At 50.9% G+C, this 110,327-nt stretch carries 106 protein-coding genes and 2 pseudogenes; 58 read left to right on the forward strand and 50 right to left on the reverse strand.

What is annotated here, in order from left to right; genetic code table 11:
* Window positions 1-25: 25 nt before the first annotated feature.
* From ftsY to BZG77_RS05280, 8 genes and pseudogenes are all read left to right on the forward strand, one after another.
* A pseudogene (ftsY, locus tag BZG77_RS05245) lies at window positions 26-1,191 on the forward strand (signal recognition particle-docking protein FtsY).
* A gap of 2 nt (window positions 1,192-1,193) precedes the next feature.
* The gene (gene ftsE, locus BZG77_RS05250; RefSeq protein ID WP_077646467.1) at window positions 1,194-1,862 is read left to right on the forward strand and encodes a cell division ATP-binding protein FtsE; all 669 of its coding nucleotides are present in this window, start codon (window positions 1,194-1,196) and stop codon (window positions 1,860-1,862) included.
* Window positions 1,855-2,790: a permease-like cell division protein FtsX gene (gene ftsX, locus BZG77_RS05255; RefSeq protein WP_077646468.1), complete on the forward strand. Its 936-nt coding sequence runs from the start codon at window positions 1,855-1,857 to the stop codon at window positions 2,788-2,790. The genes ftsE and ftsX overlap by 8 nt, the downstream gene beginning before the upstream one ends.
* A gap of 132 nt (window positions 2,791-2,922) precedes the next feature.
* Window positions 2,923-3,774: an RNA polymerase sigma factor RpoH gene (gene rpoH / locus BZG77_RS05260; protein WP_443216233.1), complete on the forward strand. Its 852-nt coding sequence runs from the start codon at window positions 2,923-2,925 to the stop codon at window positions 3,772-3,774.
* A gap of 332 nt (window positions 3,775-4,106) precedes the next feature.
* Window positions 4,107-4,445 carry a thiosulfate sulfurtransferase GlpE gene (glpE, locus tag BZG77_RS05265; protein ID WP_077646470.1) on the forward strand — a complete coding sequence of 113 codons (339 nt, stop codon included), beginning with the start codon at window positions 4,107-4,109 and terminating at the stop codon, window positions 4,443-4,445.
* Between the two features lie 8 nt (window positions 4,446-4,453).
* Window positions 4,454-5,284, forward strand: a complete 831-nt coding sequence (gene glpG, locus BZG77_RS05270) for a rhomboid family intramembrane serine protease GlpG (protein ID WP_077646471.1) — start codon at window positions 4,454-4,456, stop codon at window positions 5,282-5,284.
* 253 nt (window positions 5,285-5,537) lie between these two features.
* Complete coding sequence (gene glpT / locus BZG77_RS05275; protein WP_077646472.1) at window positions 5,538-6,899, forward strand: glycerol-3-phosphate transporter; 1,362 nt, start codon at window positions 5,538-5,540, stop codon at window positions 6,897-6,899.
* 87 nt (window positions 6,900-6,986) lie between these two features.
* The gene (locus BZG77_RS05280) at window positions 6,987-7,781 is read left to right on the forward strand and encodes a DeoR/GlpR family transcriptional regulator (RefSeq protein ID WP_077646473.1); all 795 of its coding nucleotides are present in this window, start codon (window positions 6,987-6,989) and stop codon (window positions 7,779-7,781) included.
* On the opposite strand, the gene BZG77_RS05285 is transcribed toward BZG77_RS05280, so the two are convergent.
* Complete coding sequence (locus BZG77_RS05285) at window positions 7,782-8,204, reverse strand: flagellar basal body-associated protein FliL (RefSeq protein ID WP_077646474.1); 423 nt, start codon at window positions 8,202-8,204, stop codon at window positions 7,782-7,784.
* 157 nt (window positions 8,205-8,361) lie between these two features.
* Here BZG77_RS05285 and BZG77_RS05290 point away from each other — a divergent pair, with 157 nt between their 5' ends.
* On the forward strand, window positions 8,362-8,904 hold the full coding sequence (locus BZG77_RS05290) for a chorismate lyase (protein ID WP_077576378.1): 543 nt from the start codon (window positions 8,362-8,364) through the stop codon (window positions 8,902-8,904).
* Window positions 8,901-9,755, forward strand: coding sequence for a 4-hydroxybenzoate octaprenyltransferase (gene ubiA / locus BZG77_RS05295; protein WP_077461468.1), 855 nt, complete (start codon window positions 8,901-8,903; stop codon window positions 9,753-9,755). The genes BZG77_RS05290 and ubiA overlap by 4 nt, the downstream gene beginning before the upstream one ends.
* Before the next feature lie 135 nt (window positions 9,756-9,890).
* Here ubiA and plsB read toward each other — a convergent pair whose 3' ends face one another.
* The gene (plsB, locus tag BZG77_RS05300; RefSeq protein WP_077646533.1) at window positions 9,891-12,341 is read right to left on the reverse strand and encodes a glycerol-3-phosphate 1-O-acyltransferase PlsB; all 2,451 of its coding nucleotides are present in this window, start codon (window positions 12,339-12,341) and stop codon (window positions 9,891-9,893) included.
* 213 nt (window positions 12,342-12,554) lie between these two features.
* On the opposite strand from plsB, the gene lexA reads away from it, so the two are divergent.
* The 6 genes from lexA (at window position 12,555) to BZG77_RS05330 (ending at window position 18,474) form a co-directional block, all read left to right on the forward strand.
* Window positions 12,555-13,181, forward strand: coding sequence for a transcriptional repressor LexA (gene lexA, locus BZG77_RS05305; RefSeq protein ID WP_025744361.1), 627 nt, complete (start codon window positions 12,555-12,557; stop codon window positions 13,179-13,181).
* A 121-nt stretch (window positions 13,182-13,302) separates the two neighbouring features.
* The gene (locus tag BZG77_RS05310) at window positions 13,303-14,097 is read left to right on the forward strand and encodes a class I SAM-dependent methyltransferase (protein ID WP_025744362.1); all 795 of its coding nucleotides are present in this window, start codon (window positions 13,303-13,305) and stop codon (window positions 14,095-14,097) included.
* Between the two features lie 256 nt (window positions 14,098-14,353).
* Window positions 14,354-15,469: a cytochrome c oxidase subunit II gene (coxB, locus tag BZG77_RS05315; protein WP_077576375.1), complete on the forward strand. Its 1,116-nt coding sequence runs from the start codon at window positions 14,354-14,356 to the stop codon at window positions 15,467-15,469.
* Window positions 15,470-15,478: 9 nt separating this feature from the next.
* A complete protein-coding gene (gene ctaD, locus BZG77_RS05320) occupies window positions 15,479-17,080 on the forward strand; it encodes a cytochrome c oxidase subunit I (RefSeq protein ID WP_077646475.1) in 1,602 nt (533 codons plus the stop codon).
* Window positions 17,070-17,597, forward strand: coding sequence for a cytochrome c oxidase assembly protein (locus tag BZG77_RS05325; protein WP_077646476.1), 528 nt, complete (start codon window positions 17,070-17,072; stop codon window positions 17,595-17,597). The genes ctaD and BZG77_RS05325 overlap by 11 nt, the downstream gene beginning before the upstream one ends.
* Window positions 17,598-17,607: 10 nt before the next feature.
* Window positions 17,608-18,474, forward strand: coding sequence for a cytochrome c oxidase subunit 3 (locus tag BZG77_RS05330; protein WP_236719577.1), 867 nt, complete (start codon window positions 17,608-17,610; stop codon window positions 18,472-18,474).
* Between the two features lies 1 nt (window position 18,475).
* Here the strand turns inward: BZG77_RS05330 and BZG77_RS05335 are convergent, their stop codons facing one another.
* The gene (locus BZG77_RS05335; RefSeq protein WP_077461475.1) at window positions 18,476-18,682 is read right to left on the reverse strand and encodes a DUF2909 domain-containing protein; all 207 of its coding nucleotides are present in this window, start codon (window positions 18,680-18,682) and stop codon (window positions 18,476-18,478) included.
* A gap of 45 nt (window positions 18,683-18,727) precedes the next feature.
* Between BZG77_RS05335 and BZG77_RS05340 the strand changes: the two genes are divergently transcribed.
* Genes BZG77_RS05340 through cyoE form a run of 4 tightly spaced genes read left to right on the forward strand, consistent with a single transcriptional unit; the run spans window position 18,728 to window position 21,855 of the window.
* Window positions 18,728-19,435 carry an SURF1 family protein gene (locus BZG77_RS05340; protein ID WP_158011418.1) on the forward strand — a complete coding sequence of 236 codons (708 nt, stop codon included), beginning with the start codon at window positions 18,728-18,730 and terminating at the stop codon, window positions 19,433-19,435.
* Window positions 19,432-19,953 carry a hypothetical protein gene (locus BZG77_RS05345; RefSeq protein ID WP_077646478.1) on the forward strand — a complete coding sequence of 174 codons (522 nt, stop codon included), beginning with the start codon at window positions 19,432-19,434 and terminating at the stop codon, window positions 19,951-19,953. The genes BZG77_RS05340 and BZG77_RS05345 overlap by 4 nt, the downstream gene beginning before the upstream one ends.
* Before the next feature lie 2 nt (window positions 19,954-19,955).
* Entirely contained in the window at window positions 19,956-20,978 is a 1,023-nt protein-coding gene (locus BZG77_RS05350; protein ID WP_077646479.1) for a COX15/CtaA family protein, read from the forward strand.
* Window positions 20,953-21,855 (forward strand): heme o synthase, encoded by a 903-nt coding sequence (gene cyoE, locus BZG77_RS05355; RefSeq protein ID WP_077646480.1) that lies wholly within the window; start codon window positions 20,953-20,955, stop codon window positions 21,853-21,855. Before BZG77_RS05350 ends, cyoE begins: the two co-directional genes overlap by 26 nt.
* A gap of 18 nt (window positions 21,856-21,873) precedes the next feature.
* On the opposite strand, the gene BZG77_RS05360 is transcribed toward cyoE, so the two are convergent.
* From BZG77_RS05360 to BZG77_RS05370, 3 genes are all read right to left on the reverse strand, one after another.
* Complete coding sequence (locus tag BZG77_RS05360; protein WP_077646481.1) at window positions 21,874-22,122, reverse strand: DUF3862 domain-containing protein; 249 nt, start codon at window positions 22,120-22,122, stop codon at window positions 21,874-21,876.
* Window positions 22,123-22,197: 75 nt separating this feature from the next.
* Entirely contained in the window at window positions 22,198-22,857 is a 660-nt protein-coding gene (gene nfuA / locus BZG77_RS05365) for a Fe-S biogenesis protein NfuA (RefSeq protein ID WP_198532389.1), read from the reverse strand.
* Between the two features lie 36 nt (window positions 22,858-22,893).
* Window positions 22,894-23,610 (reverse strand): phosphoribosyltransferase family protein, encoded by a 717-nt coding sequence (locus BZG77_RS05370; protein ID WP_077646482.1) that lies wholly within the window; start codon window positions 23,608-23,610, stop codon window positions 22,894-22,896.
* 38 nt (window positions 23,611-23,648) lie between these two features.
* On the opposite strand from BZG77_RS05370, the gene bioH reads away from it, so the two are divergent.
* The 3 genes from bioH to BZG77_RS05385 all read left to right on the forward strand — a co-directional run bounded on the left by bioH (window position 23,649) and on the right by BZG77_RS05385 (window position 25,518).
* Window positions 23,649-24,428, forward strand: coding sequence for a pimeloyl-ACP methyl ester esterase BioH (gene bioH / locus BZG77_RS05375; protein ID WP_077646483.1), 780 nt, complete (start codon window positions 23,649-23,651; stop codon window positions 24,426-24,428).
* Window positions 24,429-24,527: 99 nt separating this feature from the next.
* Window positions 24,528-24,977, forward strand: a complete 450-nt coding sequence (locus BZG77_RS05380; protein ID WP_241844104.1) for a hypothetical protein — start codon at window positions 24,528-24,530, stop codon at window positions 24,975-24,977.
* Between the two features lie 67 nt (window positions 24,978-25,044).
* Window positions 25,045-25,518 carry an ATP-dependent Lon protease gene (locus tag BZG77_RS05385; protein WP_077646484.1) on the forward strand — a complete coding sequence of 158 codons (474 nt, stop codon included), beginning with the start codon at window positions 25,045-25,047 and terminating at the stop codon, window positions 25,516-25,518.
* A gap of 164 nt (window positions 25,519-25,682) precedes the next feature.
* Here BZG77_RS05385 and BZG77_RS05390 read toward each other — a convergent pair whose 3' ends face one another.
* Together BZG77_RS05390 and greB are read right to left on the reverse strand one after the other, a co-directional pair.
* A complete protein-coding gene (locus BZG77_RS05390; RefSeq protein ID WP_077646485.1) occupies window positions 25,683-27,986 on the reverse strand; it encodes a Tex family protein in 2,304 nt (767 codons plus the stop codon).
* Window positions 27,987-28,031: 45 nt separating this feature from the next.
* Complete coding sequence (greB, locus tag BZG77_RS05395; RefSeq protein ID WP_077646486.1) at window positions 28,032-28,523, reverse strand: transcription elongation factor GreB; 492 nt, start codon at window positions 28,521-28,523, stop codon at window positions 28,032-28,034.
* A gap of 221 nt (window positions 28,524-28,744) precedes the next feature.
* Between greB and ompR the strand changes: the two genes are divergently transcribed.
* On the forward strand, window positions 28,745-29,461 hold the full coding sequence (gene ompR / locus BZG77_RS05400) for an osmolarity response regulator transcription factor OmpR (protein ID WP_077461486.1): 717 nt from the start codon (window positions 28,745-28,747) through the stop codon (window positions 29,459-29,461).
* A 2-nt stretch (window positions 29,462-29,463) separates the two neighbouring features.
* Window positions 29,464-30,783 carry a two-component system sensor histidine kinase EnvZ gene (gene envZ, locus BZG77_RS05405; RefSeq protein ID WP_077461487.1) on the forward strand — a complete coding sequence of 440 codons (1,320 nt, stop codon included), beginning with the start codon at window positions 29,464-29,466 and terminating at the stop codon, window positions 30,781-30,783.
* Window positions 30,784-30,800: 17 nt separating this feature from the next.
* Here envZ and recG read toward each other — a convergent pair whose 3' ends face one another.
* The 5 genes from recG to gmk form a co-directional block, all read right to left on the reverse strand.
* On the reverse strand, window positions 30,801-32,879 hold the full coding sequence (gene recG, locus BZG77_RS05410) for an ATP-dependent DNA helicase RecG (RefSeq protein ID WP_077646487.1): 2,079 nt from the start codon (window positions 32,877-32,879) through the stop codon (window positions 30,801-30,803).
* Window positions 32,880-32,916: 37 nt separating this feature from the next.
* Window positions 32,917-33,618 (reverse strand): tRNA (guanosine(18)-2'-O)-methyltransferase TrmH, encoded by a 702-nt coding sequence (trmH, locus tag BZG77_RS05415; protein WP_077646488.1) that lies wholly within the window; start codon window positions 33,616-33,618, stop codon window positions 32,917-32,919.
* Window positions 33,619-33,702: 84 nt separating this feature from the next.
* On the reverse strand, window positions 33,703-35,802 hold the full coding sequence (spoT, locus tag BZG77_RS05420; protein ID WP_077646489.1) for a bifunctional GTP diphosphokinase/guanosine-3',5'-bis pyrophosphate 3'-pyrophosphohydrolase: 2,100 nt from the start codon (window positions 35,800-35,802) through the stop codon (window positions 33,703-33,705).
* 27 nt (window positions 35,803-35,829) lie between these two features.
* Window positions 35,830-36,102, reverse strand: a complete 273-nt coding sequence (rpoZ, locus tag BZG77_RS05425; RefSeq protein ID WP_077461490.1) for a DNA-directed RNA polymerase subunit omega — start codon at window positions 36,100-36,102, stop codon at window positions 35,830-35,832.
* A gap of 114 nt (window positions 36,103-36,216) precedes the next feature.
* Complete coding sequence (gmk, locus tag BZG77_RS05430; RefSeq protein ID WP_025744374.1) at window positions 36,217-36,840, reverse strand: guanylate kinase; 624 nt, start codon at window positions 36,838-36,840, stop codon at window positions 36,217-36,219.
* 304 nt (window positions 36,841-37,144) lie between these two features.
* On the opposite strand from gmk, the gene BZG77_RS05435 reads away from it, so the two are divergent.
* Window positions 37,145-38,224, forward strand: a complete 1,080-nt coding sequence (locus tag BZG77_RS05435; RefSeq protein ID WP_077646490.1) for a glycerophosphodiester phosphodiesterase — start codon at window positions 37,145-37,147, stop codon at window positions 38,222-38,224.
* A 210-nt stretch (window positions 38,225-38,434) separates the two neighbouring features.
* Here BZG77_RS05435 and BZG77_RS05440 read toward each other — a convergent pair whose 3' ends face one another.
* The 9 genes from BZG77_RS05440 to BZG77_RS05480 form a co-directional block, all read right to left on the reverse strand.
* Complete coding sequence (locus tag BZG77_RS05440) at window positions 38,435-39,745, reverse strand: MATE family efflux transporter (protein WP_077646491.1); 1,311 nt, start codon at window positions 39,743-39,745, stop codon at window positions 38,435-38,437.
* Window positions 39,746-39,885: 140 nt separating this feature from the next.
* Window positions 39,886-41,979 (reverse strand): prolyl oligopeptidase family serine peptidase, encoded by a 2,094-nt coding sequence (locus tag BZG77_RS05445; protein ID WP_077646492.1) that lies wholly within the window; start codon window positions 41,977-41,979, stop codon window positions 39,886-39,888.
* 115 nt (window positions 41,980-42,094) lie between these two features.
* Window positions 42,095-43,309: a tetratricopeptide repeat protein gene (locus BZG77_RS05450; protein WP_077646493.1), complete on the reverse strand. Its 1,215-nt coding sequence runs from the start codon at window positions 43,307-43,309 to the stop codon at window positions 42,095-42,097.
* A 10-nt stretch (window positions 43,310-43,319) separates the two neighbouring features.
* Complete coding sequence (locus BZG77_RS05455; protein ID WP_077646494.1) at window positions 43,320-43,949, reverse strand: energy transducer TonB; 630 nt, start codon at window positions 43,947-43,949, stop codon at window positions 43,320-43,322.
* 3 nt (window positions 43,950-43,952) lie between these two features.
* The gene (locus BZG77_RS05460; RefSeq protein WP_069361944.1) at window positions 43,953-44,360 is read right to left on the reverse strand and encodes an ExbD/TolR family protein; all 408 of its coding nucleotides are present in this window, start codon (window positions 44,358-44,360) and stop codon (window positions 43,953-43,955) included.
* 19 nt (window positions 44,361-44,379) lie between these two features.
* Window positions 44,380-44,910, reverse strand: coding sequence for a MotA/TolQ/ExbB proton channel family protein (locus tag BZG77_RS05465; protein ID WP_069361943.1), 531 nt, complete (start codon window positions 44,908-44,910; stop codon window positions 44,380-44,382).
* Between the two features lie 9 nt (window positions 44,911-44,919).
* Window positions 44,920-46,272: a MotA/TolQ/ExbB proton channel family protein gene (locus BZG77_RS05470; protein WP_077646495.1), complete on the reverse strand. Its 1,353-nt coding sequence runs from the start codon at window positions 46,270-46,272 to the stop codon at window positions 44,920-44,922.
* 2 nt (window positions 46,273-46,274) lie between these two features.
* On the reverse strand, window positions 46,275-47,036 hold the full coding sequence (locus tag BZG77_RS05475; RefSeq protein WP_077646496.1) for a DUF3450 domain-containing protein: 762 nt from the start codon (window positions 47,034-47,036) through the stop codon (window positions 46,275-46,277).
* A gap of 58 nt (window positions 47,037-47,094) precedes the next feature.
* Window positions 47,095-49,605, reverse strand: coding sequence for a TonB-dependent receptor (locus tag BZG77_RS05480; protein ID WP_077646497.1), 2,511 nt, complete (start codon window positions 49,603-49,605; stop codon window positions 47,095-47,097).
* Window positions 49,606-50,441: 836 nt separating this feature from the next.
* Here BZG77_RS05480 and BZG77_RS05485 point away from each other — a divergent pair.
* From BZG77_RS05485 to BZG77_RS05515, 7 genes and pseudogenes are all read left to right on the forward strand, one after another.
* Window positions 50,442-51,467 (forward strand): ABC transporter permease, encoded by a 1,026-nt coding sequence (locus BZG77_RS05485; protein WP_025744376.1) that lies wholly within the window; start codon window positions 50,442-50,444, stop codon window positions 51,465-51,467.
* Window position 51,468: 1 nt separating this feature from the next.
* Window positions 51,469-52,512 (forward strand): ABC transporter permease, encoded by a 1,044-nt coding sequence (locus BZG77_RS05490; RefSeq protein ID WP_077461495.1) that lies wholly within the window; start codon window positions 51,469-51,471, stop codon window positions 52,510-52,512.
* A gap of 66 nt (window positions 52,513-52,578) precedes the next feature.
* Entirely contained in the window at window positions 52,579-54,405 is a 1,827-nt protein-coding gene (locus tag BZG77_RS05495; RefSeq protein ID WP_077646498.1) for an extracellular solute-binding protein, read from the forward strand.
* Between the two features lie 8 nt (window positions 54,406-54,413).
* Window positions 54,414-55,280, forward strand: a complete 867-nt coding sequence (locus tag BZG77_RS05500; protein WP_077646499.1) for an ABC transporter ATP-binding protein — start codon at window positions 54,414-54,416, stop codon at window positions 55,278-55,280.
* 15 nt (window positions 55,281-55,295) lie between these two features.
* A complete protein-coding gene (locus BZG77_RS05505) occupies window positions 55,296-56,153 on the forward strand; it encodes an ABC transporter ATP-binding protein (RefSeq protein WP_077646500.1) in 858 nt (285 codons plus the stop codon).
* A gap of 78 nt (window positions 56,154-56,231) precedes the next feature.
* Window positions 56,232-56,438 (forward strand): annotated as a pseudogene (locus BZG77_RS14910) (hypothetical protein); the annotation flags it as partial.
* 252 nt (window positions 56,439-56,690) lie between these two features.
* Window positions 56,691-59,831 carry a DUF3427 domain-containing protein gene (locus BZG77_RS05515; RefSeq protein WP_077646502.1) on the forward strand — a complete coding sequence of 1,047 codons (3,141 nt, stop codon included), beginning with the start codon at window positions 56,691-56,693 and terminating at the stop codon, window positions 59,829-59,831.
* A gap of 324 nt (window positions 59,832-60,155) precedes the next feature.
* Here the strand turns inward: BZG77_RS05515 and BZG77_RS05520 are convergent, their stop codons facing one another.
* Window positions 60,156-61,019 carry a YicC/YloC family endoribonuclease gene (locus BZG77_RS05520; protein ID WP_077646503.1) on the reverse strand — a complete coding sequence of 288 codons (864 nt, stop codon included), beginning with the start codon at window positions 61,017-61,019 and terminating at the stop codon, window positions 60,156-60,158.
* Between the two features lie 161 nt (window positions 61,020-61,180).
* Here BZG77_RS05520 and rph point away from each other — a divergent pair, with 161 nt between their 5' ends.
* Together rph and pyrE are read left to right on the forward strand one after the other, a co-directional pair.
* The gene (gene rph, locus BZG77_RS05525) at window positions 61,181-61,897 is read left to right on the forward strand and encodes a ribonuclease PH (RefSeq protein WP_025744385.1); all 717 of its coding nucleotides are present in this window, start codon (window positions 61,181-61,183) and stop codon (window positions 61,895-61,897) included.
* Window positions 61,898-62,006: 109 nt separating this feature from the next.
* Window positions 62,007-62,648: an orotate phosphoribosyltransferase gene (pyrE, locus tag BZG77_RS05530; RefSeq protein WP_077461505.1), complete on the forward strand. Its 642-nt coding sequence runs from the start codon at window positions 62,007-62,009 to the stop codon at window positions 62,646-62,648.
* A gap of 119 nt (window positions 62,649-62,767) precedes the next feature.
* Here pyrE and slmA read toward each other — a convergent pair whose 3' ends face one another.
* Together slmA and coaBC are read right to left on the reverse strand one after the other, a co-directional pair.
* Complete coding sequence (gene slmA / locus BZG77_RS05535; RefSeq protein ID WP_025744387.1) at window positions 62,768-63,358, reverse strand: nucleoid occlusion factor SlmA; 591 nt, start codon at window positions 63,356-63,358, stop codon at window positions 62,768-62,770.
* A 203-nt stretch (window positions 63,359-63,561) separates the two neighbouring features.
* Window positions 63,562-64,806 carry a bifunctional phosphopantothenoylcysteine decarboxylase/phosphopantothenate--cysteine ligase CoaBC gene (gene coaBC, locus BZG77_RS05540; protein ID WP_077646504.1) on the reverse strand — a complete coding sequence of 415 codons (1,245 nt, stop codon included), beginning with the start codon at window positions 64,804-64,806 and terminating at the stop codon, window positions 63,562-63,564.
* 245 nt (window positions 64,807-65,051) lie between these two features.
* Between coaBC and radC the strand changes: the two genes are divergently transcribed.
* The 5 genes from radC to mutM all read left to right on the forward strand — a co-directional run bounded on the left by radC (window position 65,052) and on the right by mutM (window position 67,772).
* A complete protein-coding gene (radC, locus tag BZG77_RS05545; RefSeq protein WP_077461507.1) occupies window positions 65,052-65,735 on the forward strand; it encodes a RadC family protein in 684 nt (227 codons plus the stop codon).
* A gap of 185 nt (window positions 65,736-65,920) precedes the next feature.
* A complete protein-coding gene (rpmB, locus tag BZG77_RS05550; RefSeq protein WP_025673845.1) occupies window positions 65,921-66,157 on the forward strand; it encodes a 50S ribosomal protein L28 in 237 nt (78 codons plus the stop codon).
* Window positions 66,158-66,170: 13 nt separating this feature from the next.
* Entirely contained in the window at window positions 66,171-66,341 is a 171-nt protein-coding gene (gene rpmG / locus BZG77_RS05555) for a 50S ribosomal protein L33 (RefSeq protein ID WP_025673846.1), read from the forward strand.
* A gap of 117 nt (window positions 66,342-66,458) precedes the next feature.
* The gene (locus BZG77_RS05560) at window positions 66,459-66,938 is read left to right on the forward strand and encodes a hypothetical protein (RefSeq protein ID WP_077461508.1); all 480 of its coding nucleotides are present in this window, start codon (window positions 66,459-66,461) and stop codon (window positions 66,936-66,938) included.
* Window positions 66,939-66,956: 18 nt separating this feature from the next.
* Window positions 66,957-67,772 (forward strand): bifunctional DNA-formamidopyrimidine glycosylase/DNA-(apurinic or apyrimidinic site) lyase, encoded by an 816-nt coding sequence (gene mutM / locus BZG77_RS05565; protein ID WP_077646505.1) that lies wholly within the window; start codon window positions 66,957-66,959, stop codon window positions 67,770-67,772.
* Here mutM and coaD read toward each other — a convergent pair.
* Window positions 67,764-68,270 carry a pantetheine-phosphate adenylyltransferase gene (coaD, locus tag BZG77_RS05570; protein WP_241844106.1) on the reverse strand — a complete coding sequence of 169 codons (507 nt, stop codon included), beginning with the start codon at window positions 68,268-68,270 and terminating at the stop codon, window positions 67,764-67,766. The two genes, mutM and coaD, sit on opposite strands and share 9 nt — an antisense overlap.
* Window positions 68,271-68,430: 160 nt before the next feature.
* Between coaD and BZG77_RS05575 the strand changes: the two genes are divergently transcribed.
* Window positions 68,431-69,141, forward strand: a complete 711-nt coding sequence (locus BZG77_RS05575; RefSeq protein ID WP_077646535.1) for a 3-deoxy-D-manno-octulosonic acid kinase — start codon at window positions 68,431-68,433, stop codon at window positions 69,139-69,141.
* Between the two features lie 7 nt (window positions 69,142-69,148).
* Here BZG77_RS05575 and waaA read toward each other — a convergent pair whose 3' ends face one another.
* Window positions 69,149-70,408 (reverse strand): lipid IV(A) 3-deoxy-D-manno-octulosonic acid transferase, encoded by a 1,260-nt coding sequence (gene waaA, locus BZG77_RS05580; RefSeq protein ID WP_077646507.1) that lies wholly within the window; start codon window positions 70,406-70,408, stop codon window positions 69,149-69,151.
* Window positions 70,409-70,571: 163 nt separating this feature from the next.
* Between waaA and BZG77_RS05585 the strand changes: the two genes are divergently transcribed.
* On the forward strand, window positions 70,572-71,492 hold the full coding sequence (locus BZG77_RS05585) for a hypothetical protein (protein ID WP_077646508.1): 921 nt from the start codon (window positions 70,572-70,574) through the stop codon (window positions 71,490-71,492).
* Here BZG77_RS05585 and BZG77_RS05590 read toward each other — a convergent pair.
* The 5 genes from BZG77_RS05590 to rfaD are packed head-to-tail and all read right to left on the reverse strand — an operon-like array spanning window position 71,476 to window position 76,309.
* Window positions 71,476-72,519: a glycosyltransferase family 4 protein gene (locus tag BZG77_RS05590; protein WP_077646509.1), complete on the reverse strand. Its 1,044-nt coding sequence runs from the start codon at window positions 72,517-72,519 to the stop codon at window positions 71,476-71,478. The two genes, BZG77_RS05585 and BZG77_RS05590, sit on opposite strands and share 17 nt — an antisense overlap.
* A 1-nt stretch (window position 72,520) precedes the next feature.
* Window positions 72,521-73,300 carry a glycosyltransferase family 2 protein gene (locus BZG77_RS05595; protein WP_077646510.1) on the reverse strand — a complete coding sequence of 260 codons (780 nt, stop codon included), beginning with the start codon at window positions 73,298-73,300 and terminating at the stop codon, window positions 72,521-72,523.
* The gene (gene waaF, locus BZG77_RS05600) at window positions 73,297-74,334 is read right to left on the reverse strand and encodes a lipopolysaccharide heptosyltransferase II (RefSeq protein ID WP_077646511.1); all 1,038 of its coding nucleotides are present in this window, start codon (window positions 74,332-74,334) and stop codon (window positions 73,297-73,299) included. The genes BZG77_RS05595 and waaF overlap by 4 nt, the downstream gene beginning before the upstream one ends.
* Window positions 74,331-75,311 carry a lauroyl-Kdo(2)-lipid IV(A) myristoyltransferase gene (gene lpxM / locus BZG77_RS05605; RefSeq protein ID WP_077461514.1) on the reverse strand — a complete coding sequence of 327 codons (981 nt, stop codon included), beginning with the start codon at window positions 75,309-75,311 and terminating at the stop codon, window positions 74,331-74,333. The genes waaF and lpxM overlap by 4 nt, the downstream gene beginning before the upstream one ends.
* Before the next feature lie 53 nt (window positions 75,312-75,364).
* Window positions 75,365-76,309, reverse strand: coding sequence for an ADP-glyceromanno-heptose 6-epimerase (gene rfaD, locus BZG77_RS05610; protein ID WP_077461580.1), 945 nt, complete (start codon window positions 76,307-76,309; stop codon window positions 75,365-75,367).
* A 102-nt stretch (window positions 76,310-76,411) separates the two neighbouring features.
* Between rfaD and BZG77_RS05615 the strand changes: the two genes are divergently transcribed.
* The 3 genes from BZG77_RS05615 to tdh all read left to right on the forward strand — a co-directional run bounded on the left by BZG77_RS05615 (window position 76,412) and on the right by tdh (window position 79,519).
* Window positions 76,412-77,080 (forward strand): TetR/AcrR family transcriptional regulator, encoded by a 669-nt coding sequence (locus tag BZG77_RS05615; protein ID WP_077646512.1) that lies wholly within the window; start codon window positions 76,412-76,414, stop codon window positions 77,078-77,080.
* A 194-nt stretch (window positions 77,081-77,274) separates the two neighbouring features.
* Window positions 77,275-78,471, forward strand: a complete 1,197-nt coding sequence (locus BZG77_RS05620) for a glycine C-acetyltransferase (protein WP_077646513.1) — start codon at window positions 77,275-77,277, stop codon at window positions 78,469-78,471.
* Between the two features lie 19 nt (window positions 78,472-78,490).
* Window positions 78,491-79,519, forward strand: a complete 1,029-nt coding sequence (gene tdh, locus BZG77_RS05625) for an L-threonine 3-dehydrogenase (RefSeq protein ID WP_077461581.1) — start codon at window positions 78,491-78,493, stop codon at window positions 79,517-79,519.
* A 93-nt stretch (window positions 79,520-79,612) separates the two neighbouring features.
* Here the strand turns inward: tdh and BZG77_RS05630 are convergent, their stop codons facing one another.
* Window positions 79,613-80,659: a murein hydrolase activator EnvC family protein gene (locus BZG77_RS05630; protein ID WP_241844107.1), complete on the reverse strand. Its 1,047-nt coding sequence runs from the start codon at window positions 80,657-80,659 to the stop codon at window positions 79,613-79,615.
* A gap of 94 nt (window positions 80,660-80,753) precedes the next feature.
* Window positions 80,754-82,292 carry a 2,3-bisphosphoglycerate-independent phosphoglycerate mutase gene (gene gpmM / locus BZG77_RS05635; RefSeq protein WP_077646515.1) on the reverse strand — a complete coding sequence of 513 codons (1,539 nt, stop codon included), beginning with the start codon at window positions 82,290-82,292 and terminating at the stop codon, window positions 80,754-80,756.
* 482 nt (window positions 82,293-82,774) lie between these two features.
* Here gpmM and BZG77_RS05640 point away from each other — a divergent pair, with 482 nt between their 5' ends.
* The 4 genes from BZG77_RS05640 (at window position 82,775) to cysE (ending at window position 85,794) form a co-directional block, all read left to right on the forward strand.
* A complete protein-coding gene (locus BZG77_RS05640) occupies window positions 82,775-83,236 on the forward strand; it encodes a rhodanese-like domain-containing protein (RefSeq protein ID WP_077646516.1) in 462 nt (153 codons plus the stop codon).
* 96 nt (window positions 83,237-83,332) lie between these two features.
* On the forward strand, window positions 83,333-83,812 hold the full coding sequence (secB, locus tag BZG77_RS05645; protein ID WP_077646517.1) for a protein-export chaperone SecB: 480 nt from the start codon (window positions 83,333-83,335) through the stop codon (window positions 83,810-83,812).
* Between the two features lie 9 nt (window positions 83,813-83,821).
* Window positions 83,822-84,841 (forward strand): NAD(P)H-dependent glycerol-3-phosphate dehydrogenase, encoded by a 1,020-nt coding sequence (gpsA, locus tag BZG77_RS05650; protein WP_077646518.1) that lies wholly within the window; start codon window positions 83,822-83,824, stop codon window positions 84,839-84,841.
* Between the two features lie 119 nt (window positions 84,842-84,960).
* Entirely contained in the window at window positions 84,961-85,794 is an 834-nt protein-coding gene (gene cysE, locus BZG77_RS05655) for a serine O-acetyltransferase (protein ID WP_236719494.1), read from the forward strand.
* Between the two features lie 89 nt (window positions 85,795-85,883).
* Here cysE and pfkA read toward each other — a convergent pair whose 3' ends face one another.
* From pfkA to BZG77_RS05670, 3 genes are all read right to left on the reverse strand, one after another.
* Window positions 85,884-86,846, reverse strand: coding sequence for a 6-phosphofructokinase (gene pfkA, locus BZG77_RS05660; RefSeq protein WP_025744227.1), 963 nt, complete (start codon window positions 86,844-86,846; stop codon window positions 85,884-85,886).
* 154 nt (window positions 86,847-87,000) lie between these two features.
* Window positions 87,001-87,942, reverse strand: coding sequence for a CDF family cation-efflux transporter FieF (fieF, locus tag BZG77_RS05665; protein WP_025744228.1), 942 nt, complete (start codon window positions 87,940-87,942; stop codon window positions 87,001-87,003).
* 75 nt (window positions 87,943-88,017) lie between these two features.
* Entirely contained in the window at window positions 88,018-88,482 is a 465-nt protein-coding gene (locus BZG77_RS05670; protein ID WP_077646519.1) for a Spy/CpxP family protein refolding chaperone, read from the reverse strand.
* 161 nt (window positions 88,483-88,643) lie between these two features.
* Here BZG77_RS05670 and BZG77_RS05675 point away from each other — a divergent pair, with 161 nt between their 5' ends.
* From BZG77_RS05675 to trmL, 3 genes are all read left to right on the forward strand, one after another.
* A complete protein-coding gene (locus BZG77_RS05675; RefSeq protein ID WP_077461523.1) occupies window positions 88,644-89,339 on the forward strand; it encodes a response regulator in 696 nt (231 codons plus the stop codon).
* A complete protein-coding gene (gene cpxA / locus BZG77_RS05680; protein ID WP_051503253.1) occupies window positions 89,327-90,721 on the forward strand; it encodes an envelope stress sensor histidine kinase CpxA in 1,395 nt (464 codons plus the stop codon). Before BZG77_RS05675 ends, cpxA begins: the two co-directional genes overlap by 13 nt.
* Before the next feature lie 62 nt (window positions 90,722-90,783).
* Window positions 90,784-91,245: a tRNA (uridine(34)/cytosine(34)/5-carboxymethylaminomethyluridine(34)-2'-O)-methyltransferase TrmL gene (gene trmL, locus BZG77_RS05685; protein WP_077461525.1), complete on the forward strand. Its 462-nt coding sequence runs from the start codon at window positions 90,784-90,786 to the stop codon at window positions 91,243-91,245.
* 93 nt (window positions 91,246-91,338) lie between these two features.
* On the opposite strand, the gene tpiA is transcribed toward trmL, so the two are convergent.
* A complete protein-coding gene (tpiA, locus tag BZG77_RS05690) occupies window positions 91,339-92,106 on the reverse strand; it encodes a triose-phosphate isomerase (protein ID WP_077646520.1) in 768 nt (255 codons plus the stop codon).
* A 208-nt stretch (window positions 92,107-92,314) separates the two neighbouring features.
* Between tpiA and BZG77_RS05695 the strand changes: the two genes are divergently transcribed.
* On the forward strand, window positions 92,315-92,731 hold the full coding sequence (locus tag BZG77_RS05695) for a 5-carboxymethyl-2-hydroxymuconate Delta-isomerase (RefSeq protein WP_236719495.1): 417 nt from the start codon (window positions 92,315-92,317) through the stop codon (window positions 92,729-92,731).
* 14 nt (window positions 92,732-92,745) lie between these two features.
* On the opposite strand, the gene BZG77_RS05700 is transcribed toward BZG77_RS05695, so the two are convergent.
* The 4 genes from BZG77_RS05700 to glpX all read right to left on the reverse strand — a co-directional run bounded on the left by BZG77_RS05700 (window position 92,746) and on the right by glpX (window position 95,847).
* Window positions 92,746-93,093, reverse strand: a complete 348-nt coding sequence (locus tag BZG77_RS05700; RefSeq protein ID WP_077646521.1) for a DUF3135 domain-containing protein — start codon at window positions 93,091-93,093, stop codon at window positions 92,746-92,748.
* A 238-nt stretch (window positions 93,094-93,331) separates the two neighbouring features.
* Complete coding sequence (locus BZG77_RS05705; RefSeq protein ID WP_077646522.1) at window positions 93,332-94,075, reverse strand: ferredoxin--NADP reductase; 744 nt, start codon at window positions 94,073-94,075, stop codon at window positions 93,332-93,334.
* 9 nt (window positions 94,076-94,084) lie between these two features.
* Window positions 94,085-94,705, reverse strand: a complete 621-nt coding sequence (locus BZG77_RS05710; RefSeq protein WP_025744236.1) for a helix-turn-helix transcriptional regulator — start codon at window positions 94,703-94,705, stop codon at window positions 94,085-94,087.
* Window positions 94,706-94,839: 134 nt separating this feature from the next.
* Window positions 94,840-95,847, reverse strand: coding sequence for a class II fructose-bisphosphatase (glpX, locus tag BZG77_RS05715; protein ID WP_025744237.1), 1,008 nt, complete (start codon window positions 95,845-95,847; stop codon window positions 94,840-94,842).
* Between the two features lie 288 nt (window positions 95,848-96,135).
* Here glpX and zapB point away from each other — a divergent pair, with 288 nt between their 5' ends.
* Window positions 96,136-96,378, forward strand: coding sequence for a cell division protein ZapB (zapB, locus tag BZG77_RS05720; protein ID WP_025744238.1), 243 nt, complete (start codon window positions 96,136-96,138; stop codon window positions 96,376-96,378).
* A gap of 50 nt (window positions 96,379-96,428) precedes the next feature.
* Here the strand turns inward: zapB and rraA are convergent, their stop codons facing one another.
* From rraA to priA, 7 genes are all read right to left on the reverse strand, one after another.
* Complete coding sequence (gene rraA / locus BZG77_RS05725; protein WP_077646523.1) at window positions 96,429-96,950, reverse strand: ribonuclease E activity regulator RraA; 522 nt, start codon at window positions 96,948-96,950, stop codon at window positions 96,429-96,431.
* Between the two features lie 119 nt (window positions 96,951-97,069).
* Window positions 97,070-97,975 carry a 1,4-dihydroxy-2-naphthoate polyprenyltransferase gene (locus BZG77_RS05730; protein ID WP_077646524.1) on the reverse strand — a complete coding sequence of 302 codons (906 nt, stop codon included), beginning with the start codon at window positions 97,973-97,975 and terminating at the stop codon, window positions 97,070-97,072.
* Window positions 97,976-98,138: 163 nt separating this feature from the next.
* Window positions 98,139-99,470 carry an HslU--HslV peptidase ATPase subunit gene (gene hslU / locus BZG77_RS05735; protein ID WP_077646525.1) on the reverse strand — a complete coding sequence of 444 codons (1,332 nt, stop codon included), beginning with the start codon at window positions 99,468-99,470 and terminating at the stop codon, window positions 98,139-98,141.
* Window positions 99,471-99,472: 2 nt separating this feature from the next.
* Complete coding sequence (gene hslV / locus BZG77_RS05740) at window positions 99,473-100,009, reverse strand: ATP-dependent protease subunit HslV (protein ID WP_077577212.1); 537 nt, start codon at window positions 100,007-100,009, stop codon at window positions 99,473-99,475.
* A 106-nt stretch (window positions 100,010-100,115) separates the two neighbouring features.
* Window positions 100,116-100,664: an SPOR domain-containing protein gene (locus BZG77_RS05745; RefSeq protein WP_077646526.1), complete on the reverse strand. Its 549-nt coding sequence runs from the start codon at window positions 100,662-100,664 to the stop codon at window positions 100,116-100,118.
* 71 nt (window positions 100,665-100,735) lie between these two features.
* Window positions 100,736-101,764 carry a DNA-binding transcriptional regulator CytR gene (gene cytR / locus BZG77_RS05750; RefSeq protein ID WP_274532597.1) on the reverse strand — a complete coding sequence of 343 codons (1,029 nt, stop codon included), beginning with the start codon at window positions 101,762-101,764 and terminating at the stop codon, window positions 100,736-100,738.
* A 151-nt stretch (window positions 101,765-101,915) separates the two neighbouring features.
* On the reverse strand, window positions 101,916-104,114 hold the full coding sequence (gene priA, locus BZG77_RS05755) for a primosomal protein N' (protein WP_108743950.1): 2,199 nt from the start codon (window positions 104,112-104,114) through the stop codon (window positions 101,916-101,918).
* Window positions 104,115-104,334: 220 nt separating this feature from the next.
* On the opposite strand from priA, the gene rpmE reads away from it, so the two are divergent.
* Together rpmE and BZG77_RS05765 are read left to right on the forward strand one after the other, a co-directional pair.
* Window positions 104,335-104,550 (forward strand): 50S ribosomal protein L31, encoded by a 216-nt coding sequence (gene rpmE, locus BZG77_RS05760; protein WP_077461534.1) that lies wholly within the window; start codon window positions 104,335-104,337, stop codon window positions 104,548-104,550.
* A 255-nt stretch (window positions 104,551-104,805) separates the two neighbouring features.
* Window positions 104,806-106,050: a malic enzyme-like NAD(P)-binding protein gene (locus BZG77_RS05765; RefSeq protein WP_077646529.1), complete on the forward strand. Its 1,245-nt coding sequence runs from the start codon at window positions 104,806-104,808 to the stop codon at window positions 106,048-106,050.
* 83 nt (window positions 106,051-106,133) lie between these two features.
* Here BZG77_RS05765 and metJ read toward each other — a convergent pair whose 3' ends face one another.
* Window positions 106,134-106,451, reverse strand: a complete 318-nt coding sequence (gene metJ / locus BZG77_RS05770) for a met regulon transcriptional regulator MetJ (RefSeq protein ID WP_025673335.1) — start codon at window positions 106,449-106,451, stop codon at window positions 106,134-106,136.
* Between the two features lie 186 nt (window positions 106,452-106,637).
* Between metJ and metB the strand changes: the two genes are divergently transcribed.
* Together metB and BZG77_RS05780 are read left to right on the forward strand one after the other, a co-directional pair.
* On the forward strand, window positions 106,638-107,798 hold the full coding sequence (gene metB, locus BZG77_RS05775) for a cystathionine gamma-synthase (protein WP_077646530.1): 1,161 nt from the start codon (window positions 106,638-106,640) through the stop codon (window positions 107,796-107,798).
* Between the two features lie 75 nt (window positions 107,799-107,873).
* Window positions 107,874-110,315, forward strand: coding sequence for a bifunctional aspartate kinase/homoserine dehydrogenase II (locus BZG77_RS05780; RefSeq protein WP_077646531.1), 2,442 nt, complete (start codon window positions 107,874-107,876; stop codon window positions 110,313-110,315).
* The last annotated feature ends 12 nt before the right edge of the window (window positions 110,316-110,327 follow it).

The following is a 110,327-nucleotide window of genomic DNA, read 5'->3' on the forward strand; positions in this document are numbered from 1 at the left end:
ATCAAGCATGCTTTAGGATTTGCCAATGGCAGAAAAAAAGAAACGTGGATTTATGTCATGGTTGGGCTTGGGTCGTAAAAAAGACCAGGCACAGCCGGACCCAGAACAAGAATCATCAACGCATTCGCCAGACGTGGCGGACGATACGGTGGCGTCAGTGACGTCGACGGATACGTCTGTTGAAACTGCTTCACAAAATCAACAAGAAAGCCTTGCACCTGAGGGCGAAATCAACACGGGTAGCTTGCCAGAGCCAGAGCCAGAGCCAGAGCCAGAGCCAGAGCCAGAGCCAGAGCCAGAGCCAGAGCCAGAGCCAGAGCCAGAGCCAGAGCCAGAGCCAGAGCCAGAGCCAGAGCCAAGAAAATCGATGAAGAGCTATTTGAAGAGCTTGAGGAACAGTTGCTGATCTCTGATGTAGGGATGGAAGCCACGACCAAAATCATTGATAACCTCACTGATAAGGCCAGCCGTCGCGATCTCAAAGATGGTGAAGCCCTGTACGGCATTCTCAAACAAGAAATGGCGCACATGCTGGAAAGCGTTGAGCAACCCTTGGTGCTGACGGATCAAAAGCCTTATGTGATCTTGATGGTTGGCGTCAATGGCGTGGGTAAAACGACCACGATCGGCAAAATGGCACGCCAATTTCAGGATCAAGGCAAATCGGTCATGTTAGCCGCCGGTGACACCTTCCGTGCTGCCGCCGTTGAACAACTGCAAGCTTGGGGTGAGCGTAACCACGTGCCCGTGATTGCCCAGCATACCGGCGCTGATAGCGCGTCTGTGCTTTATGATGCGATTGAAGCGGCCAAAGCACGAAATGTCGATGTGGTGATTGCCGATACCGCCGGACGCTTGCAAAACAAAGCCAACTTGATGGAAGAGCTACGCAAAATTGTCCGTGTGATGCAAAAACTAGACGTAGGTGCCCCGCACGAAGTGATGCTTACCCTTGATGCAGGCACCGGGCAAAATGCGATCAGTCAGGCTAAGTTATTTAATGAGATAGCACCGATCACCGGTATTACCCTCACTAAATTAGATGGCACCGCAAAAGGCGGGGTGATTTTTGCGGTGGCTGAACAATTTAATATTCCGATTCGCTATATTGGTGTCGGTGAAGGCATTGAGGATTTACGCACCTTTAACGCCAATGACTTTATCGAGGCGCTGTTTAGCCGGGAGGAATAACCGTGATCCAGTTTCAGCAAGTCAGCAAAGCCTATCGCGGGGGGCGTCAGGCCTTACAAAAGGTTAATTTTGAATTGCCTAAAGGCGACATGGCCCTGCTCACGGGTCATTCAGGCGCAGGGAAGAGCACCTTGTTGAAACTAATTTGTGGCATTGAACGTCCCAGTGATGGACATATTTATTTCAACGGCCACGATATATCGCGCCTCCCGCGTCAAGATATTCCCTTTTTGCGTCGTCATTTAGGGATTATCTTTCAAGATCATAAACTGCTGATGGACGCGACTGTGTTCGAAAATGTCGCCTTGCCCTTACGGATTGAGCAGCAGTCAGACAATGAAATCAAAAAGCGGGTTTCAGCCGCGCTCGATAAAGTTGGTTTGCTTGATAAAGCGCGTTGTAACCCCATACAACTGTCCGGTGGGGAGCAACAGCGGGTAGGGATTGCGCGTGCGGTGGTCAATCGTCCCCAAGTGCTGTTGGCTGATGAGCCGACCGGAAATTTAGATGCGGCGTTGTCTGCGCAAATTATGGAATTATTCCGCTTATTCAATCAAGTCGGGGTGACCATCTTGATGGCAACGCATGACACCAGCCTGCTCGAACAATACAACCATTTACGGCGCTTTGACCTTCAACACGGAAGCTTAGCGGAGGTGGGGCATGGCTGAATCATTTATTCAGACCCAGCAACGTCACGCATTGACGGCTTGGCGTGATCTTTTTCAGCGTCCGATGGGTAATTTACTTACGCTGATGGTGCTGGCCGTTGCCTTGTCTTTGCCGGCGACCTTCTATTTGCTAGCTAAAAATGTGGTCGCGGTAAGTGCGCAGTGGCAAAGCCCAGCAGAGATCAATGTTTTCTTGTCGCCGACACAAACGAAGCAACAGGGACAGGCGCTGGCGGACACACTGAAAACGTGGCCAGGTGTTGATAGCGTCACCTATGTGTCACCGTCTGAAGGCATGACTGCGCTTAAAAAGCAGCGTGGCTTTCATCAAGCGGTCACTTTATTGGAGGACAATCCTCTTCCCAGCGTGATCGTGGTGGTTCCCAGGGGAGACGCTGACAGTGACAGCACTCGGACACTGTCGGATCGCGCGAGTGGATTAGCAGAGCAATTAAGGCAACGGGATGAGGTCGCTGAAGTGCGGCTCGATACCGATTGGCTCGCGCGTCTTGATGCCATAAAGACCTTGGCGATGACGATGGCGTGGTTATTTTCTATTTTAATGCTGGCGGCTGTTGTTTTGCTGGTCGGCAATACGCTGCGCTTACAGGTCCTGCATCATCAACCCCGGATCCAGGTGATGAAAATGGTGGGCGCAACGGACAGTTTTATTCTGCGTCCCTATTTATATATGGGGGCTTGGCTGGGGAGCTTAGCCGCAGTCGTGGCCTGGATTCTCACTGCCATGAATACGTGGCTGATGGATGGTGCCGTCCACCAATTTGCACAGCTATATGACAAGCCCTTTACCCTCAGCGGACTGAGTTGGGATGAGTCTTTGCTATTATTGATGGGATCCGTTTTGCTTGGCGTAGGCGCTGCCTTGCTGGCGACGCGCCGTCACTTAAAAGAGATTGAACCTGTATAGGGATAATACGGTCATAGAACAACGAGAGAGGCATCAGGGCTTGCAGTTTTCCCCCGCTTGGGTATATTTTTGCATGCTTAATAGCAATTCGGTCTTCGATGATTCGGAAACGAGGTTTGAATGACAAAAGAGATGAACGCATTGGCACCGATTGTACAAGGTAACATCGATGGTTATCTGCAAGCGGTTAACAGCCACCCTATGCTCAGCGCGGAAGAGGAGCATTCGCTGGCCGAGCGTCTCCATTATCATGGTGATTTGGAGGCGGCGAAGTCGCTGATCTTATCTCACTTGCGTTTTGTTGTTCACATCGCCCGTGGATACACCGGATACGGCTTACCCATCGCGGATTTGGTTCAAGAAGGCAACATTGGCTTAATGAAGGCGGTCAAACGTTTCAACCCTGAAGTTGGCGTACGTCTGGTGTCATTTGCCGTTCATTGGATCAAAGCCGAAATTCACGAGTACGTATTACGTAACTGGCGTATCGTTAAAGTGGCAACGACCAAAGCGCAACGTAAGCTGTTTTTCAACTTACGTAAAAATAAGAAGCGCTTGGGTTGGTTTAATAACGACGAAGTGAATATGGTCGCGCAGCAACTTGGCGTTGAGGCGTCAGAAGTTCGTGAGATGGAGGCCCGTTTAGCGGCACAAGATCCGACCTTTGAAGCGCCCGCATCGGCAGACGATGAGCGTGAAAATGGCCCAATGGCGCCGGTTTACTACCTAGAGGACAAAAGCTCAGATATTGCCGAGTCTCTAGAGGCAGAAAACTGGGAGGCGCACGCTAATCGTCGCTTGGCGAATGCGTTATCAGGCTTGGATGAACGTAGTCAGCATATTGTTCGTGCTCGTTGGTTAGAGGACAATAAGGCAACGTTGCAAGACTTGGCAACGCATTATCAAGTCTCCGCAGAGCGTGTGCGGCAACTAGAAAAAAATGCGATGAAGAAATTAAAGCAAGCCATTGGCGATGCGCTATAGCGCCTCCTGATCCTTGTATTGGTTTCGTGAAGAAAAACCGGCCCGTTGGCCGGTTTTTTATGCCTGAAAACCAGGCGGTACTCATCGCGATAGCAAGTTATACACAGCTTATCCTGGATCACTACTATATGTAGTGGATCCTCAGATGCGATCATCGCTTATCAACGCAATTCACACCTTTGTCCACAAACGATCAAAAATCAAACAAAGCGAGTATTGCTAGGCAGGCGGGGTGAGACAAACTCAGGTACAATGCGGGTTCATCTCGAGGCGCACGCGATCCTCGTGTAACATCAGCTGGGAATAACTTTGTGAGTGGAGAGGTATAAGGTATGGATCAGTTCGCACATATCTCTGTGACCGATGCGTGGGAAATGCTGAACGATGATCAGCAAAATGCAGTATTAGTGGATATTCGTGATCCTCAAACCTTTCAGGTCGCGCATCCTCAAGAGGCCTATCACCTCACCAACGACACGCTGGTGGCGTTTATGGATCAGGTCGATTTTGATCAACCCGTCTTGGTGATGTGTTATCACGGGATCAGTAGCCAAGGGGCGGCACAGTATTTGATCAATCAAGGTTTCGATGTGGTTTATAGTGTCGATGGTGGATTTGAAGCCTGGCATCGACAGTCACTGCCGACCGCATCAGGGATCGATATAAAATAGGACAGCCCATGCAAAAAATCGCGGTATTGCCCAATGCGCGCTTGGCACAAGCTTTTATCGATTACGCGGCTGCGCATGATGTTAGCCTTGAGCTCGCGCCAGAGCCAGACGCACACGTTGCGGTTTGGTTGATTAATGACGACGATAAAGCATGGGTCGACAACGAGCTTGAACGTTTTATTGACGATCCAACACATAGTCGTTATCAAGCGGCGTCTTGGCAAGTTGCCGAGACGCGCCAAGCACGCTTTCACTACCCCTCAGCCCGATTATGGCAAACGGTCAAAGAGAAATCTGGCCCGGTTACCTTGAGTATCATGTTTATCTGTGTGGCTTTGTTTACGCTGATGACCCTCGGCGGCTTTGATGTGGTGGTGCGTCGTCTGCTGTTTCCTGCAGACAGCAGCCAACAATGGCAATTATGGCGTTTATTCAGCCATGCGCTGCTGCATTTTTCTGCCTTACACATCATCTTTAATTTGTTGTGGTGGTGGGTACTTGGAGGTCGAATTGAGCGTCTCGATAGTAGCAGTAAGCTGGTGCAGATCTTTCTCTTTGCCGCACTTTTCKCAGGCTTAGGCCAATATTGGTTAGACGGCCCGTATTTTGGTGGGCTTTCCGGCGTGGTTTATGCGCTATTGGGTTATTTATGGTGGCTAACTTGGTTGGCTCCCGAGCGTGGATTAACCATCGAAAAACCCTATGTGATCTTTATGCTGGCATGGCTGGTGATTGGATTTTTCCAGCCTATGGGCATGAACATCGCCAATATGGCGCATTTATTTGGCTTAATCATCGGTTGTGTCCTGGGTTTATGGGACGCAAAACGCCACGCTTGACTATCCGCTAACCCCTCGTTCATCGACAGATACCACTGTGCCCTAAAAAAAGAGCAATGAATTGCTCTTTTTTTGTTCTAAATCACGCATTTATTGCGTCAGATCTATGTTTTTATGTTCGCTTTCACGGTTTTGGTTTTCATTTTGAGTAATTATTCCATTTGTTGAGCGAAATCGAAATTTTAGTTGCTCACTTGTTTGATTTTTATCTTTTTAATTAATCCATCGCGTACATCTTACTGAGGACCCTCCCATGTTTGGAATCTTTCGGCCGGCAGCTCACCGGCAAAGATTGCCAGAGTCACAGATCGGTGACACTTATACCCGACTGCGCTGGCAATTATTTTTTGGTATTTTTATCGGCTATGCCGGTTATTATCTGGTGCGTAAAAACTTTAGCTTGGCGATGCCGTTTCTGATTGATGAATATGGCTTTAGTCGCGGCGATCTAGGTGTCGCATTGGCGGCGGTATCCATCGCTTATGGTTTGTCCAAGTTCCTCATGGGCAGCGTGTCTGATCGCTCAAACCCAAGATATTTCTTAAGTGCCGGTCTGTTAATGTCATCACTGGTGATGTTCAGCTTTGGCTTTTTGCCATGGACGACAAGCAGTATTGCCATCATGTTTGTGCTGCTGTTTATCAATGGCTGGGTGCAAGGTATGGGCTGGCCGGCTTGTGGACGCACCATGGTGCACTGGTGGTCACGGAAAGAGCGTGGTGAGCTAGTCTCCGTCTGGAACGTTGCCCATAACATTGGTGGCGGACTGATTGGTCCTTTGTTCTTACTGGGTTTATGGCTGTTTAACGACGACTGGCGCGCTTCTTTCTATGTGCCGGCATTCTTTGCTGCGTTGGTCGCTGTCTTTATCTGGTTTACCTTGCGAGATACCCCACAATCGTGTGGCTTGCCGCCGATTGAAGAGTACAAAGACGATTATCCGGATAACTATGACGAAGAAGCATTTGAAAAAGAAATGTCTGCCAAAGACATCTTTATCACTTATGTGATGAAAAACCGTCTGTTGTGGTATATCGCGATTGCCAATGCCTTTGTTTACTTGATTCGCTATGGCGTGCTCGATTGGGCGCCGGTTTACCTGGATGAAGCCAAAGGCTTTACTGTGGATAAATCGTCTTGGGCCTACTTCTTATATGAATGGGCCGGTATCCCAGGCACACTGTTGTGCGGTTGGATGTCCGATAAGTTCTTTAAAGGAGCACGTGCGCCAGCCGGGGTGCTATTTATGGTGCTGGTGACGATCGCTGTGTTGGTGTATTGGTTTAACCCCGCCGGCAACCCAGGCATTGATATGGTGGCACTGGTTGCGATTGGCTTCTTAATTTATGGCCCCGTGATGCTCATTGGTCTGTATGCCTTGGAGCTGGCACCGAAAAAAGCGGCGGGTACCGCGGCAGGACTGACCGGACTATTTGGTTACCTAGGTGGCGCGGTTGTCGCGAACATTGCTCTGGGTTATACCGTGGATCACTTTGGCTGGGACGGTGGCTTTATGCTGCTCACCGGTGGCTGTGGCTTGGCCATCTTCTTCTTGTGCCTCGCGTGGGCGGGAGAGCATCGTGTGCGCCGTGACGCGGCTGTGCACGCTGCCTAAATGATCTGTCTTGGCATCGCCTAGTGGCTATGCGTAAACTAGGAAGCCCTCGTGATCGCGGGGGCTTTTTTTGTAAGGGGAGATGCAGTGAAGCAAAACAAACGTCATCAGCAAATCATTGATCTGGTTAAATCACAAGGATACGTGAGCACGGAAGACTTGGTTGAGCGCTTCAATGTCAGCCCACAAACGATTCGACGTGATCTCAATGAGTTGGCAGCAGAAAATCAAATTCGCCGCCATCACGGTGGTGCCACCGTGCCCTCCAGCTCTGAAAACACCGCGTATGCGACCCGCAAAGTATTGCAACAACAGGAAAAAGACACCATCGCTCAGGCGCTGGTGCAGCACATTCCCGACGGCGCAACGTTATTTATTGATATTGGGACCACCCCAGAGGCGGTGGCGCGCGCATTGCTGGATCATCATAACTTACGGGTAGTCACCAATAACCTCAATGCGGCGGCGATCTTAATGCCGAAACAGGATTTTACGGTGATTATTGCCGGTGGTGAGGTACGCAATCGTGATGGTGGCATTGTGGGAGAGGCCACGCTCGATTTTGTCTCTCAGTTTCGACTCGACTTTGGCATCTTGGGGATCAGTGGTATTGACGATGATGGGTCATTACTGGACTTTGACTATCATGAGGTGCGGGTTAAAAAAGCCATTTTAGACAATAGCCGCTGTGTGATGTTGGCCGCTGACCACACTAAATTTGGTCGTAATGCGATGGTGAACTTGGGCAATATTACCCAACTGGATATGGTCTTTACCGATGCCACTCCGCCCGCGCAAATTCAGGAGATGTTAGCGGCACAAGGCAGCCACCTAGAGGTGATCAGCCATGCCGTCTCTGAGGATATGCCGTCAGTTGGGTGATTACTGATAGAGGTACTTGGTAAATAAAAGGTCGGCCAGCATTCTGCGATTGGTTTCGGCAAGAAGAAGCGCGTTGACCTTTTCTAGGCATGCTTTGCGAATCGCTTCGCGTCCCGACAGCGATTTAATTTTGCTCGCGGTCTGTTGCGCCAAGGTTTCTATGATGACATCGCGGATCAGCGGAGAGTGGTATTCCAGCTCGCTGACCCACTTAGGATCATCGACCATCAATTCAACTTTCACCTTGATAAAACCGAGCCGTGGGCCCTCGGTGACATAATTGGTGGTAATTTCAGGCTCTAAGGAAAAGTAACTGTACTTTGCTTGGTTGCCGTTACTGCCTTCTTCTTGTGCCTGGACGGCGGTACTGACCCATAACAACAGGCTCAGCAGTACCATCAATAGGGGTTGTCGTTTACTCATAGCTACCCAAAAATTCGGTTGATGATGTGATAGGAGTAGGCCGTGCGCATTCTCCAATCACGGTCAGCCTGATACAATTACCTGCCGAGTATAGCAACATTGTCCGCCTCATAGGGGGACGGACAGGCGAATTTTGCGCGATGTGGCACAGGAAATAATGTCAGACTTAAATCATACCTATCTAGAGGCGCTGCAACAGGCACGCTGGGAGCGACCCGATATTGCGGCGTTAAAGCGCACCGCAGAAGGCAGCTGGTTGTTAGAATCTCACTCCATGACGGCGCGACTCAAACGCCACTGTCAGGATTTCGATGTCGACGTGCTCCAGGTCTATCAACTGACGCCGGACAAATTGACCGATCATGAAACCGCTTTGATTGGCCCAGAGGCCTGTGTGGTACGGGAAGTCGTCCTCAAAGGTGACGGACAAGCTTGGCTCTGTGCGCGAACGCTAATGCCGGCTTCCACCTTAGAGGGACAGGGTGGCCACTTACACGCGCTGGGGACCGAACCACTGGGTCAGCATGTGTTTAAACAGCGGGCCTCTCGCCGCGATGCGATTGAAACCGCGCATGTCTCTTGCTTGTCACACCAGCTTTATGCCCGTCGCTCACGTCTTTGGCTCCATAATCGACCCATGTTAGTGGCCGAACTCTTTTTGCCTCACTCTCCCTTATATGGCAAGGAGGCGCCCGCATGAGCACGAAATTGGCTGCTTATGGCCAGCTTGCACGTTTAGACCGTCCCATTGGTACCTTATTATTACTCTGGCCAACATTATGGGCGTTATTTTTAGCCGCCGATGGCATGCCGGCGTTGCTGACCCTGGTCGTCTTTGTGCTCGGGGTGTATATGATGCGTGCTGCCGGCTGCGTGATTAACGATTATGCGGATCGCCACTTTGATGGTCACGTCAAACGCACCAAAGCGCGCCCTTTGCCCTCAGGGCGGATCGGCGAGAAAGAAGCGCTGGGTTTCTTTATTGCGCTAGTGTTAGGCGCATTTTTATTGGTATTAACCCAAAATACGCTCACCATTCAGCTCTCGTTTGTTGGGGTGGCGCTGGCGTTTATTTACCCGTTTATGAAGCGCTATACCCATCTTCCCCAGCTGGTGTTGGGGCTGGCGTTCAGCTGGGCGATCCCGATGGCGTTTGCCGCGGCACAAGGGGCACTCCCTCCGGTGATTTGGCTGCTATTTATGGCCAATATTTGCTGGACTATTGCTTACGACACCTTGTACGCCATGGTGGACCGCGATGATGATCTAAAGATTGGGATTAAATCGACCGCTATCTTGTTCGGACGTTGGGATAAAGCCGCGGTTGGTGTATTGCAGTTATTGACGCTTGCGCTATTGATGCTCGCCGGGCAATGGCTAGAGCTGGCGGCCGGTTACCAATGGAGCCTATTAGCGGCCTTTGCGCTATTTGTTTATCAACACTATCTTGCCCGTGAACGGGAACGCATGGCATGTTTTCAGGCTTTTTTAAACAATAACTATGTCGGTTTAGTGGTATTCATTGGTGTTTTGGCCGGTATTTACGGTTAATGTTGTCGCTCTTATCATCAACAACGAGACACTAAAAAGGCGCTTCTCAATGAAGCGCCTTTTTTTAAGTATCTAACTGNTCAACATCTTATGGTAATCAAGAGCGTATGGGCACTACAAGCTGACGGTACCCTGTTAGCTATCATCAGGCTGGCTTTCATTCAGCGGCTGATTTAGCACGGCTTGAATGGTTAATTGCACTTCTGGTGAGATCAAACCACAGACAAAGTCATTTAAGGCCTGGATGCGCTCAGCATTGGCTTTGGCATCATCGTCTAAATAGCCTTGCTCGCGCAGGGTATCGATAAAGATGGTAAAGACCTGTTTATCGAAAAACTCAGGCGCATTGATACCATGTAAACGGCTGAGTCGTTGCGCTAACATTTGGCTGTGTTTTTCCAAATCGCGCTTATCAATGTGTGGCTGATGGGTGAACAAGGTCAAGGTAATGGCATAGCGCTGCAGGGTTTCGGCAATGGTACGGCCGAGTAATTGTAGCTCGCCGAGCTTGGCATTATTCATGGTGACTTTGTCGCCCTCACAGCACAACAAGGACTGCGCATGCATGGCATGTAAGAGTGCATCAAAGTAGCTGTCGAGTCCGGCATCATCAAAGCTCATAAAGAGTTCTGCTTTGAGCAAGGGATACAACTGCTGCACACAAGCCCGCAAGCCGGATTGACTGATGGTTTGGTGGGTTACCAGGATTTGTGCAATCAGTGATGGCAGTGCCACTAGGTGGATCACATTATTGCGATAGTAAGTCATTAAGATGGCTTGCTGGCGATCAAGCGAAATGACTTCACCCATGGTGTCTTTCTCGACCACCAGTTTATTTAACGACAACGCATGCTCGACCAATTCTACCGGCGAGGCTTGTGGGACACTGCTACTGGTGGAATATGGGGCCTGAGTCAGTAGGCCTTGATAGACCGCAAGCTGTGCTTCTAAGGCTTCTCTGCTCAGGGCTCGTTGGCGCGAGGCGAGCAGCGCGGTCGCACAGAGGTTCAGCGCATTGGTCGCGGCAGCATCGTTGATATGGGTCATGACCTTGGTCGCTAACTCACTCACCACTGGGTTCATCCAAGCCGGCTTTTGAGGCTCCATTGGATCAATATAATCATGCCAATCTGGCACTTTCTCATTGAGGTGTTGATTGAGCGCAATCGGCTCACCGAAGTTGACATAGCCAAGGCCATAATTGCGCAACTTACGCACGATCCCGAGCACCTGGCCAAAGCTTTCTTTCTCTTTGCGTTGGCCTTGGAGTTCTTTGGCGTAGGTGTTGACCTCCATTACGTGCTCGTAGCCGATATAGACAGGCACCAAGGTAATAGGGCGCTGTTGCCCGCGCAGCATGGCTTGCAAGGTCATCGATAACATCCCCGTTTTGGCCGACAGTAAGCGACCAGTGCGCGAGCGCCCGCCTTCAGCGAAATATTCGACCGAATAACCGCGGGCAAACAACTCGGCCAAGTATTCACGAAAAACGGTGGAATATAAGCGATTGCCTTTAAAACTGCGGCGAATAAAAAAGGCGCCACCGCGACGGAAGAGCGGCCCGGCAGGGAAGAAGTTGAGGTTGACGCCCGCGGCAATATGCGGCGGCACTAAGCCTTCTTTATACAGTACGTAAGAGAGCAGCAAGTAATCCATGTGCGAGCGATGGCAAGGCACATAGACAATCTCGTGACCATCTTGCGCCAGCTGGCGAACCCGTTCGGCATTGTTAACATGAAGGCCTTGATACAGTTTATTCCAAAGCCAGGTTAGAATGCGGTCGCTGTATCGAATCAAACGATACGAAAAGTTTGCCGCAATCTCTTCCATCATGTCGACGGCTTCTTTACGAACTTTTTCAACTGACACATCACGGCTTTGTGCTTCATCGTGGACGACTTTGTCGATGGCCTTTGACGCCAGTAGGCGTTTGAAGAGCAAAGCACGATTAGGTAAGCGTGGGCCTGAAGCCGCGAGTTTTTGCCGCGAAAAGTGGATCATTGCCACTCGCGCCAGTTTATGGGCGATCGCCTGATCGGTGCCGTGTTTATCCGCCATATAGCGCAAGGATACCGCTTGGCTTAACCGCACCATGCCATCACGGCCACGCGTAAGGATGGTCCAGAATTTTTCTGGCCCATTCATTGCGTGCAGCGTTGCTTGGTGGCGTTGTGTTTCGTTACCCGGATCGCGTTGCCACAACACGGAAGCGGGAACCAGCTGGATATCCAATTCACTATCTTGACGATGTAAGCGCAGCAGATCTTGAAAATGCGCTAAGGAGCGTTTGGGCAAGTCTTGATCCGCGGAAAAGACCTTACGACCGTGACTAATAAAGACATAGCGCGGCAGTGTGGTATCGCCAATAATGAGGGGCTTTAATGGATCCGGTAATCCTTGACGTAAACAGGTTCGCCGTAGCGTTAATAAATCCGAATGAGACTGAAACGGCAACACGTACACAATAGGACGTGCGAGAGACAGGTTTAGCTGCTCGACCGGTTCAGAGGGGATACATTGGGTTTTTACCCAGGCAGAAAGCGGCAAATTCAATAGCTTGTAATAAATCTTTTGCCAGAGCGCCATGATTGTCAGTGCCTCAAATTCAAAATGCGCGCCAAGGATAGCAGAAAATGGCTGCGAACTTGCAACCAAAGGCAGAGAATTGACGCGAGATTGTGCGCATTTGAATCGGCTATCGACAATGAGATCCGCTTCTCGTGTCTATAATTAGTCCTTTTCAAGCCGTATGTTACTGGATATACTCACAGTTAACTGTATAAAAAGACAGGTAAGAGCATGAAGCCGTTAACCGCGAGACAGCAACAAATCTTCGAGCTGATTAAAACCCATATTGAAGACACAGGGATGCCCCCAACACGTGCCGAAATCGCCCGTCAGCTGGGGTTTCGCTCCGCGAACGCTGCCGAAGAGCATTTGAAAGCGTTGGCGCGCAAAGGCGTACTCGAGATTATTCCCGGGGCATCACGCGGTATTCGCTTAATTAGCGAAGAAGAAGTGGTGACGCCTGATGACCAAGGCTTGCCTTTAATTGGCCGTGTCGCGGCGGGTGAGCCCATCTTGGCACAAGAGCATGTTGAGAGCCTCTATCAGGTCGATCCAGCCTTGTTTAAGCCAAGTGCCGACTTTTTACTGCGAGTTAGCGGCATGAGCATGAAAGATATCGGTATTCTCGACGGTGACTTACTGGCGGTGCACAAAACACAAGATGTACATAATGGCCAAGTGGTCGTCGCGCGAGTGGATGACGATGTCACCGTCAAACGGCTAGAGAAGAAAGGGTCGAATGTTGTTCTTCATGCTGAAAACGATGAATTTATGCCGATCTCGGTGGATTTAACTGCACAATCACTGACGATTGAAGGTGTTGCTGTTGGTGTGATTCGCAATACCGATTGGATGTGATTTCTCATGTTGGCGGACATTGATGTCCGCCAATGGAATGCGGTTAAAAAAACATCTTTGCATTTCTCTGTATTTAAACGATAATTATTATCATCCTTGATTATCGTGTGTGGAGGTGTCCGTGCGTACGCAACAGCATTCTGTTCCCAGTAAGCTATTTAAGCCTATGTGGCTGCGCAGTCGTGAGAGCCTGACTGACAATGGCGTGATCTATGACCCCATGGCGGCCGCCGCATGCCAAGGGTGTGTCATGCAGCCCGAATGTGATTGGCACAATCTCGATCAAACCCAGCTTCTTTATGCCACGCTCACTAGCCAGTGTGATGCCATTGTTAAACAGTTTCTTGCTCAGCATCCCACGGCATGGATCATTAATGTTGGTGGTGGGTTAGATACCCGCTTTTATCGACTGGATAACGGCCGTTGTCGTTGGTTAGAAGTCGATGTTGACGAAACCTTGTTATGGCGAGAGCGTTTATTCCACACCAGTGAGCGTTTCCGGATGGTGCAAGGGTCGGTCAAACAGCTTGATTGGCTGGCGCAACTGGCGGTCCCTGCGGGTCATCCGACCATGTTAATTTGCGATCAAGCCTTACTTGAGTGCACCAACCAAGAAATTTCTGCATTTTGCCAGCATATTAGTCGCTATTTTCCGCAAGTTGAGGCCTGTTTAGTCTTAGCGGGGGATAAGTGCCATAGCCGGATCGGCCAGAAACTGGGGTGTGAATCTTATCAACATGGTTTTGCCGATCCGCGTATGGCGATCATTCAAGCCTTGCCCTGGGCCTGTCGGGTTGAAGAACACTCCCCACTTGATAAACCCTGCCCAAGGTGGCGTTTTTGGCAGCGCGCACTGGCGGCGATGCCGCGTTATCGCCTGCGTTTTACCCCGATGGTGTTGCATATTGAGATCTAGCGCGGCGCGGGTGCCGCCTTTCGCTTTCCAGTCTGTGCTTAGCCTCACGATCTTTCTTTGTCTATTTTTTGTCCTTTGGGCAAACATCTCCTAAATTGAATGTAAACAAAACGTTAACTTTTGTGATCGTATGTATCGCGTTGTTTCCTTAACCTTTGCTTAAGCTGCGTGGGTTTAAACAAAGGTGCAATGCATTCATGCCTGCGGGCAGGAGGGGGCCGTGTCGAGCTACCATAAACCAATACTGGCATCGGGAATGGCTTTGCTGCCTGGGCAAGTGCAGGCTGCCGAACGTGAAGGGTGGAACCTGACTCAAGGGGTCACGGCCATCAGTCAGCAGGTGTATGACCTGCATATGACGATTTTCTATATTTGCGTGGCGATAGGGGTATTGGTGTTCGGCGTAATGTTTTGGGCCATTATCCGCCATCGTAAATCCAAAGGCGCCAAGCCTGCTTCGTTTCATGAAAGTACCAAGGTAGAAATTGCGTGGACGCTCGTACCGTTTCTCATTTTGGTGGGTATGGCGATCCCCGCCACCCAAGTCTTACTCGATATGGAAGATACCACCAAGCCTGATTTAACCGTTCAAGTGACTGGCTCACAATGGAAGTGGCATTACCGCTACTTTGATCACGATGTTGCTTTTTTCTCCTTGCTTGCCTCTAGCCCTGAACAGATCCGCAACGAAAGACAAAAACGCGATAACTATTTGTTAGAAGTCGACCAACCCTTGGTGTTACCGGTGGGACGCAAGGTGCGCTTTTTGATCACGTCGCAAGATGTGATTCATTCTTGGTGGGTACCGGCCTTCGCGGTGAAAAAGGATGCCAACCCTGGGTTTATCAATGAGGCTTGGACCAAAATCGACAAACCCGGCATTTATCGTGGGCAGTGTGCCGAGCTGTGCGGTAAAGACCACGGTTTTATGCCAATTGTGGTGATCGCCAAGCCGCAAGAAGAATTTGATGCTTGGGTGCAAAAAACCGCACTCACTCAGCAACAAGCTCGCGAAGAAGAGCAACGCTTATTGGGGATGGAAATGCCGATGGATGAACTGATGGCGCTGGGCAAACAAGTGTATGACAGCCGCTGCGGCATGTGCCATCAAAGTGAAGGGCAAGGCATGCCTGGCGTATTCCCCGCGTTAGCGGATGCTGAGATTGCGACGCAACCAAATCGATTGGTCGATCATATCGATATTGTCGTCAACGGCAAAGCCGGCACTGCCATGCAAGCGTTTGGACCGCAATTGTCACTCAAAGAGTTAGCAGCGGTGGTAACGTACGAGCGCAATGCGTGGGGCAATGACACCGGCGAGACGGTACAAGCCGCTCAGGTTAACGCGGTGATGTCGGGCGAAGAGCTTTAGGAGCGCACTATGACAGATACAACGCCAGAATCCGTTCATGACGACCACCACCATAAACCGCGCGGCATCATGCGCTGGGTGCTGACCACTAACCACAAAGACATCGGCTCCATGTATCTGATTTTCAGCTTCACCATGTTTTTGCTGGGTGGGGCGATGGCAATGGTGATCCGTGCGGAATTATTCCAGCCCGGCCTGCAACTGATAGCGCCCAATTTTTTTAATCAAATGACCACGGTTCATGGTTTGATTATGGTGTTTGGCGCGGTCATGCCTGCCTTTACTGGGCTTGCTAACTGGATGGTGCCGATGATGATAGGGGCGCCGGATATGGCGCTACCACGGATGAATAACTGGAGCTTTTGGATTCTGCCGTTTGCGTTTCTATTGTTGATCGGCTCGTTATTTATGGAAGGTGGCGGCCCCAACTTTGGCTGGACCTTCTACGCGCCACTGTCGACTACCTATAGCCCCGATAGCACCGGCTTATTTGTGTTTGCCCTACATATTATGGGGATCAGCTCCATTATGGGGGCGATCAATGTGATTGTGACAATTATCAATATGCGCGCGCCTGGCATGACCTATATGAAAATGCCGCTGTTTGTCTGGACCTGGCTGATAACCGCCTTTTTGCTGATTGCGGTGATGCCGGTATTAGCGGGAGCAGCGACCATGGTGTTGACCGATAAATACTTTGGCACCAGCTTTTTTGATGCGGCGGGGGGCGGTGATCCGGTTTTGTTCCAGCACATTTTCTGGTTCTTTGGTCACCCAGAAGTTTACATCATGATTTTGCCCAGTTTTGGCATTATCTCGGCCATCGTGCCGGCGTTCTCACGCAAACGGCTATTTGGTTACAGCTCCATGGTGTATGCCACCGCCTCGATTGCAGGATTAAGCTTTCTGGTATGGGCACATCATATGTTCACTACCGGAATGCCGGTGTTTGCCGAGCTGTTTTTCATGTTCTGTACCATGCTGATCTCGGTGCCGACTGGGGTCAAAGTGTTTAACTGGGTGGCGACCATGTGGCGAGGCTCGCTAACGTTTGAAGTGCCAATGCTGTTTGCGATTGCATTTATCGTCTTATTTACCATTGGCGGGTTTTCTGGGCTAATGTTGGCGATCACACCGGCTGATTTTCAGTACCACGACACCTACTTTGTGGTGGCGCACTTTCACTATGTTTTAGTCTCAGGGGCGGTGTTCTCGATCATGGCAGCCGCCTATTACTGGCTGCCTAAATGGACTGGGCATATGTTTAATGAAACCTTGGCACAGTGGCATTTTTGGTGCTCAGTGATTTCCGTCAATATTCTCTTTTTTCCGATGCATTTTCTCGGCCTCGCAGGCATGCCACGCCGGATCCCCGATTATGCCCTGCAGTTTGCCGACGTGAACGCCATTGTCAGCATTGGTGGCTTTGCCTTTGGTCTGTCGCAACTCATCTTTTTAGCCGTCGTCATTAAATGCGCGCGTGGTGGCGAGCCTGCTGCCGCTAAACCTTGGGAAGGGGCCGAAGGTCTGGAGTGGACCGTGCCATCGCCCGCGCCTTACCACACCTTTGAGACACCGCCGGATCTGGAGGAAGCGCGCCATGGTCACTAAATCAACGCGCTCCGCTCGTCGTCTACTGTTGCTCGCCGTGGGTATGTTTGGTTTTGCCTTTGCCTTAGTTCCGCTCTACGACGTGTTTTGCGACGTGACGGGCATTAATGGCAAAACGGATACCGAGGCGGCCGCATCCAGTGCTGGCATTAACCAAGATCGCTTGGTGACCATTGAATTTATTGCCTACATCAATCCGGGGATGCGTTGGACATTTGAGCCCCAAGTCAACCAGATGCAAGTGCACCCTGGTGCGACTCACACGATTAATTATCTCGCAACCAATAACGCACGCTATGACACCATTGGTCAAGCCGTACCCTCGGTCTCACCGGGGATAGCCGCGCAATACTTTAACAAGATTGAATGCTTTTGTTTTAACCGGCAGCCATTGCCACGTGGCGAGGACGCGGCGTTGCCCCTGGTGTTTTATGTGGATCCTGAGCTGCCGGATGACATTAACCATTTAACGCTGGCCTATACGCTGTTTGATGTCACCGCCAGTGCCAAGGAATAAGGAGGCGATCATGGCGACGCCTGAACGTTACTACGTCCCAGCTGCCAGTATATGGCCGATTGTCGGTGCGCTGGCGCTGTTTTTAATTGCGGCAGGGGCCGGTGCCACGGTAGGCGGCTTGTTTGGGGGATACGGCCCTTGGTTGTTGCTGGCGGGCACCGTACTGATTGTGGTGATGCTGACCGGCTGGTTTCGCGATGTGATCCGCGAATCCATGCAAGGCCTCTACTCGGCCCAAATGGACCGTTCTTTTCGCCAAGGAATGAGCTGGTTTATTTTCTCTGAGGTGATGTTTTTTGGTGCCTTCTTTGGTGCGCTCTTTTACGCCCGCTTTATCGCCGTACCTTGGCTAGGCGGGGCCAGCAATAATGCGATGACCGCGGCGGTATTGTGGCCGGATTTTGTTGCCCAGTGGCCACTGACTGTCACACCGGGCGGGATAGAAACCACGGCAATGCCCGCGATGGGACTGCCCTTGCTTAACACGCTGATCCTCCTGACCTCGTCGGTCACGCTCCATATTGCCCATACTGCGATTGAAAAAAACCAACGCGGGCGGCTGAAGGGATTTTTACTGGCGACCGTCTTACTTGGGGCGGTGTTTATGTTCTTTCAAGGCGAAGAGTATGTGCATGCCTATCAAGAAATGAACTTGCGCCTCGATTCAGGCGTGTATGGCAACACCTTCTACTTACTGACGGGCTTCCATGGTTTACACGTGACCTTGGGAACCGTAATGCTCTTGGTTATTTGGTTGCGCGTGATGCGTGGACATTTTAGCCCTGAGCATCACTTTGGCTTTCAAGCCAGTGCGTGGTATTGGCACTTTGTGGATGTGGTGTGGCTGTGCTTGTTTGTGTTGGTTTACATTCTTTAACTCAGTATGGGCGCGGATTGGGGGCAACCCAGCCCATGGAGAGCGCAATCAGCAATAACACGAAGACAATCACGGAAAACAGCACCCGGCGACCTAGATAACGGGATAAAGGCACTGAATTATCGCCTTTTAATAACACGGGCAAGGCACGAAAGAGGTTAAACAAAATAAAAACCAGTAAACAAATCAGAATGGCTTTGATCAACATAAGCGCTCCTTCGCGCAATGGGTAAGTATGAAACAAGGACGACGAATGGGATTTCTGATATTGACTGTGGTTGTGGTCTTGCTGCTCGTCAAGTTAAGCCATTGGCAATGGACGCGTGGCGCGCAAAAAGCCCAACATCTGGCACGGTTTGACGCCAACCAAACACCACAATCACTCACAGGCTCGGTGCAAAAAGGGCAATACCTGGTGATCGATGGCCAGTTTTGCCCCGAGTTCGCCGTGTGGCTCGACAATCAGATTCACCAAGGCCGCGTAGGCTATCGCCTTTTTCTTCCTTTTATTCCAAGCCAGCAGCCATCGCAGTGGTGGTTAGTTGAATTGGGCTGGATGGCCGCGCCTGCGCTTCGTGCATTGCCGGACGTTCCCACGTTAGCATCGCGCTATCAGCTGTTCGGATTTGCTGACACACCGTCAAAGCGCGTTGTGCTTAAGCAACAGACGGAAACGCAAACCTGGCCGGTGCGGGTACAACGCATTGATTTACCCACATTGCAGGCACGACTACCCGCGCTAGAGGTGCAGTGGCTGATACGGGCAGAAAAACTGGTGGATGTGACAGCGCCGAGCCGGGATGCCTTGGCGCAAGCAGGGGTGAGGCCGGTGTGGCAGCCAGTGGTGATGCCGCCGACGAAGCACTATGGCTATGCCTTGCAATGGGCACTGATGGCTCTCGCAGTCGGTATCGGTGCGGGCATATGGTGGCACAAAACACAAAGGAAGGAGTGCGAATGAAAGGACGCATGCTTGTCGTGGTATTGATAGGGGTATTTATACTGCCGGTGGTGGTGGCCAAATTAGTGCTCGAGCAAAGTTGGTACCAAAAAGGTGTCACCAATTACGGCCAGTTTCTTGCTGAGCCAGCGACCTTGAATTGGTTACCCGAGCAAGGGCAGTGGCGGTTGATTTATCGGGTGCCAGAACAGTGTAACTTGGTATGTGAGCAAGCCCTTTTTCAGTTAACGCAAATTCCTATTGCGGTGGGTAAAGAGCGCGATCGCGTCACTAGCGTGGCCCTGACAAGTACTGCACCGAAAGCGCCAGAGGTACTGACATGGCAAACTTTGACGACCGAGCAGGCGCAGGCATGGCAGCAGCAAGCATTTGATAAAAATACTATTTATCTTAGCGATCCGATGAACAATGTGGTGCTGGCCTATCCAGTCAGTGATGATAACACCCAGTGGATTGCGCAAGGTAAAGGCTTATTGCGCGATCTCAAACGGCTTCTCAAGTTGTCTAAGGTAGGCTGATTATGGCAACACGTCGCTACCAACTCGCCGTCTTATCGACACTGATACTGGCCGTGCTGGTGGTTGGGCTGGGCGCGTTCACCCGTTTAACTGAAGCCGGACTTGGCTGCCCTGATTGGCCCGGATGTTATGGCCACTTGGGCGTGCCCGACAGTGGAACTGCGCAATCGGTGGCGATGTTGCGGTTCCCCGACGCGCCCTTGGATGTGACGAAAGCGTGGAATGAAATGCTGCACCGCTATGTCGCAGGCACCTTAGCATTGGCTATTTTTGCGTTGACTTGGATAAGCTGGCGACGCTCCGATTATCGGGCGTTACGGCCGCTGACCACGCTGCTGAGTGTGGTGGTAGTCATGCAAGCGGCGCTCGGGATGTGGACGGTCACCTTAAGCTTAATGCCGGTGGTGGTGATGGCACATTTGCTCGGTGGCTTCACTACGGTGTGTTTGCTGGCTTGGCTTGCGGTGTTGGCAGGGGCAATCAAGCTGCCCGTTATGCAAATATCGCCGCCCGCACGCCGCGTGGGCAGTGTGGCAGTGGTCGCCGTGATCATACAGATAGGATTGGGCGGTTGGACCTCAGCAAATTATGCCGCCACGGTCTGTACGCAGTTACCTATCTGCGAAAGCCCTTGGTGGCAGCTTTTCACCCCCTCGGCGTTTAATCCTATCAGCCCTCACAGCGAGACCTACCAGTTTGGCGTACTGAATCATGCCGAGCGGGTGACCATTCATGCCACGCACCGTCTCGGCGCCATGGTGGTCACCGCATTAGTGCTCGCTTGGGCATGGATGCTGTGGCGTGCTGGGGCGCGTACGCTGGCAATGGCAGTGAGTGGTGTGCTGGCGATTCAAATTACGTTGGGCGTGACCAACGTGGTCGCGTTGCTGCCGCTAAGTGTGGCGGTGGCGCATAACCTCGGTGGATTGTCGCTACTGGCCATATTACTGCTCTCCCGGTTTTTATGTCTTTCACCGTCGGCCCGACAAGGATCTCACCATGGCACAGTATCAACGCACCGCTAATGTATCGACGCCTGCTGGCGCTAATTGGCGTGATTATTACGAGCTCACCAAACCGCGCGTGGTCGCCATGCTGCTTCTCACCGCGCTGGTGGGGATGTGTTTAGCCACGCCCGGCTGGCCACCCTGGTCGGCGGTGCTAGTGGGATTATTTGGCATTGGCGCACAAGCCAGTGCTGCGGCGGTGTTTAATCACGTGATCGATTGGAAAATTGATACCAAAATGCAGCGTACTCGCCATCGTCCCGTTGCTGAAGGCCGTGTCAGTCAAGGCGCCGCTTTGGTGTTTGCGGTGGCACTGATGGTGAGCGGCTTTATTGCCTGTTGGTGGCTGAATCCGCTCACCGCGTGGTTGACCTTTGCCAGCCTGGTGGGTTATGCGTTGGTATACACCCAGTGGCTTAAACCCGCGACACCGCAAAACATTGTCATTGGCGGTTTGGCCGGCGCAATGCCGCCACTACTTGGTTGGACGGCGGTGACAGGCGAGGTCCACGCGCATGCGCTGCTGCTGGTGATGATTATATTTACGTGGACGCCGCCCCACTTTTGGGCGCTGGCGATTCATCGGCGCCATGATTATGCCAAAGCCGATGTGCCGATGCTGCCCGTCACCCACGGGGTTCGCTTTACTCAGACCATGGTTTTGCTTTACACCTTATTGCTGGTGGTGGTGGGGATTTTCCCTTGGCTGACTGGGATGAGTGGTTGGCTCTATCTGGTGGGCGCGACTGCCCTTAACCTCGCTTTTGTCGGCTATGCTTGGCGACTGAAAACCCAGTCGCAAAAAGGCATCGCGTGGCAGACTTTTAAGTTTTCGATATGGCATATCTTCGTGACCTTTGTGGTGCTGCTTGTCGACCACGCGTTGCGCTATTAAGTGGCGCTATTGGAGGGACTACTTAAGCCCTTTTGCCGACAGTACCGTGGCTTTGTCGGCGACAAACGAGACCTTAATGTGTTTGCCATCACCGCCCCACACGCAATGGGTTAATCCCATGGTGTCATCACATTGGCTTGGCTTGCCAAGGTGAGCAACTACCACGTCATAACTCATGCCGACCGCTAACTGATCGTAGTTTTGCTTAGTCACTTTCGAGCAACCGGCTAGAAAGACGACCAAGACACAAGAAAAAAAGAACCGCATAACAATGCCGTACTCACTAATGTGATCAAAAAACAGGCCTCATGGCCTGTTTTGCTATTAACGTGGTGGTGTCTATTAGTAGTAAGAGTGATCGCCCCGGGCGTGTTCGGTTACATCGCGCACACCGTGTAGCTCACCACTAAATTCAGCCAATAGCTGCTTTTCAATCCCTTCTTTCAAGGTTACATCCACCATGGAGCAACCGTTACACCCGCCTCCAAATTGGAGGATAGCCACCGAATCATCAGTGATTTCAATCAGGTTCACATGGCCGCCATGGCTGGCAAGTTGTGGGTTTACCTGGCTTTGAATCACATAATCGACGCGCTCCATCAAAGGTGCATCATCGGCGACTTTACGCATTTTGGCGTTCGGTGCTTTCAGCGTGAGCTGCGAGCCCATTTTATCGGTGACAAAGTCGATCTCTGCTTCGTCGAGAAAAGGGAGACTCAGTTCGTCGATAAACGCAGAAAAACCGTTGAATTTTATCTCGGTATCACTGCTTTCTACCGCTTCCGGCGGACAGTATGAGACACCGCACTCTGCGTTTGGCGTGCCTGGATTGACAACAAACACGCGAATATGGGTGCCCTCGGGCTGCTGCTCAAGCAACTTCACAAAGTGGCTTTGTGCATTTTCTGAAATATTGACTTCTGACACGACAAATACCTGACTAATCCAGTGTGTTTTATACAGTGTACTCCGGTTTGCTTTGGCTATCACCCCTTGAACCATGTGGCTACTTTATGTTCAGGGGGAGCACGCTTACCGCTAGGGTAGATCGGTACGGGCCAAACAGTAAACATCGATCGTCTTTGCACCGGCTTTGCGCAGTAATCGACATAATTGCGATACCGTTTGTCCGGTGGTGACAACATCGTCGACGACGGCGACATGAGAAGCGGGGAGCGGGCCATGAAGAGCAAAAGCACCACGCAGATTATGTAACCTGTCTTGCCGACTGAGACCTTGTTGTGGCGCGGTATGTCGGGCGCGAGATAAGTACGTATCCACCACCCGAGTATCAAGGTTGTCGGCAAGTGCCCAAGCCAAGTGCAGGCTTTGATTAAACCCTCGTTGCCAACGACGTCGCCAATGCAGCGGCACCGGCAACAGCACCGGTGCGGGGGTGAGAATACGATCACTGAGCTGTTGGGCAAACGGCAATGCCAGCTCGAAGGCTCCTTGGTATTTGAACGCGTGAATTAATTGCGGGAGAGGATCATGATAGCCACTGATAGCAACCAAGCGGTCCCAAGCTGGCGGCTGGCTGAGGCAGGCGCCACATCGTGCTTGTGGTTGTGAAACAGGCAGTCCACAACACTGACAAAGCAAACACTGATGATGGGCATCCCAACACGCATCACAGCACAGAGAGTGATGGGCACCTAAGGCGAGGTGGCAAACGGGACACTGTAAGGGCAAGAGTTTGCCTCGCCAGTGGGTCAGTACACGTGTAAAGCACCGTGGCATAATTGTTGATATCATAAGCGTCCTGAGTAAAAAGCAATCAAGGCAGTGTAAACATGGCGGAATGTGATTGGCAGTCGCACGGGCAAGGACCCGATCTGGTTCTCATTCACGGTTGGGGCATGAACAGCGCAGTGTGGTCATTAATCTTGCCGTACCTAACACCACACTTTCGGGTGCACTGTGTTGATTTACCCGGTTTTGGCTATAGCGCGGCAAAACCGGGGCTTAATATCGAAGATCTGGCACAAGTGTTGCTTAAAGAATCACCAGTAGATGCAACTTGGATAGGCTGGTCGTTAGGTGGGTTAGTGGCAACACAAGCCGCGCTTTTATCGCCACAACGTGTAACTGGATTAGTTACCATCGCCAGCTCACCCAAGTTTGTTGCCGAACCTGGGTGGCGAGGAATTAAATCTGGGGTGCTCAGTGACTTTGCTCGTCAGCTTGAGCGTGACTTTTCGCTGACAGTTGAGCGCTTTATGGCGCTGCAAGCGATGGGATCACCAACCGCGAGAAAAGACGTAAAAGCGCTTAAGCAAGCGGTATTTTCGCGGCCAACACCGGACCCTCGTGCGCTTGCGGATGGCTTAGCCATGTTAGCGGACACGGATTTGCGTCAGGGCTGTGGCGCTATCAAGGTGCCTTGGTTGAGAATATATGGGCGGTTAGATGGTTTAGTGCCGGTGTCGGTGGCTGATGCGGTATCAACATTGGCTCCGGACTCACACAGTGAGGTCCTGACACACAGTGCTCACGCGCCGTTCGTGACCGAGCCTGAAGCGGTGGTAGACAAGCTAAAAGCCTTTTTAGGCAACAAGTTGCCGGCAACATAGCCAGTGCGGATCCTTTTTTTGGCAGAATTGACTCAATCCTGTCACGGTTCTGCCGATAAGTTAACTATGTCACTTGTTTTGGCATAAGGAGAGACCACAATGAACGTAGGTAACGTTGGGCAGTCTCCGGCGTATCATCAAGCGGTGAAGTCCAAAACGCCGGCACAGCCTCAGCAAAATGCGGACAAACAAGCTGAACAGGTGTCCAAAGTCAATACTTTTAAGGATCGCGTCGCAAAAGCGAATGAGGCCAAAGAAGGTGATAAACCGGCTTCGCCTCAAGCCGCAAAAAATAATGTTGACGCGAAAGGCGGTGTTGACGCGAAAGGCGGCGCTGACGTGAAAGACGGCGCCAACGCTGGTGCGGTCGCTAAAGCCCAAGAGGGAAAAGAGCCGGAAGAAACGTCCGCCGTCAAGTCGTTTGCCTACGGCGCATTGGGGATGGAGCATCCGGAGAAAGTCCAAGAAAGCGATGATTTATCGTACACTGCGGGTAAATTTGTGTCGGCCTTAGGTACAATAGGTACAATACTCGCGGTTATCGTCTAAACTGATAGAAAGACGACAAGGCCGCACTGACAATTAGGCCTTCAGCTGGTGTGGGAGGTAGCATCAGATGAACATATCGCCAGCCAGCGTCAGTATTCCAACTGTCGCGCCATCGGTGAACCCGCCAACGGAGCAAGTTGCGCGGGACAACCGCTTGCGCGAAAAAATCGTCCCTGCTAAGTCATCTCCCGAGCCCGACAATGGTAAAGCCCCTTCTGATCAAGATAAGCAGCTGGGACGTTCATCCTGGGATCCTGCCCAACACCCCAACTACTCGCTGGACTATCAGCGTGACTCATTAACGCATGCCGACTACGGTGGCGCCAATATCGCAGACCGTATCGATGCCATAGCACGTACGGATCCCAGTGAGCAAGCTCGCCAAGACAATGGCTACACGATGGGCTTAAAAATGCCCGAAGAAGTGTTAGAAAAAATCGAGCAGCTAAAACGGTTTGAGCAAACGCGTGCGGTAGTGGCGATGCGCTACCAGCAGGCAAGCGTGGCGAACATGCCCTCCGAAGTATTGATTGTGATTTAATACGATCCAGTCCTTAAGCCATGTCCTGATTAAGACAAAATATAAAAAGCCCCGCCAGTATTGGCGGGGCCATTAGTGTCTAAATATGCTATTTGTTAGGCACTATTAGGTTAGCTCTATATACCTTTGACTTTAAGAGCGTTTGACTCCAGAAGCCTTTGACTTTAAGAGCGCTTGGCGCGCGCAAAGGCATCGGCCATGCTCCCTCCTAGGGAAGATGATGATTGCTGTTTGGGCGCTTTGCTTTCGCGCTGCTTAGTCGGCCTCGCTTTCGCGTTCGCTTCCGATGCCTCGGGCGTATCATCAAGACGCATCGATAAGCCAATCCGTTTGCGCGCCACGTCCACTTCCATGACTTTAACTTTTACTACATCACCGGCTTTGACCACCTCACGTGGGTCGCTGACAAAACGCGTCGACAGCGCAGAGATATGGACTAAACCGTCTTGATGAACACCCACGTCGACGAAGGCGCCAAAGTGAGTGACATTGGTCACCACACCTTCGAGCTGCATCCCAGGCTTCAAATCACTGATTTGATTAATGCCATCGGCAAAGGTCGCCGTTTTGAACTCTGGACGTGGATCGCGACCGGGTTTCGCAAGCTCACTCAGCACATCGGCGACAGTGATCGCCCCAAAGGTGTCATTGGCATAATCATTGGCGTTTAAACTTTGCAGTACGCCCCCGTTGCCGATTAATGCATCGACCGCTTTACCCGTCTTTTGGGCGATGTGTTTGACCAGTGGGTAGGTTTCTGGGTGAACGCCGGAGCGGTCGAGCGGATTGGTACCGTCCATGACGCGTAAAAATCCCGCGCACTGTTCATAGGCTTTGGGGCCCAAACGAGGTACTTTCAGCAGTGTCTTGCGCTCATTAAAGCGGCCGTTTTGGTCGCGAAACGCAACAATGTTGTGCGCCATCGTTTGGCTTAAGCCCGCCACGCGCGTGAGCAACGGTGCAGAGGCAATATTCAAATCTACGCCCACGGCGTTGACACAATCTTCTACCACCGCATCAAGCTTTTTGGCCAGTTGGTGCTGAGAGACATCATGCTGGTATTGGCCCACCCCAATCGACTTAGGATCAATCTTTACCAGCTCCGCCAAAGGATCTTGCAGGCGACGAGCGATTGAGACGGCGCCACGGAGCGACACATCTAAGTCTGGAAACTCGTTAGCCGCTAGCTCAGAGGCTGAGTAAACCGAGGCACCGGCTTCGCTGACCATCACCGTTTGAATGCTTAAATCAGCCTGCTTGAGCAAGGTGGTCACAAAGCTTTCTGTCTCGCGAGAGGCAGTGCCATTGCCCACGGCAATCAAACTCACGTTATGGCTTTTAATAAATCGGTGCAGCACTTTGCTTGCGCCGTCTATATCATGTCGAGGTGCGGTAGGATAAATGGTGGCGGTATCGAGGAGTTTGCCGGTGCCATCCACCACCGCCACTTTACAGCCGGTACGTAGGCCTGGGTCTATCCCCATGGTGCAGCGAGGGCCAGCCGGTGCAGCCATCAATACATCTTTGAGGTTGGCGGCAAACACATCAATGGCGTCGTTCTCTGCGCGCTCTTTGAGGTTAGCCATAAACTCAGTTTCTAGGTGCATCAAGATTTTTACTCGCCAGGCAAAGGCTATCACTTGTTGGCGCCAGCGGTCAGCCGGGGCGCTGCCCAAAGAAAGCTGATAATGCTGAGCGATCATGGTCTCGCACACGCTTTGCTTGCTTGCTGGATCTTGATCCGGATCGGCAATCAATGCCAGCTGTAACACGCCTTCGTTACGGCCACGCAACATGGCCAGCGCGCGGTGAGAAGGCACTTTGGCAATCGACTCTTGGTGATCAAAGTAGTCTTTAAACTTGGCACCGGCGTCTTCCTGACCAGCAACCACGGTGGCGCGCAGCACCGCATATTGCTTCAGGTATTGGCGTAGCGTTTCAAGCAGGCTGGCATCTTCGGCAAGACGCTCCATCATGATCGCTCGGGCACCATCCAGCGCCGCTTTGGTATCGGCCACGCCTTTATCAGGGGCCACAAATGGTGCGGCGGTGGTCTCAGGTGTTTGGGACGGATCGTGCCATAGCGTATCAGCAAGAGGCTCCAGCCCTGCTTCGATGGCAATCTGCCCTTTAGTCCGGCGTTTCGGTTTATAGGGAAGGTATAAATCTTCCAGTCGGTTTTTGCTCTCTGCGGCGACAATATCGCGGCGCAGCCCCTCGGTCAGCTTACCTTGTTCGTCAATCGATTTGAGGATGGTGTCACGACGAGCGTCTAATTCGCGCAAATAGACCAAACGGGTCTCAAGAGTGCGTAACTGCGAATCGTCTAAACCTTGCGTGGCTTCTTTACGGTAGCGGGCGATAAAAGGGACAGTGTTTCCGTCGTCCAGCAGTGTCACCGCGGTGTTGACCTGGCTAGGCGCGACATTAAGCTCTTGGGCCAGGGTTTGGATAATCGATGTGTGCATGTGTTTCCTTTTCGTTCCCATCAAGGTCATCAAGATGAGTGATGCTCAGACTGAATCATTGCCTGGCTTGGGATAGGTGATAGTGTTGATAAACCAATGTTTTTCGCCTTCCGGCGTTGACACCACGACGTCATCGTCGACCGCTTTTTTCAATAACGCGCGCGCCATGGGGGCATCAATCGAAATGTAGTCTTTACGCTCGTAAATTTCATCGGGACCGACAATGCGAAATTGCTTGGTGTCGCCGGCCTCGTTTTCAATCTCGACCCAGGCGCCAAAAAACACTCGGCCCTCTTGCTCGGACRCATAATCGACAATGGTTAAGTCGTTCAGCCGCTTGCGCAGGTAGCGGACACGGCGGTCGATTTGCCGCAACAGCCGTTTATTATAGGTGTAGTCCGCGTTTTCTGAACGATCCCCTAAACTGGCGGCCCAGCTGACAATTTTGGTCACTTCTGGACGTCGCTCGTGCCACAGGTAATCGTGCTCGGTTTTGAGCGCATTAAACCCTTCACGGGTCACCAATTTGGTTTTCACGTTACCTCTCCTTTCACTGGCCAACTGGCGTCGTGCGATATAACCTTGTTCAGGAAAGTACAAGAAGCGAGTGAGCTTGTCGAGGCAACACTCGGTAACAATTTACCGTACAGTTATGTGCGGACAAACACGCGGCCTGGCGCACAACTGTGGCAAAATTCAATCAAATGACGGTAATAGCTGCTTGATGATTAGGCAGCGAACAGCATTGAGGGCGAAGCATGCAAGAGAACTATAAAATTCTAGTCGTGGATGATGATATGCGTCTGCGATCACTGCTAGAGCGCTACCTGACCGAGCAAGGGTTTCAGGTGCGAAGTGTCGCCAATGCCGAACAAATGGATCGGTTATTGGCGCGTGAAGCCTTTAATCTTATGGTGCTTGATTTAATGCTCCCTGGGGAAGATGGCCTGTCGATATGCCGCCGCTTGCGCCAAGCCAATAATCAATTACCCATTTTAATGTTGACGGCGAAAGGGGATGAAATTGACCGAATTGTCGGTTTGGAGGTCGGAGCCGACGATTACTTACCTAAGCCGTTTAACCCGCGAGAATTACTGGCTCGGGTGCGTGCGGTTTTACGCCGTCAAACAATAGAAGCGCCTGGCGCGCCGAGTGCTGACTCCACCACGGTCACCTTTGGTGAGTTTCGTCTTAATTTGGGCACGCGTGAGATGTTTCGTAATGACGAACCAATGACACTCACCTCGGGGGAATTTGCAGTGCTCAAAGCCTTAGTGACCAATGCGCGTGAGCCGCTTTCTCGGGACAAACTCATGAACATGGCGCGTGGCCGCGAGTACTCAGCGATGGAGCGCTCGATTGATGTACAAATCTCCCGTTTACGCCGTATGGTCGAGGAGGATCCAAGCAAACCGCGTTATATCCAAACGGTGTGGGGACTCGGCTACGTGTTTGTGCCTGATGGTGAGGTGTAGCGATGCGGATGTCACCGCGGACGAGCTTCGCGCGAACCTTATTGATTTTGGCTGGCTTATTAATTGCCAGCCAAGTTTTTTCTTACCTGACCATTGTTAATTATGCGTTGCTGCCGAGCTTGCAGCAGTTCAATAAGATTTTAGCCTTTGAAGTCCGCTTGATGCTGGAAGAAGACTGGTATCTGAAAGATGGTGAAGTCCTTCATCTGGGGGAGCCGGTGCGCCGACAATTGCTGGAACAAATTGGGGTAACCCTGCATGCGCCAAGCAGTGAGCGCGCAAGCGCGTTCCAAGATGCGATGGAGATTGACTACTTAAGCGAACATATTAGCGAAGAGCTCGGAACAAAGACCCAAGTGCGTCTGGTCAGTGGCGAAGAAAGCTATGTGTTATGGCTGAAGTTTGAGGCCATTGATGATTTTTTAATGCGGATCCCCTTATCGGAGCTGCATCAAGATGACTTTGCGCCGCTGTTTCAATATAGCTTGGTGATTGCGCTGTTGGTGATTGCCGGCGGCTGGTTGTTTATTAAGATGCAAAACCGACCCCTGGTTGCGTTGGAGCGGGCTGCGCTCGATGTCGCCGATGGTCGCTTTCCTGATCCCGTCCCACCCCGGGGGGCGTCAGAAATTCAGGCGGTAACCGTGGCCTTTAATAAAATGTCAGCAGGGATACGTAAACTCGAAGAAGACCGCGCCTTGTTAATGGCGGGCGTCAGCCATGATTTGCGCACGCCACTCACGCGCATTCGACTGGCGACTGAAATGATGTCATCCGACGATGCGTATTTGGCCGATAGCATCACCGAAGACACGGAAGAGTGTAATGAGATCATTAATCAATTCATGGATTATTTACGCGCGGTGCAACAGCAAGATCCGGATCCCGTTGATTTATCCACCATCTGTCGCGATGTAGCGAACCATCAGCAGTCAATGGGCGTTGATATTGTCTTGGACTTAGAATCGCTGCACGGTGATTTATATGCCAACTCGGTGGCGCTAAAACGGGCGGTTACCAACCTCGTGGTTAATGCGGTGCGTTATGGCAATGGCTGGGTAAGGCTGCGGTGTGGTAGCAATGCGGACCATACGTATCAATGGGTGGAGGTGGAAGATAATGGTCCGGGCATTGATGCGAGTCTCGAAAATACCTTGTTCCAGCCGTTTACCCGCGGCGATACGGCGCGGGGTAGCGAAGGAACAGGGCTAGGGCTTGCGATCGTGAAACGGATTGTTGAACAGCTTCATGGCGATATTCGTTTATCATCACGGACCGAAGGCGGGCTGCGGATCCAAATGACGTTCCCGGTCGGTAAATAGGCCGCGTTAAGCGGCCATTAGGCGTTGGAGTAGTGGGTTTTATGTCCCAACCAGCGGCGAATGATGGCCTGTGCATGTTTGGGGTAGTGCTGGTGCAAATGACTGGCCAGCTTTTGTACCTCGGGGATCAGCGCTTGGTCGCGGACTAAATCGGCAATTTTAAACTCAGCCAAACCGGTCTGGCGGGTGCCCAATAACTCGCCTGGCCCACGGATATCGAGATCGCGTTGAGCAATGACAAAGCCGTCATTGCTGTCTCGCAGTACGCCCAAGCGCTGAGTGGCTGTTGTCGACAAAGGGGCATGATAAAGCAGCACACAATGGCTGGCGACGGATCCACGACCGACACGGCCACGTAGCTGGTGGAGTTGTGCCAGCCCGAGTCGTTCAGGGTTTTCGATAATCATTAGGCTGGCGTTAGGGACATCGACGCCCACTTCAATGACAGTGGTTGCCACCAATAACTGCACCTCGCCTTGCTTAAAGGCATCCATCACTGCGTGTTTTTCCGCCGCTTTCATCCGGCCGTGAACCAGGCCAATGGTCAGGTTCGGTAACGCTTCTTTGAGTGCCATAGTCGTATCTTCAGCGGCTTGCGCCTCTAAAGCGTCAGACTCTTCAATTAATGTGCATACCCAATAGGCTTGCCGACCATCACTGCAGGCGGCGTTGACCCGGGCAATAATGTCATCACGGCGCGTGTCCGGCACCGCAACGGTTTGAATCGGCGTGCGTCCTGGTGGCAATTCATCAATCACCGAGGTTTCTAAGTCGGCATAGGCGGTCATCGCCAAGGTGCGTGGAATAGGCGTAGCGGTCATGATCAATTGATGTGGATGCGCGCCCTGTTGCTCGCCTTTTTCACGCAAGGCAAGCCGTTGGTGGACACCAAACCGGTGTTGCTCGTCGATGATCACCAGCGCCAAGCTTTTAAATTGGACACTGGCTTGAAATAACGCATGAGTACCGACCACCATTTGCGCCTCGCCGTCGGCGATGTGTGCCAAGGTTTGTGTCCGTGCCTTGCCTTTTAATTTACCGGCAAGCCAGCCGACTTGGATACCTAGCGGCTCTAGCCATTGGGCAAAATTGGTGGCGTGTTGCTCGGCCAATAGCTCGGTCGGTGCCATTAACGCAACCTGATGGCCTTGTTCGATAGCTTGTAAGGCGGCGAGTACGGCGACCAAGGTTTTACCGGCGCCGACATCACCTTGGACTAAGCGCATCATCGGGAATGGTTTGGCTAAATCGGCACTGATCTCGCTAACCACTCGTGATTGTGCCCCTGTGGGAGAGAAGGGCAAATTGTCTAACAGGCGTTGTCCGAGCGAGTGACTCGGGGCGAGGGCGACCCCTTTCACTTGCTGTGCGTGATGACGAACTGACAGCATCGATAGGTGCTGGGCAAGGAGCTCTTCAATGATTAAGCGTCGCTGGGCGGGATGTTGGCCCGTTAATAAATCATCCAGTACCGTCTCCGGCGGAGGGCGGTGCAATAGATGTAAGGCGTCACGCAAAGACAGCTGTCGATCGTACAAGCCTTCAGGGAGTAATTCTTCGACACCGCTTTTATCTAATAAAGCTAGCGCTTGGTCGGTGAGCTGACGTAGCGTTGCTTGGCGCAGCCCCTCGGTGGTCGGGTAGACCGGCGTCAGTGTTTCTTCCATCACCAACTCGGTGGGCTCGGAAAAGACTTGATACTCGGGGTGAATGATTTCTAGCCCGTGTTTGCCCCGTTTAAGTTCGCCATAGGCTTTCACCTGTTTGCCAACCGCCAAGCTATTTTTCATCGCGGCATTAAAATTGAAAAAGCGTAGCGTTAACGCGCCGCTGCCATCTTGCACCCGAACTGTGAGCATCCGGCGGCGGCCAAACACGGTGTCATTATGGGTGATCTCACCTTCGATGGTGGCATGCTGGCCAGGCAATAGACTGGCAACTGGCCACACTCGGGTGCGATCTTCATAGCGATACGGCAGATGAAACAACACGTCCTGCACCGTATGCAGGCCGATTTTAGCCAGCTTTTCAGCCATTTTACTGCCGACCCCCTTAAAGGTATCGACGGTTACTGCGCTAAGCATGGAAGATTGCATCCGTTTCTTTATCCGTCAGGTTGAGCTTGCTAAGCGATTAACGCGCGTGTTTTGCCGCCTGCATGCTCGCCCACCATGTTTCGTCAGCAATAATTTGTCCATTGCCATCGAGTGGCGGATAAGGCAGCCCCTTTTGCTTGGCCACGCGGGCGAGCACCGGATGACCGCGCTCAAACAGGATGTGATGCACTTCATCGTCGGGCAAGCGTGTCTTCGCCAACTGGTACATGCCTGCCGCTTGGCGTTGGCGTTGCGCTTCGTACAAAATCAAGGCGCTAGCCACTGACACGTTCAACGACTGTACCATACCCACCATTGGAATGAGGATGTCTTGATCGGCTTTATCGAGCGCTTCGCGACTGATGCCATGTTTTTCTTGGCCGAGGATAATAGCGGTTGGTCGGGTGTAATCAACCTCACGAAAGTCGATGGCCGTTTCCGATAGGTTAGTGACCAATACTTGCATGCCTTGCGCTTGCATGGCCTCAAAAGCATCCGCGGTCGTGTTATGGGTGACCACGTCAATCCAATTGCGTGAACCGGCAGATGTACCGCCTAAGGTCCGCATTTTGGTGCCTTCTGGCCATACCGCATGCATACGATGAATGCCCACCGCATCGGCAGTACGAATGATGGCAGAAATGTTATTGGGCTTGTGGACTTGCTCCATACACACAGTGAGATCAGGCTGGCGCTTTGCCAGCACCTGATGAATGCGTTCAAAGCGTTCAGGTGTCATGATTCAATTCCGTAAATGACAGACGAAAGACAAACGCGCCCACCAAAAGGGTGGGCGACAGACAATAATAATGTATCGCAACGATCAGTTCTTTTGGCGGCTGACCTTCACCACATTGGGCATCACCCGCAGGCGGCGCATAATGTTGGCGAGGTGCACCCGATCTTTGGTCGTTAATCGAACAAAGATAGTGTACAAGCGACCATCACGCTCTTCAGTGGAGAGCCCTTGGATATTGGAGCCCGTTGAGGCAATGGTGTTGGTTAAATCGGCCAATGCGCCTTGATGGTTTTGCATATCGACTCTGACGCGGGTACTGAACTCTTGCTCAAAATCATCCGCCCATTCCACCGGCATATACTTATCCGGCTCTTGGCTGTGACCGCGAATATTGGCACAGGTTTCACGGTGAATCACCAACCCCTTGCCGGGACTAACATGGGCAATGATAGGATCGCCTGGAATGGGGCGACAACAGTTGGCATAGGTCACTAGAATGCCATCGGCACCGCGAATCGGCATTTTACCTTCGGTAGGCGCGGCCGGGTCTTGATTCAGTAAGCGACGTGCTATCACCACGCTCATGAGTTCACCTAAACCAATCGAGGCGAGTAAGTCGTCGCTGGTTTTGAGCTTGAGATCGCTTAACACGGTATCGACTCGCGCGGCGTCGATGTCCGGCAAGTTTTGTTCCCCAAGCGCATGATTGAGCAAGCGGCGGCCTAAGGTCACTGACTCTTCCCGGCGCATGGTTTTCAGTACCTGACGAATCTTGGTACGCGCCCGTGCTGTGACCACATAGTTAAGCCAAGCGGCATTGGGGCGCGCGCCTGGCGCAGTGATGATCTCGACGGTCTGGCCGTTTTTTAACGGCTGACTGAGCGGATAGGGCTGACGATTAACTCGCGCACCGACACAAGTATTGCCGACATCCGTATGCACGGCATAGGCAAAATCGACCGCGGTCGCATCGACCGGCAGCTCGACAATTCGCCCTTTCGGCGTAAAGACGTAAAGCTCATCGGGGAAAAGGTCTGACTTAACGCTTTCGATGAACTCAAAGGAGCTCCCGGCACTTTGTTGCAGCTCGATAATGTTTTGCATCCATCGTTGCGCCCGTTTTTGCGCGGTGGTCCCTGATGGACGATCGGAGCCGTTTTTATAAGCCCAGTGCGCCGCGACCCCTTTATCCGCCATTTGATCCATATCTTCGGTACGAATCTGCACTTCAACCGGGACACCGTGGGGGCCGATCATCGACGTATGCAGTGATTGATAGCCGTTCGCTTTGGGAACGGCGATATAATCTTTGACGCGGCTAGGGCGAGGCTTATACAGGCTGTGCATTTGCCCCAGCACCCGATAACAGGTATCGAGATCGCGCACGATCACCCGAAACGCATACAAATCCATGATGGTATGGAAACGCTGCTCTTTGTTTCTCATCTTGTTGTAGATGGAATAGAGATTTTTTTCTCGGCCCAGTACACGGGCCTCAATGCCAGCATCTTCAAGTCGCCCTTCGATTTCCGCATGGATTTTTTGAATCATCTCTTTGCGGTTTCCCCGAGCTTGCGCAATCACTTTTTTGAGCACGCGATAGCGATTGGGGTAGAGGGCTTCAAAGCCCAGCTCTTCGAGCTCGACTTTTATATTATGGATACCTAAACGATGAGCGAGTGGGGCAAAAATCTCTAGGGTTTCGCGGGCAATACGACGCTTTTTATCCGGACGTAGGGCGCCCAGTGTGCGCATGTTATGGGTACGATCGCCGAGTTTGATCAAAATAACGCGAATGTCATGCGCCATGGCCATGACCATTTTGCGAAAGTTCTCGGCTTGGGCTTCTTTGCGATCACGGAATTTGAGCTTGTCGAGCTTAGACACGCCGTCAACCAGTTCAGCCACCACATCACCAAAGCGCTGCTGCAGATCGTCTTTGGTCACCTCGGTGTCTTCAATGACATCGTGCAATAACGCCGCCATGAGGGTTTCACAATCCAAACGCATTTCTGCCAGGATCCGTGCTACCGCAATGGGGTGAATGATGTAAGGTTCGCCCGTTGAACGAGTCTGCCCGTCATGGGCATCCCGTGCTACTAGGTAAGCTTGCCGGAGCGCTTCAAGCTGTGACTCCGGCAAATATTGACTAGCAACTTCTTTCAGGCTATCAAATAGATACAAACGGCCTGTCCCTGATAAATGACGCGTTTAACGTTGACCAGAAATGGTGCTAACCGCTGCCATTTCGGCGGCTTCTTGCTCTTGCTTCTCTTGACGCTCGCGGGCGTCGAGTACTTCTTTGTTAATCAGTCCTTCTTCTACTTCGCGTAGAGAGAGCACAGTGTACTTGTCGTTTTCTTCTGCGACTAAGGCGTCTTTACCACCGGTTTGCATTTGGCGGGCGCGGCGAGCCGCAACCAGAACGAGATCGAAACGGTTACCAATTTTTTCAACGGCGTCTTGAACAGTTACGCGTGCCATGAAGGACTCCAGCTATGTAATAAACAGGTCATTAAAAATGACCGAAAAGTATACAAAAGGCCGCGACCTATTGCTAGCTTTGTGCTGCAATGCGGCCACGTCTCAATATTTGGGTTAGTCGGCCAGCAGGTCGTCGATCATTGTATGATATTTGCTGGCTTGCTTGGTTTGCCCCATCCGCTCTGCACGGACGATGGCCTTAATATCCATTAATGCGACGTCAAAGTCATCATTAATAATCAGGTAATCATAATCAGCATAGTGAGAGATTTCCGAACGTGCCTCTTGCATGCGTGTGGCAATGACCTCATCACTGTCTTGGCCACGCGTTGTCAAGCGTCGTTCTAGCTCTTCACGGCTTGGCGGCAAAATAAAAATACTCTTACTTGCGGGCATTTGCTGACGAATTTGCTCAGCACCTTGCCAATCGATATCAAGAAAAATATCGACGCCATTGTTAAGCATTTTTTCAATCCAGACCCTGGACGTGCCGTAATAATTGCCGAATACCTCTGCATGCTCTAAAAAAGCACCTTGGTCGATTAAGGCCTTAAATGCTTCTACCTCAACAAAGTGATAATGCACGCCATCTTCTTCTCCCGGGCGCATGGCGCGGGTGGTGTGCGATACTGACACTTTCATGTCATAGCGAGGGTTATCATTCAGTAGCGCTGAAATCAGGCTAGATTTGCCCGCGCCACTCGGGGCGGAAACAATGTAAAGCGTACCTTGGCTCATGGATTGATCACTTTCACTGGCTGATGCCCATCCGCAGTACAGCGTATGCGTATGGGAGTCGATCGACGAATAGATGTTTGTCTCCCGTGGGAGGCGCGCAGGGTAGCACGAACCTGTCGCAATTTGAACGGGATTAGTTGCAATCTCGGAGGGGAGTAGCGTGACTTGGTATTATCAGCAATGCTTTTTCTCTTTAAATTAAGGTTTTGCTATGCTGTCTTGGTAATTGAACACATGTTTAATTATCGCCTATTTTTTCAACGACAGTAAGGAGTACCCGTTGAATACCTCATCGAAAAAAAATATGAGCGTGACCGTTGCCGCGCTCAGTGTCGCCAGTGCCTTTTCTTTTTCCTCTTTTGCCCAAGCCAGTGACACTGCGTTGAGCGAACAACTTGGCATGGTCGATCACGCGGTCATTGCCCACCGTGGTGATTCCTACAACGCGCCAGAATCCACGTTGCCAGCCTATCAGCTTGCGTGTGAAGTGGGCGCGGATTACCTCGAGCTGGACCTGCAGCGCACAAAAGACGGCAAACTGATCGCCGTGCATGACGATAACCTCAAGCGCAACACCAATATTGAGACCGTCTATCCTGAGCGTGCTGACGATCCGGTTAACACCTTTACGTGGGCAGAGCTGGAAAAACTGGATGCCGGTAGCTGGTATAACCAAGCCTATCCCGAACGCGCACGCGAAAGCTTTCGTGGCTTGAAGTTGGTGACACTTGACCAGGTTCGAGAAATCGCCGAAGGCTGCGCCCATCAGCCAGGGCTTTACATCGAGACCAAGGTGCCTGAATTCTTCCCTGGCATTGAAGAGGATTTGAAACAAGATTTAACCCAACACGGTTGGCTAGATAAGGACGCCAAGGGCAAAGTGATCCTGCAAACCTTCAATAAATCGAGCCTTGAAGCACTGCAAGATGTGATGCCGAATGTGCCAAAAATCTTGCTGCTATGGGCAGGTGATGGCTATATTCCGACCAAAGATAGCGCACCGAAAGCGGATGACGAATCTTACGCCCAGTACTACGCGCGTCAGGAAGTAGCCTCGAAAGCGGACTACGCAGAGTGGCTCGATTACGCCAAACAAAACGGTGCCATCGGTGTAGGGCCTTCAGGTACCCAAGCCAACTTCGATGATGCCTGGTCAAGCCAATTTAGCTATATGGATCTGGCGAAGACCTGGATGGTGGACATGAGCCATGAAAAAGGCTTGCTGATGCACATGTACACTCTGGATGATCGCGAGGATATGATTCGCTACCGTGATCGCGGTGTGGATGGCTTCTTTACCAATCGTCCGAATATGGCGGTGAAAACGTTAACGGATAGCGACGGTAAAGACATTGAAGCAACCTTAATGCAACTGGGTTATTAACCCGGCGCGTTAACTGTATTTACCCTTTGAGCCCGCCTGTTATTAGCGGGCTTTTTCGTTGGGGGCAAACGCTAGATAGGGTTCGGTTCGGCTTATTTCGCTAAACAGACCCTCCGCGCCATGGATGGCGCGGCGGAGCCTCCAGGGATGGATTGACGGCGTGTCTGTGTGCGAACTGAGCCGGTGCCCCAAGGTTAACGTTTTGGCTATCTACTCGCTCGCCATGAGTTTAGCCAGCGTACGTCGGTACATGCCATAAGCCACCGCGCCCGCAAGTAGGTTACCGATTAAGGCACCGGCAAATAGGCCAAACAGCTCGCCAATTTGTGCCCCTAACCAAAGGCAGGGCAGGAAAAACGCAAATAGGCGGAGCGCAGAAATGGTTAGGGCGGTGTATGAGCGGCCTAATGCATTGGTAATTGACACCATCAACATACACACCCCCAGCGCGCCCAGGCTAAAGGGTACTAGCGTAAGATGAGTGTGCAAGATATCGGTAACTTGTTGATCGCTGGTCATCAAGTCGGCGAGGGGAGCGGCGGCAAGCCAAGTGACCACGGCGATCAGCAATTGAAAGCCGAGAATAAACTGACACGCTAACTTGACCAAATGGCGCACTTCGGTTAAATCGCCTTTACCCAGCAAACGACCCACCATAGGTGGCATCGACATGGTTAATGCCAGTACCGAGACAATCGCGAAAAACTCAAACCGCGAGCCTAATGCCCAAGCGGCGACCGCGGTTGAGCCAAAACTCGCAAGTAACTTGGTCGCCAGCATCGATGAGACGGGTGGTAGCAGCTGGCTGATCATCGCTGGCCCCATAATGTGACCAATCGATCCTATACTTTGCTTAACGTTGACGTCATGCCAGTCAAAAGAAACCCAACCTTTGCCGAGTACGCGAGGGGCGACAATGGCAATGCCTACGCCAAAAGCAATCAGAGTGGCCACCGCCGCGCCATTGATGCCCCAATCGAGCCAAAAAATAAAGATAGGATCGAGGATAAGGTTTAATAAGCTGGTAACCACCATCATGGAGCCGGGCAACACTGTGTTGCCATTAGCGCGAGCCAAGCTATAGAAGAAGTAAAGCACCGCCCCTGTCCAGGCACTGACGAGCCAAATTTGCCAATAAGTATCAATCACCGGGAACACCTTGTCCGGCGCATCGAGTAACAGCAAGATCGGATGGCGCAAGGCATAGAGCAAGCCGGCAAACAATGCCACGCCTGTGGTGCCAATAAATAAAATCAGACCGCCTAATTGCTTGGCATAGCGACACTGATCGGCGCCGAGCGCGCGCGAGATCACCGCTGTGGTCGCAATGCCGAGGCCAACTTGCAACCCGATAATGATCATCTGAATCGGCAAGGTGAAACCTTGTGCGGCGAGCGGGAGTACGCCCAATTGACCAATGAAGGCACTATCGACCAACTGAAAGCTCATCAGCGACAGCACACCAAACAGCATCGGTAGGGTGGTAGAGAAGAGGCGCTTGGCGCGAGAAACGGATTCCATCAGGCACTCTTTACATTAATAGGGTGAAAAAAGCCGAGCATTGGCATGCTCGGCATAGTCGCACCAATTGTAGAGGAATGCTAAAAATTACCAACCCCTAATAAATGGGGGACTTATGGTTGATGGACGCCATGTGCGAGTTACTCCATGCCAAGCTGGTCGGCGAGATATGTATAGGTCCGCGCGAGCATCTTGGCACGGGTGGTATTGTTTGATGCGCCTGCATGCCCGCCTTCCATGTTTTCAAAATAGAGCACGTCATGCCCCATCTCCTGCATTTTCGCGACCATTTTGCGCGCATGGCCAGGATGAACGCGATCATCGCGGGTTGATGTGGTAAAAAATATGCGCGGATAAGCCGTTTCAGCTTTAATATTATGATAAGGCGAATAAGTACGAATATATGCCCAATCGGCATCGTTATCGGGGTTTCCATATTCTGCCATCCAACTAGCACCGGCCAACAACTGGTTAAAGCGGCGCATGTCCAATAGGGGGACTTGGCACACGACCGCGTTGTAAAGATCGGGCCGTCGCATCGCGGTTGCGCCGACCAAAAGCCCGCCGTTGCTGCCGCCTTGAATGCCAAGGTGGGCTGGTGAGGTGATTTTTGACGCGATCAATGCTTCTGCCACCGCTTCAAAATCTTCATAGGCTTTATGGCGTTGATCTTTAAGTGCCGCTTGATGCCAAGCAGGCCCATACTCGCCGCCCCCGCGGATATTGGCGAGGACATAGACGCCCCCTTTCTCGAGCCAGTTTTTTCCCGTTACCGCGCTGTAGTGCGGTGTCAAGCTGACCTCGAATCCACCGTAACCATATAACAATGTCGGGTGGGACTGATCCAGGTCGAGTGACTTTTTCGCCACGATAAAATAAGGAATGGCGGTGCCATCTTTTGATGTTGCAAACTGCTGTGTCACCTGAAGATCGTCTGCATTAAACTTGGCTTTAGTCGATTTAATCACGCGGGGATCTTGGCGTTCTGGGGTCACTTGATAAATCGAAGGTGGGATCAGAAAGCTGGCTACGTCGACAAAAAAATCATGGTGCTCAGGTGTCGCATTAAAGACCGAGAGCGTTGCATTATCTTCTATTGCCACCGTCTGAGTGTGCCACTGGCCAGTATCCTGTGGACGGAATAGCTGTATTTGCGACGTAACATCATTGAGCCAGCTGACCACAAGGTACTCGGCCGTGACGTCTAGCGCTTCAATACTGGCAGACGCCGTTGGTTTTACAAGTAATTGATAATCCGGGGTCGGCTTGGCAAGCTCTGTCATTGAGGCATAGACAACACTGCCTTGCGGGAAGGTGCGTTCACCTTGGCGATAGTCAGATTTAAGCTGGAAAAATAATTGCCCCTCAAAATAACCCATGACTTCGCTATCTGCAGGTAATGCCAACGGCACCAGATCGTCTGCGTTTAGCCAAAAGAGCTTTTGTGAATAAAAGGTCATACCCTCTGCAATCAAGGTGACTCGGCTGTGGCTATCACGTAATGTCATGGTGCTGACGGATACCGAGTCGGTAGCGCCTTGGTACAAGGTTGTCGCTTCCGATAACGGCGTGCCCCGTTGCCATTGTTTGATGGTGCGTGGGTAGCCCGAGTCCGTTAAGCTATCGGGCCCAAAATCAGTGGCTACGAGCAAGTGATCGTGATCCAGCCAGGTGGTCCCGCTTTTGGCCTCGGGCAGTGTAAAGCCATCATGGACAAATGCCTTGTCGACCATATCGAATTCACGTTTCACCGTCGCATCGGCGCCGCCGAGAGAGAGGGCGACCATACAGCGCTGATAGTCAGGCGCGTAGCAATCGACCCCTTTTAACACCCAATCTTTTTGCTCGTGCTGTGCCAGAGCATCGATATCAATGACGGTTTCCCACTCAGGCGCCTTTTGTGCATAACTTTGCGCCGATGTGCGTCGATAAATGCCCTTAACATGGGTATCGTCTTGCCAGAAATTATAGTAGAAGGTGCCCCGCCGTGTCGGGTAGGCAAGCCGATCTTGTGCGTTAAGCACGGCCAAACTGTCGTCATAAAAAGCATCATATTGCGATTTTTTTTCCAGATAAGCGTCCGTTTGGCCATTGTGTTTTTTGACCCATTCGAGCGCGTCTTTGCTCTCGACGTCCTCAAGCCATAGGTAAGGATCCGCTTGCTCAGCCCCGTGTGCGCTCGCAACCGTCATGGCCAGTGCTGCCGCTGACAGGCACTTGGTTTTATTTGTCATCGTGATTCTCCCGACGTCATTGTCAGTGGGTGTGTCAATACACAGAAAAAAACCGAGCACAAAATGCTCGGCGTCGAAAAAGGTTCAACGTAAGCCGAAACGGCAGTGGTGGGATTTAACTATTACTCAAAAAAGCGATCCATGGCGACGCCATCGGTTTGAGTGACTCTGACTGCGCCGCCTGTTTCATCGCTTTCAGTGCCGCTTGGTGATTCTCAAGCTCAAAATACGCCATGCCTTTTAAGTACTCGAGCTCTGCGCGTACATCGCCAGCGATATTTTGATTGTCGTCCGCAAAGGGAATAACGGCTTGATACTGTTGGTCTTGTACCATCAGTCGCGCAATCTTTAGTTTGGTTTTCGGGTCATTATCTATGCGATAAGCCGCACGATACGCGTCGATCGCTTCCGGTAACTCTTTGGCTTGATGCCAATACTGCGCGAGTTTCTTTAAGTGACCATGGGTACGCTCGACAATGCCAGCGTCTAACGCTTGTGCAAGGGTTGTCGCTGCGCGATAAGGAATCGACTGGTAGGCTAAAAAGTCTGTCAGTCTCAACACTTCCTTTTCTTTATCGAGTAACCCCAAGCTATAGGCTGACTCCAAAGCGGCCAGAGCTGCCGCTTCATCGTTCCTTTCCATTTCAATACCGGACAGTTGTTTCCAATATTGCTTTTTCGTCGGGTTGATTGTGGTCAGCGTCGTTAACACTTGTGCCGTGTTTGCCAAATCGTTGGTTTGATAATAGGCCGACATCAGCATCATATACCAAGATTCACTCGGCGTATCACTAAGCGCAATGGCCTGCTTTATCTCGGGAATCGCTTGCTTAAACTGCTCTTGCTGTATGTACGCGCTTGCCAGGGTCATATAACTCATGGCGTCGGGTTTTTCCTCACCCTCAGCGAGTTGTATCTCGAACCACTGACGCATGAGTGAGATTGTTTTGCCAAAGTCCTCTTGCACCATATACAGCTGCGCCAAGCTATACCGCACTTGCTGCGCGACCGCGACGGGCAGGGCGCCAACCTCTAACGTTTTGGCGAAATAGGTGACCGCTTTGGCATAGTTATCTTCCATTGAGTAGATATAGCCGAGTTGTTGTAAAAGTACGGCCTGATCATAATTTTTGTTACCGCGACGCTCGAGTGCCGATGCCAGCTCTTGCTTCGCCTCTTGATACGTCTCGTTAGCAATGTATTTTTGTACTTTGTTCACGGTACGGTACGTGCGATCGGACAGCTCAGGCGTATCCGCACCATAGCTAGCACTTGATAAACTGGCGGCAAATAAGGCCAGTGCCAACATCCGTGTCAGTTTTTTTTCCATGATGGCCATCCTAGTTAATTGAAAACTCTATTTCTTGAGAAAGTCGAGCTTTAACGGGGGCGCCGTCCACTACTTTAGGTTKAAAGCGCCATTGCTTAACGGTTTTTTGCGCCGCGCGGCGAAGTCCCATGCGGCGCGGATCTTCTTTGAGCACCGCCACGTTTTCGACGCCGCCTTGCTCATTCACCGTAAACTCAAGCAATACTGTGCCTTTTTCTAGCCCAGCGCGTGCCGCTTTACGTGGCATTTGCGGTAAGAAGGTGGCAAGCGGTGTCGGCCCTTGGTTGCCGCTCACTCCGCCGCCGCCTTGGCTGTAATGCCCCAGCACCGATCCGCCACTGACATTGACGGGTAAATCCAGGTCAGGCATATCTAAATCTACCTGGTCCATTTGCGGCTTCACCGTTGATGTCACTTTCATTTCCGGTGGTGGTGGTGGCTTTTTCGGCGGTTTCGGCTTAGGAAGCTCACGCTTTTTCTCTTTAACCGTTTCTTCGGGTTTGATCCGTACAAATTCGATGATTCGCTGATCGTCATCAGAAGCTAGCTCATGGCGTTCTTTGTTGACAATTTTATCCATGCCCCAAAAAAGCCCCAGCGAGACGAACAGCGCGATCACTATTGACGCCAAATAACGCATACGCTAGTCCTTGCTTTTCGCTGCAATCGAGATGCTATCGACTCCGGCCATCTTAATTTGATCCATCACATCGACAACCACACCCGCACTGGCCTCTTGATCGGCTTGGATAACAACCGCGCCCTCTGGGCTCTCCGCTCGTAAACGCTCAATATTGGCGCGTACGGCATCAACATCGACGCGGCGTTTGTCCACCCATACATCGCCAGCAGGACCAACCGCAACCATGATGTTGCCTTTGCTGACTGTTTGTGCGGTATTGGCACTGGGGCGATTGACGTCTATCCCAGCCTCTTTCACAAATGAGGTGGTGACGATAAAAAAGATCAGCATGATAAAAACGATATCCAACATGGGAGTCATGTCGATTGCCGCTTCTTCATTGCCTTCATTGCTATAACGTCGTTTCATATCGCTACCTTAAATCCTTTTACGAGGTAACATGCTTAAGCTTATCTTCAAGCTTGCGCGTGGATAATTTGGCGAGGTGATCCAGCCGGGTACTAAAAAACAGCCCTGATAAAGAGGCAACCATGCCCGCTAACGTCGGGATAGTGGCTTTGGAAATCCCTGAAGCCATTGCTCGTGGGCTGCCTGTGCCTACCACGGCTAACGTATCAAAGACGTGAATCATCCCTACCACGGTGCCAAGTAAGCCCAATAAAGGACACATGGCGATCAGTACTTTGACAATAGGCAGTCCGCGCTTGTTTTCAATATCACGTTGGGAGACTAGCTCCTCACGGATCCGCTTAGACGCCCAGCTTTTATGGTCCTTGCGTTGTTGCCACTGTGTGACGACCGACTTGGCCGCGCGTGGTGCCACAAAAATAAAGTAAAACCAACGCTCCAATAATGCACACCATAGAAAGACACTCAGGATAAAAATGGCGACGAGGACATCGCCGCCCATACCGAGAAAGTGTCGAATCGACTCTAGTTCAGAGAGTATCCATTGCATGACATCTCCTTAGCTTTCAGCGGTGTGAAGCTTTTCCTGGTAACGCGCAATAAAGCCAGCGCTTTGCTCTTCAAGCGTTTGAACCAGTCGACGGCCTTTGCTGTGGACAAAGGTGTAGAGGAACAACAAAGGAATCGCAACGACAAGGCCAAGCATGGTAGTCACCAAGGCTTCGGAAATGCCGCCAGCCATCAGTTTAGGGTCGCCCGTACCAAATAGGGTGATCGCCTGGAAGGTCCCAATCATCCCCATTACTGTACCGAGTAGGCCGAGTAGCGGTGCCACCGATGCAAATAACTTGATCGATCCGATAAAGCGCTCAATTTTTGGAGCATTGCGCATGATGATCTCGTCTAGTTTGGCTTCTAGATCTTCGAGACTGGCACCTTGGTGCTCTTTATAGGCCGTGATCACTTCACCCAGCGGGTTGCTACCAATCGCTTCTTCACTTTTCTTCTGCTTGCGCATTTTGTTACCAATGACGGATAGACGCAGATAGCAGAGCAGGGCAATCAGCAAGCCGACAGCACCCATGGCGAGAATGATATAACCGACAATCCCGCCTTGATCGATACGTTCTTGAACGTTTGGACTTTGCACCAGTAAGGACAGAATCACCCCGCGTGATGGGTCGATATGTAAGGGGGCATAGTCACTTGAGGCAGATTCAAACGCGGCAACATTAGAGAGAATTGTACCTGCGGGTTGGCGCGCTAACTCTTCAAACTTGCCGGTTTCTGGCTCATAAGTCAGGTATTTACCATTGGCAATGGCATTAAACTCACCAATCAAAGTGACATCATCTTGGGCTTCACTGCCTTCGCCGTACACCACAGTGGCCGGTACGGTCGAGGTGTCACCTGAGACGATCATCTGCTCCATAATGATCTGCCAAAACTGCTCGAGTTCGGTAATCGACGGCAGCTCTTTACTTTCAGCAAGTTTAGTTAGCAGTGCTTCCCGCTCAGGAAATTGCACCGCGTTTTGAGAGGCGCTGAATAAGCCGTTAAATTCGCCGGAGAACTGGCGAACGACGCCAAACATCTCACCGAGTGATCCCGAGCGTTGGCGCAGGGTCTCACTAAGCTCGGTGAGGGTTTTGTCATTGGTATCAAAGGTCGCTTTGAGATCTTCACCTCGTTGCGATTCGAAGGCGAGATCTTGTTTGGCTTTGGCCAATAGCGCCGCTTGGTTGTCTTTATCGGCTAAAAACGCGGCTTCACGTTCGCGGTTTTGTTGCGATTCGGTGACGCGTTCGCTTTTAACTTGGTTGAGTAGCTCATCCAAGGTATTGGCTTGCACGTGGCTTAGCGATAACGCGACCGCGGCAATCCCTGCAAATAGATACTTGATTCCTTTCATGATTACTTCTCCCCTGTAAAGACAGGTAGCTCGATCAATGCGGGTGGCGCTTGTTTTTTCGCAATCCGCAGCCCTTGCGTAATTGCATCACTGTAGCCTTCGGGTAAGGCTTCCCATTGATTAGTTTGCTTATTCCACATGCCGGTTTCGGCACCATCGGGCGATTGGAAGAACAGTGCCGTTCGACCTATGCGAAGAAAGTCATAGGTTTTGGTGTCACCATTACGTGCCATGCTGGCTTTGTAGGCCTCAATGTTACGTGAGAAGCCCTCTTCAATTTGGTAAGCCTCGAGCACGCGACGGAATTTTTCTGATGTGGTGACATCCGCGCGGTCCATCATCTCGTGGAGGCTGGCAATCCGTTTTTCCCGTTCGTCTAATTGGAAAGGTAAATCGAGCTGCACAAACTGATCGAGTGAATCAATCATCTTGAGTGTCAGCGGCACGATTTCCATCGCGGTTTGATCAATTTGGTCAATTTGCTTTTCCAATGACGCGAGCTCGTTATTTTGCGAGCTCACCATTCGTTCAAGCTGGTTGTTATATACCCGCATGCTATCGAGCTGACGCAGTACGGCTTTGTACTCGGCCAGCATGCTGTCGGTTTGTTCGCTGTATTGATCAATTTTTTGTTGCGATGCTTGCCCTGCGTTATTTTTACTTTCTACCGCTGACACCACGTCATCGGTAGAGGTAGCCATCGCAAACGAGCTCGTCAGCAACAGAGAACTGAGAATGGCGTTATTTAATCCCTTACGTACCATATCCGTTACCTGTTAATTGTGGAGAAATAAGGCGCGGCGAGGCCGCGCCAGGTTTGAGTTAGAAGTTGTACGTTAAATCCATATACATGAATCGGCCAACATTGCTATGAACCGCAAAGTTATAGCCATCGCTGCTGTTATAGAAAGGTGCTAATTCATTAGTCACATTATTAACACCAACGGCGATATCGAAGTTTTCAACTCCTGAATATTTAAACTGAGAATCCCAAGTCGTAAAGCTATCAATTTCTTTAAATGAGTCAGTTTTACGTGTTTCGAGAGCGTCGAAACTGTGCGTGTAATTAAGTACATTGACTAACTTGATATCACCTTGCGTCCACGCCAGTGTCGCGTTCCCTTTAAAGCGAGGGCCGCCGCCTTGTACGCCTCCCGTATCCTTACCTGCTGTTTCTGATAAAACACCATTGGTATCAGACACTTTAAAGGAATCGATATAGCTCCCTTGGAGCCCCATACCAAACGACCCCATCTCTTGGGTGTCAAACATATAGTCAATATTGCCATCAACACCTTGGACTTGTTGTTTCGCTAAGTTTAAATAGCCATTTTGAATGCGGACTATATTTCCAGCGGCGTCTCTCTCAACAAGGTCACTTCCGTTGTCGACAAGATCTTGACTAGATAACGACCCGATTTTATCGGTATTGGTGATACGATAAAAATCGGCACCCAAGGATAAGTTTTCTAATGGCTCAACAACCACACCAAAGTTAAACGATTCGGACTTTTCAGCATCTAGGTTTTGATTACCTGAAAATATAACTTCGCGTTGCTCAAATCCCTTGTTTCCATCCTTAACGAATTGTAGTGAGGTTGAGGAGCTGTGAATTTCTGGCAAGGTCGGTGCTTTAAAGCCTTCACTGTACGAGCCGCGAAAGACCACTATATCGCTAGGTTGATAGCGCACTGAGACTTTAGGGCTAAAGGCATTACCAAAGTCGTCATAGTGCTCAAACCGACCGGCAAGTTGCACTTCAATGTCTTCATGGACAGGGAGCATGAACTCGGTATAAGCAGCGGAGACAGTACGGTCGCCTTCATAAGATGTTGAGCCTGAGCCAATGACTTGGCTGGCATTTGGATCGGGATTGTCTTCTGCCGATTCGTAGCGTAACTCAACACCGAGTGCCGCTTGAATATCGCCACTGTCCAGCGCGTAGACAGGGAGACTCATATCTGCATTGAAAAAGCCAATCTCCGATTTGCCATCTCGTTTAGTAGACATCACTGCGGGCGCAACAGATGCCGCAGAATTTTTATCTGTGAATGGGTTGTAGGTTCCATTATCAATCAACTGCTGAAATACAGTTTGGTTAATGCTGCCAGAGCTGATGGTTTCTGTTTCAGTGATATGATAACCAACGTCAGTGTTCCAGCTTGCTTCACGATCAAACAATGAAGTATAGCCCTCAGCCCCCGTAACAAATCGCCATGAATCTGTAGTTGTTTCGTTGACTCGATTGGGTGCTGCGGTTATGCGATGGCCAATTTTGACATCTTCACCGTAAGTGTTGTTACTATTTGAACTGGACACAGTGATTGCATCATCACCGCGGTGCGATACTGGTGTTGGTGCCGAGACTGTAGTAGTTTGCACGCGGTTATAGGCTGCCTCAAAAAACGTGCTAGTATCTATGGAGAGATCGTGATTAACAGCAGTGATAACGCTGATTCGATCGCTTTCTGGGACCATTATAACTTCAGATGCAAAATCATATTTACAATCTTTGGTAAAATCTGAACAGAGATCGTCCAATTTATTACCATCGATATCATACACGGTACCGGGCACACCCATGCTCGATCGCCAATCATATCCCCCACGCGAGCTTAAATCTGCCGATGCGGTATTCTTGCGGTCTTCTCGAGCAATTGAACCTTTGCTTACGAGATTTACCGAGAACATGATATTGGTATCGTCTGTTACATTTTTACCGCCAGTGATGGTTGCAGAAAGCTCTTCACCATCTTTTTCTGATGTGATGCCTGTTTTTGTCTTTAACTCCAGCCCTTCATAATCCTTCTTAAGAATGACGTTAATAACGCCTGCAATGGCATCTGACCCATATAAAGCAGACGCGCCGTCTTTAAGCACATCAATGCGCTCAACAGCTGACAATGGAATACTGTTTAGGTCGACAAAAGTATCGGTAAGGTTTTGGCCAAATGCATAGTTGGCGATACGCCGTCCATTAAGCAGCACGAGCGTTCTACTTGGACCCAAACCACGCAAAGATACGCCGGAGGTACCGGCCGCGAAGCTATTGGTGAAACTATTACCGTAACTGCCGCTGCCGTTTTGAGGCAGCCCGCGCAGAACGTCATCAACACTCGTCGCGCCCATCTCGGCGATATCTTCACTCGTATAGATATCAACAGGGCTGGGACCTTCCAGCGAGGTTGTTGCGATCCGCGATCCCGTGACTTTCAGCTTCTGCAGCTCTTGTGCTTGTTCTTGAGACTCGTCCGCGATGGCGGTTGAGGCGAATGTGACTGATCCCACTGCCAGACCAATGGCAACAGACAGTGCCGTTGTTCTTATCTTCATCCTTAATTGCTCCCTGTCATTTGACTATTTCGCCAGCGCGTATCCCCAGTACTGCTCTTATCCCTGAGCGCGTGACAGCCAGATATACCGAATGTTTCGTCTAGGCGTCAAACAAGTGACAGCGACACCCTCTATCCGCGCTGTCACGGTTAATTTCGTTTATTTTGGTGTTTTGTTTTAATTTTTAGCGTATAAGCATGTCTATATAACTAGTCTTCTTTTTATTGTTAGATAATTGTTTCATGTGGTGCAGGATGAGTGTGCTGGGCTTTACGGTAAGTGGATATGCTGGTGATGAATGAATTTAAAGAATATACAACTATTTAACATTGTTGGGTTTGTTGCCGCATAATCTATCTAATGCGTGCATCGGTAATAGTGGCGTTCATACGTTCAGCGGAAAAGTAGTGATTCCAGATTTAAACTGACACTGGTTAACAAAAAAAACGACATTAGCTAAAAAAATGACATTGATTTGGCAACTGTATCTATAGCGTCTACGCAAATTTATGCGCCTTTTTTGCGTAAACTTCTAGAGCAAAAKCTCAATTGATGAGTTTGTCATATTCTGTAATTTTATTGTCATGTGAATGAATGTTGTTTTTTTTGATTTGTAAGTGCCTGCTATCGAAAGAGAAAAAAAATCAGGCCACACGGATATGGACCGTTGATCGTGGTGATAAATCAAGATAAATATAGAAACCTTAAGTATCATGTGTCATGAGGGGTGAGCCCCACGATGCCTAGGATGGCACTGACAACTCGATACCATAGACTAATAAAGCGGCTCGTTAAGATGTCGTTGAGTCTAGACAGTCAACAGGGAGTAGTGGACTATGCTGTCGTACTTTATACGTCGGTTTCTTTTAGTGATACCGACGTTTCTTGGGATCACCATTTTGATTTTCGGTATCACGCGCCTTGTGCCTGGCGGGCCGGTTGAGCGAATGATGACCCAAATGCAAGCACAAGGTGATGGCGGCTCGAGCTTGCAACGTGCAGGAGATAGCTCGGCCTTGTCGGAAGCGCAAATGGACGATTTGCGCGCCTTTTATGGTCTCGATAAACCCGTCGTTGAAGCCTATATGGATTGGTTAGGAAAGTTGGCCAATTTTGATTTAGGTGAGTCGACGCGCTATTACGAGCCGGTCGCGGATATGATTGCCGAGCGCCTGCCGGTGTCGCTGTTTTATGGCGGGATGACCTTCTTTATCAGTTATTTTATCTCCCTTCCGCTTGGCTATTACAAAGCCCTCAAGCACGGCTCGGTGTTTGATTCATCCTCCTCAGTACTTATCTTTATTGGTTTTGCCCTGCCGGGTTACGTGGTGGGGGTCTTGCTGATCACCTTATTTAGCTATCACCTCGAATGGTTCCCGATGGGGGGCTTTGTGGGCGATGCTTACTACGACGCGACCAGTTTTTGGGAACGCGCCAAAGATGTGATGTGGCATGCGGTACTGCCGCTGATTTGTTATCTGATTGGTGATTTTGCCACTTTGACCATGACGATGAAAAACAACCTGATGGAAAACCTCTCCGCGGATTATATCCGCACCGCCATTGCCAAAGGGTTACCGTTCCGCTCGGCGGTGCGCAAACATGCGCTGCGCAACAGCTTGATCCCGATTGCTAGCCATTTTGGCAACTCGTTGTTGTTCTTTATGACCGGTGCATTTTTGATTGAGGTGATTTTTAACATCAACGGCATTGGTTTGCTCGGCTATGAATCGATTATGGAGCGTGACTATCCGGTGGTGATGGGGATTGTTGCCATCAATGCGCTATTACTGCTGGCGGGCAATATCATCTCTGATATCTGTGTTGCCTTGATTGACCCTCGCGTGAAGTTTGGATCTTGATATGTTGACGATTAGCCCTTTAACTCAAAAGAAAATCCGCAGTTTTAAGCAAATTAAACGTGGTTACTGGTCGTTTATGATCTTGACCACCATGTTGGTGCTGTCGCTATTTGCCGAGCTGTTGATCAACAGTAAAGCGTTAATGGTCAAATACGACGGCAACTATTACTTCCCTGTGATGAGCGATGTGTATTTAGCGCGCGACTTTGGCCAAGTAGGCACCAGCGAAGTCAATTATCGTCAGCTCGATAAAGCTTTCGAGGCACAAAGTGGCGACAATTATGTAGTCATGCCTCTGGTGCCGTGGAACCCGCTTGAGCAAGACTTTAGTGGCGACTTTCCGCCCACGGCGCCAAGTGCCGCAGACAAGCATTATCTCGGTACTGATGATATCGGCCGCGACATTCTCGCCCGCTTGGTATACGGCTTTCGTATTGCCATGGGCTTTGCGTTACTGACCATGGCTGCGTCTTATGCGATTGGCACCGCCGTGGGCTGTGCGATGGGATTTTGGGGCGGTAAGTTTGATTTGTTTTTCCAACGCTTTATCGAGGTTTGGTCGATGGTGCCGTTTTTGTACGTGATCATGATTCTAGTCTCGATTCTCCAACCCACGTTTGCCCTGTTCGTCGCGATTAATGTGCTATTCGGCTGGATGGCGATTACCTGGTATATGCGCACCATGACGTACAAAGAATCGTCGCGTGATTATGTGATGGCGGCGCGTGCATTGGGTGCCTCTACTAGCCGGATCCTGTTTCGCCATATTTTGCCCAACACCATGGTGATGATTGTGACCTTGGCGCCCTTTACCATCGCCCTCAATATTACCGCGTTAACGGCGCTGGATTATCTCGGTTTGGGGCTGATGCCACCGACGCCAAGTTGGGGCGAGCTGTTACAGCAAGGTAAATCAAATCTGGATGCGCCATGGATTGTTGCCTCTGTGGTGTCGTCTCTGGTGTTGGTGTTGGTGATGGTGACCTTTATTGGGGAAGCGGTCCGAGCCGCGTTTGATCCRAAAAAGTTCACCCGTTATGACTGATTTTAAATACAACCAACAATTTTTAAATATAACAAGCAATGTGTGCATCAAGATAAGGACATCACGATGAAAAAACTGATCCTTGCTACCTCCGTTTCCTTGTTTAGCCTCAGCGGCTGGGCGGCGGAATTGCCTGCAAATCTCAATTGGCAAACTAACTGGGATGCCCCCAAAATCGGCTCTCCCGACGCCAAGCGCGGCGGTACACTGCGTACCCATTTGCAGAGTTTTCCGCAGACATTACGCACTGTGGGGCCGGATTCAAACTCAGGCCTGCGCAGTTACTTTCTTGATGAAATGCCCTCACTGGTAAAGCGCCACCCAGATACACTGGAATGGATCCCGGATTTGGCCAACGAGTGGGCATTTAGTGACGACAACAAAACCATCTATTTTAAGCTTAACCCAGAAGCGACTTGGTCAGATGGCGAACCAATGACCGCCGATGATTTTGTGTTTATGATGCAGTTTTATCGCTCTAAAGACATTGTTGCCCCTTGGTATAACGACTATTACACCAACACCATTGGTAGCGTGGAGAAAATCGACGCCCATACTGTGGCCATATCGAGTGCAGTAGAGAAAAACCAAGAAGAATTAATGTATACCTTAGGAAGCTTAATTCCGCGCCCTGCGCATTTTTACGCTAATCCGCGCAAAGATGAAAACCAAGACGGCATTGCTGATGACTATGTGCGCCGCTATAACTTTAAGGCCGAGCCCACCATGGGGCCTTATGAGCTGGGCCGTGTGCAAAAAGGACGCCGACTCACCTTTAATCATGTAGACGATTGGTGGGGTTATACCAACCCCTATTACCAAAATCGTTACAATGTTGAGCGTATTCGAATGCGCGTGATCCGCGATAACGACATTGCCATGAAGCATTTTGAAAAGGGCAATTTGGATGTGTTCGATTTGGTTCTTCCAGATATCTGGCATGAAAAAACCCAATCTGAACCTTATAAAAAAGGCTATATCACCAAGTTCTGGGGGTATAACGAAGTGCCGGTTGGCGCGGGCGGTTTGTGGATGAACTCGGCCATGCCAATGCTGGATGATATCAATGTACGCAAAGGGATTCTCTATGCCACCGATTTTGACGGCATGATTGAAAAAATCACCCGTGGCGATTACTCGCGTAAACCGCATGCAATGGGCTTTGGTCATGGTGAATACGACAATGATGGTGCAACACCGCCAGCGTTTGATCCTAAAAAAGCGATCAGCCATTTCGAACAAGCCGGCTTTGACCAGGTTGGTGCCGATGGTATTCGCGTCAATGACAAAGGCGAGCGTTTAAGCTTCGCGATTACTTATGGGTATCAGCAGCACACACCACGCATTGCTTACTTAAAAGAGCAGGCCAAGCAAGCAGGGCTGGAATTTACTATTAACTTGGTCGATGGCTCATCGGCGTTTAAATACGTACTCGAGAAAAAGCATCAGTTGGCCTTTCTTAATATGGGTACCTCGGAAATTCCGGCCTATTGGGAGTACTTCCACTCGGATAACGCTAATAAAACGCAAACAAACAACCACTCTAACTACAGCTCACCGGCATTGGATAAGCTGATCATGGCCTATAAAAGCGAGTTTGATACGGCGAAAAAGTATCAGCTGTCGCATCAAATCCGCGCCAAAATCTCAGAAGCCAGTGTGATTGTACCGGGGTACATGGTGCCCTATGTGCGTCAAGGTTTTTGGCGTTATGTGCAAATCCCAGATAACGCGATGACCAAGCGYACCGAAAACATGGTCACCAGCGGCCGCGTGATGGGCTTTGGCACCTTCTGGATTGATGAAGAGATGAAAGACGCCACCGAAGAGGCCATGGACGACGATAAAGCCTTTGAGCCGGTGACCATCATTGATGACAGATACAAGCTGTAGAGGCGCTTATGACCCAGGATGTCATTCTTTCGGTTAAGGATTTGACCGTTAATTTTACCACTGACGATGGCCCCCGTGAGGTACTTCACGGGGTGAGCTTTGAAGTAAAAGCCGGGCGCACGCTCGGCTTGGTCGGCGAGTCGGGCAGTGGCAAAAGTGTTACTGCGATGTCAATTATGGGCTTGCTGCCTAAACCCTATGGGCAAGTGACCGGCGGCGAGATTCTGTATCGCGGGACAGACTTGGTGACCTTGCCCGCCAAAGAGCGCTATGCAATGCGCGGTAATCGGATCTCGATTATCTTTCAAGACCCAATGACGGCGCTGAACCCTGTGCATACCATTGGTCGGCAAATCAATGAAGTCTTGATGTTGCACCGCCCGGAGCTGGATAAAAGAGCCCGGTATGCCTGCGCATTGGATATGATGAACAAGGTAAAAATCCCACTGCCTGAAAAGCGTCTCAATGAGTATCCGCACAACCTGTCTGGTGGGATGCGCCAACGGGTCATGATTGCCATGGCACTGGCCTGTAAGCCCGATATCTTGATATGTGATGAGCCAACCACCGCCCTAGATGTGACGGTGCAGGCCTCGATTTTGGACTTGATTAACGAGCTGCAAGAAGAAACCGGCATGGCGGTGATTTTTATCACCCACGATCTGGGCGTGGTCGCCGAGGTGTGTGACGACGTGGCGGTGATGTACGATGGCCAAATTCGCGAACGGGCCGATATTTTTACTTTATTTGACAACCCCGCCCATCCGTATACCAAGCGTTTGCTGGGGTTAATGCCGGGGCGTACTCACCAACCCAAGCAGATGATTGATATTCGCCCGTTGGAAGACTTTGATGCAGCGCCATCATCGACATAGTTGCAGGAGAACGCGATGAGCAAGGAAGTCCTCAGAGTAGAAAATCTGAAGCAGTATTTTGTCTCCGGCAAAGGCCTGCTTCGTCAAGGCTACACCATTAAAGCCGTCGATGGCGTATCGTTGTCGGTGTCACAAGGTGAAACACTTGGGCTGGTGGGGGAGTCGGGGTGTGGCAAAAGTACCCTGGGTCGTACCATACTCAAGTTGTTTGAACCCACCGAGGGTAAGATCTTCTTTGAAGGTAAAGACATCACCCCGTTGTCGCCACGTCAGATGCGGTCACTGCGTAAAGACATGCAGATTGTCTTTCAAGACCCGCTCGAGTCGCTCAACCAGCGTCATACCATCGGCGGGATCTTAGAAGAGCCCTTTATTATTCACAATGTTGGTACCGCGAAAGAGCGTCGCCAATGGGTGCTTGAGCTGTTGGATAAAGTCGGCTTGCCCCACGATGCGGTAAACCGCTACCCGCATGAGTTTTCGGGCGGTCAGCGGCAGCGGATTGGTATTGCCCGGGCGATCGCCCTCAAACCGAAACTGCTAATTTGTGACGAGTCGGTCTCCGCTTTGGATGTGTCGGTGCAGGCACAAATTCTTAATCTGTTGTTGAAACTCCAGCAAGAGATGAACTTGGCGATGATTTTTATCTCGCACGACTTATCGGTGGTCCGTCATATCTCCGATAAGGTGGCGGTGATGTACTTTGGTCATGTGGTGGAAGAAGGGCCGACCGAAACCGTCTACCACCAGCCGCAGCACGAGTACACCCAAACGCTACTCTCTGCCATTCCGATCACCCATCCTAAATACCGCAAACACAAGCGCCGTGCCGAGCAACCGGTGGCCGAAAAAAAGCCTGAAGCGGTGAGTTAAGTACACGCCCAGGCCCCTCTGGTAAAAATGAGGTAACCCCCAGTAGTTGGATATCCAACATCGGGGGTGCTTCATCAGCAAAAGCTTGAGCTGACTGGGCAAATTTCCTTTCGCCAATTGCTGTTGCTTTGGCAGACTCTAGACTCATTGGATAGGCTTTATCAGCTCACCCAGCCGCATAAAGAGCGCGTCACTGCGTCCTTTGATCAGCGGTTTAAGCGGTTTGTGGCAGCTAATAGCCGTCGTAAAGCATTGTTAAATCGCTTGAGTGATTTGCTTAAATGATTGGGTCCACCCCAGGCAGACCCAGTGTTGTTAGCAAAAAATATCGTTGAATTTTGATTGGTTGAAAGCCTTTATGCCCGCCTTTAGGTCTACACATTGTTACCTGTGAAGTCACTTTGTGTAGACCTCAGACGAGAGTGTGACTTAACTCTTTGTTGCTATTGTTTGAAAAGTATAGAAAAGTGATCCTTTCATAACGCCTACAATCCGTGGTTTGTAAGGTGATGCAGGCTTATAGCGTGGAAGGAAAAAATGCAGCAGATCGGAATTTACGAGCAGCTGGTAACGCAGCTTATTGAGAGCCGTATTGATCGAGAGCGATTCTATGTTGGCGAGCGGACGCTTACCAGCAACGAGGCGTCAGTTTGGTTGTCTCGCTTTTTATCGCATGTTTTGCACCATGTGCTCGACGCCGTGCCTGCCAGTGACGATCGCCTAGCGCAGCAAATCACACTATCCAACCAATTCTTGTTGTGGCTGAAAACCCAGATCCACGATAAAGACATTATCGACGATAATTTGCTCGCGAGTCAGGGTAAAATCCTGACGGCCCTTTATGAGTTTGAAAACCCGATAGCATCTGATTTAGCGCGCTATGTGCAAGATATTTTCCCACTCACCGGCTTAACGCAAAGTGAGCTTTTTTGTGGCAGTAATGCGGGTCTTTCATTGGAGTCAGAGCTGAAAAGAGAGATTTTATCCGCAGACAAAATCTATTGGTTGGTATCATTCATCAAGTGGGCGGGGATAAGAATTTTTCGTAAAGAGCTGGAAGAATTTACCCGCAGTGGTCGCGAGTTAAAGGTCATCACTACGTCATACATGGGCGCGACAGACGCGAAAGCGGTGGAGTATTTAGCCAGTCTACCCAATACCGAGGTGAAGTTAAGCTACAATACCGAGCGTGAACGTCTGCATGCAAAAAGCTATTTGTTTTTACGCGAGACCGGCTATCACACCGGTTATATCGGGTCTTCAAACCTTTCACATTCTGCACTGACGAATGGGTTGGAGTGGAACCTTAAAATCACCTCGCAAGAAATCCCCCATATTATCAATAAATCACTCAGCACTTTTGAAACGTATTGGGCGTCGAATGAATTTGAGCGGTTTGACGGAGATGTAAAAAGTACCGACAAACTGAATCAGGCCCTTCGGCAGCAGCGTGGTGGCGAAGAAGATGGTACTACGTTTTTCTTCGATCTCTCTCCTTTCCCACACCAACATGAAATTCTGGAGCAGCTGACGGTTGAGCGTCAGACGCATCAGCGCTTTCGCAATTTAGTGGTGGCGGCAACAGGGACAGGTAAGACACTGATTTCTGCGTTTGATTTTGCCCGTTTTTTGAAAATCCACCCTGATGCCAACTTTTTATTTGTRGCTCATCGTGAAGAAATCCTTAAGCAGGCGCGCGCGGCTTATCGGGGAGTATTACGCAACAGCTCCTTTGGTGAGCTGTGGGTCGGTGGTCACACGCCAGATCATTACCGCCAGTTGTTTGTCTCGATTCAAACATTGAACAACCAGCTCGATACGCTCAACTTGACGGCCGATTACTATGACTACATTGTGATTGATGAAGTGCATCATATTGCCGCGAGCAGTTATCGAGCGGTTTTGCACTACTTTTCACCGTCAATACTACTGGGCCTGACGGCGACACCCGAGCGTCACGATGGCGGCGATATTCTCGCGGATTTTGGTGGCGTTATTGCGGCTGAGATTCGGTTGCCAGAGGCGATTAATCGTCGTCATCTTTGCCCATTCCAATATTTTGGTATTGATGATGATACCGATCTGAGGACCATTCCTTGGCAGCGTGGCCGCTATGATATTGCACAGCTGACTAACCTCTATACCTCCAACCAAGCCCGGGTGGATAAGATATTACTCAGCATGAACGAGATCATCACGGATCTTAGCCGTATGAAAGCACTCGCTTTTTGTGTGAGTAAAGAACACGCTCAATACATGGCTCAACAGTTTTCACTGCAAGGGCTTAAGGCGGATGTGTTGACTAGCGACAATCGGCATGAACGCCAGCGAAAGCAGCAATCGCTGCGCGCCGGTGAGATCAATGTGCTTTGTGTGGTTGATATTTTCAACGAGGGGATCGATATCCCTGAAGTAGATACCTTATTGTTTCTGCGTCCCACCGAGAGTTTAACCATTTTCCTTCAGCAGCTAGGCCGCGGTTTACGGTTAGCCGAGGGCAAAGAGTGCTGCACCGTCCTCGACTTTGTCGGTCATTCGCGTCCCGAGTATGACTTTGCAAACAAGTTTCGGGCGCTGGTGGGTAAGAGCGCTCGAGCGATTAACCATGAGATTGAACAAGGCTTCCCCCATGCGCCTTTGGGCTGTCGAATTGAGCTTACTAAGCGCACCCAAGAAATGGTATTGGATAACATTAGCAAAGCGTCGTTAAAGCTAAGGCCCTTAGTGGCAATGGTTCGGCAATATCCTCAGCACACCCATCTGCCGCTGACGCTTGCGAACTTTCTAACCTTGTATCCGCATATTGATTTGAACGAACTATACAAGCGAGGCTGCTGGTCAGAATTGGTGTTCAAAGCAGATCTACAGATCAATGATGCTTCTGTTGATGAAAGTGCACTTAAAACAATCAAGAAGGCGATTTTTCAGCGGATTTTAACCACTGATGATCATGCGTATCTACAGTTTTTAAAGCAGCTTTGCCAAACAGACTTTGCGCCTGATACGGGTAACGAACGGCATCGACTCATGTGCCATTATGATGTTTGGCAACAAACAGGGCCAGCTCTTGGCTTTTCATCCATTACGCAAAGCTTTGCCGCGTTAAGGCGGCTGGGCATCAAAGCAGAATTAATGGATGTGTTGGACTGGAAACTGTCACAAACCAAGCACGAGCAGTTAAGGATGGACGATTTGCCTGATGTGCCATTGCGACTTCATGCTCGATATGCGCGTGAGCAAATTCTAGTTGGGTTTGGCGCTACCACGTTGGAGCGGCAGCCACCTGCACGAGAGGGGCTCTATGCGCTTAAAGATCAAAACATCGAACTGTTATTTGTCACCTTGGATAAAAATGAAAAGCAATTTTCCCCGACGACCATGTATCACGATTATGCGATTAACGCGTCACGCTTTCACTGGCAGTCGCAAAACAGCTCGCGCCCTGATAAAGGCCGCGGCAAAGATTACATTCAACATCAAAAGATAGGGAAGCGCCTGTTTTTGTTTGTACGTGAGCAAACTAAAGATGAATTCGGGCGTACCATGGGGTTTGTGAATTTTGGCGAAGTGAATTATATCTCACACACCGGCTCTCAGCCGATGGATATTACGTGGGAGCTAGCCACTCCGATGCCAAACTTTATGTGGCAGCAAGCGGCGAAGCTGGCGGTAGGCTAGGGGATGGCGAATCTTTTGTAGACACTGGTTGGATGAATAATGTGGGAGGGTAGAGCAAGCTATGACTGAGAATATGTGGGCATTGATTGGGCTCTGGCTATTTTTTACTGCGGTATTCGCGTGGTGCGGGCTCAGCCTAAAAATCCAAAAAATGAGTCAAAACAGTGAAAAGCGGGATAACACAAGCAGTTAATACAGATTTGCTTTACCGCTCCCGCAAAGGGGCCTACTCGCATAACGCTATAGGCGATACAAAACAACCCGACATGTAGAGCCGAGCTGTCTTTATATGACTGATAGTTAAGCGCCGCGAACCGCTATTGATCACTCAATATTCTGGATCTGCTCGCGCATTTGTTCGATGAGCACTTTGAGCTCGACGCCGGAGGCGGTGATTTCGGTGCTGATCGATTTGGAGGCGAGGGTGTTGGCTTCGCGGTTGAACTCTTGCATCATAAAGTCCAAGCGTCGGCCGCAGGCGCCGCCTTTTTTGAGGATTTTGCGCGCTTCTGAAACGTGTGAGTCGAGGCGGTCTAACTCTTCGGCCACATCGACTTTTTGTGCCAGCATCACCATTTCTTGCTCAACGCGAGCTGGGTCGAGCTCTACTTTGGCTTCTTCAAAACGTGTGGTTAAACGTTCACGCTGCCACTCAATCACGGTGGGCATTTTTTCGCGCACTTTGATCACTTCAGCGCTAATCGCATCCAATCGCTGCTCAATCAGCACTTTCATGTTGTCGCCTTCGCTGGCCCGGGCCGCCACAAAAGCCTCTAGCCCTTCATCTAAACCGGCGAGTAATACACGGTGCAACTCATCGGTATCTTGCTCCGGCGCTTCCATCACGCCCGGCCAGTTTAATACCTGAAACGGGTTAATGTTGCCTTCGCCCGCGGTATCCTTGACCCACTGTGCGGCGTCAATGACTTGTTTGGCCAAGCCTTCGTTGATGGTGAGTTTGTCTTGGCTTGCCTGGGAGGTGTCAAAACGCAGGTTACATTCCACTTTGCCGCGGGCGAGGCGCTTACGGAAACGCTCGCGCACTACAGGCTCGAGGCTACGTAACTGCTCAGGCATGCGGATATAGGTTTCAAGGTAGCGTTGGTTGACGGAGCGGATTTCCCAAACCGCGTTGCCCCAATCGCCCTTGAGTTCTTGTCGCGCGTAGGCGGTCATACTGTGGATCATGTGTACCTGCTTTTGTGTGCTAAGAGTGAATAATGAAGAGTATACGCATCTGCTCTTCTTGCGTCAGCTGTCTTGGTCTGTTGGGCGGACAGGGATCGCAAGCGGGCGGAGAAACACGTATAATCGCGTCCACATTCTGTCAGTCAATGAAGGTAACTTGCATGCGCCCAAGTGGAAGAGCACTCGACCAAATTCGTCCCGTTAGCTTTACCCGCGGTTTCACGGCCCACGCAGAAGGCTCTGTGTTGGTATGCTTTGGTGATACCAAGGTGATTTGTAATGCCACGATCGAAGAGGGCGTGCCACGCTTTTTGAAAGGCAAGGGCCAAGGTTGGGTGACCGCCGAGTATGGCATGTTGCCACGTGCGACCCACACCCGTAATCGCCGTGAAGCGTCAAACGGTAAGCAGGGTGGCCGCACGGTAGAAATCCAACGTTTGATTGGCCGCAGTTTGCGCGCCGCGGTCGATTTAAAAGCATTGGGTGAGCGCACCATTACGGTTGACTGTGATGTGATTCAAGCCGACGGCGGCACACGTACGGCGTCTATTTCGGGGGCGAGTGTGGCACTGGCGGACGCGCTTAATGCGTTAGTGCGTAACGGCAAGCTTGCTGCGAATCCAATGCGTGGCCACGTGGCTGCGGTGTCGGTGGGCATTTATCAACAAACGCCGATTTGCGATCTCGAGTATGTGGAAGACTCAGCGGCAGATACCGACATGAATGTGGTGATGCTCGAAGATGGCCGCATGATTGAGGTGCAAGGCACGGCAGAAGCTGAGCCGTTTACGCCCGATGAGCTCAATGCCATGTTGGCACTGGCCAGTAAGGGCATTGATGACATTGTCGTCGCGCAAAAATCGGCCCTGGCCGAATAATCCTATTGCAATGGCTCCCATCTTGGGGGCTATTTTTTTATCTATTAACCTGAGATGGGCGCGCGTCGCGAACGCCCGATAATAATCACAGACAGCAAGAGAGGACTGCATGAAAGCCTATCAGCGCCAGTTTATTGAGTTTGCCCTTGAGCGGCAGGTTTTGAAGTTTGGCGAATTTACCCTGAAGTCGGGGCGTAAGAGCCCGTACTTTTTTAATGCGGGGTTGTTTAATACCGGGCGCGATTTGGCAAAACTGGGTGAATTTTATGCCGCGGCGTTGATGGATGCAGGCATAGATTATGATGTGCTGTTTGGCCCGGCGTATAAAGGGATCCCCATTGCGACCACCACAGCGGTGGCGCTCGCGGCGCATCATGATGTGGATACGCCATATTGTTTTAACCGCAAAGAGGCTAAAGACCACGGCGAAGGTGGCAACTTGGTAGGCAGTGCACTCGCAGGTCGAGTAATGTTAGTGGACGATGTGATTACCGCCGGCACCGCGATTCGCGAGTCCATGACACTGATTCAGGCGCAAGGCGCACAACTGGCGGGTGTCTTGGTGGCAATTGATCGCCAAGAGCGCGGCCAAGGTGAGTTATCGGCGATCCAAGAAGTGGAGCGTGACTTTGGTTGCCAAGTCGTCTCTATCATTAGTTTGTCTGACTTAGTCGCTTACTTAGAACAAAGCCAAGCGGATCCGGCGCAGTTAGCCGCGGTGAAAGGGTACCAAGCGAACTACGGCATTTAAGCAACGTGCATGCAGCTGGCTAGCGTTATAGATGTAGCCAGTTGCATTGCGCTCGTTGAACGACGCCGATTGCATTGCGCCCATTGCATTGCGCCCATTTGCGTTGCAGCCAACACCGCTCATTGCAATTGATTGGTCAGCAGTTGCCAGTATTGTTCAAAATTCGCGGTTGGCAGCTGCTTAAACGATGAGCGTACGTAACGACAAAAGCCGCCTTCCACTTGGCTAATAAGCTGACTGGCAAGCACGGCTTCATCTAAAGGAAAGCCCTTTCCTTCGCGCAAGCGACGCTCACGTAATACTTGCTTGAGCTGTGCTTCAACGCGCTCGAAAAGCTGGTTGATGCGCGCTTGTAGCCTGTCTTGCTCAAACATCAGCGCATGGCCTGTCATGATGCGTGTCAGCCCTGGGTTACGTTCACCAAACACCAGCAATAATTGCAGAATCAACTTGAGACGAACCAAGGTGTCCTTTTCTTCTTCAATAATGAGATTGATGCGGGATAAGAGCGAGTCTTCGATAAATTCAATCAAGCCCTCAAACATACGTGCTTTACTGGGAAAATGACGATAAAGCGCGGCCTCTGACACCCCGACTTGCTCGGCGAGCTTGGCGGTGGTGATGCGCTGGCTGCCTTGGGTTGACTCCAGCATCTGCGCGAGCGCTTGGAGGATCTCTTCGCGGCGATTACTTTTTTTCGGGGCTGCCATGGATGCGATTCCTTTGTCTTTTTATCTATCACACTGGCGACGTTTAAAGGAGGCATCATGGAGAGGTGCCGCCGAGTGTGACGCTTTCCTCTTATCTTAGCGACGAGGTCTCTGTATTAAAAGCAAAAAGCGTAGCCATGGCGCACGCTTTTGAACTTGTTTTTCACCCGGAGCTAAGGGCTCCGGTGTGCTGGGTTTCTCCCTTATTCTTTTATCGATCGTTGCAAATAGCGCGTGTGAATGTGTGCAATTACGCTACGCGCTAACGTCGGTTTATCCGCAAGGGGGAGCGCTTTGTCACCGTCAGACCAGAATAGGTGCAGGGCATTATGATCACTGTTAAAGCCTTGATCGGCGTGAGACACATCATTTGCGCAAATCATATCGAGCTTTTTGCGGGTGAGTTTATCACGTGCGTAGGCTGCAACATCCTGGGTTTCGGCGGCAAAACCGACCGTAAATGGGCGATGCTGGGTTAAGTTGGCGACCGAGGCAATAATATCGGGGTTTTTCACCATGGTAACGGTCATCGTGTCTTTATCTGCCTGCTTTTTCATCTTCTGCTCGGCCATCGTTTGTGGACGGTAGTCAGCGACCGCGGCACAGCCGATAAAGACATCGTGCTCGGTGATAGAGGCATGCACAGCATCATGCATTTGTTGGGCCGTGGTGACATCCACGCGCGCGACACCGGTGGGCGTGCTTAATGCAACCGGACCGGAAATCAAGGTCACTTCGGCCCCCAAACTGGCGGCGGCCTCGGCCAAGGCATAGCCCATTTTTCCAGAGCTGTGATTCGACAAATAGCGAACCGGATCCAGGGCTTCTCGGGTTGGCCCGGCGGTAATCATTACCCGTTTATTGGTAAGCGGTTTTGGGCCGGCCCAGTGTTCACACTCTGCCACTAAGGCCAGTGGCTCAAGCATACGGCCTGGCCCCACATCGCCACAGGCTTGGGCACCGCTATCCGGCCCCCAAATAAGGCAACCGCGCGTGCGTAGGGCCTGTATATTCGCTTGGGTAGCGTGAGCGCGATACATTTGCTGGTTCATCGCCGGGGCAATCGCAATCGGTGCATCGGTGGCCAAGCACACCGTGGTGAGCAAGTCATTCCCCATCCCAGCGTGAATACGGGCGATTAAATCGGCGGTAGCGGGGGCAATCAATACTAAATCTGCCCATTTCGCTAACTCGATATGCCCCATTGAAGCCTCAGCAGCTGGATCGAGCAAGCTATCAGAGACCGGATGGCCTGAGACTGCTTGCAGGGTTAACGGTGTGATAAATTCTTTAGCAGCGCGTGTCATTACCACTTTGACAGTGGCACCACGCTCGATCAGGCGACGAGTCAAATCGGCACACTTATAGGCGGCAATTCCACCGCCCATGCCAAGCAGAATACGTTTACCTGCCAGCGTTTGGGCTGGCTGTGTTGAAGAATTGGCCATAATGCTCTGTGTGTTTGTGCTTGAATGGCGAAACCATACCATAATCCGCCGTGCAAAAAGTGTGTTAGCGCAAAGGAAAGCGCGTGGGATGTGAGCCAAGTAGAATGCGACCTAAGCACTGAGCGGTTGAAACCCTTGAGTGCTTATCAAGGGAAAATCGCGAGCGAGCCGCAGTTCCGCTCAAAAAGGATTGTGCGAGATCCCTCGCGTGTCTTAACTGGCGACAAAATCAAAGAGGGATAATAATGAGCTTAAAAACTTTGCCCTTGGATTGTCGTCCAAGGGAGCGTCTATTAGCACGTGGGGCGGACAGTTTATCGGATGCTGAGTTACTGGCGATATTTTTACGCACCGGTGTCACAGGGATGAGTGCGGTTGCGCTGGCCGATCATTTATTAACGGACTTTGGTTCGTTGCGTGCGCTGATGGGAGCCGATCAAACGGCGTTTTGTCAGCGTAAGGGGTTAGGCAGTGCGAAATACGCGCAACTGCAAGCGGTACTGGAGCTCAGCCGTCGTTATTTAAAAGAGACGTTAAGTAAAACGGATGCCCTGACCAGCCCCGATCATACTCGGCGTTATCTCTCGACGTTACTGCGCGATCGGCCACGAGAAGCCTTCTATGTGTTATTTCTCGATAACCAACACCGCGTGATTGCCGATGAGCAATTATTTGAAGGGACCCACAATGCCGCCAGTGTTTATCCGCGAGAAATTGTTCGTCGTGCATTAGAGCTTCATGCCGCTGCGTTAATTTTGGCACATAATCATCCTTCTGGGGTCGCTGAACCGAGCCAAGCGGACCGACATATCACTGATAAAATCGCCAATGCCTTGTCATTAGTGGATGTACGCGTGTTAGATCATCTGGTGGTCGGGGACGGAGATGTGGTATCGTTCGCTGAACGAGGTTGGTTGTTATCCTCCTAAGGATCGCCTTTGGCGAAAAAAACGATCAAAAAGCGCATAAAAGGATCTGCTCGGGACTTGAGCAATGTGAATTCAGTTAGTATAATGCGCCACCTTTGATAGCCTTGACCTTCGACCTGACCTTAACGTTGCAGGACTTGCGGACAAGGTTGATATCGAGCCGAAACGATTTTGGAGAGACTTTCATGTCACGAGTATGCCAAGTAACTGGCAAGCGTCCTGTAGTTGGTAACAACCGCTCTCACGCTAAGAACGCCACCAAGCGTCGTTTTCTGCCGAACCTGCAAACTCATCGTTTCTGGGTAGAAGGCGAAAAACGCTTCGTTAAACTGCGCCTATCCACTAAAGGTATGCGCATCATCGACAAAAAAGGCATCGAGTCTGTATTGACAGATATGCGTGCCCGCGGTGAGAAAGTATAAGAGGAATTAGAGAATGGCTAAAAGCGGCGTTCGTGAGAAGATTCGTCTAGTATCCTCAGCGGGTACTGGTCACTTCTACACCACAGACAAGAACAAACGTAACATGCCTAGCAAATTCGAGATCAAGAAATTTGATCCTGTAGTTCGCAAGCACGTTATGTATAAAGAAGCCAAAATCAAGTAATTTGATCGATGCTTTGATAAAAGACCCAGCTTCGGCTGGGTTTTTTTATAACTAAAATCCGTCAGTATTTGGGTATATACTGCGATAAATACGTACAGCGGCCTTGGGTGAGAAAACATGAAGCTAAAACGGCAGACGTGGAACAACATCCTGATTTTTTCAGTCGTGATTTTTTTTGGCTTAATGCTATTGCCCGATTATTTACGTCATCAGCGCCAATCAAATGCCATGCCTGAAGGCGTCATTGCGCTGGTGGACTCACGCAGTGAGGTGTTATCACTGCGCTTTGCGCATTTAACGCTCACCCGTACCTTGGATGGCTGGCAAACGGATAAGCCGTTAGTGATCAGTCCAACCGAGCTGGCTCAGCGGTGGCTAGGGTTGGCAGGCACCCAAGTTGATGAAGCAACCTTACAGTCACTGCGCCCACAACTTACCGCTCCCCGTACGCTTGAGTTGACCCGTAGTCCAGACAAAGAGCCGATCCGTATTACTTATTATCAGCAGCCCCAATTTTGGTTGATGCAAAATGAGCAGGGGCAATGGCTGGCGGTGTCTGTTGATCGTCGGTATCTTTTCCCGCTAACTAAATCGTGATAATCCAGAGCCATTGCTATGCCAGAATTACCGGAAGTAGAAGTGAGCCGTTTAGGCATCATACCGTATGTCGAAGGGCAAACGGTGACCGATATTACTATTCGTCAGCCAAAGTTACGTTGGCCGATTCCCGATGCGCTGCAGCAACTTAAAGGGCAGGTTATCCGCCGGGTTACCCGTCGGGCCAAGTATCTGTTGTTAGAAACCGATGTCGGGGCGGCGATTATCCACTTGGGTATGTCAGGCAGTTTGCGGGTGCTACCGACGTCACTGGCGCCCGAGAAGCACGATCATGTCGATGTGACACTCAGTAATGGGCGCTTACTGCGTTATCATGATCCACGCCGCTTTGGCGCCTGGCTGTGGCAAGACGGTGAGACGCCCCATTCCGTTTTGGGTAAATTGGGCCCCGAGCCATTAACCGATGCTTTCGACCCTGACTACCTGTTAGCCAAAGCAACAGGGAAAAAAATGGCGATGAAGAGCTTTATTATGGATAACGCGGTGGTAGTTGGGGTAGGCAATATTTACGCTAACGAATCGTTATTTTGTGCGGGGATTCACCCTAAGCGACCCGCGGGTAGTCTCACGGCGACTGAGGCGGCGTGCTTGGTGAACGAAATTAAAACCGTTCTCGCAGCCGCCATCACTCAAGGAGGAACCACGCTTAAAGATTTTACGCAAGCGGATGGTAAAGCCGGTTATTTCGCCCAAGCGCTGCGTGTTTATGGTAAATCCGGTCAGCCTTGTCCGGCTTGTGACGTTGTGCTTGAGCGTATCGTAATTGGACAGCGGGCAACGGTATTTTGCCCGCAATGCCAGCCTTTAGGATGAAGGCGTTGCCTGCAGCTTGTCTTTCAGAGCCTTGAGTACCTCGTGGTGCACAAATTCTCGCGTGTCTCCCCCGTGCAAAGCCACTTCTTTGACGAGTGTGGAAGAGATAAAAGAGTGTTCCTCCGACGGGGTTAAAAAGACACTCTCTAGCTCGGGCATTAAACGCCGGTTCATGTTGGCCAACTGAAACTCATACTCAAAGTCTGATACGGCACGCAAACCACGGACCAAAATGTTGGCTTGGTACTGTTTGGCAAAGTTGACCAGTAATCCTGAGAACCCAACCACGGAGACATTGGATAAGTGCGCGGTGACCGTTTGCGTCAGGGCGACGCGTTCATTCAGATCAAAAAGCGGTTGTTTGCTTGGACTGGCGGCAATGCCCACAATCACATCGTCAAACATTCGTGCCGCGCGCTCAATCAGATCCAAGTGACCGTTGGTGATCGGATCAAATGTGCCCGGGTAAATCACGCGGGTATGTTGTTTTTGTGTCACTGGCTTATCCTTAAAAACGTGTATTGGGAAGAGGTTATCAAATCCTTGTTCTGCGCGCATTGTTCTGACTCTCTTGCGTGCCCTTGCCTGTGATTCTAACCGCGAGCAAGGTACACTGATGTGCGCCAGCGTCAGTGCGTAAACAGGAAAAACCGTGAGTATAGAAGTCGAGCAACGCGAAAACGAGTGCATCTGGTACGATCCTACCTTGGTGGTCGGGGAGCCGCGCCAGTATTTTGATATTCATTTTTGGCACCAACAGGCTGCCGTCACCGGCTCGGCCAAAGGGCGAGGGGTTACCTTTTTTGTCCGAAGCCCGAAAATGGAGATGGCACTGCGGCATTATTATCGCGGCGGCCTGTTCGGCAAATTGGTGAAAGACCAATACTGGTTTACGGGCTGGGAGGAAACGCGCTGCGGGGCGGAGTTGCGCTTATTGGCTTATTTGCGCGAGAAAAAACTCCCTGTACCGCGCCCCGTCGCTGCTCGTGCGGTAAAGACAGGCCGTACCTATCGTGCCGATATCTTGGTAGAAAAAGTCCCAGGAGCCCGTGACTTGGTGGCGATATTAAGCGAAAACAGCTTGCTAGCTCACGATTATCACGCCATTGGCCGCTTGGTGCGTCGTTTACATGATGCTGGCGTGTGCCATTCTGATCTGAATATCCATAATATTCTTCGTGATAGAAAAGGCAAACTGTGGCTGATTGATTTTGATAAGTGCCAACAGCGTGATGGCGAACAGTGGAAAGAGGATAATCTTGCCCGCCTTCATCGCTCGTTTAAAAAAGAAAAAGAGAAGCGCCAAATCCGCTGGCAGCCCGWGGATTGGGCTGCGGTCTTAAAAGGTTACAATCATATTCGAAAGTAGTCGCCACTCAGTGCGAGTGTCGAAGCCAAGGGGTGAGTGCTTGTAAGGTTCGCTCAACGGCGCCACGGTTTTCTTCGACCACCGCCAAACCGGCTTTTCCTGCTTGCGCTGCCAGTGGCGGTGCATTAAAGAAAGCGCCAATCTTTGCCGCGAGATCTTGGCTATCGTTACATACTTGCAGTGCGCCTGCGTCTATTAACGCATCACCAATGACTTGGAAGTTATAGTAACTGGGTCCGGTTAATAAGGGTTTGCTGAGCGCAGCGGGCTCTAACAGATTATGACCGCCAACTTTGGCGCCTAAAAAACTCCCTGCCATGACAACCACATCTGCACTGGCGAGATACATCATCATCTCACCCATGGTATCGCCAAGGTACACTTGCGTGCTCGTGGCAAGCGCCTCGCCCTGAGTATGTCTTTGTATACTGAGGCCCTGAGCCGCGACTTGTTGCGAGACATCATCAAAGCGCTCAGGGTGGCGAGGGACCATAATCAATAAAGCATCCGGATAATCACGTAGCAAAATACGGTGGGCGGCTAACATGATGGCATCTTCGCCTGCATGGGTGCTGGCCGCTATCCAGCAAGGGCGTTCACCGCGAGCGTCACGAAGCGCAGCGCCTAAATCAGGATTTACCGCCTTGATATCAAACTTCACCGACCCAACTGCGCTTAGTTTTTCTGCGGGGACCCCCAGTGCGGCAAAACGTGCTTTATCAGTGGTATGCTGACACAGTATGAGATCGATATGCTGACTCATGGCACGAAAGAGCGGCGCAATTTTTTGATAATGGTGGCATGCCTTTTCAGAAAGTCTCGCATTAATGATCGTAATGGGAACACCGGCACGACTGACATGATGCAAAGTATTGGGCCAAAGCTCGGTCTCCATGATCACGCATAGCCTTGGAGAGACTGCACGTAAAAAACCACGAATCGCAAACGGAAAATCAACCGGCATATAGCGATGGTTCACACCTTTGATGCGCATTGCCTGCTCGGCCCCAGTGGCTGTAGTGGTGGTGATGAGGATAGGAACATCGGGATAAGCTTGTTGCATTGCACTGATCACCGGCTTGGCGGCGAGGACCTCCCCCACGGAAACCGCATGCAACCAAATCGGCGCCCCCTCAATGTTGGGTGTGCGACCAAAGTGCTCTTGCCAGCGCTCCCCCATCGCCGGCTTACCGGGCCGTTTACGATAAAGCCCGACAAGCAAAAAAGGGGCAGCAAGCGTGAGTAATAATGTGTATAACCAGCGCACAGGGAAACTCCTATTGATAGATAGTTTCCATAATAACGACTTGATTGGAATTTGTTGATATTTGATTGTCGGTAATAGCTCACGCCTTGACACTTGGGTCTGATAATCAATTACTAAGTTATGCTAGAGTTAGCGCCATTTAGCAGCGAATTACAGCAATAGCATGGGAATATTAAAAAAAATAGAGAAAAGCATCAGAGAGCGTAAGCAGCGCCATCGCAACCAAAGGGACATTGAAAGTATTTTCGCGACGCGTCTTCGCCAAGAACAACTTCACCAGCAGATGCTTACTGATACAAGCTCCTTGGTTTCCGATCACGCGTATTTTGATACGCCGTTAGTTGTTAGCTTGACCTCGTTTGCTGAAAAGGTGCATGAGGTCTACCTCGTCGTCGAGTCGTTGGCGCAGCAGACTTGCCCACCAAACCGCATTATTCTTTGGCTCGACGAAAAGGAATACAATGATGTTAATCTGCCACATTCGCTAAAGCGGCAACGTGAGCGCGGGCTAGAGGTAAGATATTGCGAGAATACCAAGTCATACAAAAAGATTATTCCCACTTTAAATTTGGTCCCCGAAGCCTATGTATTGACTGTTGATGATGATGAGCTGTATCCGCACAGTATGATTGAAGGGTTGATTCGCACTTGCCGCCATCATCCGGGCCATATTTATGGGCATCGAGGACACAAAATCACGACTCGAGGTGGCGAAGTGCGGCCCTACAAACGCTGGCAATACTGCGCTAGCCTCTCTACACCCAGTCATCACCTGATGCTCACTGGCTGCGAGGGTATTTTATATCCACCGCAATCACTTCATCCTGATGTACTCGATCAGTCATTATCCATGCAGCTCGCTCCGAGCGCAGACGACTTGTGGCTAAAGGTCATGGCAATTCGACAAGGTAGCCTGTGCATGAAAGTGCCATATAGCGACCCATCGTTTGCTTTAAAACGGCATCGTGCTATTGGATTAGCGCAGACCAACATTCGCCAAGGTGGGAACGATAGGCAGCTTAAGATGCTGCTTGACCATTACCCCGAGGTCAGACAGGCATTGTTAGTTAACGAAGCTCAGTGATGATTTTCTGATAGAGCGTTTGATAAGTAAGCGCGGTTTGGGAAATATCACATGCTACTGCCTGTTGTAGGCTACCGGCAATAAGGTGCGCTAGAAGCGCGCCTTGCTGTGTGATGTCCTCGATACGTTGCGCCAACTGGTTAGCATTGCCTGGTTCAATAAGATGCCCAGTGACACCATGCTCAATGATATCAGGGATCCCGCCAGCACGCGTTGCAACAACAGGGAGCCCGGCTGCCATTGCTTCTAAAATGACCGAACCTAAGCCTTCTGAATAGGAAGGATGAACGAGTAAATCGGCCGCTGCGAACCAATCGCCCATATTCGTTTGTTTACCAGCAAAGTGAACGTTGCTGATTCCTTTCGCTTGAAGCTCTAACGCTTCACGCTCTTTACCATCACCAAGCAAACAAAACTGGATGTTGGGCGATGTGTTAGCAAGTAACCGTGCCGCTTCTATCGTGACATCAAAGCCTTTATGCGCATACATATTGGCGGCATGAATCACTAAGAACTTCCCATGAAATTGCGCTTTGATTTTCTCAACCTTATCTTGCGATACAGGGTAGATGACAGGAGAGCTAGGAATTTTGACTAACTTGGCATCAGGGTAACGTTTTTCTAGTTGATGGATAATCTCCGAACTCAAACCGACCAGGGCACTCGCTTTGCGGTATGCAAGTTGAGATAACCACTTTTTCTTTAAAGGATTATCAATGCGGCGTGTCACGATATAAGGCACATTATGTAATAAGCGCTGGAGCAATGCCCAATAAATCGCTCGGCCTTCGTGGACATGGACCAGATCACATGTTGCGGTGATTGAGCGCTCATGTCGTCGAGTATAGTGCGGACAAAGCACTAATTGGCATTGTTCTAACGCGCGAATTTTATCAGCGAGCGGGCTTTTGGGGTTCACCACTACGGTGAGTCGATAACCCATTGCGAGCTGTTGTTTAATCAGTGTGAGCGTTTGTCGCTCACCGCCGCTAAAACCAGAAGCGAGATTAACGYGGCAAATGTGCATCTTAACGTTGTTTTTTGACATAGTCTCTTAGCCATAAGTCGGCATAACGCGTAAAAACGACGTTGGCGCTGAGAAGTGCGAGGATAAAGCCATGTCGACCATCTAAAAATCCTTTTTTCAAGAAATACATCTTAATAAATCTAAAAAGAGCATGCCCTAAAGCTTTGGAGACACTTGAGCTCTTCTTGCCCTCGCGCTGATCACTCCATAACTTTATATATTGGTTGGTTTTAGCGGTATATTCATGGAGGTAATTAAACGTGTTATGCAGTAGAACACCATTTAAATAAATTTTCTTATGTGTGTTAGGAACAACAACATGTTCATGCACGAGAGAATCAGAATAATGAGTTTCTGATGTTTTATAAAGTCGGCAAATCCAATCTGGGTGCCAACCAGAGTGCTTGATTTCTTTCCCAAAGGCGTTAGAAAGCCTATTTATGTAATAGACACAGTTAGGTTGGTGGTCATTGATAACACCTAAGATATTTTTCTTTAATTCAGGTGTGACTCTTTCATCTGCGTCTAACCAAAACACAAAGTCACTTTCTACATATGATTGAGCGCGCTGGCGTTGTTTTCCAAATCCACGCCAGTCTGAAGCTACGTAGACTTTATCCGTATACTGTTTAGCTATTTCAGTTGTGTTATCTGAGCTTCCCGCGTCCAGTACAACGATTTCATCCACCCAATTGCATACAGACTGCAAACATAGGTCAATATTATGCGCCTCGTTTTTAACGATAAGTGCAACGGCAACGGTTGAATTCCTTTCACTCATGACGCTTTATCCATCTTTATTAAAGAAATAACGCGGCTAGGGTCCAAATCCTTTAAACACTTCAAATGCCCAAGTGGACATTCGCGTTGAAAGCAGGGGCGACATTCAATATCTGTATGCACAATGTCGACCTTACTGGTTAAAGGCGGCGTGTAATCGGGGGACGTTGAGCCATAAATGGCAATGACCTGGCAGTTGACCGCCGCGGCGATGTGCATCAAGCCGGAGTCATTACTGACGACGGTTTGACAAGCGCCTAATAGATCAACAGCCTCAATTAAATTGGTTTTACCCGCTAACACATGAATATTCGATGCGTTGTCGGCAAGGGCGGCAATTTTTTCACAGGTGTCGATATCTTTGGCTGAGCCAAACAGCCAAACTTGAAACCCCTTAGCATGCATCTGGCGAGCGACCTCGGCATAGTGTTGCTCAGGCCACTTTTTGGCTGGGCCGAACTCGGCACCCGGGCAAAGACCCACGATGGGTCTATCTTGGTTTAAGCCCAGCTTGGTGATCACAGCCGCTTGTGCGTCAGGATCAATGGTTAATTCAGGTTTTGGTAGGCCTTCAAGGCCGCCGAGTGAGACCGAACTTTGCATCGTGGCGCGTGGGTGTGCCAGGGCAACATAGCGCTCAACCATATATTGAAACGCTTTTTTATTGGGACGCAGGTCGTTGAGCAAACCATAACGCATTTCACCTTTCCAACCGGTACGTGTTGGGATCCCAGCAAACCAAGGGATCAGCGCCGATTTGGCGGAATTAGGCAATACATAGGCATGGTCATAGCCATGTTTTGCTAAGCGTTTACCTAATTGGTAGCGCTTACCGAGTGCAAATTCTCCATGACCCAGTGGCATGTCGATACTGCGATTAACTTCTGGCATACGCGCCAAAATAGGGGCGCACCATCCAGGCGCCATCACGTCAATGGTGGCGTCAGGGTGTTGTTGTTTGATGGCTTTATACAGTGATTGCGACATCACCATATCGCCGACCCAAGACGGGCCAATGACGAGTACTCGTGTCATGATGCCCGTTTCCTTTTTGCCTCTTGGTAGATATTGCGGCCGTCTTCGCGTGTGCGGAGCAGCTGTAGGATCCACATGTATTGATCGTATTGACCCTCGAGCATGGTTTCGATGTGTTGATTCATCATGTGGGCGTCCGTTTTGCTATCACCGGTTGGAAACTCGCTAAATGCTGGATGGATGGTAATGACAAACCGGCCGGTTTTGGCATCAAAGCCAGATAGCACAGGCACGATATGCGAACGCGTGACTTTGCTCAACTTGCCGAGACTTGGCAGTGTCGCCTTGGTTGTTGAGAAAAAAGGAACAAACTCACTGCTTTCATCACGCATATCTTCATCGGGCAGGTAATAGCCTAAGAAGCCTCGTTTAACCGCACGAATAAAAGGTTTAATCCCTGCTTCTCGTTCGTAGCAGTTACCACCATATTGTACTCGTTGACGGTGCATCAGCCAGTCGAGGAGACCGTTTTTTTGTCGTTTTGAGAAGGCAGCGACAGGTAAGCCCTGTGAGGCAAATAAAATCGCCGCCGCATCAATCGCCCAGGTATGGGGCACAAACAAGATCACCGGCTCACCATGATCGGTGTGGCGGGTAATATGCTCCATGCCAATGACATCACAGTGCTGTTGAAACCACTGACGACCACGTAACGTAATCAGTGGAAAACTGAGTAAAAACGCTCCTGCGGTTGTTAGCGTCTCGACCAAGATCGCTTCGCGTGCTTGCTTAGATTGCTCTGGAAAGCAGGCTTCAAGGTTGAGCCATGCATTCAAAATCGTGCCTTTTTTCTTTTTCACCAGCTTGCGTGCCACCCATTGGGCAAAGCGATACTTTGCTCGTGCAGGCACCAACAAACAGATTGGCAAGGCAGCCAATAACATTAGCCAGGTGCCCCAATATTTCGGTGCGAGGAAGGCACGCGAAAATTCGGGGTTATAGGCATTTGGATCGTAATCGGGTCGCTGTTTTGTCATTATTCGATTTTCTCATACGCCAAGCGTCACGGCTTGGCGTAAACATCATTATATTAGCGATTGATTTCAGCCAGATAGGCGGCAACACCTTCAGCCACAGTCTTAAAGGAAGCGGTATATCCGGCTTCACGAACCTTGGTCAAATCGGCCTGCGTGTAAGCTTGATAGCGGCCTTTTAAGTGATCGGGGAACGGCACCTCTTCAATTTCCCCTTGACCGTGAAACGCGATGACAGCGTTGGCGACGGCGCTAAACGGTTCGGCACGGCCAGTACCACAGTTAAAAATGCCGGAGATTTGTTGCTGCCAGAACCAGATATTCATTTGACACACGTCGCCAACATAGACGAAATCACGCTTAAAGGTGTCACTGCCTTCAAACAGCTTCGGGTTTTCACCGTTTAAGATTTGCTGGTTCAGGTGGTAAGCAACGGACGCCATGCTGCCTTTGTGCTGCTCACGAGGGCCGTAAACGTTGAAGTAACGAAAACCGGTGATCGGTGGCAGTGTTTCACCGTGCGCCTTGGCATCGTCTTGCACGCGACGGACATAATTATCAAACTGCTGCTTCGAGTAGCCGTAAACATTCAGCGCGCCTTCATACTCTGGCGCTTCAATGAAGTCACTGTCGCGGCCGCCATAAGTAGCCGCTGACGAGGCGTATAAAAACGGAATGTCACGGTCAATGCAGTAATGCAATAGCTCTTTAGAATATTCATAGTTATTGAGCATCATGTACTTGCCGTCCCACTCGGTGGTCGCTGAGCAAGCACCTTGGTGGAAAATCGCTTCGATAGGCCCGAAGTTCTCACCGGCCATGATTTGGGTAAGAAAGTCTTCCTTATCCATGTAATCAGCAATATCCAAATCAACCAGGTTAACGAATTTGGTGCCGTCTTTAAGGTTATCGACGACAACGATGTCACGATAGCCTTGCTCGTTAAGTGCTTTTACTAAGTTGCTACCGATCATGCCGGCACCACCAGTCACAAAAATCATATCGTTACCTAATTCATCGTTGCAGGCGACAGACGCCGTCGCCATTATTGTTGACTGTGATAGTATGGTTACGCATCAACCGGGCAGAGGACTGAACCATACATGAAAACCCAAGACCGAATTATCCATGCTGCACTGGCTTTATTCAATCAACACGGTGAGCCAAATATTACCACGAATCATATTGCGGCTGATCTTGGGATAAGCCCGGGAAACCTTTATTACCACTTTCGTAATAAAGAGGCGATTATACACAGCATTTTTGATCAATACGCGCAAGATCTCGCCCTTGCGTTTGATCCTAGTCAGCCTCAAGAAGATACCCAAGCGCTGTTGCAACATTATCTTGATGCAACGTTCAGTTTGATGTGGCGCTACCGCTTTTTTTACGCCAATCTGCCCGATATTCTGCGTCGCGATGAAGCGTTACAGCATAAGTACCTCGATGCACAACAACAGCTTCAAACCAACCTGATGACTATTTTGCAGCATTACAGCCATGCGGGATGGTTGAATCTGAGTGAGAGTGGGTTGGCTGCCGTGGGCGAAACCTTGAAGCAGGTCGCGTCAAGCTGGATTTTCTACCAAAGTGCGCAAGCGCCACAAACACATATTCATGCTGGTGTGATCTACAAAGGCGTTTTACAGATGTTGGCGTTGCTACATCCGCTGACTTCCTCGCAAGGGCAAACCGCTATCGCTGCATTAATGGACCACTATCAGCAGCAATTGGTTCGCCAAGATATACGCGCACGGGATACCTTAAACTAACCGGTCCAACGTCGTTTATTGTGTTTTGCGCGATATTCCGCCAGCCTAAGGCGGAATACACGATATGAATCACTGTCTCGTGCGGGTTATTGGCACAAACCTAATGAACGTGCCATGATAGCAGCCAATCATTCGCCGTACAGAAACTGTGCGGCGGCCTTCCAAAAGTAATCATCACCAGCATGGAGATTGCGATGACGGCTGCCTTCTATCAGCAAATGCGTCATCAGCTTGAGCAAGTAAAAGCTGATGGCTTGTACAAAAGTGAACGCCTTATTACTTCCCCGCAATCGGCCAGTGTGGCCGTTAATCATGAGCAACAGGTGCTCAATTTCTGCGCGAATAACTATCTAGGGTTAGCCAATCATCCTGCCTTGGTTGAGGCTGCCAAAGCGGGGATGGATGAGCACGGCTTTGGTATGGCGTCAGTGCGCTTTATTTGTGGCACGCAAGACGCCCATAAAACCCTTGAGGCCAAACTCTCTGACTTTTTGGGCATGGAAGATACGATTTTGTATTCGTCATGCTTTGATGCGAATACCGGCTTGTTCGAAACTATCCTGGGGCCTGATGATGCCATTGTCTCAGATGCGTTGAACCATGCATCGATCATTGATGGGGTGCGTTTATGTAAAGCGAAGCGGTTCCGTTACGCCAACAACGATATGGACGAGCTGGAAGCCCAACTTAAAGCCGCGAAAGCAGCCAATGTGGCGAATATCTTGATTGTCACCGACGGCGTTTTCTCGATGGATGGCGTGGTCGCTAACTTGCCCGCGGTGTGCGATCTGGCTGAGCAGTATGGCGCGTTGGTGATGGTGGATGACTCCCACGCTGTGGGCTTTATGGGCGATCATGGCCGAGGCACCCACGAATACCACCAAGTCATGGACCGCGTTGATATCATCACTGGGACCTTGGGTAAAGCCATGGGGGGAGCCTCGGGTGGCTATACATCGGGTAAAAAAGAAGTGATCGATTGGTTGCGTCAACGTTCACGCCCTTATCTGTTCTCGAATTCACTGGCACCGGCGATTGTGTCGGCCTCTATTCGCGTGCTCGATATGCTGGCGGAAAGTGACCATTTGCGCGCACAGCTATGGGATAACAGCGCACATTTCCGGGCTCGCATGACTGAGGCAGGTCTCACGCTAGCAGGCGCGGATCATGCCATTATTCCGGTGATGCTGGGAGATGCCAAAGTCGCGAGTGAGTTTGCCGAACGTATGATGCAAGAGGGCGTTTATGTCGTGGGCTTCTCTTATCCGGTGGTGCCGAAAGGGCAAGCACGTATTCGCACTCAAATGTCAGCTGCACACACGCGTGAGCAACTGGACCGCGCGATTGATGCTTTCATCAAAGTCGGTAAAGAAATGCAACTGATTGGGTAATCGTATGACACAAACAAGCATGAAAGCCCTGGCGAAGCTAAAAGCCGAGCCCGGTATTTGGATGACGGAGGCGGCGCTGCCTGAGCTTGGGCATAACGATCTACTGATCAAAATCCGCAAAACCGCCATCTGCGGTACCGACGTTCATATTTACAAGTGGGATGAGTGGTCGCAAAACACCATTCCGGTTCCCATGGTAGTCGGTCACGAATATGTGGGCGAAGTGGTTGGGATTGGACAAGAAGTCAAAGGCTTCGCCATCGGTGATCGCGTCTCCGGAGAAGGCCACATTACTTGTGGTCACTGCCGTAATTGCCGCGGCGGACGCACCCACCTTTGCCGTAATACCGAAGGGGTCGGGGTCAATCGTCCTGGCGCATTTGCGGAATATTTAGTGATCCCAGCGTTTAATGCCTTCAAAATTCCAGCGGAAATTTCGGACGATTTAGCCTCGATCTTTGACCCATTTGGCAATGCGGTGCACACCGCGTTATCGTTTGATCTGGTCGGCGAAGACGTGCTAATCACAGGTGCCGGCCCGATTGGTATCATGGCGGCAGCGGTGGCGCGCCATGTTGGGGCGCGCCATGTGGTGATCACTGATGTGAACGAGTATCGCCTTGAGCTTGCCCGCAAAATGGGCGTGACTCGGGCGGTAAACGTCGCCGAGACCTCGATAGAATCGGTGATGGAAGAGCTTGGAATGACGGAAGGCTTTGACGTTGGCATGGAAATGTCGGGCGTCCCTGCCGCTTTTAATAGCATGCTGTCAGCCATGAACCATGGCGGCAATATTGCTTTACTCGGGATCCCACCGAGCGATATGGGCATTGATTGGAACCAAGTGATCTTTAAAGGCTTGGTAATCAAAGGTATCTATGGTCGCGAAATGTTTGAGACTTGGTACAAGATGGCCTCCTTGATTCAATCAGGGTTGGATTTAACCCCCATCATTACCCACCATTACCACGTGGATGACTTTCAAGAAGGCTTTGAGATGATGTGCTCAGGGCAGTCTGGCAAGGTGATCCTCGACTGGCAGGGCTAATGTAAGAGACCTATAACGCCATGTGACCGGGTGATTGAAGGCTCACCAGGTGCTTGGCAATATTGACAGCGCTCACCCATGGGGTGGGCGTTTTTAATCCAACCAAGGAACTGGGTTAGTGGTATTGCCTTTACGACGAATCTCGAAATATAGCGATGGTGTTGATTGTCCGCCACTGTCGCCAACTAAGGCAATCGGTTCACCGGCGGTCACTGTGTCGCCGACGTCTTTGAGTAATGCTTGATTATAGCCGTACAAGCTCATATCCCCCTTGCCATGATCGACGGCAATCAATAGCCCGTAGCCACGTAGCCAACTGGATAGCACCACTTTTCCTGCATGCGCCGCTTTCACTTCCGTGCCACGCTTGGCATCAATCACGATGCCATTCCAAGTCACTTCGCCGGATTGGCGCTCGCCAAAGCGGTGCAGGAGTTTACCTTGGGCGGGCCAAGTGAGTTTTCCTTTAGCGTCACTAATGCCTGCCATATTGACCTGCGCGCGTCGTGCCGCTTCGGCGATTTGTTCTTGCAAGCGCTGCTTATTCGCTTTGAGCTCGGCTAAATATGCGCTGTTACTGGCAATCTTGGCACGAATTTGTTTCGCCGTTTGGCTTTGTGCGTTTTGCTCAGTCTCAAGCTCACGCTTTTTATCGGTTAACTCTGCCACGAGCTGCGTTTGCTTATCCCGCTGCTGTTTGAGCTGGTGAGCGGTGAGCTGATAATCGGTACGGGTCGCGGCGAGTGACTCAATCGTTTGCTGCATTGTGCCTGCAACGATTTCGGCATAGCGCGTTAACCGGTCAAGGGTGGCTGGCGATTCTTGGCTGAGCAGTCGTTTGAGTTGATCGTGTTTGCCTTGACGATATTGCGCATCGATAAGCTCGCCCAGTTGGGCTTGTTGGGCGATTATTTCCTGCTTTAATCGCGCTTGTTGTTGCGTCAGCTGGGTAATGTCGGTATCTGTTTCTTGCAGGCTAGCTTGCGCTTGGCGGATGCGCCTGGACAAGGTGTCAATCCGTTTAGATTGCGCTTTTAAGTCGCGCTGGAGTGTATTGAGTTTTTTATTGTGCGCGGCCAGCTGTGATTGTTGGCGGGCAATCTCATCGCTCACGCCCTCAAGTTGTGAGTTAGCGTACACAGACCCTGTGAATAGACACAGAAAAGCGCCAGTGCATAATGCACTGGCGCGGAGGGTTTGACCGAGGCGTGTTCGTTTCTCCCGCATGGGGAGATTATTTCAGATCGAACAGAGGCTTGCCAGTCATCTCTTCAGGAATCGGCATATCGGACAATGCCAACATGGTCGGTGCCAGATCAGACAGCTTACCGCCTTCTTTCAAGGTCACGGGTTTGCTACCGACATACATCAGTGGGACTGGTAAGTTGGTGTGTGCGGTATATGCACCGCCCGTTTCCTCGTTAACCATCATTTCAGCGTTACCGTGGTCGGCGGTGATCAGCATTTGACCGTCCACTTCTTTAATCGCTTCTAGCACGCGACCGATACAGCCATCGACAGCTTCACACGCTTGGACAGCAGCCTCGTAGACGCCCGTATGACCTACCATATCACCGTTCGGGTAGTTACAGATGATCATATCGAACTTGCCGGACTTAATCGCATCAACCAGTTTATCCGTTAGCTCTTCAGAGCTCATTTCGGGTTGTAGATCGTAAGTGGCCACTTTGGGTGACGCCACCAAAGAGCGCTCTTCGCCTTCAAATACGGTTTCCATACCACCGTTGAAGAAGAAAGTGACGTGCGCGTATTTCTCAGTTTCTGAAATACGTAGCTGGGTTTTACCGGTTTTCGATAGCCACTCACCCAAGGTGTTTGACAGGCTTGTCGGTGGGAAAGCCACCGTCGTATCGATATCGGCTGCGTATTCGGTCAGCATGACAAAGTCGGACAGTTCGGCATACTTCTTACGCGCAAATCCATCAAACTCAGGCATAAAGGCACGAGTCATTTCGCGCGCCCGGTCGGCACGGAAGTTCATGAAAATGACTGCGTCGCCGTCGTTGATGGTCGCTTTGTTGTCACCCTCACGGAAGATTTCCGTTGGGGCGACAAACTCGTCATTTTCTTCACGAGCATACGCTGCTTCGAGGCCTTCAACCGCGCTCGTTGCGCTATGCTCGCCTTGCGCCAAGGTCAACAAATCGTAAGCTCGCTCTACACGATCCCAGTTGTTGTCGCGGTCCATCGCGTAGTAGCGACCCACCAGTGAGGCCGTACGTCCTTTGCCTAGCTTGGCAAACAGGGCGTCAAAACGCTCAAGCGAGGCTTTTGCGCTACGTGGTGGCGTATCACGACCATCCAAGAAGGCGTGCAGATAGATTTGATCCGCACCACGCTCAGCGGCTAACTCAACCATGGCAGCAATGTGGTCTTCATGGCTATGAACGCCACCTGGTGACATCAGACCCATGATATGAACGGCTTTGCCTTTATCCACGGCTTTATCGACCGCGGCAGTGAGTGCGGGGGTCTGGTTAAAGTCGCCATCGGCGATGGATTTTGTGATACGGGTGAGTTCTTGATACACCACGCGGCCTGCACCGATATTCACGTGACCGACTTCTGAGTTACCCATTTGCCCATCAGGCAGGCCAACGTCAAAACCGGATGCTGAAATCAAGGTGCTATTGTCGGCCATCAGGCTGTCGATAACCGGCGTGTTAGCATTGGTGATGGCATTATCGCTTTGTGGGTCACGATAGCCCCAGCCATCGAGAATCACCAGTGCAAGTGGTTTTTTCGCAGACATATTACGTCCTCTTAATTCAAGCTAAAGACTGACATTGGATGCCATTGACATTGGATGTCATGGAGCAGCCACTGAGGCTTGATGCCAGATTTGAGGCTAGCATCAGGCCTCAGTGGTGCGGTGTGCGTAATTTTACAACATTTTACGCAAGGATACGTAGGCTAAGATCAATTATTCCAGCTGATAAGTTAACCAGCAAGGGTTGCATGGCTTGCCTTCTACCCTTGACTCCCCTCATTATGGCGAAGATTGTCGGTATACGCGAATGGCTTCACTCGATGTCTGCGATTGATGAAACCTTCTTTCTTTTTAACATATTGAGGGGAGCGAAAATTTATCATTCGATCATCGTGAGTGAGCAAGCGCGCGATTTCGTCTTGGCAGGCTGTAAAACCCTGACGAGCAGGTTATACTCGACACCATTTTCACCCCTTGATGGACTCTCGCCTCGCGGGACAAACAAGCAGTATAGAGCAAAGGTTATGCAGGAATATATCGATTTTGTCTCCAACAACATGATTCTGACACTGGTCTGGGTTGGCTTAGCTGCCACCTTGTTGATGTCGCTGATCAAACAGAAAACCGCCGCTTACAAAGTGGTGGCTCCGAACGATGCCGTGATCCTGAACAACCGTGAAAATGGGGTGTTTGTGGATATTCGCAGTCATGACGAGTTTCGTGCGGGGCATATCACGGGCGCAATCAACGTATTGCCCAGTGAAATTAAATCGCACTCATTTGGCGAACTTGAAAAACATAAAACGGACCCCATCATCGTAGTATGCAAGACCGGTCAAACCGCGGCTGACAGTGCGAATCAACTCGCCAAAGCGGGTTTTGAGTCTGTGTATGTGCTCAAAGACGGCTTGACCTCGTGGAACGATGCCAAAATGCCATTGGTCCGCGCCAAAAGTGGTAAAGGCAAAAGCAAAAAGAAAAAGTGATCCCTCACTCAAATCTCGAGCGACTGCATGACGCAGTGGCTCGCATTTTTTAATGTGCCCGGCACATAAGCAACTAGTTAGAAAGGACGAACCACCATGGCTGAAGCAGAAAACAACCAACAAGCCGAGCAAAACTTTGCTATCCAACGCGTTTTTCTTAAAGACGTGTCTTTTGAGGCGCCAAATTCACCTGACGTTTTTCAGCAAGACTGGGCACCTGACGTTAACTTAGATTTAGACACGCAAAGCCGCGAGCTGGGTGAAGGCATTTACGAGGTTGTTCTGCGTCTAACCGTGACCGTGAAAAACCAAGAGAGCAGCGCGTTCTTGTGCGAAGTACAACAAGGTGGCATCTTCTCGGTTACCGGCATGGATGCGCCGCAATTAGCGCATTGCCTCGGCGCTTTTTGCCCGAATATTCTGTTCCCTTACGCGCGTGAGACGATTTCTAGCTTGGTCGTTAAAGGGACGTTCCCACAGCTTAACCTTGCACCGGTAAACTTTGATGCCTTGTTCATGAACTACCTGCAACAGCAGGCGGACGCGAAATCAGGCGAAGAAGACGCGCAAGCCTAAGGGGTCATTATGACTGATCTTGCTCCCACTCAAGACGCCGCGATTGTTGTATTGGGCGCTGGCTCGTACGGCACGGCCTTAGCGATCTCACTGGCGAGAAATGGTGCCAACGTTGTGTTATGGGGGCACGATCCACGTCATCTTGCGCAGCTGGAAATTGACCGTGCTAACCAGGCTTTTTTACCAGGCGTCGCCTTTCCAGACTCGCTGGTGCTTTGTGCCGATTTGTCCGTGGCGGTGAATGCCAGTCGTGATTTATTGGTGGTAGTGCCCAGCCACGTCTTTGGTCAAGTGCTCGGCCAAATCCGGCCCTACTTACGCGCGGATTCTCGCGTTTGCTGGGCCACAAAAGGGCTAGAACCGGAAACCGGACGCCTGTTGCAAGAAGTCGCGCGTGAACAACTGGGTGATTCGCGCTCGCTGGCGGTACTCTCGGGTCCCACTTTCGCTAAAGAGCTGGCGGCTGGTATGCCGACGGCGATTTCTGTTTCCTCGCCTGACCCCGAGTTTGTGCGTGATTTGCAAGAGACGATTCATTGCCAGCAGAGTTTCCGCGTTTACGGCAATCATGATTTTATCGGCATGCAATTAGGTGGCGCGGTAAAAAACGTGATTGCGATTGGGGCTGGGATTTCTGATGGTATCGGGTTTGGCGCCAATGCGCGCACGGCTCTGATTACGCGTGGCTTGGCGGAAATGACGCGCTTGGGTGAAGCGCTAGGCGCATCGCGAGAGACCTTTATGGGCATGGCTGGTTTAGGTGATCTGGTTTTAACCTGCACCGATAATCAATCGCGTAATCGCCGCTTTGGGCTGGCGCTTGGCCAAGGTGAAGGCGTGCAAGCGGCGCAGGATAATATCGGTCAAGTGGTTGAGGGCTTTCGCAATACCAAAGAGGTGTGGGCCCTGGCGCAGCGCGCTGGGGTTGAAATGCCGATTGTGGAGCAAATTTATCAAGTTTTATATCAGGATAAATTGGCGCATCACGCTGCTCGAGACTTGCTGGCCCGCGATAAAAAATCCGAATAACGGCAACGTGTATCAGCATATAAATAGGCGCGCGGGGTGAGAACCGCGCGTTTTTTTTATACACTGGCACGGTAGGGGAACGTCCCAGTTGCCGGTGATTTTTGATAAGGATGAAGGCAGTGAATCAGGCTAAAAAAGAATGCCAACAGAACCGTGTATGGCAAGCGGTAAAAACAGAAGCACGCGAACACTCAGAGCGCGAGCCCATGTTGGCCAGCTTTTACCATGCCACAATTATCAAGCACGATAATCTCGCCAGTGCCCTGAGCTATATTTTGGCCAATAAATTGTCGACGCCGTCGATGCCATCGATGGCGGTGCGAGAAGTGATTGAAGAAGTGTATGCCAATGATGCGTCGGTGGCTGAATCGGCTGCCTGCGATATTTGTGCCACGGTAGAGCGGGATCCTGCGGTGGAACTGTACTCCACGCCCTTACTGTACCTAAAAGGGTTTCATGCCTTGCAAGGCTTCCGTGTGGCAAATTGGCTGTGGCACCAAGGTCGCAAAGAGTTAGCGACGTACCTACAAAACCAAATTTCAGTGACTAGTCAGGTGGATGTTCATCCGGCGGCCACTATCGGACGTGGGATCATGTTTGACCACGCCACGGGGATCGTGATCGGTGAGACGGCGGTGATCGAAGATAATGTTTCTATCTTGCAAGATGTTACTCTCGGCGGGACCGGAAAAGAAGGCGGTGATCGCCATCCGAAAATTCGGACCGGTGTGATGATCGGCGCCGGTGCGAAAATCCTTGGCAATATCGATATTGGCGAGGGCGCGAAAATTGGATCATGCTCTGTGGTGCTCAACCCTGTACCGCCGCACACCACGGTGGCGGGCGTGCCGGCTAAAATCGTTGGGCGCCCGAGTTCACACATGCCCTCACTGGATATGGATCAAGAGTTTAACGGCTCACACAAAACGTTTATCTCTGGGGACGGCATATAACTGCTTTGACGCCATTCCACAAAAAAACGGAACCGCACGGTTCCGTTTTTTGATCGCCATGCGCTAATCAGCGCAATATCGCGAGCGGCTTAGAACAGTTTTTCTGCCACTTCGTAAAGATCATCACGGAATGGGCGCTTCATGTTTTCAATGGCATCAATGATGTCATGGTGAACCATTTTGTCATTTTGAATCCCGACACAGCGTCCGCCTTCGCCGTTTTGCAGCAGGTCGACCGCATAGGCACCCATGCGCGAAGCAAGGATACGGTCAAATGCACCGGGCTGACCGCCACGCTGAATGTGGCCCAAAATGGTCGCACGTGTTTCGCGGCCAGTTTCGGTTTCGATGAACTTCGCCAGTTCATTAGCATCGGTCATTAGCTCTGTAATCGCGATGATCGCGTGCTTTTTACCCTTGTAAATGCCTTCTTTCACTTTGGCAAGCAGCTTGTCTTTATCAAGACCAATTTCCGGTGTGATGATGTATTCACAGCCGCCAGCAATCGACGCCATTAAGGTCAAGTCACCGCAGTGGCGCCCCATGACTTCGACAATAGAGATCCGCTGATGCGACGAGGAGGTGTCACGCAAACGGTCGATAGCGTCGATCACTGTGTTCATCGCGGTCATATAGCCAATGGTATAATCGGTACCGGCGACGTCGTTATCAATGGTGCCTGGCAGGCCAATACAAGGATAGCCCATCTCAGTCAGTTTTTTCGCGCCCATGAACGACCCGTCACCACCGATAACCACCAGTGCATCAATGCCGTGCATTTTTAGATTTTGAATGGCTTGCTCACGTACTTTTTCGTCAGCAAACTCGGGGAAGCGAGCTGAACCTAAAAAGGTTCCGCCGCGGTTAATCACGTCAGATACGCTTGTTCGGTTTAGGCGTTCGATACGGTTTTGATGCAAGCCAAGAAACCCGTCATAAATACCGTAAACTTCTAATCCTTCGCTCAATGCGCTGCGAACCACACCGCGAATCGCTGCGTTCATACCTGGCGCATCACCGCCACTGGTCAAAACACCAATTTTTCTAACCATGGTTACCCTCTGACTGTTCGTCACTTATTTCGTGCCGATTGCGGAAATGGCAACCTGCTTGCCCCAGTGAACCCGCAATGACGCTTGCTTAAACTGTAATTTTCCTACTTCTGTAATAGTATTACAATTACTGTAGAAAAAAAGTTGATACATGTCAGCCCGATGAGCTTTTGTTCAGCCTCTCATCAAGGCTTTTGTTTTCCTTGCCACCACCTGTTTCCCTTGCCACCACCGATTTTGGGTCTTGATGAATCATGACATCCGCACCGGGAAAGGCGACCAGCAGCCTATCTTCTACGGCATCTGCAAGGGTATGTGCATCCACTAAGGGTAGCTCGTCATCAAGCTCTATGTGTAGTTGGATAAATTTTGTCATACCGGCTTGGCGCGTACGCAGTTGGTGAATACCATGAACGCCGACGACAGAACTGGAAAGTACCGCGATTTTCTCTTGCTCTTCAAGCGGTAACTGCCGATCAAGCAGTGATTGGACCGCCTCGTACGCCATTTTGACAGCTTGAGATAGGATAAAAACACTGATGCCGATGGCAAACCAAGCGTCAGCTTGCGTCCAGCCGTACCAACTCAATGCCAAGGCGACGATGATCGCAATATTCATTAATAAATCGGATTGATAGTGAAGTGCATCGGCAGCAATGGCTGGGCTGGCCGTTTTGCGAATCACCCATTTTTGGAATAAGACTAACCCTAGCGTAATCACGGTGGCACCTGCACTGACAGCAACGCCAAGCTCTGGCGATGCAATCGGCACTGGCTTGAACAAACGTTCAAGGCCACTGAGGAGCAAGAAAGAGGCTGATCCGACGATAAAGGTGGATTGCGCGAGTGCGGCGAGGGATTCGGCTTTGCCGTGCCCGAAACTATGCTCACTATCAGCAGGTTGAACGGCGTACCGCACCACAATTAAATTGGTCAACGAGGCCAGTAGATCGAGCAGTGAATCGACAAATGAGGCCAGCACACTGACCGATCCTGTTAGCCACCATGCAATCAATTTGGCCAGAAGTAAGGTGGTCGCTACCGCGGTGGCTGCCCACGCGGCGGCCTCGACCCAGAAAGCATACTGTTTTTTCATAAAAAAGGGCTGTGTAATGAAACGCAACCCTTAGTATATAGGCTGTTGACACGATGCGTATGACACGACGCAGATTTATCGTGAACAATTGCCTCTACGATCATGGTGGCCTTGGCCGCGCTTGCCTTTTTCTTTATCCCAGCCGCCGTGTCGGCGTTGGTCATGCATCTTATCTAAGAAGGTTTCTTGCTGCTCTGGCGTCAACACTTGCATCATGGCATGCATATGGCGAGCGCGCTCGATCCCTTGGCCGTGCATTTGTCGGCCATGTTGTGGCATGGCATTGAATAGCTCGGTGGCCGCCGCTTCATCAAATTCAGGTTGAGTTAGCAGTGCCCTCATTTGCTGCCGGAATCCGTCACGCGCCTGGAGACGTTGATCGCGGTAAGTGTCGCGAAGGGTGTCGAGTTGTGATTGTTGTGCTTCCGTTAAGTCAAGATCCTGCCAGATCCCGCGGTTGGTGTCGTTACCGAACTGCGGTGCAGCAAGGGTGGGAATCGCAATGAGCGCGGCGGCTAAGCCAAGGGTTAAACGTTTCATCCTGTCTCTCCATCATTGAGTAGGTACACGTTTAGATTAACCCTTGGGATGTAAAGTCACGTTATGCGATGTAAAGATGGGTAAAGTCATGCCTGTGCCGATGTCGCTATGATAAAAAGATTGTATTCAGCGTTACTGAATTGAGGAGAGGGTCACGGGCGATGCAGCAGGTTCTAATTATTGACGATGACACCGAATTGACCGCACTGCTTGGTGAGTTGCTGTCATTGGAAGGGTTTTCGGTTCGCTGCGCGGACAATGGACAAATGGGCTTAGCAATGGCGAGTGAGTTACCGCCAGATATTATTTTGCTCGATGTCATGATGCCGGTCTTAAATGGTATGGAAACGTTACGGCAACTCCGCGCCACGTCACATGTTGCGATTTTGATGTTGACCGCACGAGGTGAAGAGGTAGACCGCGTGATGGGCTTAGAGCTTGGGGCGGATGATTACCTGGCCAAACCGTTTAGTGATCGAGAGCTTCTAGCAAGAATGCGGGCGATTTTACGACGCACTCGCTTACCGGACCCCGAGCCGCCGACCCAAGCGCAAGAGCCTGTTTTAGCCCATGACGATGTGTGCGTTTACCCGCATCGGTTGGAAACAGTATGCCAAGGCGAGACGGTCGATCTGACCGGCATGGAGACAGAAATGTTGGCGTGCTTGCTGGCGCATCCGGGTGAAGTGGTAAGTAAAGCTCACTTGAGTGAGCAGGTGTTAGGTAAGCGTTTGATGCCCTTTGACCGTGCCGTGGATGTGCACATTTCCAATTTGCGCAAAAAGTTACCTGAACGTGCTGATGCTAAACCAAGAATCAAAACGCTGCGAGGAAAGGGGTATTTATGGGTCGACTAGCCAGCGTGCGCCAAACCCTGTCGCGTGTTCCTTTTTTCTCCAGTTTGTATGGTCGGGTTTTCGTGATTTTTTGGCTCACATTATTACTGGTATTAGCGGCGGTCATTTGGGCCCAGCGTGGCGATCCGCGATCGCTGCACCCAGTGCCGGCCGCGGAGCAAGCACGTATTGCTGCTCAAATAAATCAGTTAGTGAACATCGCGACGACACGCGACATACCGATAGCCACGCTCGTTGCCAGACATAATCAGCGTCGTGGTCATCGCCACAGTCGGGCAGCGAACACCCTTTACTGGGTCCCTAAATCGGCCCGGATTGACGATTTACCGACCGAGTTACGTCGCTTTATGGCTCAAACCAATGAGACAGAGCAGCCGATGCAACGCTTGGTGCGTCGCGCCATGCTCGCCGGTCCTTTTTCTGTGAGTACGGATAACGCGCAAGGCAATCTTTATCATGCCCGTCGTTGGCAGCCTCGTCTTCCTTTCGTGTTGAAAATACTGGAAACGCCGCAGCATTTGTTGCTAGTCACTATGTTGGTCAGTACTCCCCTGTTGCTTTGGTTGGCCTATACACTGACGCGTCCGGCGCGGCGGTTTGAGGCGGCAAGTCGTCGTGTCGCCAACGGCGATTTAGTGCCGGATCCTGCGTTAGAGTGCGGCCCGAGAGAATTCAGTGAGGCTGGGAAGGGATTTAATCATATGGTTACGGCGCTCAATCAAATGGTGACCGGGCAACAGCAACTGGTGTCGGATATTTCTCATGAGTTACGGTCGCCGCTGACGCGCTTACAAATGGCACGCGCCTTGGCGGAGCGTGAATTAGGACACAGTGATAGCTTGGCCAGGATTGAGCGGGAAGCGGGGCAGCTTGAAGCCTTAATTGCGGAGCTGCTTACGTTGTCAAAACTGCAAGCGCAAGGGCAGCTTGAGCGCGCGTCAGTCAGTGCGGATGTGTTGTGGCAGTCGGTGGTGGACGATGCGAGTTTCGAAGCAAATCAACAAGGCAAATCGATCACGATAACGCCATGGCCGTCGGTCACATTGAGTGTTAATTCGCGCCTAGCTTGTAGCGCGTTGGAAAACGTACTAAGAAACGCGATCCGTTATGCGCACCTAGGTATCGATATCACCACATTCATTGATGATACCATGCTGGTCATTCAGGTTGCCGATGATGGTCCGGGAGTGCCAGAGAGCATGTTGACCGATATCTTTCGGCCTTTTTATCGTGTCTCTGCCGCCCGAGAGCGGCAATCTGGCGGCTCTGGGCTAGGGCTTGCGATCACCGCGCAAGCGGTACAACAGCATGGCGGGCAGGTCCTGGCTCACAATCGACCGCAAGGCGGGTTGGTCGTCACACTTCGCTGGCCGGTGCATTAATATTGCGCTGGTTTCCCGCGGTTGCGACAATAACGGCTTATTTCTCACTGTGGTAACTGACCATGTTTGACATTGCGCTTTATGAGCCAGAAATTGCGCCTAATACGGGCAATATTATTCGATTATGTGCTAACTGTGGCGCTAACTTGCACTTGATTGAGCCGTTAGGCTTCGATTTGGAAGAAAAGAAGGTACGCCGTGCGGGGTTGGATTATCATGACTTGGCGCGGGTGACGCGACATGCGAATTATGCCGCCTTCATTGATGCCATGGCGGGACGTCGGATCTTTGCTTGTACAACCAAAGCGACGCAATATCATACTCAGGCAACATTTGCGCCTGGCGACGTGCTGTTGTTTGGCCCTGAAACACGGGGGCTACCGCAGGATCTTATTCAGGCACTGCCGGACACGCAACGTTTGCGTATCCCGATGCAGCCAGATGCACGCAGCCTCAACTTATCCAATGCAGTGGCAATTATTGGCTACGAAGCCTGGCGCCAGTTAGGTTTTGAAGGCGCATAGCAAACAGACTGTCAGACCAAAAACGCCCCCTACCAATAGGGGGCGTTTTTATTCGCGAGCGCGTTGCTATTGGCTATTTAACCGCACAAAGAATTACGCTTTTTTCGCTTCAGCGGCGGCTTTCGCGATTGCAGCAAAGCCTGCAGCGTCAAGCGCGGCACCGCCAACCAAGGCGCCGTCGATATCCGGCATCGCGAACAGCTCTGCGGCATTTCCAGCTTTGACCGAACCGCCGTACTGGATGACCACTTTGCTTGCGACGTCTTCGCTGTAAGACGCAATGTGCTTACGGATGGCAGCATGAATGTCTTGCGCTTGCTGAGCGGTTGCCGCTTTACCGGTGCCGATTGCCCAGATTGGCTCATAAGCAATGATCGCACCGTTTAGCGCTTCAACGCCTTGAGATTGGATCACAGCGTCAAGCTGGCGAGAACACACCGCCAGGGTTTCGCCCGCTTCGTTTTGTGCGTCAGACTCACCGATACAAAGTACTGGCGTGAGGCCATTTTCTTTCAAGAAAGCGAATTTTTTCGCCACAAACTCGTCAGATTCTTGGTGATATTCACGACGCTCTGAGTGGCCGATAATAATATGGGTTGCACCAAAATCTTTCAGCATATCGGCAGAGATATCACCGGTGAATGCACCGCTGTTGTTGGTGTCAACGTTTTGCGCACCCAACTTAATGGCGCTGTCAGCCAGCAGTTGCTCGGCTTGTGCCAGATACATCACCGGTGGTGCGACGGCAACGTCAACGCCTTCAACGTCTTTGAGTTCAGCATTAAGGCCGTTAAGCAGTTCAGTGACCATGGCTTTGCTGCCATTGAGTTTCCAGTTACCCATTACCAATGGACGGCGCATAGGAGTTCCTCCGCGGTTTAGTTGATTTGAAGTCAAAAGATGTAAAGAAGGTAGTCTATTGTAGCGCGGCCTTCTCTGTTTAAAATCATAGAATGGCGAGAATGTCCTCGTTTTTACCCGTTTTGCGCGCAAAAGGGAACCTTCAAGTAGTAAAATTTCATCATTATTGCGCCAATGGGGCGGCCAAAGTGTGACAGAGGTGCTCGTGATGGCGTCTATCTTGCGGCATGATGCAGGTTTGTGTTTTCAACGGAGTGAAACGATGCCTCATTTGGTGATGGAATACACCGACGCGTTAGCAGAGCGCGTGAACATTGATCAGCTGGTGGATGATCTGCACCAAGCGGCGATCGCCACCGATTGTTTTGACCCTGACGCGCTCAAATCTCGCGCCGTTCCATGCGCCGTTTGGCGTGTCGGCGCGCAAGCCGATCGCGGTGAGTTTGTGCATGTCGAGTTTCGCTTACTGGCTGGACGCAGTGATCAACAAAAACAGCAAATCAGTGACGCATTAACCGGGCCGCTGCGTGACCATGCAGGCCATGTCACCAGCCTAACGGTGGAAGTTCGTGACATGGATACCACCAGTTATCGCAAGTGGGTCGGCCCCAATCATGCACTATAAGGGTTTAATCCGGTTTATCGCGATTGCGTTGGCGGTGTGGGGGCGTTGGCTGTTTGTCCCACTTTAAATTCCATGATGTCCGCTTGGTGGCTGCGCAAGGCGTCTGGGTTGGTAAAAGCAGTCGAAAAGCGCGAATACTGACGAGTCAGTGCTTGGAAGAGCATCATGTTGACGTGTAATGGATTTTTACCATGATCAATTATGCGATTAATATGGCTTAACATGGCATGGAGCTGTGGCTGAGTGGCGTGGGACGCATTGGCGATCACCTCTTCGCTCATCTTAAGCCGTAATGTTTCTAGCGCACGAGGGTCGGTCTGGGCCAACGCCGCTAACTCATCAAAAGAAGGAAGGGTCTTCATCGCATACTCCTTACGCGTCGTCGGCCGCGTGGCCATGTTACCAAAGCGTTAAAGTAACTATGAGTTGAGGTTTGCCAGGGATCAAACTTGCGCTGTCTGGCTAAGCTGGCGCTGTGGATAGAGAGGTGGACGACGTATTGAGTAATTAATTGAATCAACGTCGTTTTTCTGGGGTTATTTTTGTGGATAAAAATGCCCCGCTTTACCGTATGCGTATCAGCAAAGCAGGGAGGAGGAATTACCAGTAATGCTCAGTGGTCACATTCCCGGGCTTGCGGCGTAAGTTTTTACTGAGGCCTTTTCCTTCCAGCAGTGTTTTCACTTCTTTTACCATGGCTGGGTTGCCACATAACATCACTTGGCTGTGCTCGGAGGTCAGAGGCAGACCAACCACGCGTTCGAGCAATCCGTCTTCGAGCGCGTGTGTTACCCGACCTGATAAGGCGCCAGCTGTAGGCTCCCGACTAACAAAAGGCTGAACCACCAGTTGATCAGGGTATTTTTCTGCCAGTGCGTTAATGCGTGCTTGATAGGTTAAATCGGCAGCAAAACGTACCGCATGGACCAAGATAATTTTGCGAAAACGTGACCAGACATCGCCTTGCTCCATCAGCGAAATATAAGGGCCGATGGCTGTCCCCGTGGCAAACAGCCAGAGGTGTTGACCTTGTGGTACTTCATCTAGGGTAAAGTAGCCGGCTGGATCTTGGGTAATCATCACGTTATCACCCGGCTCGAGCGCGTGAAGGCGTGGTGACATCAGGCCGTCAGCCACACGTGTCGCATACACTTCTAAGTATTTACTTTGTGGAGGATTCACAAACGAATAGGCGCGCTGGATCAGTTTGCCATCGATCTCCATCCCTAGCTTTGTGAATTGGCCTGCCGTAAATGGCGCGACAGGGGCGGATAACACCAGGCTGAAGAGATCCTTCGTCCAATGTTGGTTCTCCACGACATCAGCCTTGATCCAAGTGGCCATATTACCTCCTCACGTTTTATCTCCAATGCGATAAGTGCAGCGATGCTGTCCTGAAACAATGTGCTCTTCACGTTCCACCCGATAGCGGTTGCCCAGTAAGTGTCGAAATAACTGGATTTCTGAGCGACATAGCGCAGGACAGGTTTTCGCTGCTTGACAGATAGGGCAGTGATGTTCAATCAACATATAGTCAGCGCCGTCTCGATGGAGCTCAGCCATATACCCCTCGCTCTCTCTAAGATACGCCAAGGTTTGCAATTTAGCCTCTAAATTATCGCAATCTTTGAGCGCATCTTGGTATTGGGCGAAGGTGGCAGCTTCACGTTGGGCGATCACTTTTGCGACCCCTTGGTCGCCAAAAACCTCTTGCACCGAATCGATCAAGGTGACGGATAAATCATGATGACTATCCGCAAACCGTCGGTGTCCGGTGGCGGTTAAAGACCAATGGCGTGTAGGCCGGCCAACTTTGGCGCGGATATCTTCAAAATCCACCAAGCCATCACGCTCAAGGCTTTGTAAATGCTGACGCACGCCCATGGTGGTCATATTCAGGTTATCCGCTAAGACTTTTGCACTGACACGGCCTTCGCGCTTTATGGTGTCTAAAATGCGGTCAGTGGATTTCATCGTCCGGACCTCGATTACCCCAATTGCAAATGTGCGAACGCATACTCACAATTAAATAAAGTAAAGTATTTATAAAAGGGTAATCGAAATCAATGGATTTGACCAGTCAGAGGCTACACTCATCAATGTGAAGATTATAAGATGTGCGGTTTGATCGCTTCATCTTTGCGGCTTAAATAGTGGGTGGAGCGAATACGGCGAATGGTCCGACATTGGCCACGTACCACCAGGGTTTCTGTCGTGGCCAGATCGCCCTGTCGGCTGATCCCATCAAGTAGGTCGCCTTTGGTGATGCCGGTTGCGGCGAAGACAACATTATCGCTACTGGCCATCTGTGACAGCGTGAGGACTTGGCGGGCTTGAATCCCCATTTGTTGACACCGGGCCAGTTCTTGCTCTCCGTAAACACGGTTTTCTGGGGTGTCACCTTTCACATCGTGTCGAGGGAGCAAACGGCCTTGCATGTCCCCGCCTAGTGCACGGATTACGGCCGCAGAGACGACCCCCTCTGGCGCTCCGCCGATCCCAACCATGACATCCACTTCACTTTCTGGCATGCAGGTTAGAATAGAAGCAGCTACATCACCATCTGGAAAGGCGAATACTCGGATCCCTTGCGCTTGCATACTGGCAATAATGGCATCATGACGAGGTTTTGCTAAGGTGGCAACGACGAGGGTGTCGAGGGTTTTTCCGAGCGCAATGGCGACATTCTTGAGGTTTTCAAGCAGGGACTTATTGAGGTCAATCACACCTTTAGCGCCAGGCCCCACCACTAATTTTTCCATGTACATATCTGGCGCTTTTAAAAAGCTGCCCTTTTCTCCAGCGGCCAGCACTGCCAAAGCATTGGCCTGACCCATTGCTGTCATGCGTGTGCCTTCAATCGGATCAACGGCAATATCAACCGCTTCACCGCCCAAGCCGACTTGCTCGCCAATATATAGCATGGGGGCATCGTCGATTTCCCCTTCACCGATGACGACTTCACCGTCAATCTCTGTCAGATTTAGCAAGGTACGCATTACCTCAACCGCTGCGCCATCGGCTGCGTTTTTGTCCCCTCTTCCCAACCACTTATAACCCGCGAGAGCGGCGCCTTCGGTGACGCGAGAAAAAGCCAATGCGAGATCACGTTTCATGAGTACTCCGGAATGTCAGCCACATTAAGACAGGCGTTAGCCTAATTTGCGCGCAGTTTACCAGAAATAGAAAACGTTTGCGTAACGAGTGTGGCGGTGATTTTTATCTTCGCAGTGCGATAGTTGGCGAAGTCGCTGCATTTTTGCGCACTTGTCCATGCATAGGTAGTGAGAATAGTGGCAGTCTGACACCACCTGAGTACAATAAAGTCGGGGTGCACACCTGTTGCACGGGTTACTGCCGGATAAGCAGTAACGGGATCAATCGTCAGAAATAAGGTGGCCTTGATGTCATTGGAAGTATTAGAACAACTCGAAGCTAAAGTACAAATGGCGGTGGATACGATTTCGCTGCTACAAATGGAAATCGAAGAGCTCAAAGAAAAGAACGGGTCGCTGGAGCAAGATGCAGTGGCTGAAAAAGAAAGCCGTGAGCAATTAGCGCAAGAAAACGCCAAGTTAAAAGAAGAGCAAGAAGCTTGGCAGAATCGTATCCGCAGCTTACTCGGTAAGATCGAGAGCGTTGAATAAACCAAAAACAGAGCCGATGGGCTCTGTTTTTTATCGGTCAACTGACGCCACTAATCCTCGTCGAGATCATCGTCTTCTTCGTCGACTTCGGTGATGCTGAGCGGATCCGGCGATAAGATGACGCCAGTGGTGTCCGCATAGACATGGTCATCCGGCAAAAAGGTGACGCCGCCAAAGTTCACGGGGATGTCGGTTTCACCGGTGCCTTGTTCATCAGCGCCCACAGGGATAGAGGCCAAGGCCTGGATACCTATGTCGATTTCATCGATAGTATCCACGTCGCGCACGCAGCCATAGACAATCATGCCAGCCCAGTCGTTATCTGCCGCGAGCTGTGCAATCTCGCCATCAATTAAGGCGCGACGTAACGAGCCACCGCCATCGATCAACATAATCCGCTGCTCGCCGTCTTGCTCGGCCATCTCGCGAATTAAGCCTGTATCTTCGAAGCATTTTACCGTGGTAATTTGGCCACCAAACGAGCTGCGGCCCCCATAAGAGCTAAACATTGGCTCCACGACATCCACTTGGTCGGGGTACATGTCGCATAGTTCCGAGGTATTGTATTCCATAGTCTAACTTCTTGTTGAGGCAGAAAAAGGCTGACAAGCTTGCGCTGCCAACATGGCAAGTCCAAGTATAACGGGGCAACAAGGGTTTGCAATGACAAAGCGGCTAATCTGTGTCTTTATTAGACTAACAGCATCCCAGTCATAAACAGCCCATTAGTCACTAAGGCGCAGCGCACCATGTTGCCCATCATTGGCCGAAGCGCGTTCGCATTCGCTGTTTGATACACTTCGCGTCCGTGGCGAACCAATAAGGGCACACTCGCCAAGAACAACCATCCCAGCCAAGCTTGTAAGGTCAACGCGGCAAATAATGAGTAACAAACAATCGCACCGGCAAGTAGGATGACATGGTACTGGCGGCCTCGCTCGGGACCCAAGCGCACGACCAGGGTGTGTTTGCCACAAGCACGATCATTATCAATGTCTCGTAAGTTGTTGATGTTGAGCACGCCGACAGCCAGCAATCCGCATGCTGTCGCAGGCAAGATCACTAGCGAGTCAATCTGTCCAACTTGCAAATAGTAGGTCCCGGCGACGCCTAACCAACCAAAAAACATCAGCACCGATAAATCACCTAGGCCTCGATAGCCGTAAGGTTTATTGCCGACGGTATAGGTGATCGAAGCGACGATGGCCATCAGGCCGAGCAATAAAAAGCTAATAATATCGGTGGGTTGCTGACAGGCAATCGCGATCAGTCCGCCGCCACTTAACACGGTGAGGGCAATATTGAAGGCCAGGGCGCGGCGCATGGTGGCGAGGCTCACTTTGCCCGATTGGATGGCACGCATCGGACCTAAACGGGTCATGTTGTCCGTGCCTTTTATCCCATCCCCGTAGTCATTAGCAAGATTAGAGAGGATTTGTAAGAATAAAGCGGTGATCAGCGCCATGACACTGATAGACCAAGAGAGGTTGCCTTGCGCTGCGGCGACCGCACTCCCTGATAAAATGGATGTCACGGCCAAAGGCAGCGTTTTGGGTCGCGCAGCATCAAGCCAAATAGCGAGCGTAGGGTGCAGCATAGCGATCCTCGAGACGAAAAAACGATGTCACTATTATTACGCAAGCAGCACAAGGAGTAACGAGTTCGCGACCGAAATCCGGCTTCCTATTGCGCCAGCTCAAGTTTTGATGCAAAAAAGGGCAGCGTTTGCTGCCCTAAGTTCGATAGTTGACGTGTCGTGACTACAGGATAAACCGACTTAAGTCTTCGTCATCCACCAGCTCTTCGAGGTGGCTACGGACGTATTCTGCGTCAACCACAACCTGTTGACCGGCGCGTTCACTGGCTTCGTATGAGACATCTTCCATCAGTCGTTCCATCAAGGTATGCAGACGACGCGCACCGATGTTTTCGGTTTTCTCATTGACTCGCCACGCCGCTGAAGCCAGCTCATCAATACCGCTTGGCTCAAAGCTCAAGTCAATCTCCTCGGTTTTGAGTAGTGCCGAGTATTGCTGGGTCAGTGAGGCGTTCGGCTCGGTAAGAATCCGTTTGAAGTCATTAGTTGACAATGCTTCTAGCTCGACACGGATCGGGAGACGGCCTTGTAGTTCGGGGATCAAATCTGACGGACGTGAGACCTGAAATGCACCAGAGGCAATAAACAGGATATGATCGGTTTTGATCATGCCATGCTTGGTTGAGACCGTGCTGCCTTCAACTAACGGTAAGAGATCACGCTGTACCCCTTCACGTGATACATCGCCACCACTGGTGTTACCCGACTTACAAATCTTATCGATTTCATCCACGAACACGATGCCATTGTTTTCCACCATGTGGATGGCTTGCTCTTTGATTTCTTCTTGATTGACCAGCTTAGCCGCTTCTTCTTCGGTCAGCGCCTTCATTGCGTCTTTGATTTTCATCTTACGCTTTTTAGTGCTGTTGCCGGCAAGGTTTTGGAACATGCCTTGCAGCTGATTGGTCATTTCTTCCATGCCCGGTGGTGACATGATTTCTACGCCCATTTGCGGCGCCGCAACATTGACTTCCACTTCTTTGTCGTCAAGTTTACCTTCGCGTAATTTTTTACGGAAACTTTGGCGTGTTGACGAATCTTCTTGGGTCGTTTCGTTTTGGCCCCATGCATCACGCGCTGGTGGCAGCAAGATGTCGAGGATACGATCTTCCGCTTGTTCTTCGGCGCGGAATTTGACTTTTTCCATCGCCTGCTGCTGGGTCAGATTCATCGCCACATCCGCAAGATCACGAATAATGGTCTCGACTTCTTTACCCACATAGCCGACTTCGGTGAATTTGGTCGCTTCTACCTTGATAAAAGGCGCATTCGCTAATCGCGCAAGACGACGTGCAATTTCGGTTTTACCGACACCGGTGGGGCCAATCATCAAGATGTTTTTCGGAGTCACTTCCGCACGCAAGTCTTCTGGCAGTTGCATACGGCGCCAGCGGTTTCGCAGTGCGATCGCCACCGCACGTTTGGCATTGTCTTGACCAATAATATGGCGGTCAAGTTCGTGCACGATTTCGCGTGGAGTCATTTCAGACATCACTAATCCTGTTTATTACTCTCGAGTTCTTCAACCGTGTGTTGTTGGTTTGTAAACACACATATATCACCGGCGATGGTTAGCGCTTTCTCTGCAATCTCGCGGGCGTCTAACTCGGTGTTTTCTAACATGGCAACGGCGGCGGCTTGCGCATAGTTACCGCCTGAGCCAATAGCAATCAGATCGCGCTCGGGCTCAACCACATCACCATTACCGGTAATGATTAAGGAAGCGGTTTCATCCGCGACAGCCAGTAGGGCTTCAAGGCGACGCAGCGCGCGATCGGTTCGCCATTCTTTGGCAAGTTCAACGGCTGCTTTGGTTAGGTGCCCTTGGTGGAGCTCAAGCTTACGCTCAAAGCGCTCAAATAAGGTAAAGGCATCTGCGGTACCGCCAGCAAAACCAGCGAGCACTTGGCCGTTATACAAGCGACGAACTTTTCGTGCATTACCTTTCATGACGGTATTGCCGAGCGATACTTGACCATCGCCAGCAATAACCACTTTACCTTCGCGACGGACGGAGACGATTGTAGTCACGGGAACCTCTTTGTTTGTGTCTGGTGCACCAGATGGGTGATTAATCTAGATGGTTGGGTTTTGACGCTGACTTTTCAAGGGGAGAGCGCAATACTTTCCCCGTTCGCTATTCCCAATACCAAATAGCACAAGGTTCGACACCGGCGCGACGCAGCATATTGCGATCTTTCTCTGCTTGGCGCTTGCGCGGGTAAGGGCCAAGCACCACACGATACCAAGTGCCTTTCTCACCAGGGCTTACCTTGATTTGGCTTTCTAGCCCTTGAAACGCAATGATCGCTTTACGCTCATTAGCCTGCCCTTGGCTACGGTAAGCACCGCATTGCATGAGGTAAGGACGGGTCGATTGTGGCAGCGCTTTTGCTTTCACTTCTACTTCCTTGCCTTCCAGCTCTTCGATATAGCTCCATTTTTCTTTGGGCTTTTTCGGTAGACTTTCTACCTGGCTTTGCGTGGCCGGTTGCGTGTGAGACACGGGGGGTGTCGATGTATCGGTTTTGCTCAACCAATACAGGCCATAAGCAAACGCACCCACTAAGACGACAGCAAGCAGTGCCCATTTAAATGGGAACCCAGCCTGCGTCTTGGTCGGTTGGCGGCGAGTATTTTTTTTACGCGGCGCTTTGCCACGTTTAACGTAATCACGAGTTGCCACAGCAAATAATCAAATTAAGAAGCCAGTAAAGGGCTCATATTACTGGCTTGAGCCCGTGCTGACTAGTCTTACTACCGAGACGGAGGGGCGACACTCTCACGGATCACCAGCTTGGCGTCCAAAAGGCGGGAGCCGGGGTTCACTTCTTGTCCTTGTAACGTGTTTAGCAGCATCAACATGGCTTGGCGGCCAATGTCATAGCGAGGCTGCGAAACGGTCGTGAGTGGTGGATCGCAATACTCGGCGAATTGGATATCATCAAAGCCAACAATGGAGATATCTTGCGGAACTCGCATGCCTAAACGTTTCGCTTGTTGCATCGCGCCGACGGCCATGACATCGCAGTGACAGAATACCGCAGTGGGTGGCTCAGGCAGTGAGAGCAAGTTGGTGATGGCACGCGCTCCGGAGGCAAAACTAAAGTCACCGACGACGCTATACGCTGGATTGATGGTGATCCCCGCTCGATGTAACGCTTGCTGATACCCTTGTGAGCGGAACTGCGTTAATGCTGTCTCCGGCACGCCGGTAATGTTAGCAATCCGAGTATGGCCGACTTGGGTGAGATAATTAACCGCTTCAAAGGCAGCGGTAAGGTTATCGATATGAACCGTCGGTAATTCCAGATCGGGCGCATATTCACAGGCCATGACCAGTGGCGGTAAGTTTTTTTGCTCAGGCTTGCTGACATCAAAAGGGACGTCGGAGCCAAGCAACAGCATGCCATCCGCTTGTTTAGTAAACACCAGATTGACGAATGAATTTTCACGGTGGTGTTGCTGGGCACTGTCACCCAGTAGAACCAGGTAGCCATGCTCCATGGCGGCTTCTTCAATACCGCGAATAATCTCACTGAAGTAGGGATCACAAATGTCCGGTACAATAGCGACGATAGTTTTTGATTCATTGCGACGCAAGTTACGCGCAAGTGAATTAGGGGAATAACCAGCTTCAACCACAGCATGTTCAACTTTTTTACGCGTGCTGGCTGACACCTTCTCTGGGTTCATCAGCGCGCGCGATACCGTTGCTGTGGATACACAGGCAATGTGGGCAACGTCCTTCATTGTCGCCATAATGACAGTCCTCTTGTTATCTATATTGTGAGATCAAACAGTTATTAGCTCATCTGACCTGTTTTCTTAGCCAATTGCGGCCCTATTTTACCTATGCTTGTCCAATTTAAATACGGACAAGCTAACACTTATTGCAATGAAAGTGTGATCTGTGTCGACTTACAGCAAGGGAGTATTAAGAAAGGTCTTGCGGCTCGACATCTAAAGACCAACGTACTTTGCGAGAAAGGGGTAATTGATGGATTGCAGGAAGAGCCACCGTTAGCCACTGCTGCATCACTTTTCGACTTGGGGCCTGGATTAATAATTGCCAGCGATAACGGCCCGCGCGTTTGGCCATCGCTGCGGGCATAGGGCCCATGATATGGCTTTCATCGTGTTGAATGGGGGAGGCAGCGAGCGTTTGACGTACTTGTTGTAAAAACTGCTGCACACTGTTTTCTTCATGGCCTTCGGCGCGAAATAAACTTAAGAACGTATAGGGCGGAAGCCAAGCTTGGCGGCGTTCAGTGAGCGCCGACTCTGCAAAGGCTTGATAGCCTTTGTGCACCAGCGATTGGATCAGGCTGTGCTCGGGATGGTGCGTTTGTAATAGCACCGTCCCTGGCTTGCTGGCGCGACCGGCGCGGCCGGCAACTTGCACCATCAGTTGCGCCAACCGTTCAGGCGCGCGAAAGTCATTACTAAACAAGGCACCGTCGACATCAACTAACGCCACTAGGGTGACATTGGGAAAATGATGGCCCTTAGCGAGCATTTGTGTGCCCAGTAGGATCTGATATTCGCCCTTTTCTATGCCATTAAGGTAGGTTTCCAAGCTGCCCTTACGGCGAGTATTGTCGCGATCAATACGCACGGTTTTATACTCAGGAAAGAGCTCGCCCAACTGGCTTTCAAGCTGCTCGGTGCCCACGCCGACACTGATTAACTGGGTGGAGCCACAATCGTGGCACTGGTGCGGAACGGGTTTTTGGTGGCCACAATGATGACAACGCAATTCTTGCTGTTGCTGGTGAAGGGTGTAGTAAGCATCACAACGTTGACAATTCGCGAGCCAGCCACACTCGTGGCACATCATGGCGGGCGCATAGCCACGGCGATTTAAAAACAACATGACCTGATTGCCTTGTTGTAGGTGCTGGCGCATTTCGGCGATCAACGGCGCGGATAATCCAGCGTCGAGGTAATGGCCCTTAATATCGAGTATTCCCTGACGTGCGGTCACCGCATTACCTGGACGCTGAGTCAGCTTGAGGTACTGATATTTACCGGTTTTTGCGTTATGCAAGCTTTCCAAAGAGGGGGTGGCAGAACCGAGTATCACCGGTACTTTTTCTTCATGACCACGCATAACCGCTAAGTCTCGGGCATGATAACGAAAGCTATCTTGCTGTTTATACGAGGGGTCATGCTCTTCGTCAATAATGATGATGCCTAAATTAGCCATCGGCGTGAACAGGGCAGACCGTGTACCAATGACGATTGCTGCTTGATTCTCGCGCGCGGCCAACCAGGCTTTTAGTCGATCGTTATCATTTAAGCCTGAATGCATCACGGTTACCGGGACATGAAAGCGGCGCTCAAACCGGCGAATGGTTTGTGGGGTGAGGCCAATTTCTGGTACCAAAATCAAGGCTTGTTCACCGCGAGCAAGCACAGGTTCGAGCACGTTTAGGTAGACCTCTGTCTTCCCTGAACCGGTGATCCCCTCGAGTAAAGCACAAGCAAAGCCGTCATTGGCATTGATGGTGGCAACCGCCATCGCCTGTTCATGGTTGAGTGCCGGTTTGTCTTCGGTGACGGCAAAATGCGGTTGCCAGGCTTGAGCGTTTAGCGGTGGTGTGTAGGGAGCTATCCAACCTTTTTCGGCCAGGGTTTTTAGCACCGGTGCGCCGATGTCTTGTTCGATCAAATCGGCATGGGTGGCAGGGCCGTGTGTGAGCAACTGCAACACCCGAGCTTGTTTAGGGGCACGGCTCAGGCCCGAGAGGGGTTGGTTTTGTCCTGACTCGGTAATTTGCCACCATTTTTGCTGTTGTAATGCCGCAGGGCGTCCTTTTCGAAGCAGGGTTGGCATCACGGCGCCCATCGCATCCCCTAGCGGATGATGATAAAAGCGGCTTGCCCAGTGGAGTAAATGATAGACGCCGGGCGTCCAAACCGGTTGGGTATCCAATACGGCATCGAGCACCTTGAGTTGGCTCGCGTCCACACTGGCGGTTGCGGATAAGCCGGTGACAATGCCAACTTTGTGCTGGCGGCCAAAGGGCACTTTTACCCGCCCACCGATGATGGGGTGTTGATTCTCACCGATTCGGTAATCAAAAGTTTTCGCCAACGGGACCGGTAGGGCCACCTGAGCAAACTGTTCCATCACAACATCTTATTGACCAGAAGGGGGCTCAGTGTAACGGTTCGCCCTCGGTTGGCAAAGCCTTGTTGTACGGTGACGCGGCGTGGTGATTGCACAAAAAAGTTGCGAAACCGAGGGGGCTTGATTAGAATTGCGCGCCTTAGAAAATATTTGTTAACGACGTGTGGTGCCCGGCTTAGGATCGGGAGAGCGACACGGCCTTTAAAATGAGGTTATCCCTATGAAAGCTGGTATCCATCCAGAGTACAAAGCCGTCACAGCAAAATGCTCTTGCGGTAACGAATTTGCGTTCAGCACAACCCTAGGTAAAAACATCAACCTAGACGTGTGTGACAAATGTCACCCATTCTATACCGGTAAGCAGCGTATCCTTGATGCTGGTGGCCGTGTTGATCGCTTTAAGAAACGTTTCGGTGCCCTTAGCAGCAAAAAATAAGCAGCTATTGACCGAATATAGAGAAGGGACGCATCAGCGTCCCTTTTTTTGATCGTATCGTCCTAGTATTCGGACAACAGGTCCGAGCATCATCGCGAATACGGCGTTAGTACTGGTGGACGTTTCCCCGCTGCGTTACCATCTTTACCCTTATACAAACCTTTCCTGTGTGGTTTGTAGAGTGTCTGGCTAATATCGGTCATCCTTCCCTGCCGATATTGGTTATCCCTTCACGATAATAACTAGGAAAACGACATGTCGGACGATAAACGCCAGCAAGCGCTGGATTATCATGCATACCCTACACCCGGAAAAATCTCTATCGAACTCAGTAAGCCTGCTGATTCAGCGGCGGATCTTGCTCTCGCCTACAGCCCAGGCGTTGCTGAACCTGTGCGTGAAATAGCCCAAGATGCGGATGCCGTATATCGTTATACCGGTAAAGGCAATATGGTCGCAGTGATCTCAAACGGCACCGCGATTTTGGGGTTAGGGAATTTAGGGCCGATGGCGTCAAAGCCTGTCATGGAAGGCAAAGCGTTATTGTTCAAGCGTTTTGCCGGCTTGGACTCGATCGACATTGAAGTTAAACACCGCACCATCGATGAGTTTGTTGATACCGTAGCCAATATTGCTGACACCTTTGGCGGTATCAACCTTGAAGATATCAAAGCCCCAGATTGTTTTGAGATCGAAAAGCAGCTGATTGAACGCTGTGAAGTGCCTGTCTTCCATGATGATCAACATGGTACCGCGATTGTCACTGCTGCGGGGATGCTTAACGCGCTCGAGTTGCAAGGCAAAGATATTGGTGAAGCCACCATCGTGTGTCTCGGTGCGGGTGCTGCTGCGGTGGCCTGTATGGAGCTATTGATTAAATGTGGCGCCCAGCGCGAAAAGATTTACATGCTGGATCGCAAAGGGGTAATTCACACCCGTCGTGATGACATTAACAAGTATAAGCAGTTGTTTGCCAATAACACGGATAAGCGTACCCTCGAAGATGTGATTGAAGGTGCGGATCTCTTTGTTGGCGTATCAGGCCCGGATTTGCTCTCGCCTGAGGCATTAAAACTGATGGCGGATAAGCCTGTCGTGTTTGCCTGCTCAAACCCAGATCCTGAAATTAATCCAGAGGTTGCGCACCAAGTCCGGGATGATCTGATCATCGGAACGGGGCGTTCGGATTACCCGAATCAGGTGAATAACGTCTTGTGTTTCCCGTTTATTTTCCGGGGAGCATTAGATGTGCGTGCCAGTGAAATTAATGATGCGATGAAGTTGGCCGCCGTTGAGGCGATTCGTGGTTTGGCGAAAGAGCCTGTACCACAATCTGTCTTGGATGCCGCGGGCTTGTCTTCACTCAGTTTTGGCCCGGATTACATCATTCCCAAGCCGATGGATGCCCGTTTACTGCCCAAGGTAGCACGTGCCGTGGCGCTTGCGGCCGTCGAAACCGGCGTAGCCCGTATTGAGATGCCAGACAACTATATGTTGTAAAGAAAACATGCTGTAAAGAAAACATGTTGTAATTAGAAAACAGTGCCTTACCATAAAAAAACCGCCGATGGCGGTTTTTTTGTTTAGTATTCACTGTCGTCAAACTCAATACCCAACTCTTCCATGATCCGACGTGCCTCGGCAGGAATGCTATCGGGTTTATCCTTACGGATGTCGTCATCGGTTGGCAGAGGCTGCCCGGTATAGGCATGTAAAAATGCCTCACACAATAACTCACTGTTGGTCGCATGACGCAGGTTATGAACCTGACGGCGAGTGCGCTCATCAGTAAGAATTTTTAATACTTTAAGTGGGATAGAGACGGTGATCTTCTTTACCTGCTCTTTCTTTTTACCATGTTCGGCATACGGATTAATGTAATCGCCGTTCCACTGCGCCATGTCTCACCTATCTTGATTATGGAATACCCAGAATGATGCTGCGGAGATTTTAGCTATATTAACCGCCACATGCAAAGGTGTTTAGACGTCTAGAAGTGTTGACGTCCTAAAAGTACAGAGGTAAGGTAGTATGATGACGACTGGATCACGTAAATCGTGCCAGCGCAACAAGAGCAAGGATGAACCATGACAGGTAAAAAAACCGACACCATTGCCGTTCGAACAGGAATTGGCACTGACACGCAACATCATGCGGTTGTGCCGCCTTTGTATTTATCAACCAACTATCGTTTTCCTGCTTTTGGCGACGTTCCCACTTATGATTATGCCCGTGGGGGCAATCCAACTCGAGCTCAGTTAGAGCAAGCGTTAACGGAACTGGAAGGCGGAGCCGGTGCCGTGGTGACCAACTGTGGGATGGCAGCCATTAACTTGGTGTTGTCTTTACTGGATGCAGGGGATCACATTGTTGCACCGCACGATTGTTATGGTGGTACCTATCGCTTGTTAGAGTCACGCGCCAAGCAAGGGATTTGGCAGGTCAGTTTTGTCGATCAATCTGATCACCAGGCGTTAACCGCTGCGCTGGCAAAACAGCCGAAACTGGTGTTAGTTGAAACACCCTCTAATCCGCTATTGCGTGTGGTCGATATTGCTAAAATCTGCCAACAGGCCCACCAAGTGGGGGCATGGGTGGTGGTCGATAACACCTTTTTATCGCCAGCACTCCAACAGCCTTTTTCACTGGGTGCGGACATCATCGTGCATTCCACTACTAAATTTATTAATGGTCACTCTGATATTGTCGGTGGCGCTGTAGTGGCGAAGACGCCTGAATTGGCTGCAAAATTAGCGTGGTGGGGCAACTGCTTGGGCGCGACAGGTAACGCCTTTGACAGTTATATGACATTGCGAGGGTTGCGTACCTTGGGCGCTCGGGTTAAACAACATCAGCAAAATACGCAAGCGGTATTAACCTATTTGCAAACAGTCCCTGCGGTGCGGCAACTCTACTATCCCGGTTTGGCGACACATCCAGGCCATGACATTGCCGCCCGTCAGCAGTTTGGATTTGGTAGTATGCTCAGCCTCGAGCTGGACACGGACTCCGCTGGGATCGCACGTTTTATTGAAGGCTTATCCTTATTTGCGCTTGCCGAGTCGCTGGGCGGGGTAGAAAGTCTGGTCACGCATCCAGGGTCAATGACCCATCGTGCGATGAGTGATGACGCGCAAGCCGAGGCTGGCATTACCCCGACGTTGCTGCGTTTTTCTATTGGACTAGAAGACGCAGAAGACTTAGTGGCCGATTTGGCGCATGCCTTCGCCCATTTAGCTAACCAGTAAAACCGATTGCTATAGGTGTTGCTGTCATAGCACGCCGCTTTATTGATATTTATTGAGACCAAGAGAGACCTCGCCATGCACGCGCAACCGATGGACACCGCCCCCGAATCACAACGCCAATTGCATAAATTTGGTGGCAGCAGTTTAGCGAGCCCAGATTGTTATCGCCGTGTGGTCGATGTGCTGACGGGGCATGCAAAGGCGCACGACTTAATTGTGGTCTCTGCGGCGGGGAAAACGACCAATCAGCTCATTGCTTGGCTCGCTCAACTGGGCAAAGATGGCCGGTTGGCGCATGAGACCTTGCAAGGCGTCCGTGCCTTTCAGCAAGACTTGATTGAAAATCTGATCAACGGTGATCACAAACAACAGTTGGTTGATGCCTTATCTGCTGACATCGCGACGATCGCGTCGCTCGGGGAGACAGCGCTGAGCGACAGCGTACAAGCCGATGTGCAAGGGTTCGGAGAGGTTTGGTCGGCGCGTTTATTAGCCGCGCTGCTTAATCAGCAGTGTCGTCAGGCGGTGATGTTGGACTCGCGCCACTGTTTACGCGCGGAACGTGCGGCTCAACCCGAGGTCGATCGCGGCGCATCATGGCCACTATTACGGCAGCAACTTTCTCAGCACACGCAATCTCACGTCGTGATTACGGGATTTATGGCGCAAAATCAAGCTGGGGAAACCGTGCTTTTGGGGCGTAACGGGTCAGATTATTCGGCCACGGTACTCGGTGCGTTAGCGGGGGTCCGCCGCGTGACTATATGGAGTGATGTTGCCGGTGTATACAGTGCGGATCCACGCCACGTCGAGAATGCTTGCTTGTTACCCTTAATCCGATTGGATGAAGCAGGCGAATTGGCACGCTTGGCGGCGCCCGTGCTTCATAGCCGTACTTTACAGCCAGTGGCGCAAAGTGCGACCGATCTGACCTTACGTTGTACCCAGGCCCCCGATAGTGGCTCGACCCATATAGAGCGTGTACTGGCTACCGGACGCGGGGCAAAAATCATTACATCTTTGGATGATGTGTGCCTATTGCAGTTTGATGTCGCCCGCGGGCAAGATTTTCAGGCAATTAAACAAGAGTTGAGCCGCATCCTCTCTCAGCTGAAAGTGCAACCACTGGCGACGGATTATCAAGATGATCAGTATCGTATCTTGCTGGCCTTTACGGCGGAGGTCGTGGCCTCGGTCATGGCCCAGATCCAGGATGCCGGGCTATCCGCGGAGTTGAAGCTGCGCGAAGGGTTTAACATGGTTGCTGCCGTCGGAGCCGGCGTGGTCAATAATCCCGTGCACTGTCATGGTTTTTATCAGCAGCTGAAGTCACAGCCTGTAGAGTTTATCAGTGAATCTGCATCTGGACTGAGCATGGTGGCGATTTTGCGTCAAGTGCATACGCCTGCCCTTGTGGCCAGCTTGCATGATGCGCTGTTCCAAGCCCAACGTCGCATTGGCTTGGTGTTGGTAGGGAAAGGAAACATTGGCGCGCGTTGGCTCAGCTTGTTTGCCGAGCAAAAATCGCACCTCGAAAAGCGTCATGGCAAGGAGGTGTCGCTGATTTCTGTGGTAGATAGTCGTAATCAATGGTTAGATTTTGCTGGCATCGATCCGATGCAGATCAGGGATGACTTTGATGACAATGGCACGCCATACTTTGATGATGAATGGTTAACACGCTTATTGAATCATCCTTATGATGATGTGGTGATTTTGGATGTCACTGCCAATACCTCACTGGCAGCTCTCTATCCGCGTCTCGCCGAGCATGGTTTTCATTTAATCTCCGCCAACAAAGAAGCCGGCGCGGCACCGGCCGAACAATACCATGCGATTCAACATGCGTTTGCGAAAACGGGGCGCCATTGGTTATATAACGCTACGGTAGGCGCTGGGCTGCCGATTAACTATGCGGTTCAAGACTTACGTGAAAGCGGTGATCATATCCTCGCACTCTCAGGGATCTTTTCCGGCACGTTATCCTGGCTTTTTTTGCAATTCACCGGCGAGGTCCCGTTCAGTGCTTTACTTGAACAGGCATGGCAGCAAGGGCTAACTGAACCTGATCCGCGTGACGATCTGTCGGGTGCCGACGTGGTGCGTAAATTAGTGATTCTCGCAAGGGAAGCGGGCCTGTCATTGGAGCCCGAGCAGGTCAATGTTGAGTCACTGATACCGCCAGCGCTGCAATCTTTGTCGTTAGATGCGTTTCTCGATAACGCCCATCAAATGGATGCGTGTTTACAGGAGCGATTGGAAAAAGCGCAGCAAGATCGCGCCGTGTTGCGCTATGTGGCGCGTCTAGAAGCCAATGGTAATGCGCAGGTGAGCTTAGAAACCTTACCGAGTGAGCATCCGCTGGCGCATCTACTGCCCTGTGATAATGTGTTTGCGATTGAAAGCCAATGGTATCGTGAAAATCCATTAGTGATCCGCGGACCGGGGGCGGGGCGGGATGTCACCGCTGGGGCGATACAATCTGATCTGAATCGCTTAATTGGGCGTCTTCACTAATGTCCTTTTAGT

The organism is Salinivibrio sp. IB643, assembly GCF_001996105.1.
GTDB classification, from domain to species: Bacteria; Pseudomonadota; Gammaproteobacteria; order Enterobacterales; family Vibrionaceae; genus Salinivibrio; species Salinivibrio costicola.

Coding starts and splice junctions, on each gene's coding strand:
- ftsX (WP_077646468.1), top strand. CDS start 1,855: ATGGCTGAATCATTTATTCAGACCCAGCAACGTCACGCATTGACGGCT.
- rpoH (WP_443216233.1), top strand. CDS start 2,923: ATGAACGCATTGGCACCGATTGTACAAGGTAACATCGATGGTTATCTG.
- glpE (WP_077646470.1), top strand. CDS start 4,107: ATGGATCAGTTCGCACATATCTCTGTGACCGATGCGTGGGAAATGCTG.
- glpT (WP_077646472.1), top strand. CDS start 5,538: ATGTTTGGAATCTTTCGGCCGGCAGCTCACCGGCAAAGATTGCCAGAG.
- BZG77_RS05285 (WP_077646474.1), bottom strand. CDS start 8,204: ATGAGTAAACGACAACCCCTATTGATGGTACTGCTGAGCCTGTTGTTA.
- BZG77_RS05290 (WP_077576378.1), top strand. CDS start 8,362: ATGTCAGACTTAAATCATACCTATCTAGAGGCGCTGCAACAGGCACGC.
- ubiA (WP_077461468.1), top strand. CDS start 8,901: ATGAGCACGAAATTGGCTGCTTATGGCCAGCTTGCACGTTTAGACCGT.
- plsB (WP_077646533.1), bottom strand. CDS start 12,341: ATGGCGCTCTGGCAAAAGATTTATTACAAGCTATTGAATTTGCCGCTT.
- lexA (WP_025744361.1), top strand. CDS start 12,555: ATGAAGCCGTTAACCGCGAGACAGCAACAAATCTTCGAGCTGATTAAA.
- coxB (WP_077576375.1), top strand. CDS start 14,354: ATGGCTTTGCTGCCTGGGCAAGTGCAGGCTGCCGAACGTGAAGGGTGG.
- ctaD (WP_077646475.1), top strand. CDS start 15,479: ATGACAGATACAACGCCAGAATCCGTTCATGACGACCACCACCATAAA.
- BZG77_RS05325 (WP_077646476.1), top strand. CDS start 17,070: ATGGTCACTAAATCAACGCGCTCCGCTCGTCGTCTACTGTTGCTCGCC.
- BZG77_RS05330 (WP_236719577.1), top strand. CDS start 17,608: ATGGCGACGCCTGAACGTTACTACGTCCCAGCTGCCAGTATATGGCCG.
- BZG77_RS05335 (WP_077461475.1), bottom strand. CDS start 18,682: ATGTTGATCAAAGCCATTCTGATTTGTTTACTGGTTTTTATTTTGTTT.
- BZG77_RS05340 (WP_158011418.1), top strand. CDS start 18,728: ATGGGATTTCTGATATTGACTGTGGTTGTGGTCTTGCTGCTCGTCAAG.
- BZG77_RS05345 (WP_077646478.1), top strand. CDS start 19,432: ATGAAAGGACGCATGCTTGTCGTGGTATTGATAGGGGTATTTATACTG.
- BZG77_RS05350 (WP_077646479.1), top strand. CDS start 19,956: ATGGCAACACGTCGCTACCAACTCGCCGTCTTATCGACACTGATACTG.
- cyoE (WP_077646480.1), top strand. CDS start 20,953: ATGGCACAGTATCAACGCACCGCTAATGTATCGACGCCTGCTGGCGCT.
- BZG77_RS05360 (WP_077646481.1), bottom strand. CDS start 22,122: ATGCGGTTCTTTTTTTCTTGTGTCTTGGTCGTCTTTCTAGCCGGTTGC.
- nfuA (WP_198532389.1), bottom strand. CDS start 22,857: ATGGTTCAAGGGGTGATAGCCAAAGCAAACCGGAGTACACTGTATAAA.
- BZG77_RS05370 (WP_077646482.1), bottom strand. CDS start 23,610: ATGATATCAACAATTATGCCACGGTGCTTTACACGTGTACTGACCCAC.
- bioH (WP_077646483.1), top strand. CDS start 23,649: ATGGCGGAATGTGATTGGCAGTCGCACGGGCAAGGACCCGATCTGGTT.
- BZG77_RS05380 (WP_241844104.1), top strand. CDS start 24,528: ATGAACGTAGGTAACGTTGGGCAGTCTCCGGCGTATCATCAAGCGGTG.
- BZG77_RS05385 (WP_077646484.1), top strand. CDS start 25,045: ATGAACATATCGCCAGCCAGCGTCAGTATTCCAACTGTCGCGCCATCG.
- BZG77_RS05390 (WP_077646485.1), bottom strand. CDS start 27,986: ATGCACACATCGATTATCCAAACCCTGGCCCAAGAGCTTAATGTCGCG.
- ompR (WP_077461486.1), top strand. CDS start 28,745: ATGCAAGAGAACTATAAAATTCTAGTCGTGGATGATGATATGCGTCTG.
- envZ (WP_077461487.1), top strand. CDS start 29,464: ATGCGGATGTCACCGCGGACGAGCTTCGCGCGAACCTTATTGATTTTG.
- recG (WP_077646487.1), bottom strand. CDS start 32,879: ATGCAATCTTCCATGCTTAGCGCAGTAACCGTCGATACCTTTAAGGGG.
- trmH (WP_077646488.1), bottom strand. CDS start 33,618: ATGACACCTGAACGCTTTGAACGCATTCATCAGGTGCTGGCAAAGCGC.
- rpoZ (WP_077461490.1), bottom strand. CDS start 36,102: ATGGCACGCGTAACTGTTCAAGACGCCGTTGAAAAAATTGGTAACCGT.
- gmk (WP_025744374.1), bottom strand. CDS start 36,840: ATGAGCCAAGGTACGCTTTACATTGTTTCCGCCCCGAGTGGCGCGGGC.
- BZG77_RS05435 (WP_077646490.1), top strand. CDS start 37,145: ATGAGCGTGACCGTTGCCGCGCTCAGTGTCGCCAGTGCCTTTTCTTTT.
- BZG77_RS05440 (WP_077646491.1), bottom strand. CDS start 39,745: ATGGAATCCGTTTCTCGCGCCAAGCGCCTCTTCTCTACCACCCTACCG.
- BZG77_RS05445 (WP_077646492.1), bottom strand. CDS start 41,979: ATGACAAATAAAACCAAGTGCCTGTCAGCGGCAGCACTGGCCATGACG.
- BZG77_RS05450 (WP_077646493.1), bottom strand. CDS start 43,309: ATGGAAAAAAAACTGACACGGATGTTGGCACTGGCCTTATTTGCCGCC.
- BZG77_RS05460 (WP_069361944.1), bottom strand. CDS start 44,360: ATGAAACGACGTTATAGCAATGAAGGCAATGAAGAAGCGGCAATCGAC.
- BZG77_RS05465 (WP_069361943.1), bottom strand. CDS start 44,910: ATGCAATGGATACTCTCTGAACTAGAGTCGATTCGACACTTTCTCGGT.
- BZG77_RS05470 (WP_077646495.1), bottom strand. CDS start 46,272: ATGAAAGGAATCAAGTATCTATTTGCAGGGATTGCCGCGGTCGCGTTA.
- BZG77_RS05475 (WP_077646496.1), bottom strand. CDS start 47,036: ATGGTACGTAAGGGATTAAATAACGCCATTCTCAGTTCTCTGTTGCTG.
- BZG77_RS05480 (WP_077646497.1), bottom strand. CDS start 49,605: ATGAAGATAAGAACAACGGCACTGTCTGTTGCCATTGGTCTGGCAGTG.
- BZG77_RS05485 (WP_025744376.1), top strand. CDS start 50,442: ATGCTGTCGTACTTTATACGTCGGTTTCTTTTAGTGATACCGACGTTT.
- BZG77_RS05500 (WP_077646499.1), top strand. CDS start 54,414: ATGACCCAGGATGTCATTCTTTCGGTTAAGGATTTGACCGTTAATTTT.
- BZG77_RS05505 (WP_077646500.1), top strand. CDS start 55,296: ATGAGCAAGGAAGTCCTCAGAGTAGAAAATCTGAAGCAGTATTTTGTC.
- BZG77_RS05520 (WP_077646503.1), bottom strand. CDS start 61,019: ATGATCCACAGTATGACCGCCTACGCGCGACAAGAACTCAAGGGCGAT.
- rph (WP_025744385.1), top strand. CDS start 61,181: ATGCGCCCAAGTGGAAGAGCACTCGACCAAATTCGTCCCGTTAGCTTT.
- pyrE (WP_077461505.1), top strand. CDS start 62,007: ATGAAAGCCTATCAGCGCCAGTTTATTGAGTTTGCCCTTGAGCGGCAG.
- slmA (WP_025744387.1), bottom strand. CDS start 63,358: ATGGCAGCCCCGAAAAAAAGTAATCGCCGCGAAGAGATCCTCCAAGCG.
- coaBC (WP_077646504.1), bottom strand. CDS start 64,806: ATGGCCAATTCTTCAACACAGCCAGCCCAAACGCTGGCAGGTAAACGT.
- radC (WP_077461507.1), top strand. CDS start 65,052: ATGAGCTTAAAAACTTTGCCCTTGGATTGTCGTCCAAGGGAGCGTCTA.
- rpmB (WP_025673845.1), top strand. CDS start 65,921: ATGTCACGAGTATGCCAAGTAACTGGCAAGCGTCCTGTAGTTGGTAAC.
- rpmG (WP_025673846.1), top strand. CDS start 66,171: ATGGCTAAAAGCGGCGTTCGTGAGAAGATTCGTCTAGTATCCTCAGCG.
- BZG77_RS05560 (WP_077461508.1), top strand. CDS start 66,459: ATGAAGCTAAAACGGCAGACGTGGAACAACATCCTGATTTTTTCAGTC.
- mutM (WP_077646505.1), top strand. CDS start 66,957: ATGCCAGAATTACCGGAAGTAGAAGTGAGCCGTTTAGGCATCATACCG.
- BZG77_RS05585 (WP_077646508.1), top strand. CDS start 70,572: ATGGGAATATTAAAAAAAATAGAGAAAAGCATCAGAGAGCGTAAGCAG.
- BZG77_RS05595 (WP_077646510.1), bottom strand. CDS start 73,300: ATGAGTGAAAGGAATTCAACCGTTGCCGTTGCACTTATCGTTAAAAAC.
- waaF (WP_077646511.1), bottom strand. CDS start 74,334: ATGACACGAGTACTCGTCATTGGCCCGTCTTGGGTCGGCGATATGGTG.
- lpxM (WP_077461514.1), bottom strand. CDS start 75,311: ATGACAAAACAGCGACCCGATTACGATCCAAATGCCTATAACCCCGAA.
- rfaD (WP_077461580.1), bottom strand. CDS start 76,309: ATGATTTTTGTGACTGGTGGTGCCGGCATGATCGGTAGCAACTTAGTA.
- BZG77_RS05615 (WP_077646512.1), top strand. CDS start 76,412: ATGAAAACCCAAGACCGAATTATCCATGCTGCACTGGCTTTATTCAAT.
- BZG77_RS05620 (WP_077646513.1), top strand. CDS start 77,275: ATGACGGCTGCCTTCTATCAGCAAATGCGTCATCAGCTTGAGCAAGTA.
- tdh (WP_077461581.1), top strand. CDS start 78,491: ATGAAAGCCCTGGCGAAGCTAAAAGCCGAGCCCGGTATTTGGATGACG.
- gpmM (WP_077646515.1), bottom strand. CDS start 82,292: ATGTCTGCGAAAAAACCACTTGCACTGGTGATTCTCGATGGCTGGGGC.
- BZG77_RS05640 (WP_077646516.1), top strand. CDS start 82,775: ATGCAGGAATATATCGATTTTGTCTCCAACAACATGATTCTGACACTG.
- secB (WP_077646517.1), top strand. CDS start 83,333: ATGGCTGAAGCAGAAAACAACCAACAAGCCGAGCAAAACTTTGCTATC.
- gpsA (WP_077646518.1), top strand. CDS start 83,822: ATGACTGATCTTGCTCCCACTCAAGACGCCGCGATTGTTGTATTGGGC.
- pfkA (WP_025744227.1), bottom strand. CDS start 86,846: ATGGTTAGAAAAATTGGTGTTTTGACCAGTGGCGGTGATGCGCCAGGT.
- fieF (WP_025744228.1), bottom strand. CDS start 87,942: ATGAAAAAACAGTATGCTTTCTGGGTCGAGGCCGCCGCGTGGGCAGCC.
- BZG77_RS05670 (WP_077646519.1), bottom strand. CDS start 88,482: ATGAAACGTTTAACCCTTGGCTTAGCCGCCGCGCTCATTGCGATTCCC.
- BZG77_RS05675 (WP_077461523.1), top strand. CDS start 88,644: ATGCAGCAGGTTCTAATTATTGACGATGACACCGAATTGACCGCACTG.
- cpxA (WP_051503253.1), top strand. CDS start 89,327: ATGGGTCGACTAGCCAGCGTGCGCCAAACCCTGTCGCGTGTTCCTTTT.
- trmL (WP_077461525.1), top strand. CDS start 90,784: ATGTTTGACATTGCGCTTTATGAGCCAGAAATTGCGCCTAATACGGGC.
- tpiA (WP_077646520.1), bottom strand. CDS start 92,106: ATGCGCCGTCCATTGGTAATGGGTAACTGGAAACTCAATGGCAGCAAA.
- BZG77_RS05695 (WP_236719495.1), top strand. CDS start 92,315: ATGGCGTCTATCTTGCGGCATGATGCAGGTTTGTGTTTTCAACGGAGT.
- BZG77_RS05700 (WP_077646521.1), bottom strand. CDS start 93,093: ATGAAGACCCTTCCTTCTTTTGATGAGTTAGCGGCGTTGGCCCAGACC.
- BZG77_RS05705 (WP_077646522.1), bottom strand. CDS start 94,075: ATGGCCACTTGGATCAAGGCTGATGTCGTGGAGAACCAACATTGGACG.
- BZG77_RS05710 (WP_025744236.1), bottom strand. CDS start 94,705: ATGAAATCCACTGACCGCATTTTAGACACCATAAAGCGCGAAGGCCGT.
- glpX (WP_025744237.1), bottom strand. CDS start 95,847: ATGAAACGTGATCTCGCATTGGCTTTTTCTCGCGTCACCGAAGGCGCC.
- zapB (WP_025744238.1), top strand. CDS start 96,136: ATGTCATTGGAAGTATTAGAACAACTCGAAGCTAAAGTACAAATGGCG.
- rraA (WP_077646523.1), bottom strand. CDS start 96,950: ATGGAATACAATACCTCGGAACTATGCGACATGTACCCCGACCAAGTG.
- BZG77_RS05730 (WP_077646524.1), bottom strand. CDS start 97,975: ATGCTGCACCCTACGCTCGCTATTTGGCTTGATGCTGCGCGACCCAAA.
- hslU (WP_077646525.1), bottom strand. CDS start 99,470: ATGTCTGAAATGACTCCACGCGAAATCGTGCACGAACTTGACCGCCAT.
- priA (WP_108743950.1), bottom strand. CDS start 104,114: ATGGAACAGTTTGCTCAGGTGGCCCTACCGGTCCCGTTGGCGAAAACT.
- rpmE (WP_077461534.1), top strand. CDS start 104,335: ATGAAAGCTGGTATCCATCCAGAGTACAAAGCCGTCACAGCAAAATGC.
- BZG77_RS05765 (WP_077646529.1), top strand. CDS start 104,806: ATGTCGGACGATAAACGCCAGCAAGCGCTGGATTATCATGCATACCCT.
- metJ (WP_025673335.1), bottom strand. CDS start 106,451: ATGGCGCAGTGGAACGGCGATTACATTAATCCGTATGCCGAACATGGT.
- metB (WP_077646530.1), top strand. CDS start 106,638: ATGACAGGTAAAAAAACCGACACCATTGCCGTTCGAACAGGAATTGGC.
- BZG77_RS05780 (WP_077646531.1), top strand. CDS start 107,874: ATGCACGCGCAACCGATGGACACCGCCCCCGAATCACAACGCCAATTG.